Annotated in this window: 112 protein-coding genes (2 of these 112 cut by a window edge); 53 read left to right on the forward strand and 59 right to left on the reverse strand. The window is 63.5% G+C overall.

The features are described 5' to 3' along the window. Positions 1-402: the 3' portion of a phosphohydrolase gene (locus DFR67_RS03820; protein ID WP_110468094.1), read on the forward strand. The gene continues 153 nt to the left of window position 1, outside the view; the window shows 402 of its 555 coding nt (coding positions 154-555); its start codon lies beyond the left edge, outside the window; its stop codon occupies positions 400-402. A gap of 86 nt (positions 403-488) precedes the next feature. Here DFR67_RS03820 and DFR67_RS03825 read toward each other — a convergent pair whose 3' ends face one another. Beyond that, a complete protein-coding gene (locus tag DFR67_RS03825; protein ID WP_110468095.1) occupies positions 489-1688 on the reverse strand; it encodes an HAD family hydrolase in 1200 nt (399 codons plus the stop codon). Between the two features lie 130 nt (positions 1689-1818). On the opposite strand from DFR67_RS03825, the gene DFR67_RS03830 reads away from it, so the two are divergent. From DFR67_RS03830 to DFR67_RS03875, 10 genes are all read left to right on the forward strand, one after another. Beyond that, on the forward strand, positions 1819-2073 hold the full coding sequence (locus tag DFR67_RS03830) for a glutaredoxin family protein (RefSeq protein ID WP_110468317.1): 255 nt from the start codon (positions 1819-1821) through the stop codon (positions 2071-2073). Positions 2074-2251: 178 nt separating this feature from the next. After that, complete coding sequence (locus DFR67_RS03835) at positions 2252-3028, forward strand: redox-sensing transcriptional repressor Rex (RefSeq protein WP_110468096.1); 777 nt, start codon at positions 2252-2254, stop codon at positions 3026-3028. After that, entirely contained in the window at positions 3025-4509 is a 1485-nt protein-coding gene (locus tag DFR67_RS03840; RefSeq protein WP_110468097.1) for a glutamyl-tRNA reductase, read from the forward strand. Before DFR67_RS03835 ends, DFR67_RS03840 begins: the two co-directional genes overlap by 4 nt. Positions 4510-4512: 3 nt before the next feature. Beyond that, positions 4513-5448, forward strand: a complete 936-nt coding sequence (gene hemC, locus DFR67_RS03845) for a hydroxymethylbilane synthase (protein ID WP_110468098.1) — start codon at positions 4513-4515, stop codon at positions 5446-5448. Between the two features lie 45 nt (positions 5449-5493). Next, positions 5494-7182 (forward strand): bifunctional uroporphyrinogen-III C-methyltransferase/uroporphyrinogen-III synthase, encoded by a 1689-nt coding sequence (locus tag DFR67_RS03850; protein ID WP_110468318.1) that lies wholly within the window; start codon positions 5494-5496, stop codon positions 7180-7182. Positions 7183-7192: 10 nt separating this feature from the next. Continuing rightward, positions 7193-8173 carry a porphobilinogen synthase gene (gene hemB / locus DFR67_RS03855; RefSeq protein WP_110468099.1) on the forward strand — a complete coding sequence of 327 codons (981 nt, stop codon included), beginning with the start codon at positions 7193-7195 and terminating at the stop codon, positions 8171-8173. Between the two features lie 71 nt (positions 8174-8244). Continuing rightward, positions 8245-8796 (forward strand): hypothetical protein, encoded by a 552-nt coding sequence (locus DFR67_RS03860; protein WP_110468100.1) that lies wholly within the window; start codon positions 8245-8247, stop codon positions 8794-8796. Positions 8797-8850: 54 nt separating this feature from the next. Then, positions 8851-9660 (forward strand): hypothetical protein, encoded by an 810-nt coding sequence (locus tag DFR67_RS03865; protein WP_146240356.1) that lies wholly within the window; start codon positions 8851-8853, stop codon positions 9658-9660. Beyond that, entirely contained in the window at positions 9657-10052 is a 396-nt protein-coding gene (locus DFR67_RS03870; protein WP_110468102.1) for a hypothetical protein, read from the forward strand. The genes DFR67_RS03865 and DFR67_RS03870 overlap by 4 nt, the downstream gene beginning before the upstream one ends. Beyond that, on the forward strand, positions 10049-10606 hold the full coding sequence (locus tag DFR67_RS03875; RefSeq protein WP_110468103.1) for a hypothetical protein: 558 nt from the start codon (positions 10049-10051) through the stop codon (positions 10604-10606). Before DFR67_RS03870 ends, DFR67_RS03875 begins: the two co-directional genes overlap by 4 nt. 128 nt (positions 10607-10734) lie before the next feature. Here DFR67_RS03875 and DFR67_RS03880 read toward each other — a convergent pair whose 3' ends face one another. The 3 genes from DFR67_RS03880 to DFR67_RS03890 all read right to left on the reverse strand — a co-directional run bounded on the left by DFR67_RS03880 (position 10735) and on the right by DFR67_RS03890 (position 14280). Then, positions 10735-12717: an acyl-CoA dehydrogenase family protein gene (locus DFR67_RS03880; protein ID WP_110468319.1), complete on the reverse strand. Its 1983-nt coding sequence runs from the start codon at positions 12715-12717 to the stop codon at positions 10735-10737. A 118-nt stretch (positions 12718-12835) separates the two neighbouring features. Further along, positions 12836-13819, reverse strand: a complete 984-nt coding sequence (locus DFR67_RS03885; RefSeq protein ID WP_281268304.1) for an isopenicillin N synthase family dioxygenase — start codon at positions 13817-13819, stop codon at positions 12836-12838. Beyond that, positions 13816-14280 (reverse strand): nucleoside deaminase, encoded by a 465-nt coding sequence (locus DFR67_RS03890; RefSeq protein ID WP_110468105.1) that lies wholly within the window; start codon positions 14278-14280, stop codon positions 13816-13818. Before DFR67_RS03890 ends, DFR67_RS03885 begins: the two co-directional genes overlap by 4 nt. 128 nt (positions 14281-14408) lie before the next feature. Between DFR67_RS03890 and DFR67_RS03895 the strand changes: the two genes are divergently transcribed. Continuing rightward, positions 14409-15914 carry a helix-turn-helix domain-containing protein gene (locus tag DFR67_RS03895; protein WP_342766710.1) on the forward strand — a complete coding sequence of 502 codons (1506 nt, stop codon included), beginning with the start codon at positions 14409-14411 and terminating at the stop codon, positions 15912-15914. 10 nt (positions 15915-15924) lie between these two features. Here the strand turns inward: DFR67_RS03895 and DFR67_RS03900 are convergent, their stop codons facing one another. From DFR67_RS03900 to DFR67_RS03925, 6 genes are all read right to left on the reverse strand, one after another. After that, complete coding sequence (locus DFR67_RS03900; protein ID WP_110468107.1) at positions 15925-17340, reverse strand: purine-cytosine permease family protein; 1416 nt, start codon at positions 17338-17340, stop codon at positions 15925-15927. Between the two features lie 139 nt (positions 17341-17479). Then, positions 17480-18493 carry an agmatine deiminase family protein gene (locus DFR67_RS03905; protein WP_110468108.1) on the reverse strand — a complete coding sequence of 338 codons (1014 nt, stop codon included), beginning with the start codon at positions 18491-18493 and terminating at the stop codon, positions 17480-17482. Next, positions 18490-20004 carry an NAD-dependent succinate-semialdehyde dehydrogenase gene (locus tag DFR67_RS03910; protein WP_110468109.1) on the reverse strand — a complete coding sequence of 505 codons (1515 nt, stop codon included), beginning with the start codon at positions 20002-20004 and terminating at the stop codon, positions 18490-18492. Before DFR67_RS03910 ends, DFR67_RS03905 begins: the two co-directional genes overlap by 4 nt. Beyond that, on the reverse strand, positions 19997-21982 hold the full coding sequence (locus DFR67_RS03915; protein ID WP_110468110.1) for a primary-amine oxidase: 1986 nt from the start codon (positions 21980-21982) through the stop codon (positions 19997-19999). Before DFR67_RS03915 ends, DFR67_RS03910 begins: the two co-directional genes overlap by 8 nt. 10 nt (positions 21983-21992) lie before the next feature. After that, the gene (gabT, locus tag DFR67_RS03920; protein ID WP_110468320.1) at positions 21993-23333 is read right to left on the reverse strand and encodes a 4-aminobutyrate--2-oxoglutarate transaminase; all 1341 of its coding nucleotides are present in this window, start codon (positions 23331-23333) and stop codon (positions 21993-21995) included. 5 nt (positions 23334-23338) lie between these two features. Next, positions 23339-24739 (reverse strand): aminobutyraldehyde dehydrogenase, encoded by a 1401-nt coding sequence (locus tag DFR67_RS03925; RefSeq protein WP_110468111.1) that lies wholly within the window; start codon positions 24737-24739, stop codon positions 23339-23341. Positions 24740-24924: 185 nt separating this feature from the next. Between DFR67_RS03925 and DFR67_RS03930 the strand changes: the two genes are divergently transcribed. Further along, positions 24925-26424 carry a PucR family transcriptional regulator gene (locus tag DFR67_RS03930; RefSeq protein WP_110468112.1) on the forward strand — a complete coding sequence of 500 codons (1500 nt, stop codon included), beginning with the start codon at positions 24925-24927 and terminating at the stop codon, positions 26422-26424. Between the two features lie 194 nt (positions 26425-26618). Here DFR67_RS03930 and DFR67_RS03935 read toward each other — a convergent pair whose 3' ends face one another. The 4 genes from DFR67_RS03935 to DFR67_RS03950 form a co-directional block, all read right to left on the reverse strand. Next, positions 26619-27254 carry a hypothetical protein gene (locus tag DFR67_RS03935; protein WP_110468113.1) on the reverse strand — a complete coding sequence of 212 codons (636 nt, stop codon included), beginning with the start codon at positions 27252-27254 and terminating at the stop codon, positions 26619-26621. Positions 27255-28195: 941 nt separating this feature from the next. Beyond that, positions 28196-28771 (reverse strand): hypothetical protein, encoded by a 576-nt coding sequence (locus tag DFR67_RS03940; RefSeq protein WP_110468114.1) that lies wholly within the window; start codon positions 28769-28771, stop codon positions 28196-28198. Between the two features lie 8 nt (positions 28772-28779). Further along, positions 28780-30690 carry a TPR repeat domain-containing protein gene (locus DFR67_RS03945; protein WP_110468115.1) on the reverse strand — a complete coding sequence of 637 codons (1911 nt, stop codon included), beginning with the start codon at positions 30688-30690 and terminating at the stop codon, positions 28780-28782. Further along, entirely contained in the window at positions 30690-30995 is a 306-nt protein-coding gene (locus DFR67_RS03950) for a hypothetical protein (RefSeq protein WP_110468116.1), read from the reverse strand. The genes DFR67_RS03945 and DFR67_RS03950 overlap by 1 nt, the downstream gene beginning before the upstream one ends. Before the next feature lie 158 nt (positions 30996-31153). Here DFR67_RS03950 and hemL point away from each other — a divergent pair, with 158 nt between their 5' ends. The 6 genes from hemL (at position 31154) to ccsB (ending at position 37399) form a co-directional block, all read left to right on the forward strand. Further along, on the forward strand, positions 31154-32479 hold the full coding sequence (gene hemL / locus DFR67_RS03955; RefSeq protein WP_211324945.1) for a glutamate-1-semialdehyde 2,1-aminomutase: 1326 nt from the start codon (positions 31154-31156) through the stop codon (positions 32477-32479). Next, positions 32479-33111 (forward strand): histidine phosphatase family protein, encoded by a 633-nt coding sequence (locus DFR67_RS03960; RefSeq protein ID WP_110468117.1) that lies wholly within the window; start codon positions 32479-32481, stop codon positions 33109-33111. Before hemL ends, DFR67_RS03960 begins: the two co-directional genes overlap by 1 nt. Before the next feature lie 117 nt (positions 33112-33228). Further along, complete coding sequence (locus DFR67_RS03965) at positions 33229-33792, forward strand: TlpA family protein disulfide reductase (RefSeq protein ID WP_245937734.1); 564 nt, start codon at positions 33229-33231, stop codon at positions 33790-33792. Between the two features lie 13 nt (positions 33793-33805). Further along, the gene (locus DFR67_RS03970) at positions 33806-34618 is read left to right on the forward strand and encodes a cytochrome c biogenesis CcdA family protein (RefSeq protein WP_211324933.1); all 813 of its coding nucleotides are present in this window, start codon (positions 33806-33808) and stop codon (positions 34616-34618) included. Then, on the forward strand, positions 34615-36357 hold the full coding sequence (resB, locus tag DFR67_RS03975) for a cytochrome c biogenesis protein ResB (RefSeq protein WP_110468119.1): 1743 nt from the start codon (positions 34615-34617) through the stop codon (positions 36355-36357). The genes DFR67_RS03970 and resB overlap by 4 nt, the downstream gene beginning before the upstream one ends. Positions 36358-36427: 70 nt before the next feature. After that, entirely contained in the window at positions 36428-37399 is a 972-nt protein-coding gene (gene ccsB, locus DFR67_RS03980; protein ID WP_110468120.1) for a c-type cytochrome biogenesis protein CcsB, read from the forward strand. 4 nt (positions 37400-37403) lie between these two features. Here ccsB and DFR67_RS03985 read toward each other — a convergent pair whose 3' ends face one another. The 3 genes from DFR67_RS03985 to DFR67_RS03995 all read right to left on the reverse strand — a co-directional run bounded on the left by DFR67_RS03985 (position 37404) and on the right by DFR67_RS03995 (position 38709). Beyond that, positions 37404-37826 (reverse strand): helix-turn-helix domain-containing protein, encoded by a 423-nt coding sequence (locus tag DFR67_RS03985; RefSeq protein WP_084837305.1) that lies wholly within the window; start codon positions 37824-37826, stop codon positions 37404-37406. Between the two features lie 219 nt (positions 37827-38045). Then, entirely contained in the window at positions 38046-38291 is a 246-nt protein-coding gene (locus tag DFR67_RS03990; protein ID WP_110468121.1) for a hypothetical protein, read from the reverse strand. A 202-nt stretch (positions 38292-38493) separates the two neighbouring features. Next, positions 38494-38709 (reverse strand): BldC family transcriptional regulator, encoded by a 216-nt coding sequence (locus DFR67_RS03995; protein ID WP_281268307.1) that lies wholly within the window; start codon positions 38707-38709, stop codon positions 38494-38496. Positions 38710-39022: 313 nt separating this feature from the next. Here DFR67_RS03995 and DFR67_RS04000 point away from each other — a divergent pair, with 313 nt between their 5' ends. The 7 genes from DFR67_RS04000 to DFR67_RS04030 all read left to right on the forward strand — a co-directional run bounded on the left by DFR67_RS04000 (position 39023) and on the right by DFR67_RS04030 (position 45996). After that, positions 39023-39469 carry a DUF4229 domain-containing protein gene (locus DFR67_RS04000; protein WP_245937708.1) on the forward strand — a complete coding sequence of 149 codons (447 nt, stop codon included), beginning with the start codon at positions 39023-39025 and terminating at the stop codon, positions 39467-39469. Next, the gene (gene cds1 / locus DFR67_RS04005) at positions 39466-40623 is read left to right on the forward strand and encodes an L-cysteine desulfhydrase Cds1 (RefSeq protein WP_110468122.1); all 1158 of its coding nucleotides are present in this window, start codon (positions 39466-39468) and stop codon (positions 40621-40623) included. The genes DFR67_RS04000 and cds1 overlap by 4 nt, the downstream gene beginning before the upstream one ends. A 43-nt stretch (positions 40624-40666) precedes the next feature. Next, a complete protein-coding gene (locus DFR67_RS04010) occupies positions 40667-41335 on the forward strand; it encodes an ABC transporter ATP-binding protein (RefSeq protein WP_110468325.1) in 669 nt (222 codons plus the stop codon). Continuing rightward, positions 41332-43872, forward strand: a complete 2541-nt coding sequence (locus DFR67_RS04015) for an FtsX-like permease family protein (RefSeq protein ID WP_245937709.1) — start codon at positions 41332-41334, stop codon at positions 43870-43872. The genes DFR67_RS04010 and DFR67_RS04015 overlap by 4 nt, the downstream gene beginning before the upstream one ends. Before the next feature lie 135 nt (positions 43873-44007). Then, positions 44008-44886: a DUF559 domain-containing protein gene (locus tag DFR67_RS04020; protein ID WP_110468123.1), complete on the forward strand. Its 879-nt coding sequence runs from the start codon at positions 44008-44010 to the stop codon at positions 44884-44886. Positions 44887-44986: 100 nt separating this feature from the next. Beyond that, positions 44987-45202 (forward strand): helix-turn-helix domain-containing protein, encoded by a 216-nt coding sequence (locus tag DFR67_RS04025; RefSeq protein WP_110468327.1) that lies wholly within the window; start codon positions 44987-44989, stop codon positions 45200-45202. Between the two features lie 62 nt (positions 45203-45264). After that, the gene (locus tag DFR67_RS04030) at positions 45265-45996 is read left to right on the forward strand and encodes a Clp protease N-terminal domain-containing protein (protein WP_342766708.1); all 732 of its coding nucleotides are present in this window, start codon (positions 45265-45267) and stop codon (positions 45994-45996) included. A gap of 69 nt (positions 45997-46065) precedes the next feature. Here the strand turns inward: DFR67_RS04030 and DFR67_RS04035 are convergent, their stop codons facing one another. Further along, the gene (locus DFR67_RS04035) at positions 46066-46935 is read right to left on the reverse strand and encodes a 1,4-dihydroxy-2-naphthoate polyprenyltransferase (RefSeq protein ID WP_110468125.1); all 870 of its coding nucleotides are present in this window, start codon (positions 46933-46935) and stop codon (positions 46066-46068) included. 104 nt (positions 46936-47039) lie between these two features. Between DFR67_RS04035 and DFR67_RS04040 the strand changes: the two genes are divergently transcribed. Continuing rightward, on the forward strand, positions 47040-50276 hold the full coding sequence (locus tag DFR67_RS04040) for an AfsR/SARP family transcriptional regulator (RefSeq protein WP_245937710.1): 3237 nt from the start codon (positions 47040-47042) through the stop codon (positions 50274-50276). A gap of 57 nt (positions 50277-50333) precedes the next feature. Here the strand turns inward: DFR67_RS04040 and DFR67_RS04045 are convergent, their stop codons facing one another. The 10 genes from DFR67_RS04045 to DFR67_RS04090 all read right to left on the reverse strand — a co-directional run bounded on the left by DFR67_RS04045 (position 50334) and on the right by DFR67_RS04090 (position 58906). After that, positions 50334-51158: an ABC transporter permease gene (locus DFR67_RS04045; RefSeq protein ID WP_110468126.1), complete on the reverse strand. Its 825-nt coding sequence runs from the start codon at positions 51156-51158 to the stop codon at positions 50334-50336. Then, positions 51155-52141, reverse strand: coding sequence for an ATP-binding cassette domain-containing protein (locus DFR67_RS04050; RefSeq protein WP_110468127.1), 987 nt, complete (start codon positions 52139-52141; stop codon positions 51155-51157). The genes DFR67_RS04045 and DFR67_RS04050 overlap by 4 nt, the downstream gene beginning before the upstream one ends. A 176-nt stretch (positions 52142-52317) precedes the next feature. Next, positions 52318-52566 carry a LuxR C-terminal-related transcriptional regulator gene (locus DFR67_RS04055; protein ID WP_342766709.1) on the reverse strand — a complete coding sequence of 83 codons (249 nt, stop codon included), beginning with the start codon at positions 52564-52566 and terminating at the stop codon, positions 52318-52320. Positions 52567-52642: 76 nt separating this feature from the next. Then, the gene (locus DFR67_RS04060; protein WP_146240357.1) at positions 52643-53785 is read right to left on the reverse strand and encodes a hypothetical protein; all 1143 of its coding nucleotides are present in this window, start codon (positions 53783-53785) and stop codon (positions 52643-52645) included. Then, on the reverse strand, positions 53782-54996 hold the full coding sequence (locus DFR67_RS04065; RefSeq protein WP_110468130.1) for a sensor histidine kinase: 1215 nt from the start codon (positions 54994-54996) through the stop codon (positions 53782-53784). Before DFR67_RS04065 ends, DFR67_RS04060 begins: the two co-directional genes overlap by 4 nt. Beyond that, positions 54963-55625 carry a response regulator transcription factor gene (locus DFR67_RS04070; RefSeq protein WP_110468131.1) on the reverse strand — a complete coding sequence of 221 codons (663 nt, stop codon included), beginning with the start codon at positions 55623-55625 and terminating at the stop codon, positions 54963-54965. Before DFR67_RS04070 ends, DFR67_RS04065 begins: the two co-directional genes overlap by 34 nt. 175 nt (positions 55626-55800) lie before the next feature. After that, positions 55801-56949: an o-succinylbenzoate--CoA ligase gene (menE, locus tag DFR67_RS04075; protein WP_110468132.1), complete on the reverse strand. Its 1149-nt coding sequence runs from the start codon at positions 56947-56949 to the stop codon at positions 55801-55803. Next, positions 56946-57302, reverse strand: coding sequence for a DUF3349 domain-containing protein (locus DFR67_RS04080; RefSeq protein ID WP_110468133.1), 357 nt, complete (start codon positions 57300-57302; stop codon positions 56946-56948). Before DFR67_RS04080 ends, menE begins: the two co-directional genes overlap by 4 nt. 86 nt (positions 57303-57388) lie before the next feature. Continuing rightward, on the reverse strand, positions 57389-57670 hold the full coding sequence (locus tag DFR67_RS04085; RefSeq protein ID WP_110468134.1) for a hypothetical protein: 282 nt from the start codon (positions 57668-57670) through the stop codon (positions 57389-57391). A 3-nt stretch (positions 57671-57673) separates the two neighbouring features. Further along, positions 57674-58906 (reverse strand): inorganic phosphate transporter, encoded by a 1233-nt coding sequence (locus tag DFR67_RS04090; protein ID WP_110468135.1) that lies wholly within the window; start codon positions 58904-58906, stop codon positions 57674-57676. A 211-nt stretch (positions 58907-59117) separates the two neighbouring features. On the opposite strand from DFR67_RS04090, the gene DFR67_RS04095 reads away from it, so the two are divergent. Continuing rightward, entirely contained in the window at positions 59118-60170 is a 1053-nt protein-coding gene (locus tag DFR67_RS04095; RefSeq protein WP_110468329.1) for an LLM class F420-dependent oxidoreductase, read from the forward strand. Positions 60171-60243: 73 nt separating this feature from the next. Here the strand turns inward: DFR67_RS04095 and DFR67_RS04100 are convergent, their stop codons facing one another. The 3 genes from DFR67_RS04100 to DFR67_RS04110 all read right to left on the reverse strand — a co-directional run bounded on the left by DFR67_RS04100 (position 60244) and on the right by DFR67_RS04110 (position 64893). After that, positions 60244-61173, reverse strand: a complete 930-nt coding sequence (locus tag DFR67_RS04100) for a hypothetical protein (protein WP_110468136.1) — start codon at positions 61171-61173, stop codon at positions 60244-60246. 151 nt (positions 61174-61324) lie between these two features. Then, complete coding sequence (locus tag DFR67_RS04105; RefSeq protein WP_110468137.1) at positions 61325-63199, reverse strand: ABC transporter ATP-binding protein; 1875 nt, start codon at positions 63197-63199, stop codon at positions 61325-61327. Continuing rightward, positions 63196-64893 carry an ABC transporter ATP-binding protein gene (locus DFR67_RS04110; RefSeq protein WP_110468138.1) on the reverse strand — a complete coding sequence of 566 codons (1698 nt, stop codon included), beginning with the start codon at positions 64891-64893 and terminating at the stop codon, positions 63196-63198. Before DFR67_RS04110 ends, DFR67_RS04105 begins: the two co-directional genes overlap by 4 nt. A gap of 1139 nt (positions 64894-66032) precedes the next feature. Between DFR67_RS04110 and DFR67_RS04120 the strand changes: the two genes are divergently transcribed. Further along, on the forward strand, positions 66033-67058 hold the full coding sequence (locus tag DFR67_RS04120) for an alpha/beta hydrolase (RefSeq protein ID WP_110468140.1): 1026 nt from the start codon (positions 66033-66035) through the stop codon (positions 67056-67058). Positions 67059-67436: 378 nt separating this feature from the next. Then, entirely contained in the window at positions 67437-67679 is a 243-nt protein-coding gene (locus DFR67_RS04130) for a hypothetical protein (RefSeq protein ID WP_110468142.1), read from the forward strand. 19 nt (positions 67680-67698) lie between these two features. Here DFR67_RS04130 and DFR67_RS04135 read toward each other — a convergent pair whose 3' ends face one another. Continuing rightward, positions 67699-68634: a 1,4-dihydroxy-2-naphthoyl-CoA synthase gene (locus DFR67_RS04135; protein WP_110468143.1), complete on the reverse strand. Its 936-nt coding sequence runs from the start codon at positions 68632-68634 to the stop codon at positions 67699-67701. Positions 68635-68659: 25 nt separating this feature from the next. After that, on the reverse strand, positions 68660-69670 hold the full coding sequence (locus DFR67_RS04140) for a GGDEF domain-containing protein (RefSeq protein ID WP_245937712.1): 1011 nt from the start codon (positions 69668-69670) through the stop codon (positions 68660-68662). A 115-nt stretch (positions 69671-69785) separates the two neighbouring features. Between DFR67_RS04140 and DFR67_RS04145 the strand changes: the two genes are divergently transcribed. Further along, complete coding sequence (locus DFR67_RS04145) at positions 69786-70457, forward strand: PaaI family thioesterase (RefSeq protein WP_110468331.1); 672 nt, start codon at positions 69786-69788, stop codon at positions 70455-70457. An 11-nt stretch (positions 70458-70468) separates the two neighbouring features. On the opposite strand, the gene DFR67_RS04150 is transcribed toward DFR67_RS04145, so the two are convergent. Beyond that, entirely contained in the window at positions 70469-70732 is a 264-nt protein-coding gene (locus DFR67_RS04150; protein ID WP_110468144.1) for a hypothetical protein, read from the reverse strand. Positions 70733-70908: 176 nt separating this feature from the next. Between DFR67_RS04150 and DFR67_RS04155 the strand changes: the two genes are divergently transcribed. Together DFR67_RS04155 and DFR67_RS04160 are read left to right on the forward strand one after the other, a co-directional pair. After that, entirely contained in the window at positions 70909-71988 is a 1080-nt protein-coding gene (locus DFR67_RS04155; protein ID WP_110468145.1) for an enoyl-CoA hydratase/isomerase family protein, read from the forward strand. Beyond that, positions 71985-72761, forward strand: a complete 777-nt coding sequence (locus tag DFR67_RS04160) for an enoyl-CoA hydratase (RefSeq protein ID WP_110468146.1) — start codon at positions 71985-71987, stop codon at positions 72759-72761. The genes DFR67_RS04155 and DFR67_RS04160 overlap by 4 nt, the downstream gene beginning before the upstream one ends. Positions 72762-72852: 91 nt before the next feature. Here the strand turns inward: DFR67_RS04160 and DFR67_RS04165 are convergent, their stop codons facing one another. Further along, positions 72853-73467, reverse strand: coding sequence for a hypothetical protein (locus DFR67_RS04165; protein WP_146240358.1), 615 nt, complete (start codon positions 73465-73467; stop codon positions 72853-72855). 197 nt (positions 73468-73664) lie between these two features. On the opposite strand from DFR67_RS04165, the gene DFR67_RS04170 reads away from it, so the two are divergent. After that, on the forward strand, positions 73665-74165 hold the full coding sequence (locus tag DFR67_RS04170; RefSeq protein ID WP_110468148.1) for a hemerythrin domain-containing protein: 501 nt from the start codon (positions 73665-73667) through the stop codon (positions 74163-74165). A 36-nt stretch (positions 74166-74201) separates the two neighbouring features. Here the strand turns inward: DFR67_RS04170 and DFR67_RS04175 are convergent, their stop codons facing one another. Next, the gene (locus DFR67_RS04175; protein ID WP_110468149.1) at positions 74202-75488 is read right to left on the reverse strand and encodes a hypothetical protein; all 1287 of its coding nucleotides are present in this window, start codon (positions 75486-75488) and stop codon (positions 74202-74204) included. A gap of 166 nt (positions 75489-75654) precedes the next feature. Between DFR67_RS04175 and DFR67_RS04180 the strand changes: the two genes are divergently transcribed. Both DFR67_RS04180 and DFR67_RS04185 read left to right on the forward strand, forming a co-directional pair. Then, positions 75655-76221: a TetR/AcrR family transcriptional regulator gene (locus DFR67_RS04180; RefSeq protein ID WP_110468150.1), complete on the forward strand. Its 567-nt coding sequence runs from the start codon at positions 75655-75657 to the stop codon at positions 76219-76221. Beyond that, positions 76218-77408 (forward strand): SGNH/GDSL hydrolase family protein, encoded by a 1191-nt coding sequence (locus DFR67_RS04185; RefSeq protein WP_110468151.1) that lies wholly within the window; start codon positions 76218-76220, stop codon positions 77406-77408. The genes DFR67_RS04180 and DFR67_RS04185 overlap by 4 nt, the downstream gene beginning before the upstream one ends. Positions 77409-77467: 59 nt before the next feature. Here the strand turns inward: DFR67_RS04185 and DFR67_RS04190 are convergent, their stop codons facing one another. The 6 genes from DFR67_RS04190 to DFR67_RS04215 form a co-directional block, all read right to left on the reverse strand. Further along, the gene (locus DFR67_RS04190) at positions 77468-78553 is read right to left on the reverse strand and encodes a hypothetical protein (RefSeq protein ID WP_211324934.1); all 1086 of its coding nucleotides are present in this window, start codon (positions 78551-78553) and stop codon (positions 77468-77470) included. Beyond that, positions 78550-79683, reverse strand: coding sequence for a sensor histidine kinase (locus DFR67_RS04195; RefSeq protein ID WP_245937713.1), 1134 nt, complete (start codon positions 79681-79683; stop codon positions 78550-78552). Before DFR67_RS04195 ends, DFR67_RS04190 begins: the two co-directional genes overlap by 4 nt. 74 nt (positions 79684-79757) lie before the next feature. Then, positions 79758-80402 (reverse strand): DNA-binding response regulator, encoded by a 645-nt coding sequence (locus tag DFR67_RS04200; protein ID WP_211324946.1) that lies wholly within the window; start codon positions 80400-80402, stop codon positions 79758-79760. 218 nt (positions 80403-80620) lie between these two features. Then, positions 80621-80944 carry a hypothetical protein gene (locus DFR67_RS04205; RefSeq protein ID WP_110468154.1) on the reverse strand — a complete coding sequence of 108 codons (324 nt, stop codon included), beginning with the start codon at positions 80942-80944 and terminating at the stop codon, positions 80621-80623. 75 nt (positions 80945-81019) lie between these two features. Continuing rightward, complete coding sequence (locus DFR67_RS04210) at positions 81020-82069, reverse strand: hypothetical protein (protein ID WP_110468155.1); 1050 nt, start codon at positions 82067-82069, stop codon at positions 81020-81022. After that, positions 82066-83376 (reverse strand): sensor histidine kinase, encoded by a 1311-nt coding sequence (locus DFR67_RS04215; RefSeq protein WP_245937714.1) that lies wholly within the window; start codon positions 83374-83376, stop codon positions 82066-82068. The genes DFR67_RS04210 and DFR67_RS04215 overlap by 4 nt, the downstream gene beginning before the upstream one ends. Before the next feature lie 276 nt (positions 83377-83652). On the opposite strand from DFR67_RS04215, the gene DFR67_RS04225 reads away from it, so the two are divergent. Continuing rightward, on the forward strand, positions 83653-84303 hold the full coding sequence (locus DFR67_RS04225) for a hypothetical protein (RefSeq protein ID WP_146240359.1): 651 nt from the start codon (positions 83653-83655) through the stop codon (positions 84301-84303). Between the two features lie 140 nt (positions 84304-84443). Further along, positions 84444-85661, forward strand: a complete 1218-nt coding sequence (locus tag DFR67_RS04230; RefSeq protein ID WP_110468158.1) for an IS110 family RNA-guided transposase — start codon at positions 84444-84446, stop codon at positions 85659-85661. A gap of 273 nt (positions 85662-85934) precedes the next feature. On the opposite strand, the gene DFR67_RS04235 is transcribed toward DFR67_RS04230, so the two are convergent. Further along, positions 85935-86972, reverse strand: a complete 1038-nt coding sequence (locus DFR67_RS04235) for an ABC transporter substrate-binding protein (RefSeq protein ID WP_158539884.1) — start codon at positions 86970-86972, stop codon at positions 85935-85937. Between the two features lie 119 nt (positions 86973-87091). Between DFR67_RS04235 and DFR67_RS04240 the strand changes: the two genes are divergently transcribed. Beyond that, a complete protein-coding gene (locus DFR67_RS04240; RefSeq protein ID WP_110468160.1) occupies positions 87092-87904 on the forward strand; it encodes a helix-turn-helix domain-containing protein in 813 nt (270 codons plus the stop codon). A gap of 224 nt (positions 87905-88128) precedes the next feature. Here DFR67_RS04240 and DFR67_RS04245 read toward each other — a convergent pair whose 3' ends face one another. The 3 genes from DFR67_RS04245 to DFR67_RS04250 form a co-directional block, all read right to left on the reverse strand. Continuing rightward, on the reverse strand, positions 88129-88596 hold the full coding sequence (locus DFR67_RS04245) for an HAD family hydrolase (protein ID WP_211324935.1): 468 nt from the start codon (positions 88594-88596) through the stop codon (positions 88129-88131). Positions 88597-88641: 45 nt separating this feature from the next. After that, positions 88642-88782, reverse strand: a complete 141-nt coding sequence (locus tag DFR67_RS30900; protein ID WP_211324936.1) for a hypothetical protein — start codon at positions 88780-88782, stop codon at positions 88642-88644. A 138-nt stretch (positions 88783-88920) separates the two neighbouring features. Beyond that, positions 88921-89295 carry a VOC family protein gene (locus tag DFR67_RS04250; protein ID WP_110468161.1) on the reverse strand — a complete coding sequence of 125 codons (375 nt, stop codon included), beginning with the start codon at positions 89293-89295 and terminating at the stop codon, positions 88921-88923. Positions 89296-89731: 436 nt separating this feature from the next. On the opposite strand from DFR67_RS04250, the gene DFR67_RS04255 reads away from it, so the two are divergent. The 6 genes from DFR67_RS04255 (at position 89732) to DFR67_RS04275 (ending at position 94298) form a co-directional block, all read left to right on the forward strand. Next, the gene (locus DFR67_RS04255; RefSeq protein WP_110468162.1) at positions 89732-90628 is read left to right on the forward strand and encodes a hypothetical protein; all 897 of its coding nucleotides are present in this window, start codon (positions 89732-89734) and stop codon (positions 90626-90628) included. 320 nt (positions 90629-90948) lie between these two features. Then, entirely contained in the window at positions 90949-91386 is a 438-nt protein-coding gene (locus tag DFR67_RS04260) for an Hsp20/alpha crystallin family protein (RefSeq protein WP_110468163.1), read from the forward strand. Between the two features lie 165 nt (positions 91387-91551). Then, complete coding sequence (locus DFR67_RS30390; RefSeq protein ID WP_158539885.1) at positions 91552-91713, forward strand: hypothetical protein; 162 nt, start codon at positions 91552-91554, stop codon at positions 91711-91713. 20 nt (positions 91714-91733) lie between these two features. Then, on the forward strand, positions 91734-91976 hold the full coding sequence (locus tag DFR67_RS04265; RefSeq protein ID WP_146240360.1) for a hypothetical protein: 243 nt from the start codon (positions 91734-91736) through the stop codon (positions 91974-91976). Between the two features lie 154 nt (positions 91977-92130). Further along, positions 92131-92994 (forward strand): hypothetical protein, encoded by an 864-nt coding sequence (locus tag DFR67_RS04270; protein WP_146240361.1) that lies wholly within the window; start codon positions 92131-92133, stop codon positions 92992-92994. 23 nt (positions 92995-93017) lie between these two features. Beyond that, the gene (locus DFR67_RS04275; RefSeq protein WP_146240362.1) at positions 93018-94298 is read left to right on the forward strand and encodes a hypothetical protein; all 1281 of its coding nucleotides are present in this window, start codon (positions 93018-93020) and stop codon (positions 94296-94298) included. An 11-nt stretch (positions 94299-94309) separates the two neighbouring features. Here the strand turns inward: DFR67_RS04275 and DFR67_RS04280 are convergent, their stop codons facing one another. Then, complete coding sequence (locus tag DFR67_RS04280; protein ID WP_110468167.1) at positions 94310-94867, reverse strand: dihydrofolate reductase family protein; 558 nt, start codon at positions 94865-94867, stop codon at positions 94310-94312. Positions 94868-95522: 655 nt separating this feature from the next. Between DFR67_RS04280 and DFR67_RS04290 the strand changes: the two genes are divergently transcribed. After that, positions 95523-96284, forward strand: a complete 762-nt coding sequence (locus DFR67_RS04290) for a 2-phosphosulfolactate phosphatase (RefSeq protein ID WP_110468169.1) — start codon at positions 95523-95525, stop codon at positions 96282-96284. Positions 96285-96558: 274 nt separating this feature from the next. Here DFR67_RS04290 and DFR67_RS04295 read toward each other — a convergent pair whose 3' ends face one another. From DFR67_RS04295 to DFR67_RS04335, 9 genes are all read right to left on the reverse strand, one after another. Further along, positions 96559-96993: an STAS domain-containing protein gene (locus DFR67_RS04295; RefSeq protein ID WP_158539886.1), complete on the reverse strand. Its 435-nt coding sequence runs from the start codon at positions 96991-96993 to the stop codon at positions 96559-96561. Positions 96994-97234: 241 nt separating this feature from the next. Then, a complete protein-coding gene (locus tag DFR67_RS04300) occupies positions 97235-98548 on the reverse strand; it encodes a sensor domain-containing phosphodiesterase (protein WP_110468171.1) in 1314 nt (437 codons plus the stop codon). A 159-nt stretch (positions 98549-98707) separates the two neighbouring features. Continuing rightward, positions 98708-100330, reverse strand: coding sequence for an HNH endonuclease signature motif containing protein (locus DFR67_RS04305; RefSeq protein WP_110468172.1), 1623 nt, complete (start codon positions 100328-100330; stop codon positions 98708-98710). A gap of 274 nt (positions 100331-100604) precedes the next feature. After that, positions 100605-100814 (reverse strand): hypothetical protein, encoded by a 210-nt coding sequence (locus DFR67_RS04310; protein WP_110468173.1) that lies wholly within the window; start codon positions 100812-100814, stop codon positions 100605-100607. Between the two features lie 49 nt (positions 100815-100863). Next, entirely contained in the window at positions 100864-101343 is a 480-nt protein-coding gene (locus DFR67_RS04315; protein ID WP_158539887.1) for an arsenate reductase/protein-tyrosine-phosphatase family protein, read from the reverse strand. Positions 101344-102598: 1255 nt separating this feature from the next. Then, positions 102599-103207, reverse strand: a complete 609-nt coding sequence (locus tag DFR67_RS04320) for a hypothetical protein (RefSeq protein WP_110468175.1) — start codon at positions 103205-103207, stop codon at positions 102599-102601. After that, the gene (locus DFR67_RS04325) at positions 103177-103665 is read right to left on the reverse strand and encodes a hypothetical protein (RefSeq protein WP_110468176.1); all 489 of its coding nucleotides are present in this window, start codon (positions 103663-103665) and stop codon (positions 103177-103179) included. The genes DFR67_RS04320 and DFR67_RS04325 overlap by 31 nt, the downstream gene beginning before the upstream one ends. A 166-nt stretch (positions 103666-103831) precedes the next feature. Further along, a complete protein-coding gene (locus DFR67_RS04330) occupies positions 103832-104071 on the reverse strand; it encodes a glycosyltransferase family protein (RefSeq protein ID WP_245937715.1) in 240 nt (79 codons plus the stop codon). Continuing rightward, a complete protein-coding gene (locus DFR67_RS04335) occupies positions 104049-104690 on the reverse strand; it encodes a hypothetical protein (protein ID WP_110468177.1) in 642 nt (213 codons plus the stop codon). Before DFR67_RS04335 ends, DFR67_RS04330 begins: the two co-directional genes overlap by 23 nt. A 1105-nt stretch (positions 104691-105795) precedes the next feature. Here DFR67_RS04335 and DFR67_RS30395 point away from each other — a divergent pair. From DFR67_RS30395 to DFR67_RS04350, 3 genes are all read left to right on the forward strand, one after another. Continuing rightward, entirely contained in the window at positions 105796-105957 is a 162-nt protein-coding gene (locus DFR67_RS30395) for a hypothetical protein (RefSeq protein ID WP_158539888.1), read from the forward strand. A gap of 306 nt (positions 105958-106263) precedes the next feature. Then, positions 106264-107127, forward strand: a complete 864-nt coding sequence (locus DFR67_RS04345) for an alpha/beta hydrolase (RefSeq protein ID WP_245937716.1) — start codon at positions 106264-106266, stop codon at positions 107125-107127. 50 nt (positions 107128-107177) lie between these two features. After that, positions 107178-107744 (forward strand): YdcF family protein, encoded by a 567-nt coding sequence (locus DFR67_RS04350; RefSeq protein WP_110468180.1) that lies wholly within the window; start codon positions 107178-107180, stop codon positions 107742-107744. 11 nt (positions 107745-107755) lie between these two features. On the opposite strand, the gene DFR67_RS04355 is transcribed toward DFR67_RS04350, so the two are convergent. From DFR67_RS04355 to DFR67_RS04365, 3 genes are all read right to left on the reverse strand, one after another. Further along, positions 107756-108127 (reverse strand): hypothetical protein, encoded by a 372-nt coding sequence (locus DFR67_RS04355; protein WP_110468181.1) that lies wholly within the window; start codon positions 108125-108127, stop codon positions 107756-107758. Further along, positions 108124-108492 carry a hypothetical protein gene (locus tag DFR67_RS04360; protein ID WP_110468182.1) on the reverse strand — a complete coding sequence of 123 codons (369 nt, stop codon included), beginning with the start codon at positions 108490-108492 and terminating at the stop codon, positions 108124-108126. Before DFR67_RS04360 ends, DFR67_RS04355 begins: the two co-directional genes overlap by 4 nt. Before the next feature lie 725 nt (positions 108493-109217). After that, the gene (locus DFR67_RS04365; RefSeq protein WP_158539889.1) at positions 109218-110054 is read right to left on the reverse strand and encodes an SGNH/GDSL hydrolase family protein; all 837 of its coding nucleotides are present in this window, start codon (positions 110052-110054) and stop codon (positions 109218-109220) included. 1264 nt (positions 110055-111318) lie between these two features. On the opposite strand from DFR67_RS04365, the gene DFR67_RS04370 reads away from it, so the two are divergent. From DFR67_RS04370 to DFR67_RS04385, 4 genes are all read left to right on the forward strand, one after another. Then, on the forward strand, positions 111319-112830 hold the full coding sequence (locus tag DFR67_RS04370; protein ID WP_110468184.1) for a sugar transferase: 1512 nt from the start codon (positions 111319-111321) through the stop codon (positions 112828-112830). 4 nt (positions 112831-112834) lie between these two features. Then, positions 112835-113377 carry an arsenate reductase/protein-tyrosine-phosphatase family protein gene (locus tag DFR67_RS04375; protein WP_281268308.1) on the forward strand — a complete coding sequence of 181 codons (543 nt, stop codon included), beginning with the start codon at positions 112835-112837 and terminating at the stop codon, positions 113375-113377. Between the two features lie 9 nt (positions 113378-113386). After that, positions 113387-114709 carry a UDP-glucose dehydrogenase family protein gene (locus DFR67_RS04380; RefSeq protein ID WP_110468186.1) on the forward strand — a complete coding sequence of 441 codons (1323 nt, stop codon included), beginning with the start codon at positions 113387-113389 and terminating at the stop codon, positions 114707-114709. A gap of 124 nt (positions 114710-114833) precedes the next feature. Next, a protein-coding gene (locus DFR67_RS04385; protein WP_110468187.1) for a lipopolysaccharide biosynthesis protein crosses the window boundary here: on the forward strand, positions 114834-115343 show its beginning. Its footprint extends 813 nt past the window's final position; the window shows 510 of its 1323 coding nt (coding positions 1-510); it begins with the start codon at positions 114834-114836; its stop codon lies off the right edge, out of view.

The following is a 115343-nucleotide window of genomic DNA, read 5'->3' on the forward strand; positions in this document are numbered from 1 at the left end:
GTCCCGAGTACCACCGAGGAGTATCTGACCGCCGCGGCCTTCCACGATCTGGGGATCTGGTCAGCCCACACGTTCGACTATCTGCCGCCATCGGTGGAACTGGCGCAGCGGTGGCTCCACGAGCAGGATCGCGTCGACCTGAGAACCCTTGTCACCGAGATGATCTCGGATCACCACAAAGTGCGCAGGGCGGCGTCACCGGCGTCGCCGGTCGAGGTGTTCCGGCGCGCGGACACCATGGATGTCAGCTTTGGTCTCGTGCGATTCGGGGTGCCAAGGCACCGCTATTCGACGATTGTGAAGCAACTGCCCGACAACGGTTTCCATCGCAGGCTCGTGGACCTGACGATCCGGCGCACCCGCGAACACCCGACCTCGCCGCTCCCCATGTTCAAGTGGTGACCCCGCCTCTCCGATGATGGTGGGTTCTGGCGAGGCTCACCTGGGGAAACGCTCGCCACAACCCACCAAAATGGGGGAGCCGGGAGTCAGCGTCGCAGGTGTTTGACGGCGGCAGCAGCGCCACCACCGGCGGCGCCGAGTAGCACGGCCGTCGGAACCCCGATCTTCGCTGCCTTACGCGCTGTCCGGTAGTCCCGGACCTCCCAACCGCGCACCCGTGCGACGTCGCGCAGATCGGTGTCGGGATTGATCGCGACTGCGGTGCCGACCAGCGACAGCATCGGGACGTCGTTGTGGGAGTCGGAGTAGGCGGTGCAGCGTCGCAGGTTCAGGCCTTCACGGATCGCGAGTGAGCGGACCGCGTGAGCTTTGCCGAGTCCGTGTAGGAGGTCGCCGACGAGCCGGCCGGTGAACACCCCGTCGACGCTCTCGGCGACCGTGCCCAGTGCGCCGGTCAGCCCGAGCCGTTCAGCGATGGTCTGGGCCAGCTCGACGGGCGTGGCGGTGACCAGCCAAACTTGCTGACCTGCGTCGATGTGCATCTGCGCCAGGGCGGCAGTTCCTGGCCAGATCTTGTCGGCGATGAACTCGTCGTAGATCTCCTCGCCTACGCGGACCAGCTCCGCGGTGGATCGCCCCGCGATGAAGGACAGGGCTTTTTCGCGACCCTGCGCGACGTCTTCGGAGTTCTCGCGTCCGGTGATCCGGAACTTGGCCTGCGCCCAGACGAACTCCATGATGTCGCGATAACTGAAGTAGTCCCGCGCGGCCAGGCCTCGGGCGAAGTGGATCATGGACGATCCCTGCACGAGGGTGTTGTCGACGTCGAAGAAGGCGGCGGCGGTGAGATCAGGCGGTACGACGGTCGGACGACCGGGTTCGTCGATGTCGACCCCGCCTTGGTCCAGGCGTGGGTCGATCAGGGTGCCGCCTCCGCCGGGCAGGGCACGCTCGCGGAGCTTCGCGTAGGCGGCGTGGGCGCTGGCCTCGCCTGCGAGTGACTGGCGGAGCTCCCCGGCGGACTGCCGAAACCTGCCGACGCGGCTGGTCAAGGGTGACAGCGGGCCCGATGCGGTTGCCGGCCGGGAATCGGCGTCGTCGCCGAGGTCGTCGGCATCCGGGTCGTCGTCGTCCGAGTCATCGTCGGGGGAGTCGTCATCGAGGGTATCGCCGTCTGCGATGTCGTCATCGTCGAGCGAGGGATCAAAGTGGTCTTCGGGTTCGTCGAGGCGGGATCGATCTGCATCGCCGGCGTTGTCGTCGCCCGGAGTATTTGTCACTCGCATCGCCTCCTGTCGTCTCGTTCAGACTAGTCGGTGCCCGGTTGGTGATCGGAGGTCGCCGCGCGGGCGGGCTGGGAACCAACTTGGGCGTGCCTGGAACCCACGCAGGCGCCCCTGTAAGACTGGTGGGGTGATGATCACGTTGCTCACCAGGGCCGGGTGCAGCGCCTGTGCCCAGGCCCGCGCCGACCTCGCCCCCCTCGTCGCCGACTTCTCGGTCGAGTTCGAGGAAATAGACGTCGATGCCATCGCCGACACCGACCCGGGTGTGCGTGCAGAGTTCGGCGACCGGTTGCCGGTGGTACTGCTCGACGGTCGTGAGCACAGCTACTGGGATGTGGATATTCCCAGGTTGCGAGCTGATTTGGCGGGAGCAGCTGGACAGTAGTCCAGACGGATGGACACAAAACCCGGGGTCGAGTTTGTGAATCGATTCACAAGCGGTAACGTGGTGGCGCGAGTCAGTGCGTTCGCGTGCTTGACACAGGCATCACGCCGGTTCGGTGATCCGCAGAAACCCGGGTCCGCAGAGCCGCGGACGGCGTCCAATGAGGAAGACGGTCGGCATGGGGAAGAGTCCTGCAGATGCGGGAGACGACAATCCGAATTCGGGGTCGGCGGGTGGGCCACAGCCCGACATCCCGAGCGCTGCCGTCGCCAGACTCGCTACCTACCTGCACGTGTTGCGCTCGATGAGCGAGACCGGCGCCATGGTCGTCTCCTCCGGTCAGTTGGCTGCGGCCGCCGGGGTGAACTCGGCCATTCTCCGTAAAGATCTCTCCCACGTCGGTTCCGGTGGTGTGCGTGGCGTCGGCTACGACGTCAGTCGCCTCGTGGCCCGTATCGCATTGGCGCTCGGCGTCGAGCACAACCACAATGTGGTGCTCGCCGGCGCCGGTCACCTCGGCAAGGCCCTCATCAACCGGGTGGGCTTCGATCGTCGGGGTATCAAGATCGTCGCCATGGTCGAGGCCGACCCGGAATTGGTCGGCACGTCCATCGCCGCCGCCGAAGGCGAACTCGAGGTCCGCGGGCTCGCCGACATCCGGGCGATCTGCGCCGAGCACCGGGTCGAGATCGCAGTCCTGGCAACGTCGGACGACAACGCCCAGATCACCTGCGACAGCTTCGTCGCCGCCGGGGTGCAGCAAATCCTCAATTTCACGTGCGTGGCTCCCCGGGTGCCCGAGCACGTCTACGTAAGGCCCGTCGACTTCGCTCTGGAGTTGCAGGTGATGGCGTTCAACGCGACGCGCAGACATAGCGCGCAAGCTCAAGTCGTGCAGCGTGCGTCGGCCCCCGGTGGTCGGACGCAATCGAAACAAAGGTCGGTGGGCGTGTGAGTATCTTCCTGTTCGGCATCTCGCACCGCAGCGCGCCGGTGCCGATACTCGAGCGGCTCGCCGTCACCGACATCGATCGGCCGAAGCTGATCGAAGATCTTCTCGACAGCCCGCAGATCAGTGAGGCGATGATCGTCTCCACCTGTAACCGCGTCGAGGTCTACGCCGTGGTCGACGCCTTCCACCCCGCGCTCGAGGCGGTGGGTGAGGTGATGGGCCGGCATTCGGGCATGACCGTCAACGAGATGACCAAATACGCTTACGTCCGGTACTCCGAGGCCGTGGTGGAGCATCTGTTCTCTGTTGCCGCAGGCCTGGATTCGATGGTCGTCGGCGAACAGCAGATCCTGGGTCAGATCCGGTCGTCGTATGCCAGTGCCGATGCCAACCGCTCGGCAGGCCGGGTGTTGCACGAGTTGGCGCAGCAGGCGCTGCGGGTGGGCAAACGGGTCCACAGCGAGACCGGACTCGATCGCGCGGGCGCCTCGGTGGTGTCGGTTTCCCTCGAGCGCGCCAAGAGCGTCCTCGGCGGGGAGATCGGATCGGCCGTCGTGTTCGGTGCGGGCGCCATGGGCGGACTCGCTGCTGCGCACCTCGCGCGGGCCGGTGTCACCGACCTCATGGTGGTGAACCGGACGTTCGAGAAGGCGCAACACCTCGCAGCCAATGTCGCCAAGAACCACGGCGTCGACGCGCGAGCGGTCGAGATGGACGACTTGACGGATGCGCTGGCCGGCGCCGACGTGCTCGTCACCTGTACGGGCACCATCGGCACCGTGGTCGGCGTCGGTGAGGTGCATTCTGCGCTGGCCCGGCGGACCGCTGCGGGACCGCTGGTCATCTGCGACCTCGGATTGCCCCGCAACGTCGATCCTGCGGCCGGGCGGCTCCCGGATGTGCACATCATCGACATCGAGGGTCTGCGCGGCGATGAGGGCACCAAGGCGGCCGACGCCGACGAGGTCGCGGCTCGCGACATCGTGCTGGCCGAGCTCGCCGACTACCTCACCCATCAGCGCCAGGCCGAGGTGACGCCCACCGTGACGGCGCTCCGGCAACGTGCGGCCGAGGTGGTGCAGGCCGAGATGCTGCGCCTCGAGAGCCGGCTTCCCGGTCTCGACGACCCTCAGCGGGACGAGGTCGCGAAGACCGTGCGGCGCGTGGTCGACAAGCTGCTACACGCGCCGACCGTGCGTGTGAAGCAACTCGCGAGCACGCCTGCGGGCGATCACTACGCCGAGGCCCTGCGCGAACTCTTCGAACTCAAACCCGGTGCGGCCGAATCGGTTTCCGCACCCGAGGTCGGTCTTGAACCCAATGCTGCCGGAGACGCAGCGAAGCGGAGCTCGACCAATATCGCAGACGCAGCGAAGCGGAGCTCGACCAATATCGCAGACGCAGCGAAGCGGAGCTCGACCAACATCGCAGACGCAGCGAAGCGGAGCTCGACCAACATCACAGACAATGGAAAGGCCCGGTAGGAATTGAGCGAGTCCAGTCCGAATCCGATCCGGATCGGCACCCGTGGATCCTTGCTGGCGACCACCCAGGCCGGCACCATCCGAGACGGTCTGATCGCCGCTGGGCATCCCGCCGAACTGGTCATCATCAAGACCGCCGGTGACCTGTCTGCGGCGCCGGTCCAGCAGATCGGTGTGGGGGTCTTCACGACCGCGATCCGTCAGGCCCTGACCAACCACGAGGTCGACGTGGCGGTCCATTCGTACAAGGATCTGCCCACCGCCCCCGAGCCCGGGCTCGTGATCGCCGCCATCCCGGCCCGCGAGGATCCGCGTGACGCGCTGGTCGCCGCGGGCGGAAAAGTGCTCGGTGAGCTGCTGCCGGGCGCCACTGTCGGCACCTCCGCGCCGCGACGGGCGGCGCAGCTTAGAGCATTGGGTCTCGGTTTGGAAATCCGCCCCCTACGAGGCAACCTTGATTCTCGGTTGGGCAAAGTCGCCAGCGGAGAGCTCGACGCGGTGGTAGTAGCCCGGGCCGGACTCGTACGAATCGGACGGACCGATGAGGTCACCGAAGCGTTGGATCCGGTTCAGATGCTACCGGCGCCTGCACAGGGCGCCTTGGCCGTGGAGTGCCGCGCAGACGATGCCCAACTGGTGAGCATTCTCGCCGAGTTGGACGATCCGTCCACCCGTGCGGCGATTGACGCCGAACGTGCGGTGCTGACGGCCCTCGAGGCCGGATGTACGGCACCGATCGGTGCATTGGCCGAGGTGGTCGAGTCGATCGATGAGGACGGACGCATATTCACCGAGCTGTCGCTCCGCGCGACGGTCGTTGCCGAAGATGGTTCGGACGCGATCAAGGCCTCGGTGGTGGGTCCGACCGAACGAGCGACCGAACTCGGCCGAGAACTTGCCGCAGAACTGCTGGATCAAGGAGCGAAAGAGCTTCTCTAGAGCCAGCGGGCCGAGCTACAGCCCCACGGGGCAGGAGTGCTGAGCATGAGCCGTACGAAAAAGGCCGTAACCCCTGGTCGCATTCTCTTTGTCGGGGCAGGCCCCGGCGACCCGGGACTGTTGACCGTCCGCGCCCGCACCGCGATCGAGAACGCCGTCACGGTGTTCATCGATCCCGACGTGCCGTCCGCGGTCGTCGACCAGATCGGGGTCAAACCCGGGCGGCAGGCCGAGTCGAAGAACGGGTCCCCGCGCACTGCCAAACCGAGCAAACAAGACCCTAGCGCCGCGGCAGACGGCTCCGATCAGCAGGGTGGCGAACACGACACCACCCCCGCCGACGCCCCTGTCGTCGAAGAGCCGTTGAGCAATGTGCGTCCGGCACTGGGCGATCCGAACGAGGTGGCCAAGACGCTGGTCGCGACCGCCCGTGAGGGTGAGGACGTGGTCCGGCTCGTCGCAGGCGACCCGCTCACCACCGATTCGGTGCTCGCCGAGGTCAACGCCGTCGCCCGTACCCAGGTGCAGTTCGAGGTCATCCCGGGGCTGCCTGCCACGGCCGCTGTGCCGAGCTATGCGGGGATGCCGCTGGGTTCGGGGCACACCGAGGCAGATGTCCGCGGAGAGGTCGATTGGGCGGCTCTGGCCGCCGCGCCGGGACCGTTGGTCCTGCACGCGACGTCGGGCCACCTGGCCGAGACCGCCAGCGCGCTGACCGAGCACGGACTGGCCGCGCAGACGCCCGCTGCGATCACCGTCAACGGCACCACCTGCCAGCAGCGCACCATCGAGGCGACGCTGGCCACCCTCAACGAGAGCGGCAGCGCCCTGACCGGGCCGCTGATCGTCACCATCGGCAAGGTCGTCACCCAGCGCGGCAAGCTGAGCTGGTGGGAATCGCGCGCCCTGTACGGCTGGACCGTGCTGGTGCCGCGTACCAAGGATCAGGCCGGCGACATGTCGGACCGTTTGGTCACGCACGGCGCCATCCCGATGGAGGTCCCGACGATAGCGGTGGAACCGCCGCGCAGTCCGGCGCAGATGGAACGCGCCGTCAAGGGTCTGGTCGACGGTCGCTACCAGTGGGTGGTTTTCACCTCCACCAACGCCGTCCGCGCGGTCTGGGACAAGTTCGCCGAGTTCGGTTTGGATGCAAGGGCTTTCAGCGGCGTCAAGATCGCTTGTGTCGGTGAGGCCACCGCCGAGAAGGTGCGTGGTTTCGGTATCAATCCCGAACTGCTGCCCTCGGGCGAGCAGTCCTCGCTGGGATTGCTCGAGGACTTCCCACCGTACGACGACGTATTCGACCCGGTGAACCGGATCCTGTTGCCGCGCGCCGACATCGCCACCGAGACCCTGTCCGAGGGCCTGCGTGGCCGCGGCTGGGAGATCGACGACGTCACCGCGTACCGCACGGTCCGCGCGGCGCCGCCGCCCGCCGAGACGCGCGAGATGATCAAGACCGGCGGTTTCGACGCTGTCTGTTTCACCTCGAGTTCCACCGTCCGCAACCTGGTCGGCATCGCAGGCAAACCGCATGCGCGCACGATCGTCGCCTGCATCGGGCCGAAGACCGCGGAGACGGCCACCGAGTTCGGCCTTCGGGTCGACGTGCGGCCGGAGAACGCGTCGGTGCCGGAACTGGTCGACGCCCTCGCCGAGCATGCCGCTCGGCTGCGCGCAGAGGGCGCCCTGCCTCCTCCGCGTAAAAAGGCCCGGCGCTCGCGCTCGTAGGCTGGAGGGTATGACGAAACCCTTTGATCGGCCCAGGCGACTGCGCAGTACTCCGGCGATGCGTCGGCTGGTCGCCGAGACATCGTTGGAGCCGCGGCACCTGGTGTTGCCGATGTTCGTCGCAGACGGCATTGACGAGCCGAAGCCGATCAGCTCGATGCCCGGTGTCGTCCAGCACACGCGTGAATCGCTGCGACGTGCGGCGGGCGAAGCCGCGGCCGCGGGTGTCGGTGGCGTGATGCTCTTCGGGGTCCCGGCTGCTGCCGACAAGGACGCAGTCGGCACCGCGGGCACCGATCCCGATGGGATCCTCAACGCCGCTCTTCGTGATCTGCGCACCGACCTCGGCGACTCCACGGTGATCATGGCCGATACCTGCCTGGATGAGTTCACCGATCACGGACACTGCGGCGTCCTGCGCGATGACGGGGTCGTCGACAACGACGCCACTCTCGAGCGCTACGCCGAGATGGCTGTGGTGCAGGCCCGGTCCGGAGCACACGTGGTCGGGCCCAGCGGGATGATGGATGCCCAGGTGGGGGTGATCCGCGCGGCTCTGGACGGCGCCGGTTTCTCCGAGACCGCGATTCTTGCCTACACCGCCAAATACTCCTCGGCCTTCTACGGCCCGTTCCGTGAGGCCGTGGGCTCATCACTGCAGGGCGACCGGAAGACGTATCAGCAGGATCCGGCGAACCTGCGGGAGTCCATGCGCGAGCTGGCCCTGGATCTGGCCGAGGGCGCCGACATGGTGATGGTCAAGCCGGCGATGTCGTATCTGGACGTGCTTCGGAGGGTGGCGGACGAGGCCGACGTCCCGGTTGCGGCCTATCAGATCTCTGGGGAGTACGCGATGATCACCGCCGCCGCCGAGCGTGGCTGGATCGACCGCGACAAGGCGATCCTCGAGTCACTTCTGGGCATCCGACGCGCTGGAGCTGACATCGTGCTCACATATTGGGCGCACGAGGTCGCCACTGCGCTACATTGAACGTCACAGAGGATAAGTGATCGTTCATCGGTGGGGGCTGATGATGCGAATGGGGTTCTGGGGGAACTGCCGTGTCGGATGGATCAAATCGGGTCGAGCACGTCTTCTCGCGCTCGATCAGGCGACGGTGGAGCGCGCAGGGTCAGGTCTCGACGCGAGATGAGCTGTACGCGTTCGTGAAACAGCTACGCGCGGATGGTATTCCGGTCGAGGCGTCCGCAGCGGTGTTGGAGTTCGACGCAGGGGATTTTCGGCGCTGGCTCGCCGGGGATCAGCCGCTCCCGGTGTACGAGGCCGAGACTGCGGAGCGCGTGCAACGTTCCCGTCAGCAGATCAGAAACCACGAGACACGACTGCGCCGTGCCGATCGTCCGGCCGCAGTGCCCGTCGAGGACTGCGACAGTTTGATGCGAGCATTTGAGAGCACGGTCCGCCTTCGCGCGAAGGAGTTGGTGATCGATCCGCCTTTGCAAGCATCCGGTTGGTTCCCGCTGATGCGCCTGCTGGCAGGAGAAGGGGTTCCGGTGGAGGTCAGCGCGACGATCCTCGGCGTCGATGTCGTGGCGTACCGGGACTGGGTCAGCGACCACCGGATGCGGATCGACTCGTCAGGCGATCGATAGCCGGCGCCGGAGACGACCCGGGGTCCGGGGTGTAGGGGCACTAGGCTGGTGGTCATGTCCGTGACACCGCCGCCCTACGGCCCAGATCCCTATGGCGCGCCGCAGCCGGGCAATTTTCCGGCGTCGGCCCAGTCGCAGCAGATCGAGCGGCCGCCACTCGTCAGTTCCATGGCGATCGCCACCGAACTGTGGATCGTGGTGATCATCGCCCAGATTGTTGCTGTCTGCGGACAGTTCACCGTCGCCACCGATCAGATCGATCAGGTGCGCGATGACATGGCGCGCCAGGGCCAGCCGGTGTCCTACGGCTTGGTGGTCACCATGGTGATCGTGATCTCGATCGTGATGATCGGCGGTATCTGCGGAACTCTGACCTGGTTCGCGCGCTCGGGTCGGAACTGGGCCAGACTCGGGCTCGGCTTTCTGAGCTTCTACCTGGTGGTGCAGACGGTGTACGCATTCTTCGTCGCGGGCGCAGACCACTGGTCGATGATCCCGACGGTGATCGGTGGTGTCGCAGCGCTGGGGGCGGGAGTATTGCTCCTGCACCGCGACTCCGATCAATACTGCAAGGACATGGCAGCATGGCGAGCCGAGAAGAAGCGGCCGACCACGATCTACCCGTCCGGCGGATATCCTCCGCCCGGCCAGTACCCGGGGCAATACCAGGGCCAGTACCCGAGCGGCGGTCAGAACCAGCAGTATCCCCAGCAGCCGTACTACGGCCAGCAGCCCGGGTATCAGCCCCAGCAATATGAGCCAGGGCAATACCAGCCGCCGACGTCCCAGAACCCCCAGAGCTCCCCGAACCCCCAGAACTCCCCGAACCCCCAGAACGAGTCCGACACAGGAGAACGCAAGTGAGCACCACGCCCGTCGATCCGGCGGTCCCCCCGAAACTCGTCACCAGGGCGTACTGGCTGTGGATGGCCGCAGGTGTTCTGCTGGCTGTTTACGGCCTGGCCATCATCATCGTGAGTCTGGTGGCGAGCGGCGCGGGATTCGTCGTGTTCGGCGTCTTCTTCGCCGCCATCGGCGCCGGTCTGATCGTGCTGGCCCGCAAAGCCTTCCCAGGTGATCCCCGCTGGCGGTCGGCGTTGGCTGTTTTCACCCTGATGCTGGTCGCGCTCGGAGTGCTGGCGTCGCTTCTGGTGGCGCAGGTCGCCGCAGCGCCGCTGCTGTTCAGCCTGTTCGCCCTGGTCGGATCGATGATGGCCTACCGGCCCTCGGCAGAGCCCTGGTTCGCCGAAAAATGAGCGGGGAGGACCTCGGTGACGATGACTTCGCCGCCGACGACGAAGGCGTGGACGAGGGGGAGGTCCTCTGCGCCGAGTCGGGCGGCGCGTGGTGGGTGGTCGCCATCGGCCCGGTGCTGTGTCTGATCGTGCTGATCACCGAGATCATCGGTGGAGGCAGGCTGCATTGGCCTGCGCTGCTGGTGTTCGCCCTCGTCATCGGTGGGTTCTCGCTGGTGCAGGTCTATGCGGCGAGGACACACGTGAGCATGATGCTGACCGAGCGGTCGCTGCGCCAGGGTGCGCAGACGATCCTGCTCGACGAGATCGCTGAGATCTACCCGGAGAACAACAGTCCGGAACCCCAGAAATGGGAGAGCGCACCGGCTCTCGGTGAACTATCGGCGGTTCCCCGCCGTCGCAAGGGCGTCGGGATCAAGATGACCAGCGGAAAGCTGGCTCAGGCCTGGGCGAGAGACGTCGACCATTTCCGCTCCGAGCTCACACAGGCCCATCAGGCGATAGAGCTAGGCCTCGGCCCCAGAAAACGCGCCCCGCACCCCGACGAAGACTAGGTCGGGAGGCGAGGCCGCGCGTGTTCTGGACGAACGAGGAGCGAGCGCCAGCGATGCGAGGAGAGAGGAAGAACTCGCGCCCGATGGCCGCGCCGACAAAGCGAGCGGAGCGAGCCATTCAACACAGATCAACCCTGGTCAGGGATCATGACCGTCTTCAGTAGCTCTTCCGGGACAGCAAAGGCGTCGACGAGGGTGCGGGCGTGTGGTCGCAGGGCGAGGCACAGTTCGTTGACGCCACGGCGAATGGCCTTGGCGCGTTCCACCGAGACGTGCCGGTGCATCAGGAACCAGTCGAGGTCGTCGTCTAGGGCCGAGTACACGAACAGGTCGCACACCTTGCCGAGGAGTTCGGTGCCCGCTTTGCTGTCGCAGCGATCGATCGCATCGACGAACGCCTCGAGGACCACTCGTTCGGTGTGAGCTGAGCCGACTTTGAGCAGGTGGTCCTGGGCGCCGTTGAACACCTCGAAGGGGTCGTTGTCGTCGTCGGTCGCGCGCCGGAGGCGGTTCGCGCAGGTGCGGATGAGGTGGTCTTCGCGGTTGCGGAAGAGCCGGATCTGCGTGCCACGGTTGGTGAGATCGGATTGCTCGGGATCTTCGTCGGAACCGTCGATCAGTGTCTGCACCACCTGGCGGGCCGCGGACTTCTCGAGGATGACGTCGCGTGCCATCCCGGCGATGAACCGTGCCCACCCGACGGTGTTGAGACCGCGCACATCCTGGGCGTACGCCGACAGCAGTTCCTTTGCCACCAACTGGGTGAGGACGGTGTTGTCGCCTTCGAAGGTGGTGAACACGTCGATGTCGCCGCGCATGATCGAGAGCTGGTTCTCGTCGAGATAGCCTGCGCCGCCGCATGCCTCGCGACACACGTTGATCGTGTGGGACGCGTGCCAGGTGGTCATCGCTTTCAATCCGGCTGCGGCGCCTTCTAGTTGGCGTTGGCGATCTTCGTCGAGATCTTCCGCGGACTGGAGTTCGTGTAGCTCTTCGATGATCTCGTTCTGTGCGAACGTCAGCGCGTAGGACTTCGCGATCAGGGGCAGCAGCTTGCGCTGGTGGGCCAAGTAGTCCATGACGGTGATCTCGTCGGTGGAGTCGGGGGACTCGAACTGCTTGCGCGCCAACCCGTACCGTGTGGCGATGGTCAAGGCTTTGCGACCTGCGGCACCCGCCGTCGCGGCCACGCTGACGCGGCCACGGATGAGGGTGCCGAGCATGGTGAAGAACCGCCGGTTCTCGTTTTCGATCGGCGAGCTGTACGTGCCGTCTTCTGCGACATCGGCATAGCGATTGAGCAGATTGTCGCGCGGGATCCGCACGTGGTCGAACTCGATGCGTCCGTTGTCGACTCCGGCCAGACCGCCTTTGTAGCCGTCGTCACTCGTGGTGACACCGGGAAGGTCGTTGCCCTCGTCATCGCGGAGCGGCACCACGAAGCAATGGACGCCGCGGCTCGTCGGTTCCTCGCCCGGGCCGCCGGTGACCAGCTGAGCAAACACCGCAGCGACCTTGGCGTGCTGCGCGGCCCCACCGATGTAGTCCTTGCGGGCGAGATGGGTCTCAGAGTGGATGATGAACTCATCGGTCGCCGGATCGTAGGTGCCTGTGGTTTGCAACGCTTGCACGTTCGAGCCGTGCCCGGTCTCGGTCATGGCGAAACAGCCGAGAAGGTCGAGGTCGATGAGGCCCGGAACCAGCGTCTCGTGGTGACGAGCGGTGCCGAGATTCTCGACGGCGCCGCCGAACAGCCCCCATTGGACTCCGGCTTTGACCATCAGGGACAGGTCTGCGTAGCCCAGGAGTTCGATGGCACTGATCGATGCGCCGATGTCGCCGGTGCCGCCGTGCTTTTCCAGGAAACCGGACCTCGGGAACCCGTGCGAAGTCAGCTCTTTCATGATCTCCAGCATGCGAGCGCGCGCTTCGTCCAGAGTTCGCGACGGATCGGGAAGGAACTGCGCGTGATTCAACTGCTCGCGCACCGTCTCGCGGGTGGTACGCCAGCGGCCGTCGAGCGCAACCCTGAGGTTGTCGACCAGCAGCTCGACGTCGTCAGATGTCTCGGTGGCCGGTAGGTCGGCGGAACTGGCTTCAATGGCAGTCATGAAACCGAGAATACCCAGCGCTTCGGCCCGCAATCGGTGATACGTGTAGATACGCGTCACACTCAATAGGCGGGGTTATGGCGCGGCGGAGTTCATCTCACCGCCGGTTGACCCCCGGCTACGTCCCGGCCGGCGCGCCGATGGTGATCGCGTCCAGTCGTTCGCCGATGAAGTCTCCGGCGATCACAGGCGGTCGACCGGCTTCCACGCCGATCGGGGGTTGTAGCGGGGTGACCACGGCGTCCTGATTGAGTTCGTAGAAGAAGATCAGCGAGACGAGGTCTTCTTCCGGTGCCTCGGTCGGCGGTGGCAGGACGCGATGCCGTCCTGCACGCCAACGGCCTGCAGTCCAGTACTCGAGCAGGTCGCCGATGTTGATGGTCAACGCGGCGGGGTCGTACGGCGCATCTGCCCAACCACCCTCGTCGCTGTAGACCTGCAGTCCACCGGCACCCGGTTCACGGTCGAGCACCGTCACCGTGCCGAAATCGGTGTGCGGCCCGATTCGGAACTGTCCGTCTTCCACCGGACCGGTCTGCGTCAACGCCGGGTAGTGATTGATGTTCGACGTCCACGTCGCGTTGTCGGCAAGACCGAGAAAGGGATTGGCCGCATCGGTCAGTCCGAGTGACGCGGACATCAGTGCCAGCAGGTCGTCGGACAGCGCCTTCATCTGACGGCAGTATTCGATGAACAGGTCGCGGAGCCGCGGCACCTCCGTGGGCCACACGTCGGGCGGAAACCACAGGGCGTCGATGGCGGGGTCGCCCACCGGGGTCTGGGCGCCGCAGTTGTACGTCTCTTTGAGGTCGGGCGGGGTCTCGGTCCCCTCGGCGTAGCCGTTGGCCTCCATGCCGGGGCCGATCCAGCCGCGGCCCCCGACGGCCACCGCGTACTTGGTCTTCACTTCGGTTGGCAGTGCGAAGAATTCGCGTGCTGCGGCGCGAAGGGCGCCAGGTAGCTCAGGGTCGATGCCGTGACCGGTCACCAGGAGAAAGCCTGCCTTCTGCAGGCTCTCGTCGACGGCGGCGCACATGGCCGCGGCAGCCTCGCCGCCGGCGCGCCACTGTGAGATATCGACCGTCAGAACCGGACTGCTCACTCTGCGACTCCGATGTCTTCGTTCCACAGCAGGGGATTGAGGTCGATGAACGAGGCCATCATCGCGATGCAACGCGGGTCGTCGAGCACGGTGACCGCGACCCCCAGCTCGGTGAGCCAGTCCTCGCCGCCCTGAAACGTGGTGTTCTCGCCGATGATCACCGAGCCGATGTTGAACTGGCGGATCAGTCCGCTGCAGTACCAGCAGGGTGCCAACGTCGTGACCATGATCGTCGACCGATAGTCGGTCTGCCGTCCGGCGTTACGAAAAGCGTCTGTCTCGCCGTGGATCGAAGGGTCGTCGTTCTGGACACGAAGGTTGTGGCCGCGGCCGAGGAGAGTCCCGTCCGAGGCGAACAGCGCCGCCCCGATGGGGATACCGCCCTCGGTCAGGCTCTGTTGGGCCTCGGCGTAGGCGGTCTCGAGCAGCATGGTCGGTGAAACATCGGTGGATACCGTCATGTCCTCAACCGTGCCCGTCTCGCGGGATGTCGGCAACTGACATAGTGTCGCGGTGCAACCGTAAACCGGCGTGCAATCCGTCGGGCATTCGTAGAAGGGCCGTCGCAGTGGTGTTGACCTTGCGTGAAGTGTTGGATCAGCATCTGCGGGCAGCCGATCCTCAGGTGCTCAGCGGCCACGATGCCCTCGACAACGAGGTCCGCTGGGTACATTCCAGCGAGATCTTCGAAATCGGTCCGCTGTTGTCCGGCGGGGAGTTGCTGCTGACGACCGGCCTCGGACTCGCCGGCGTGGATTCTGGAACCCGAAGGCACTACATCCGCGAACTCGCGCAGAGAGGTGTCGCGGGAGTGGCCGTGGAGCTGGGCCGCACCTTCGACCAGGCGCCCGGTGAGATGGTGAGGGAGGCGTCGTCGGCGCGATTCCCGTTCATCATCCTGCGCACGGTGGTCCCGTTCATCGATCTGTGCCGGGCGGCGAACACCGACCTGGTATCGCGGGAGGTTGCCGCGCTGCGTAGGCGCAGCGAACTCGATTCGGTGTTGCATGCCGAGATGGCCGCGGGTGCGGGAGCGCCCGCGATGCTCAAACGTATTGCGGCAGCTGTCGGTTGCCCACTGGTGCTGCTGGGCAAGGGCAATGCCCTGATGGCGGCCGAGGGCCTCGACGACGATCACTCGGCGTGGCAGGCGGTGGACGCACAGGCGGCGTCGGTACCGGTCGGGATGCGTGGTGAGGTGATTGCGACACTGGTCGCCGGCCCGGGATCGCCGCTGGCCGCAGAGGATGTGTTGACGCTTCTCGGAGTCGGGGCGGGCCCGCTGGGTGTCACGCTCTCGTTGACCCGTGAACTCGCCGGACTGCCGCATCGTGCGGCGTCATCGCTGGTGTCGGATCTGTTGGAGCGCCGCATCGATCGCCGATCGGACTTGGTGATGCGCTGTGGCGCGGCCGGTTTCCGGCCGGCCCGCAGCTCTCGGATCGTACCGGTTGCTGTCGACGTTCCCACGCCGCGGATGGCTTCACGACTCACGGCTTCTGTGGTCAAGAACCTTGCGGCGCAGTCGATGCACGCCCAGGTGCATGCGACGTCGTACGCGTTGATCGCGACAGGACGCCCCGATCGCGACGACGTCGCGTTGATCGTCGATGCATACCGGGAGTTCGCCGATGAGGCGACCGTAGTCGTCGGCGATCCCGTCTCGATCGATGCGGAGCAGCTGTCGACGTCGCTGCTGCGGGTACGCCGCGCGTTGTCGCTGGCGGTGGCCGATAGACAGATCGAGGCCGGAGGAGGCGACGCTGTGACATCGACGAGGGCATTGTCTGCAGATCTCGCGGTGCAGACTCTCGACACCGCGGTCCTCGGCGACCTCGTGGCTTCCATCGCCCCGGTCATCGCCTGGGACACCGAGCACGGTTCGGAGCTGACCCGCACTCTGGAGGTGCATCTGCGGCACGGGTGTAGCGCCACCCGATCTGCTGCGGCCCTCAACCTCGGCCGGCAGAGCCTGTATCAGCGTCTGGAGCGGATCCGCGGGCTGATCGGATTCGACTTCACCGGTGCACAGACATACCCGGGATTGCTGCTGGCCCTGCGCGCACATCGCGCACAGGGCCGCAGTACTCAGTAGATGATGACGGTCAGATGTGGGCGTAGTCCCGATTGACCTTGTTGCGGCACAACAGGACGTAACCGCCGAACGCGATGAGGAAGCCGATGAAGAAGGCGATGTCGCCGAGTTCAGGGACCGCTTCGGCCACCCATCCGACGTAGCGTTCCTGATTGGCGAACAGAGCCACCGACACGACGAGCGCGACGACGAACGAGACCAGGCCACCCCAGTTGGTGTACTTGGTGTCGTAGAGGAGTCCGGCGACCGGCCGTCCCCGGCGGAGAAGTTGGTCGGCGAGCACGATGCCGAGCCACGGCCCGATCCAGTAGGCGACGATCAGCAGGAACGTCTCGTAGTTGGCGGCCGCGTCGGCCAGTGCCCACCAGGCCACCAAGAACCCGACGACGCCGAACACCGCGGTCACCACCGCGCGCTGGATGCCGACGGACATCGTGAAGCCCATGGTGACGAAAGCCATTGCGCCGGAGTAGAGGTTGATGGCGTTGGCGGCAACTGCGCCGATGGCGATCGCGAGCAGCGTCAGATTGGCGACCCACGACGGCAGCGATCCGGTGAATGCGTCGGTAGGACTGAGGTCTGCGTCGGCGCCGATGGTGACCGATGCGGCGCCGATCGTCATCAATGCGGTGGTCGACACGAACAGGCCGGACGAGGCGAAGAAACCGGTCTGGAACTTCGAGACGTTCACGGGCAGATAGCGGGTGTAGTCGGCGGCGTAGGGGGTCCAGGCCGCGGTGTAGCCGAATGCCGCACCGAGGGTGAGCAGGAAGCCGCCGAGCCCGGCACCGCCGTCGGCAGCGGGCATCCCCAGATCGGCATCACGGAAGATGAAGATACCGGCCAGCACGAATACCACGGCCAGAACCGGAGCGGCGAGCCGTTCGAACCCTTGCACCAGGTTGTGCCCGCAGAAGGCGAAACCGGTTTGGGCGAGCACGATGATGATCAGCGCGAGTACCGACGGCAGCCCGAACAGGGTGTTCAGGGCCAGTGCGCCGCTGACACTATTGGTTGCGAACCACCCGACGCCGCACATCACGGTCATGAAGGCGGCGGGAAGGATGTTGCCGCGGTAGCCGAATCCGAGGCGGCCCAGCACCATCTGCGGCACACCGTGCAGTGGTCCACGGGCGGACAACACGAAATGCGCGAGCGCCCCGAGCAGGTTGCCGATTGCCATGGCGGCGATGGCCTGCCAGAAGCTCAGCCCGAAGTACAGCACCGCGATGATCCCGAGAAAGATCGTCGCGAACTCGAGATTGGGTGCGGTCCAGGTCCAGAAGAGTCCGCGCGGTTTGCCGTGTCTGGCTTCGGGTGGGATGAACTCGTTCCCACCCGGCTCCACTGCGAGGACCTTGTCGCCGTAATTGCCCAGGGCGGCCTCCGGGGCGTCAGGAGTCGTTCGTGGAGTCGTCGATGTCATGGCGCAACAGTCCCTTGCCGGAGGTGTCGGCGGCAACTGACAGATCGTCCGTTCGCAGCATCCCGTGGCCATCCGTTCTGTCCGAAAATGGTGGGTTCTGGCGACGACGACCTGGTCGTTTGATGGCCAGAACCCACCATCATCGGGATGCGGGTTGCTGTTGGGTGATGCAGTGGACGCCGCCGCCGCGTTCGAACAGTGGGCGGGCGTCCACGGCGGTGACGGTGCGGCCGGGGTAGACCTCCGAGAGGATCGCCGCGGCCCGCGCATCGTTGGGATCGTCGAAGCTGCAGGCGATGACTCCGTCGTTGACCACGAGGTGGTTGATGTAGCTGTAGTCGACCGGGCCCTCATCGTCGGTCAGCACGGTCGGTGCCGGGACGCCGATGATCTCCCAGCCCGGTTCGGCCTCGGCGATGAGTGCCTTGATGCGGGCGCTGACCTCGAAGTCGGGGTGATCCGGGTTCTGCTGATCGTGGACCAACACGACTCCGGGCGATGGCATCGCCGCGACGATGTCGACGTGTCCGCGTGTACCGAACTTCTCGTTGTCTCGGGTGAGTCCGTGCGGCAACCAGATTGCGCGGTCGGCGCCGATGGTGCGGGACAGTTCGGCTTCGACCTCGGTCTTGGACCAGAGCGAGTTGCGCCCTTCGCCGAGCTGGACCGACTCGGTGACGAGCACGGTGCCGTCGCCGTCGACCTGGATGCCGCCGCCCTCGTTGATCATCGGCGAAGCGATCAACTCCGCCCCGGACAGTTCGGCGATCAGTTTCCCGACGTGCTGGTCTTTGTCCCACTGCGCCCACGACGCGGCACCCCAGCCGTTGAAGATCCAGTCGACCGCGCCGAGTCGGCCGTCGTCGCCGAGCACGAACGTCGGTCCGATGTCGCGGGCCCACGCGTCGTTCAGCGGGGCCTCGACAATGTCGATGTCGGCTGAAAGGTACTGGCGGGCGACCGAGATCTCACCGGGATCGACGATCATGGTGACCGGTTCGAAGTCGAGAACCGCATGTGCGACAGCAGCCCACGTGCGTCGTGCCTCGTCGCGCGCCGAGTCGGTGTCGCCGAGCGAATAGCCCTTCACCGGGTAGGCCATCCAGACCTTGTCCTGCGGTGCACCCTCGGCGGGCATCGTCCACTGCGTCATGTGAGGGCGATGTACTTGGTGGTCAGGTATTCGTAGATGCCTTCGGATCCGCCTTCGCGGCCGATACCCGATTGTTTGACGCCACCGAATGGCGCAGCGACATCGGAGATCACCCCACGGTTGACTCCGACCATCCCTGATTCGATCTTGTCGGCCACCCGGAGTGCCCGGTCGAGATCTTGGGTGTAGAGGTAGGCGGCCAAGCCGTATTCGGTCGCATTGGCGGCTGCGATGGCTTCGTCCTCGGCAGTGAAGGTACTGATCACGGCGACCGGACCGAAGATCTCGTTACACACGATCTCGGCGTCAGCGGGCACCTGATCGAGCACGGTGGCCGGGTAGAAGCATCCTGCATCGTCGGCCGGAAGACGCAGCGAAGCGGAGCTCGACACATTTTCAGGGTCGGCGCCGAGCCGGACCCGCGCGCCGTCGGCGACCGCCTTCGACACCGCCTCCGCGATCGACGTCTGCTGTTTGACGCTGACCATGGGCCCGAGCGTGGTGTCGGAGTCGTACCCGCGGCCGAGCACCATGGCCTTCATCTTCGCGGTGAGCGCTGCGGTGAACTCCTCTGCGATACCTTCCTGCACCAGAAAGCGATTCGCTGCAGTGCACGCTTCTCCGCCGTTGCGGGTCTTGGCGGCGAACGCGCCCTCGACGGCCTTGTCGACGTCCGCGTCGTCGAAGACGAGGAACGGGGCGTTGCCGCCGAGTTCCATCGACGTGCGCTGGACGTTCTCCGCGGCTTGACCGATCAGTGTGCGGCCGACCGGTGTCGATCCGGTGAAGCTGATCTTGCGGACCCGCGGGTCGGCGATGAGCGGGGTGCTGACCTCAGCGGATTTGCTGGTCGGGAGCACCGAGAGCACGCCTGCCGGCAAACCGGCCTCACCGAACAGTTTCGCGAGGTACAGCATCGTCAGCGGTGTCTCGTGCGCGGGCTTGACGATCATGGTGCAGCCTGCTGCCAACGCGGGCCCGATCTTGCGGGTTCCCATGGCCAGCGGGAAGTTCCAGGGTGTGATGGCGAACGCGACTCCGACCGGTGCATGCGTGACCATGATGCGCCCGGTACCCCCGGGGGACTTGGTGAATCGGCCCGCGACGCGTACCGCCTCCTCGGCGAACCAACGCAAGAACTCTCCGCCGTAGTTGATCTCGGCCACCGAGTCGGGCAGGGCCTTACCCATCTCGAGGGTCATGATCATCGCCATGTCGTCGGCGTACTCGCGGATCAATTCGTAGGTGTTGCGCAAAATCTCCGATCGGGCCCGAGGCGCGGTGTCTGCCCATTCCTCGGAGACGGCCACCGCGCTGTCTAGGGCGGTGGCGGCATCATCGGGCGTGGCGTCGGCGATCTGCAACAGCGAGGTGCCCGTTGCCGGATCATCCACGGAGAAGGTCTCTTTGGTCGACGCCGCCACGGAGTCCCCGTTGATCCACAGGCCCGCCGGCACCGTCGCCAGCAGGTCGCGATACTGCGCGATCGGGTCGGTGGAGCTGTCAGTCATGGCAGTGTCCTTTCGGATCGGAATCGTCGTGCCCGGTTGAACCGGAATCGTCGTGATGGCAATGCGAACTCGGGCTCGGTGCGACGTCGAGGGAAGGGTTGCGGTCGAAGAAGCCGAAGGGCTTGAGCCAGAACGACACGGTGTCGGCCGGCATGATCGGCCAATCCTCCGGTCGGGTGATGTGATGGACGCCGAACGTGTACCAGACCACGACGTCGGTGTTGTCGATGCTGCGATTGGCCTTGGTCCATTCGCCGAGGCCGGTGTCGACCGACGACTGGTTGACGAACTCGCCTGCGGGCCAACGTTCGTCGGGGCTGTTCGGGGTCACCCAGACGGTATGCCCGATCACTTGCGCGCGCTGGAAGATCGGGGAGGCGGGGTCGAACATCGATGGGATTGCATCACCGGGTACCAGCTTGTATGACGGATTGGTCCCCAGGCCGTTGGTTGTGTTGGTGTTGACCACCTTCCACGCCCGCTGGGTGGCCCAGTTCATGTCCTGCTTGCCCTCTTCTTCGGTGCGCAGGGGAGTGTTGCGCTGCACCAGGGAGAGCCCGTAGGGGTTGTTCGGGCCCATGGGCTCGATTTCGGTCTCGCTGGCGTATACGGTGTTCTGCGTACCGTCGACGTCGAGATCGAGGCGGGCGACCAGAAAGTGCTGGTGGTAGGGGGCATACGTGCGTTCGTCGACCAGTGTTCCGTGGGGATGGGTGCCGCCCGGGGCGAACGGGGTGGTCACCATGATCCCGGTCGCTCGGACCTCGCACTCGATGTTGCCGTCCTGGTAGAAGCGCCAGTAGACCAGGTACTCGTAGTTGGCGACGGTAACGTGGAAGGAGACGGTGAGGCGCCGCATCCGGCGTACCTCGGCGCCGGCGTCATGATCGACGTGCTTCCACAGGACAGCGTTGTCCTCTTCGTGGATACAGATCGCGTTCGTGATGGTGTATGGCTCGCCCTTGCTGTTGTGGAGCACCGCATCGAGGTAGCGGATCTCGCCGAGGCAGTCGCAGCCGAGTTCGAGTGAGGTGGTCATGAAGCCCAGGCCCCACTCGCCGATGTCGAATGCGGTTCTGCGGTAGTGGTCTTCACAATGGTCGCGATAGGGGACCATCATCTCGGCGAACGACAGTTTGTGCGCGACCGAACGTTCACGACCGTTGTCGTTGTAGCTGATGGTGTGCAGGGTCATGCCCTCGCGGTGATTGAAACCGACCCGCAGCGACCAGTTCTGCCAGGTCAGCTTGTTGCCTTCGAGGGTGAACGACGGTCCTTCGGGCTGGGTGATCTCCAACGGTTTCAGCGGCTCTCGGCGCGAGGCGTTGCGGATCCGTTCCGGGATCCGGGCAGGCACGTATTCGCCCATCACCTCAGGGGGTTCGACGCCGCCGGTGTCCTCGATCTCGAGCAGTTCCATCGTGTTGAGGTCGATGACGCAGTGCAAACCGCTGACGGGATGCGCGTACGGGTTTCCCCCCGCCTCGCCTTTGACCCACGTGTCGGACCAGCCGATACGGCGGTCGCGGTACTTCTCAGGGGCCACCGCGTCGCCGTAGGTCCAGGTGTCCATGAACACGAGCTCGAGGTCGGTGATCCTTCGCTTGGCCAGGGCTGCAATCACATCCGGGTGCTTGCGGAGTACCTCATCGCACTCCTCGAACTCGTCGACCGTGAAGTTGGCCTGTACGCCAGGGATATGATCGAAGGACTCGACGGTGTCCTCGGACAGCGACACCACCGCCTTGTAGGTCGCGTTGCGGCTCGAGTCGAGACAGGTGACGACGCCGCGCCGAGGTGGTTGGGCGCCTCCCGCGCCATAGTCGGCCAGCTCGGCCTTGCTCGGCTCGAGCAGCTCGATGGAGTTGAACCGCCACCCTTCGCCGACCCCGTGGTCCCGCAGCATCAGTGCTGCGGTGGCCCGGAACTCGTCGGCTGAAAAGGGATCCAGGGGATGGAAGGTCGATGCAGTGGTCACGCGTGGGCTCCTACCGGCCGGTGAGATCGTTCAGGGCTTTCTCGAGTACGTCGAGGCCGTCGGTCAACAAGGCGTCGTCGATCACCAACGGCGGCAGCAGTCGGATCACGTTGCCGTACGTGCCACACGAGAGCAGCACCAGACCCTGTGCCAGGCATGCGGCGACCAGCGCCTTGGTGAGCTCCGGATTCGGTTCTGTCCCGCCCGGTTTGACCAATTCGATGGCCAGCATCGCGCCGCGACCGCGGACGTCGCCGATCTCTTCCGTCACCGCCGCCATCGCGCGAAGCCTGCCACCGGCGAGTTCCTCGATGTGGCGGGCGCGGGCGGGCAGGTCCAGGTCTTTCATCACATCCATGGCGGCGAGCGCGGCTGCGCAGGCCACCGGATTGCCGCCGTAGGTTCCGCCGAGACCGCCGGAATGGACCGCGTCGAGCAGGTCCGCGCGACCGGTGAGCGCCGACAGGGGCATGCCGCCTGCGATGCCCTTGGCCATGGTCACCAGGTCGGGCACCACACCCTCGTGGTCGCTGGCGAACCAGGCGCCGGTGCGGGCGAAGCCGCTCTGCACCTCGTCGGCGATGAACACGATGCCGTTGGCTCGCGCCCAATCGGCAAGTGCTGTGAGGAATCCCGGGGCGGGAACGATGAAGCCGCCCTCACCCTGGATCGGTTCGATGATGATCGCGGCCAGCTGATCGCCGCCGACCTGCTTGTCCATCATCGAGATCGCCCGCTTGGCCGCCTCGGCGCCGTCGAGACCGTCGCGGTAGGGGTACGACATCGGGATCCGGTAGACCTCGGGCGCGAACGGGCCGAAACCATACTTGTACGGCATCGTTTTCGCGGTCAGCGCCATCGTCAGGTTGGTGCGACCGTGGTACGCATGGTCGAACGCCACCACCGCGTCCCGGCCGGTGGCCAAGCGTGCCACCTTGATCGCGTTCTCCACGGCCTCGGCACCCGAGTTGAACAGCACCGTGCGCTTCTGATGATCGCCCGGCGTCAGGTGGTTGAGCCGTTCCGCCACCGCGACGTAACCCTCGTACGGGGTCACCATGAAGCACGTGTGGGTGAAGTGGCTCGCCTGCTCGGCGACAGCGGCGGCAACCGCTGCGTTGCCTGCACCGACGGTCGTCACCGCGATGCCTGATCCGAAATCGATCAGCGAGTTGCCGTCGACGTCGACGATGACTCCGCCGTCGGCGTCGGCGGCGTACACCGGGACACTGGACCCGACACCACCGGCGACGGCCATCGCTCGACGGCCCTGCAGCTCTGAGGATTTCGGACCGGGAAGAGCGGTGACCAGGTTCCGTTTCTGGGGCAGCCGGTATTGAGGCTGTGTCACGGTGGTCATTCGATCGAGCTCATCACGTGCTTGATGCGGGTGTAGTCCTCGACCCCGTACGACGAGAGGTCTTTGCCGTAGCCCGAGTTCTTGAATCCACCGTGTGGCATCTCCGCGACCAGTGGGATGTGGCAGTTGACCCACACACAGCCGAAGTCGAGGCCTGCGGTCATCCGGCCGACGGTGCCGTTGTCCTTTGTCCAGACGCTGGAGGCCAAGCCGTAGCTGACATCGTTCGAGAACTCCAGTGCCTGCGCCTCGTCGTCGAACGCCTGCACCGTGACGACGGGCCCGAAGGTCTCGTCCTGCACCAGTGAGTCGCTTTGATGGACGCCAGTGATCACGGTTGGTTCGACGTAGAAACCCTTGTCACCCTTGCGTTTGCCACCGGTCACCACGGTGGCGTGCGGCGGGACCGAATCGAGGATCGAGGTCACCTTGGTGAAGTGGTTGATGTTGTTCAGTGGCGGCACTGTGGTGTCTTTTGCTTTCTCGATCAAAGCATCGACGAACTTGTCGTGGATCGAGGAGTGCACCAGGATGCGGGTGACCGCGGTACAGTCCTGGCCGGCGTTGAAGAACGACGCGTCGCCGATCCCGTCGACGGCCTTGTCCAGATCGGCGTCGGCGAAGACCACGGCCGGCGCCTTGCCGCCCAGTTCGAGGTGGGCGCGCTTGAGGTTCTGCGCCGCCGATACCGCTACGGCGATACCTGCGCGTACCGAACCGGTGATGGACACCATGCTCGGCGTCTTGTGTCCGACGAGGGCGGCTCCGGTGGCGCCGGTGCCGAGCACCACGTTGAGGACGCCGTCGGGCAGGATCCCCTTCGAGATCTCAGCGAGCACCAGCGTCGATTCCGGGGTGGTGTCCGATGGTTTGAGCACCACGGTGTTACCCGCGGCGATGGCGGGACCGATCTTCCAGATCGCCATCATCAGCGGGTAGTTCCATGGCGTCACCTGAGCGATGACACCGACGGGCTCACGCCGCACGTACGAGGTGAAGCCCTCCATGTACTCGCCGGCGGACTTGCCTTCGAGCAGGCGGGCGGCGCCTGCGAAGAAGCGGATCTGGTCGGCGCCGACGGTGACCTCCTCGTCGGCGATCTGGTCATCGGGCTGGCCGGTGTTGCGCGCCTGGGCCGCGACCAGCTTGTCGGAGTTCGCCTCGATGGCGTCGGCGAGCTTCAGCAGCGCGGTCTGCCGCGTCTTCGGCGTGGTCTTTCCCCAGCTCTCGAAGGCTTTCGCCGCGGCGGACATGGCGGCGTCCACATCGGCGTCCGACGAGATGGGCGAGGTGCCCACCACCGACTCGTCGGTGGGATTGACGAGGTCCAACGTCTGCGTGCCGGTGGACGCCACGAACTCTCCGTTGATGTAGTTCTTCAAGATCTGATTCGCCATAACACCAGGTCACTCTCGGTTGAGGTCGGATGGGAGGAAGGTGATGTCTCCAGTCTTCGCCGACGGACGTGCGCGCGGACCTGACAAGTTGTCCAGCTATCTTCGATTGGAACTACTATTTGTCCAATGACCGCGAAGTCTGTGCAGGTATGGGCGTCGAATGAGACCCGGAAAGTCGCGACGACGTGACGACCACGGTGCGGTGGCTGCTCGGCCAGCGAGATCTGCAGCTGACTCTCCTCGGCGGCGCTGCCGGCCAGGACCGGGATATCGATTGCGCTCTCAGTTCGGAGCTCCCGGCGCCGCACGAATGGCTCGCAGGCGGCGAGTTGTTGCTCACCACAGGGCTCCGTCTCCCTGACTCTGCGGAAGATCGCCGCAGGTATCTCACACGTCTCGACGAGACCAAGATCGCCGGCGTCGGGTTCGGTGTCGGTCTCGGCTTCGACGACGTACCCGGCGACCTCGTCGACATCGCCGACGAACTCGGTCTGCCGCTGGTCAAGGTGCCGCTTCCGGTGCCGTTCTCGGCGATCGCCCGGACGGTGCTGGATCGGATCGCGGCGCAGCGATTCGATCAGTTCGTGCGGGCGTCGCACACCCAGCCGCGGATCACCCGGGCGGTGATCGCAGGCGGGATGCCTGCCGTCGTGCGTGAACTCGCCGATGCCATCGAGCAGTCCGTTGTGTTGTTGGACCGGGAGCAGCAGGTGGTCAGTGCTCGACCGCAAGCGTTGTCCGGCGAGGAGTTGGCGTCTGTGCGCGCCCAGATCAGCCGCGATCCCGCGGCGTCGAGCGGTGTCACCATGACCGACCAGCGAGTGATCACCGTGCAGCGGATCAGTGTGGCCGGCAACGTGTTCGGCCATCTAGTTGTACTCGGAGACACCCCACTGGGCGACCTCGAACGGGTGCTGGTCGGTCACGCCACGTCGCTGCTCAGTCTCGAACACGCAAAGCCGGGACAGGTGCTGCGCGATCAACAGGCGCTGCACGCCGATGCGCTGACGATGGCTATGGCCGGGCCACCTCCGGCCGCGGCCCGCAACATCGTCTTGCGGGCCGCTGACCGCGAGGGTCGGGTACGGGCCGCCGTCGTCCAGTACTCCGGTGTCGGCGGTGCCCAACGCGCTGCGGCGTCCATCGCCACCGAACTCCAATCACGTTGGCGTCCTGTGTTTGTCGAGCAGAGCGGTAGCGAGGTAGTAGTGCTGCTGCGGGGAGAGGATCAGCGCGGGTTCGCCGAATCGGTGCTCGGCATGGTCGGCGTCCAGGGCGCGCGAGGCGGTCTCGGAACCGTGGCGTCGGTTGACGAGATCGCCGACTCGGTGCGCCAAGCGCGACTGAGTTGCGTGGTTGCTGCCGAGGGAGAGGTGGTCGACCTACTAGCGCAAGGGTCGGTGCTCTCGTTGGAACCGGTACGCCGCGCCTTCAGCGGCGCACACGACACCGTCCTCGGGCCGCTGCTGGAGTACGACCGCACCCACGACGGTGGTCTCGTCGCGACCCTGCGCGGTTATCTGCTGGCCAATGGCCACTGGGAGTCCGCCGCTGCGACGGTAGGGGTACATCGGCACACGCTGCGCAACCGCGTCGACCGCATCGAGGGTTTGCTTCGGGTCGATCTCACCGACGCCCGGACCCGGGCCGAGTTGTTGCTGATCATCCTCGCCGATCCTCGTTGACCTGCTGCAGCGCAGGTGTTTCGTGACGACGCTCGTTGCTGAAGTCGGAGGATGTGGCAGATCCTCCGACTGTTGTCAGGTCCTCCCGTTGCAGTCGGAGGGTGTGACTGGTGTCGGAGGAAGTGTCAGATCCTCCGGCTTTGCAGGGCTCCCCACAAGACCTGTTCCGCCAGCACTGAAATTGCAGCGTCGATTCACGCGCGCGGCTGCGGACCAGCGGGCCAGCCGAGTTCGACGGTGTCACTGGGAGTTAGAGCGTCGGTGTAACACGGCTCGCGAGAAGTGGGATCGGTGTCGCCATACAGCGGGTCGTACTCAACGGCGTACCAATCACCAAAGACGGAGTCGTACGGAACTTTGCGAGCACCGTGCTGTTCAGCAGGAGGAGAATCTCCAGACCGTCGGTACGACAGGGCGAAGGCTTCCACGAGGCCGTGGCCGTCGGGACGCTGAGATGGGGGTGGGGTCGGGGGGATCCCCGGAGTGGACTTGCAACCAACCACTCGGACGGTGTTGTCTTCGGCGACGTCGACGCTGATCACGCGTCGGTATATGACGCCGTAGGCAGGTGCACTGAAAAGCAGGTCCTCGACATCAGGGGTTCGTCCTGCTGCCAATGCAGGGGCCAGCGCGGCGGCGTACCCGGGATATGAAGCGTCGTAGCTGCCGACGTAGTAGCGCAGTTCGCTGGCTTCTATGAAGGCGCGAATGAAAGTGCCGTCGGCTGAGTCAAGGTCCACAGCGTCGGTTTTCAGCCACCGTTCCTCGTACCGGAGTTCGTCAGGTGTGGGATAGCCACCGTCCCCGGATGGTTGCGCGGATTGAGGCATCCCGCCTCCGCTCGCGCAACTTGTGGCCAGGGCGATGATGAAACCCAGCGTCAGAACGGCGAACCAAGAGCTACGGGTCGGGCACCGAATGGGGCTTTGATGGATCGCATGGGGTCGGAACAGTGCCTCGTCTACTGCGAATTGTTCCCCCACAAAAGCCCCCCCGGCCTCGATCGTCTTCACAAGTCGTAATCCATGCCGGGACGAACCTGATGCCGCGACCCCGCCCACCGGTTTCAATCGCTTCTCACGCACGTGGCTGCGCGACGGCTGGCCAGCCAAGTTTGACGGTGTCGTCGGGGTCAAGGGCGCTGGAGTAGCACATCTGCGTAGAGGTTGGGTCGGTTCTGTTGTACAGGGGGTCGAAGTCGATTGCTCGCCAATCGCCGAATACCGATTCGAGTGGAGCTGCCCGGGGGCCGCGTTGTTCCGATGGCGGGAGCTTTCCTGCGCGCTGGTAAGTGAGAGCATACGAGTGCTGGTATGCGTGTTCGGGCTCGGTCGTGGCGGGAGGTGCTGGTGGAAGGCCGGTCGTCACGTCGCAACCAACGACTCGAACTGTGTTGCCCGGAAGGTTTTCGATACTGACAATGCGGCGATATACAGTTCCGTACGCGGGCCGTGGTTTTCGCGGAAAATCTGTCAGTGACCCTGCCGGTTGAGCTGCTGCTGCGTAGCCAGGGTAAGAGGCTTCAGGACTTCCGGCGAAGAATGCGAGCAGTTGGGCCTCGACGAAGGCTCGAATGAATGTTCCGTCGGTCGTATTGAGGTCGAGTGTTTCTGTCTGGAGCCAACGCTCGTCGTACTTACGCTCTTCTGGAAGGGAATAGCCCTGAACGCCGGCAGTGCTGGTGGCGGTGATTCGCGCTGGCTCAGACGTAGGGTCTGTGCAACTCGACGTGAGCGTCATCAGAACCAGGCTGATCGCCGCGAGCGTGAGTTTAGTAGTGCGTGGGGCGATTCGATGGGTCGGCCGGTATTGGGATCGATGTGTAGTCGATGGTGTCTTTTCCAGGCGCTTTGGCATACTCATCCTCAAATTGGTCCAAGCCCAGCAAGGGGTGCTCGCGATTGAATAGGGTGAAGGTGTCTTCGAATCCTGAAGGATCTTTAGCAATGGCCCCCCAGTCGAGGCGCCCGTCGGCCTTGAAGAACGAATACTGCGTACCTTTTTCTTCGTAGATAAAATAGTCCCGAAACTGTGGGCTTTCGAGTGCGAAGGCCTCGAGCGTCGCATAACGACGTATCGTCGGATCCGTCATCGAATCGGTCTGAACATCGTCGATCGTGAGCGGGTTGCGTGCAAGCTCCCGCGGGTCGTTCGGGATGTCGATCATGTCGAACTTTGCGGCAGGGTTGAGAACGCTCATAGGAGTCGAGACCTCCTCCGGCAAAACGGCACTGAGGATCCCGTAAACGGTGTCGTACTTCAGTGAGTTGACATTGAACTCGACGATGTTGTCCCACTGCCTGTTTGCGGTGAGGACATCCATCTCGGCCAACATGCCTTCTTTCATTGCCTGATCTAGCTGTCCCGCAGCCATACCCAGCGAAGGGCTATCCGGGTCCAGGCCGTACTGATAGGCGAGATGGTTCTGCCACTGGGCACCAGCGGTGTTGATGATTCCGCCGCGGTCGGATCGGAATCGAGGACCTTGAACAGGGTGGACAGATCCGTGACTGAGTCGAGCTCGGTGGCGTACGGATTGACCGTGCTGGTGTCGGGAACGTCAACGAAGTTCGGCAGATACGGCGCCATTGACGCTGCGAGGGTCTGCGTGAGGCCCGGATTGACCTCGCCAAGGGACCGGTAGGTCATGGGGTTGTCCTCATCAAGGAGGAAGCCACTGAGTTCGCTTTGATTCTCGATCAACACACCTGCCAGCGCGTCGGCGGATTCTCCGGCGAGCTTGCCCTCATATCCGGGTGCATCTGCATCTTGGCCAATCCAGTCGAAGAAGTTCGTAATCCCGTCGCTGCCCTCGGAGTCTCGTTGTTCGTCGTCCCAGTCGAACGCGAGCAGATTCCGAATCGACTCGTCGGCATCGTAGGCGTGGGTGTCACCGTCGATCTCGATGGATTCTGGCATCGGGGAGTATGTCCCGTGCCCGCGTTCCGTCCCCATTGCGAGGGCATCGTGCACAACCACGTGATCGTTCCCCGCAAGCCCTACCATCTTGTCGAGAGCGCTCTGGAGCTGCGCGAACTTCGCTTCGTTTTCCCAGCCACCAGTGTTCGAGTTCTCGATGCCTGCGCCGGCGATCTCAGCGCTTCGTACGATCAGAGCGCGATCTATGTCAGTGCCCACTTGCGTTTCGGGATCGCCGTGTCCGAGTATGTCGGCTATTGAGTTGAGGTTCTCCAACGTGGGAAATCCGTTCCCGTCGAAGTGCTCATTCTTCGGACCGCCGACCTTTGTATAGCCCTCACGAACCGGGTTCTGCGTCAATGGTTCCCGGATCGAACTGGGTATTTGCGAGAGTCCGCCGTGGATGTAACTCGGCGCGATAGGTAGGCCAGTTGCGTTGCTGACGGTCTGCGCGAACGGATTGTCCACCTGCTGATCCGTCCGCACATGGGGATTCGACAGCAACTGCAGCCCGTCGGCCAGCGCGGCTTTCATCGCTGGATTATTGCCACCGAAGGCGGTGAACCCCTCGAGCCCTTGCTTGTTCAGCTCACCGTAAAAGCCCTGGAGGTAGTCGAATTGGCCTTTGGTGATCACCGCATCGTTGCCTTGGATCAAGGCATCTCGCTGCTCTGGGGAGAGGTCCGTCGCGGCCTCGAACCTGGCCCTCTGTTGCGGAGTGGCTGTGCCGCCGGCGATCGCCTCGACATCACGTGCCGCCTGCTGCCTCGACATCCCCGCGGTGAGCGGAGCGTTGCCCTCGGCATCGCTGAACGCGTCGGCCAGCGCCGTTGCACCGGCCTGATCGTCGATACCCATCTGGTCGGCGAGGGCCTGCAGCGAAATCGTCGAATTGATGGCGTCGTTGACTCGCCGGTCACGGTCGGCGATCAGCTGGTTGTACTCAGCGCTGTCCTCCTCGGCTGCTGCGATGGCGCCCGCGTAGTTGCGCGTCTCGTGGACGGACCAATCGTCGTCGACCCGGAAGTCGTCCTGCTCCAGACCGTCGACGCGCGACAGCGCGGTCGATCGATTCGGCGAGATCGCGTTGGCGGTGTTGTTCAAGATGTTGCCCGCCCGGTCAATGTCGGACCCCAACTTGTTGATCTCAGTCTGATCCGACATCGCACGTTGTTCGCAGGCACGCTGCGATTCCCCGACCCACTTGCCGGCCGCGTCCTGCGCCGCGTCGAGCATCGTCTGAGTGTGTGTCCGCAAGCTGGATGCGCTGTCGATGAGACCGGCCGCCTGCGTCCGCAGTGCCGACAGATTCCAGCCGGTCACGGTGGCCTTCGAAGGACGCCCCATCAGAAGTCGCCCAGCGCGCGGAACCCGTTCGCCGACTCCTCCTCGGTGTCGATCAGCTCGTTACCGGTATCGCTACATGCGTTGCCGATCTGTTCGACGCGGCCCGCGGCCCTACTCAGCAGATCGACCAAGAGATCGTCTTTTCCGGCGCATGCACCCGCCAGAGCCGAACCGCTCATGGCGCTCGCCACCGCTGCGAACCCGGGCGCCACCGTGATCGCCCGGATACTCCCGGCGGTGGTGATCATCGTGGTGCCGACCCCATGAATGGTGTCGACTTCGTCAACAGCGAACAGTTCCCCCACAGCAAGCCCCCCGGCCTCGAATGTTGAACGAATCGTAAACACCCCTCCGATGATGTGCTGTTCTGGTGGCCCTCACCTGGGAAAACGTTCGCCAGAACAACCCATCATCGGGGTTGGGGAGGTTGCATGGGACGGGTCACATCCCAGCGTTTGCCACACTGGAGGTCGTGTCGTATGCCACCGATCGTTCAGCGCAACTCTTCGAGCGCGCGTCCCGCGCCATTCCCGGGGGAGTCAACTCACCCGTCCGAGCCTTCAGTGCGGTCGGAGGGACCCCGCGGTTCATCTCCAGCGCCTCGGGCTACCGATTGAACGACGCCGACGGCAACAGCTATATCGACCTCGTCTCGAGCTGGGGTCCGATGATCTTGGGTCACGCCCATCCGGCGATCGTCGAGGCGGTGCAGAAAGCTGCGACCACTGGACTGTCCTTCGGCGCGCCGACCGAGGCGGAGATCGACCTCGCCGAGGAGATCATCAAGCGCGTGGACCCGGTGGAACAGGTTCGTCTGGTCAACTCGGGGACCGAAGCGACGATGTCGGCGGTCCGGCTCGCGCGCGGTTTCACCGGCCGCACCAAGATCATCAAGTTCTCCGGCTGCTACCACGGCCACGTCGATGCCCTGCTCGCCGACGCCGGCTCGGGCGTCGCCACCCTGGGCCTGCCGACCTCGCCCGGCGTCACCGGCGCCCAGGCGCAGGACACCATCGTCCTGCCGTACAACGATCTCGATGCCGTCCGTGAGACGTTCGCGACGTATCCCGGGGAGATCGCCGCGATCATCACCGAGGCCGCTGCGGGCAACATGGGCGCGATCGCGCCGCACGATGGCTTCAATCAGGGCCTCAAAGACGTCACGTCGAAGGACGGCGCCCTGCTGATCATCGACGAGGTGATGACCGGCTTCCGCGTGAGCAAGGCCGGCTGGTTCGGACTCGAAGGGGTGGCGGGCGACCTCTACACCTTCGGCAAGGTGATGAGCGGAGGCCTGCCTGCGGCCGCCTTCGGTGGCCGCGCCGACATCATGGCCTATCTCGCCCCGGCCGGGCCGGTCTATCAGGCGGGCACATTGTCCGGAAACCCTGTCGCGGTCGCGGCCGGGCTCGCCACGCTGAGGCACGCCGACGACGCCGTGTACGCCGCGCTCGACGCCAATTCCAAGCAACTGGGGGACCTCATCGGGCAGGCTCTGACGGCTGAGGGCGTCGGGCACCGGGTGCAGTACGCAGGCAACCTCGTGAGCGTGTTCTTCACTACTGACCCGGGCACGCCCATCACCGACTACGCATCCGTCAAAAACTCGGAGACCTGGCGTTTTGCCCCGTTCTTCCACGCATTGCTCGACGCAGGGGTGTACCCGCCGCCGAGCGCCTTCGAGGCCTGGTTTGTATCCGCGGCGCTGGACAGGGATGCTTTCGGTGTCATCGCCGATGCACTTCCGGCGGCTGCGACCGCAGCTGCAGGTGCTCGGAAGGAGAATTGATGCAGCAGCGCACCATCGTGCACATGATGCGGCACGGGGAAGTTCACAACCCCGACGGCATCCTCTACGGTCGCCTTCCGGGTTTCCACCTGTCCGACCTCGGCGCAGCGCAGGCCCAAAAGGTCGCTGACGCGCTCGCCGATCACGACATCACCCACGTCTTCGCCTCGCCGCTTCAGCGTGCCCAGGAGACAGCGACCCCGGTCGCGACGTCCCATGGACTCGAGATCATCACCGACGAAGGTCTCATCGAAGCAGACAACACCTTCGAGGGCCTGCGTGTGTCGGTCGGCGACGGCGCCCTTCGCCGGCCCCGGCACTGGGCCAAGCTCCGCGACCCGTTCACCCCGAGCTGGGGCGAGCCGTACATCCAGTTGGCCCATCGCATGCTGGCAGTGGCCAACAAGGCCCGCGAAGAGGCCAAGGGTCACGAGGCGATCTGCGTGAGCCACCAGTTGCCTGTCTACACCCTCCGCAGATTCCTTGAGGGGCAACGCCTCTGGCACGATCCGCGCAAGCGGCAATGCTCGCTCGCCTCGCTGACGAGCCTGTTGTACGACGGTGACGCGCTCGTGGACATCGTGTACTCCGAACCGGCCGGTGCCTCCGATCCGCTTCAAACGGGAGCCTGAGGAGCGCAGTAGATCTTGATGGAGTCCGGCCTCAAGCGCAGCGATGCGCGCATATTGGCCCCTTTGGGCTGGCGACTGTGTTGGTTGATCGTCCTCGCTGTCGCCACGCTGGTCGTCATGACGGCGTGTAGTACCGGTGACGACGCTGTGCGACAGGGCGATACGTTCGAGTTCGTCTCGCCCGGCGGCAAGACCGTCATCTTCTACGATCCACCCGCCGAGCGCGGCACCGTGTCGGACATCTCCGGGCCGGATTTGCTCGACGACAACAAGACGATCAGCCTCGATGATTTTGCCGGTCAAGTCGTGGTCATCAATGTGTGGGGTTCCTGGTGTGGGCCCTGTCGCGGCGAGGCGGCAGCGCTCGAGGAGGTGTATGCCAACACTAAGGACTCCGGAGTCTCGTTCCTGGGCATCGACTTCCGCGACCGCAAGGATTCCGCGCGCGACTTCGTCGAAGACCGCCAGGTGACTTATCCCTCGATCTTCGACTACCCGGGGCGCACCCTGGCCAAGCTCACGACCCCGACCTCGGTGGTCCCCACCACGCTGGTCCTCGACCGCGACCATCGCGCCGCGGCTGTATTCCTCAAGGCCGTCACCGCGCAGGAGCTGCAGCCGGTTGTCGAGCGGATTGCGGCCGAATCGGAGCCGAATCGCAGCGGAGTTCAGCCCGGATGACAGTTGATCAGCAGTGATTGCGACGGCTACGACGAACCTCGCGGGTGTTGGAGAGAGCTTCTCTGACACCGTTTCCAGCGGTCCGCTGTTGCTCGCCCTGGGCGCCTGCATGCTGGCGGGACTGGTCTCGTTCGCCTCGCCGTGCGTGGTCCCGCTGGTGCCCGGATACCTGTCGTATCTCGCCGGTCTCGTGGGTGCCGAAGCGCCCGCGACATCGCCTCGGGAGTCGCGAAAGGCGGGCCGACTCCGGGTGACCGGCGCCGCACTGCTGTTCGTGCTCGGGTTCACCGTCGTGTTCGTGCTGGCGACCGCGTCGGTCTTTGGAATCACCAGCACTTTCGTCCTCAATCGCGAACTGCTGCAACGTATCGGCGGCGTCGTCACGATCATCATGGGTCTGGTCTTCATCGGGCTCATCCCGATCTTGCAGCGTGACGCCCGCTTTCATCCGCGCCTGGTCTCGAACTTGGTGGGAGCCCCTCTGCTCGGTGCGGTCTTCGCGCTCGGGTGGACGCCGTGCCTGGGACCGACACTCGCCGCCGTCATCACCACCGCCAGCGGAACCGAGGGCGCCACCGCGGCCCGCGGGGTGACGCTGATCATCTTCTATTGCCTCGGGCTGGGGTTGCCGTTCGTGTTGCTGGCCTTCGGTTCGGCCTGGGCCCTGCGGGCGGTCGGCTGGATGCGGAACCACGCCCGGGCCATCCAGGTCTTCGGAGGTGTACTACTGGTTGTCGTGGGCGTGGCATTGGTGACCGGACTGTGGGATCAGTTCATCGTCTGGGTCCGCGACGCCTTCGTCACCGACACGGTGCTGCCGATATGACCGCCACCGCGACCCGCTCACCGCAACCGGGCAACGTCCCGCGGCCCAATCCGGTCAAGCGTTACGTCCTCTGGCCTGCACGTAACCTGTGGCGCTCGCTGACGTCGATGCGCACCGCGCTTGCGCTGTTGTTCCTGCTGGCCCTGGCGGCCGTCCCCGGTGCGCTGCTCCCGCAGCGGTCGCTGAACGAGACGAAGACCGAGCAGTACATCGCCGATCACGGTTTTGTCGGCGAGCTGTTCGACAAGATCGGGATGTACGAGGTCTTCTCGAGCATCTGGTTCACCGCGATCTACGCGCTGTTGTTCATCTCACTCGTGGGCTGCCTCACGCCTCGGATGATCGAGCACGCCAAGTCGCTGCGCGCTCGGCCGGTGCCGGCCCCCCGCAACCTCGGGCGGATGCCGCGCCACGAGAGTCACGAGGTCGACGGCACCCCCGAGGAGATCGCCGCCAAGATCAACGGTGGGCTGCGCGGCTGGCGCAAGACCACCCGGACGGTCGAGCGCAAGCAGGCCGACGGCACCGTGGTCACGGTCGTCGAGGTCTCGGCCGAGAAGGGCTACCTGCGCGAGTTCGGCAACCTGGTGTTCCACTTCGCGTTGCTCGCACTGCTCGTCGCCATCGCCGCGGGCAAGATGTTCGGCTACGAGGGCACCCGCATCCTGGTGGCGGACGGTCAGGAAGGCCTCTGCAACACCTCGACCGCGGTGTACGACTCGTTCCGTGCCGGCAACCTCGTCGACGGAACCAACCTCAACGAGTTCTGTATGCAGGTCGACTCCTTCGACGCCGATTTCCTGCCCACCGGCCAGCCCGACATGTACAGCGCGAAGATCCGCTACCAGGTCGGCGGCGACATCGACAACGATGAGTGGCAGGAGAGCGACGTCCAGGTCAACCATCCGCTGCGCATCGCGGGTGATCGGATCTATCTGCTGGGCAACGGATTCGCCCCGACGTTCACGGTGACGTTCCCGAACGGGGAGACCCGGACCCAGACGGTGCCCTTCCAGCCCAACGAACTGCAGACGATGATGTCGAGCGGCGCTGCTCGCTTTGACACCCCCGCGGGGCTCTACCCGAACGAGGACGAGCGCCGCAAGAACCAGATCGCCCTCGAGGGTCTTTTCGCGCCGACCGCGGTTTTCCATGGTGGCCTGATGACGTCGTCGTTCCCGCTCCCGGAAAACCCCGCAGTCGCGATCGACGTCTACCAGGGCGACACCGGCCTCGACACCGGTCGGCCGCAGAATGTCTTCAGCCTCGACGTCAATCTGATCAACCAGGGCCGACTGCTCAAGAAGGAACGCGTCAACCTGCAGCAAGGCGAGCAGACGCGACTCGAGGACGGCACCACGGTGCAGTTCGACGGGTATCAGCGCTGGGTCTCGCTGCAGGTGTCGCACGACCCGGCGCAGAACTGGGTGCTGGTCTCGGCGATCGCGATGCTGGCGGGACTGCTGGTCTCGTTGCTGATCAAACGTCGCCGGGTATGGGCGCGGATCACGCCGCTCACCGAGTCGCGTTTCGGGGATGCCGCCCCGCGAGCCCCCACGTCTGCAGAGGAACCGACTTCTCACAGCCAGGTCGATCCCTCTACTCTGGATGTGCGACGGTCTGTAGTAGAGATGGCCGGACTCGCTCGTACCGATCAGGCCGGTTGGGGTGAGGGCTTCCCCGACATGGTCGCCGATCTACTGGGCCTCGAACGCAAGAACGCCCCGAGCGGCAAGTAGGCCGGCGGCGAGCGGCACGACAACGAAGTGAGAAGGACGCACGAGATGAGCGACTGGGAGAAGGTGGCCGATGGACGTCGATGAGACCCTGTCCCGGTATTCGGATCTGTGCTATGGCACGGCCCTGACCGTTTATGTGCTGGCGATGGTCATGTTCCTGGCCGCGCTCGCGAGCAAGCGACAGGTTGTCGAGAAAGCCGATCAGCTCGTTGCGGCCGGTGGATCGGCACCTGTGGTGTCCGACGACGTCAGGACTCCGGGCAAACTCGAGTCCACAGGCAAGGCACCGCTCGGCGATCGGCTGGCGAAGATGGCCTACGGCGTCGTCCTGCTCGCGACGGCGCTGCAGATCGGCTCGATCGTCTTGCGCGGCTTCGCCACCGGCCGCGCTCCGTGGGGCAACATGTACGAGTTCGTCTCGATCTCGTGCGCTGCGGGCATGCTCGCAGCGCTGGTGGTCCTGCGCAAGCGTGAGTACCGCCCGCTGCTCGGCTTCGTGTTGCTCCCTGTGGTGGTGCTGCTGTTCATCGCAGGCACCTACCTCTATACCAACGCCGCCCCGGTCGTCCCGGCGCTGAAGTCGTACTGGCTGGCGATCCACGTCTCGATCGTCGCCGTCGGCTCCGGGGTGTTCCTGGTCTCGGGCGTCGCGAGCATTCTTTACCTGCTCAAACTGAAGTACCCGAACCCCAGTGACAAATTCTGGGGCCGGGTACTGCAGCGGGTTCCGTCTGCGCAGACCCTCGACCGGCTGGCCTACAAGACGGTGGTGTTCGCGTTCCCACTGTTCGGCCTCGGCGTGATCTGCGGTGCGATCTGGGCCGAAGCCGCGTGGGGTCGTTTCTGGGGTTGGGATCCCAAGGAGACGGTGTCATTCATCGCCTGGGTGATCTACGCCGCGTATCTGCACGCACGTGCCACCGCCGGATGGCGGAACACGGCTGCGGCATGGATCAACATCGCCGGATTCGTGGCGATGCTGTTCAACCTGTTCATCATCAATTTGGTGGTGTCCGGCCTGCATTCGTACGCCGGCCTGTAGAGGCTTACGCCACGCGGTCGTTCTGCTGCTTCTTGACGACCTTGAGAAGTTCGATCACAACGTCGAGTGTGTCCGTCGAGATTGCTTCATGCCGGAACGCCGCGAGGTGGGCGCCGGTTTCGGCCGCCATCTGTACGTACTCGCGTTGCTGTTCCACCCGCTTGAGATCCTCATCCGGATCGGTCAAGAAGTAAGTCACGCTGATCTCGAAGGCGCGGGAGATCGCTTCGACGGTCCGAAATGACGGCGTCTTTGCCTTCCCGGTACGCAACTGCGAGATATAGGCATCGCTCAGGGTGTATCCGAGCTGGTTCGCCTTGAGCGCAATCTTCTTGCCGGTGTAGGGGATTCCGTTCTCGTCGCGAACTGTGTTGAACAGTTCGTTCAGGTGGTCGGCAAAGCTCTTTCCGTCGTGTACAGCAGCCACTTCTCTCACTCCCAGACCTCTGATTTGACTGCGGCGGTGTGCCGCGGTCGAACTAGATTGAGACTCTACCTTTAAAGGTCGCAAAGTGGCTACCGGGATGACCCAACTTATGTTGGGTTGTCAAAGTTAATCCGAAACCGGTTTATAGTGAACTTTCTTGACAGACCTGTCGGCTGATCGTTGGACAGCGGGTCAACGAATACTGGACGCTTGTGCAGGTCAGTCGGTAGAAGTGGGGCGATCTTCGCCGTCTGCCCGATATTTTGGATCTTTATCGCGCGCCTTGCGGTCCAGGTCGTTGAGAAATTCGAGATCGTCATCCGGTCCGACCGGTCCGCGGGGCATTTGGCGTCTCGGCGGGCGGGTATCGCCTTCTCCGCGCCCGGCCACGGCATCCGGGCCGAAGGCGCGCCAGGCCAGGTATGTCAGGGCCAACAGGCCGATGATGGCGAGCAGGTAGATCATTGCGGCACCTCCAGAATCAAAGCCGACAAGCCCAGGCTACTGGAGACGACGTATGCAGCGGCGGAGACGCAGCGCAGCGGAGCTCGACCAGGTTGGTGAGACGCAGCGCAGAGGTGTTGTGGACACAGGCAAACACGCCGTCCGCGATGTGCGGACGGCGTGCTCGGTTGCAGAAAAGCAGCGCTCGACGGAGGGGTGGTGCTCAGGCTCCGTGGGCGGGGGTGCGGCGATTGAGTAGTTCGACGACGTCGGCCTCGCGGAAGCGACGGTGACCGCCGGGTGTGCGGATGGCGCCGAGCAGGCCGGAGCTGGCCCACCGTGCGACGGTCTTCGGATTCACGTTGAACATTGCGGCGACCTGGCCGGGCGTCAGGGTGTGCTGGCTCGCTGTCTGCGGACTCAGAGGCTGGGTACTCAGAGGCTGGGGACTGAGGGTCTGGGGACTCAGGGGTGAGGCTCCGGGGGCGCCTGGGCTGGGCAATCTCGGTCCAAGGGGACTTGCAAAGGTCATCGCTGCTCCTGTCGAGTCTGGCCTTTCGTGCTGCGCCGTGACACCTGACGGTGTCTGTCGATGGCGCATCGTTTGGTACGTGCCGCTCCTGCAGTGCTGCCGGAGACCGCGACTCATGGTTACACCTAAATGCCCAGGTATTCGAATAGTTAGCTATTGGTAAAGGGATTGCAAAGGCGGACGTTTCGGGCTTCCGCGCGGTCGAAGTAAGGTCATGGGCGTGAGCGGAGAAGAGGTCGGACCCCCAGAAGGTCAGATACCAGCAGGCCAGAAACCAGCGGGCGAGAAACCGTCGTCCAAGAAGCGGGCCGCTGCGGCACCCGTGACGCCGTCGCCGGGAGCCGGTAAGCGACTCGCCATGGATCTGGCGTTGTTCACCGGCGCGCGTATCGCCTTGGTCATCGCGCTGGCGGCCGGGATCTACCTCCTCGGGAACGCCGTGGGCATCGATGTGCCGGTTCTGGTCGCCGCATTCTTCGCGGTGATCATCGCGCTGCCCCTCGGGATGGTGCTGTTCAAGGGCTTGCGTGATCGCGTCAACGTCGGCATCGCCACCGTCGACGCCGGCCGCAAGGCGCAACGCGAGAACCTGACCTCGCGACTTCGGGGCCAGGAGAACTCCACGGCTCAGCGTGACGGCAAGTCGAAGGGTTCCGGCAAGTCATGACAACCAGGGGCGGACCGGTGGGCACAGCAGGAGCACCTCGCACACTCGATGTGGATCACCGATTCGACCGTGGCTGGGTCGACAATGCCGTCCGGTTGATCGACGCCGACGCCACCCGTAGTGCAGACACACACCTGCTGCGGTACCCGTTACCGGAATGGTCCCGGTGGGACACCGACGAAGGCAGCACCGGTATCTCGCTGTATCTCAAAGACGAGAGCACCCACATCACGGGATCGCTCAAACACCGCCTCGCGCGGTCGCTGTTCCTCTACGCGCTGTGCAACGGCTGGATCCTGAAGGGGACGACGGTCATCGAGGCATCCTCGGGGTCGACCGCGGTGTCGGAGGCGTACTTCGCCCAACTGATCGGGGTGCCGTTCATCGCGGTGATGCCGCGGACCACGTCGCCGGCGAAGGTCGCGCTGATCGAGCGGCGCGGTGGTCGGTGCCACTTCGTCGACCGCTCGGACGAGGTGTATTCGGAGGCTCAGCGACTCGCCGATGAGACCGGTGGGCACTTCATCGACCAGTTCACGATGGCCGAGCGAGCCACCGACTGGCGCGGCAACAACAACATCGCCGAATCGATCTTCACCCAGCTCGCTCAGGAAGAGTTCCCGGTGCCCACCTGGGTCGTCGTCGGTGCGGGCACCGGTGGCACCTCCGCGACCATCGGGCGCTTCATCCGGTACCGCAGACACGACACGTGGCTTTGTGTGGTCGACCCGGAGAACTCGGCGTTTTTCCCGGCTTATCGCGACGGTGACCCCGATGCGGGGTCGGACGTCGGCTCACGCATCGAGGGGATCGGCAGACCCCGCGTCGAACCATCGTTCATCTCCCAGGTCATCGACCGCATGATGTCGGTCCCCGACGATGCCAGCATCGCGACTGCGCGCCGGGCCAGCGAAACCCTCGGGAGACGGGTCGGCGGCTCGACGGGCACCAACTTGTGGGGTGCGCTGCGGCTGATCGCCGAGATGCGCGCACAGCGGCGAGCGGGCAGCGTGGTGACGCTGTTGTGCGACGGTGGTGATCGCTATTCCGGAACGTATTACAACGACGAGTGGCTGGCCGGTAAAGGGCTCGACCTCGGTCGTGCAGAGGGGATGCTGGATGAGTTCTTCACCACCGGAGAGTGGAGTGAGTGAACAGGCGCAGGTCGTGGGTGCGGGAAAAGCCGCGGGGCGTCCGATGGTCGAAGCGGTCGATCTGGTGCGCGAGTACCAGATGGGCGAGCAACGCGTCCGGGCGCTCGACGGACTGAACCTGACACTGCAGGCCCGGCAGTTCGTCTCGATCGTCGGGCCGTCCGGGGCGGGCAAGAGCACGCTACTGCATGTGCTGGGCGCACTCGACGTACCCGACTCGGGCTCGATCGTCGTCGACGGTCTCGATCTCGGGTCGCTGTCCGAAGAGCAGCAGTCCGAGTTCCGCAGGCACCGAGTGGGATTCATCTTCCAGTTCTTCAATCTCATACCCACCATGTCGGCGTGGGAGAACGTGGCCCTACCGCGCTTGCTCGACGGAAAGTCGTTGCGGTCGGCGAAATCCGAGGCCATCGCACTGCTCGACAGGGTGGGTCTTGGCGATCGGGAGAAGCATCGTCCGTCGGAGCTTTCCGGTGGACAGATGCAGCGGGTGGCCATCGCCCGCTCACTGATCATGAGTCCCCGCATCGTGCTCGCCGACGAACCGACGGGCAACCTCGATTCCCATACCGGTGAATCGATCTTGGAGCTGTTGACCGAGGTGAGCCGCGAAGGCGACGGCAGGCTCGTGGTGATGGTCACGCACGACAACAAGGCGGCCGCACACGCCGATCGGACGATCACCGTGCGGGACGGAAAGATCCAGGAGTGAACCTGCCACGGCCGCTGGGATCTCTCGGTGCGGGATTCACCAGGATCAGGCTCGTCAACATTCGAGAACTGCTCGGTCACCGTCTGCGGGTCACCACCTCGCTGCTCGTGGTCGTCGTGGCCTCCGCGCTGCTCGTGGCGGTGCTGGGCACCTACGGCTCACTGACGGCGTCGGTACAGAAGCTGAGCGCGACCATCTCCGGCACCGCCGATCTCGAGATCGCAGGCATCGTCGACTCTGGGGTGAGCGATGAGCTGATGGGCGAGATCCGTCGTGATGCGCCGGCCGCGAGAAGCGTTGTCCCGCTGATCAACACCCCGGTGTTCATCGACGGTGAGCGAACCACCGTGCTGGGTAGCGACAACAACATCACGTCGATCAGTGGCGGGCTGCGCGATGCGGTGTCGAAGGCGGCGGGCGGTGAAGGAGCCGATCTCACCGCGCTGATGTCGGGCATCAGTGTCGGCAAGGCCACCGGATTCCAGAAGGGGCAACAGGTTTCGATCAACGGTGTCGAGACCACGGTCACCATGGTGATCGACGCCCCGGAGGCGGACACCATCAACGGCGGCCGATTCATCTTTGCCTATCTCGGTCTGGCACAAGAACTGACCGCCCATCAGGGCCGGGTCGATTCCATCCTGGTCACCAAAGAGCCCGGGACCACCACCGAGCAGTTGCGCGAGCAGTTGAACTCTGTGGTCGAGGGCCGCGCCGTCGTGGTCAACCCGGACTTCCGGGCAAAACAAGCCGAGACCGCGAGTTCGGTGACCAGGAACTCGACCCTGCTGGTGTCGCTGATCTCCTTGGTCATCGCAGGCTTTCTCGTGTTCAACACCATGAACATGGCGGTGGCGTCGCGGCGGTCGTCGATCGCGATGATCCGCGCACTCGGCGGCAGGCGCGGTCCACTGGTGGCCGATCTGATCGGTGAGGCTGCGTTGTTCGGCTTGGTGGGCGGCCTGATCGGGGTGCCCGTCGGCGTGCTGGCAGGCCGCTGGGCAATCGGGCAGTTACCGGACGTCTTGTCGTCGTACGGCGCCACAGTGGAGTTCGGGCTGCCGGTGTATGCCGCACCTGCTGCGGTCATCGCGTGCGTGCTGGCTTGTTGCGGCGCAAGCGTGTTGGCGGCGCGGTCGGTGTTCACGGTGTCGCCGATCGAGGCGATGTCGAGTAGCGCCGCGGCCGGCCCACAGTCCGGGCGCGGGGTCGCGGTGAAGGTATGCGCGGTCCTGGGAATCGCATTGATCGTCGTCGGCTGGATCATGGCGAACACGATCAAGGGGCAGGTGGTCGCGACAGCCGGCATCGTGTTCTGTATCGGCATGCTGCTGGTGGCGTTTGCCATCACCAAACCACTGGTCGCTGCGGTCAGTGCCCTGGCAGGCAGGCTCGGCGGTCCAGGAACGCTCAGCGCCGTCAACACCGAACGGGCACCGCGCCGGGCTTGGGCGACCCTGATGACGGTCGCCGTCGCGATCACCGTGGGACTGTGTACCTCCGGTGTCATGAACAACCTGGTGTCGTCGATCACCGCCTCGCTGGACGGACTTGCCGACACCGATTTCTATGTCTCGTCACAGGAGAAGTCGTCGATACCCGACGGCCCGATCATCGACCCGGCGGTCGCCGCCGCGGTGGCTCGGGTACCCGGGGTCGAACAGGTGGTCGGCGGGCAGTGGGCCTCGATCAACGTCGGTGAGTCGCGAGTGATGTTCCAGGGCCTCAATCCCGGCACGTCGGCGCCGTTCATCCGTAAGGGCTCACCGGAGGTGATCGATGAGGTGCTGGCCGGCCGCGGCATCATCATGTCCGGTACTTTGGCGGGCAATCTCGGGGTCACGACAGGCGACGAGGTCGAGATCGCCTCTCCCACCGGATATCACACCCTGCCGGTGCTGCAGTTGGTCGACTACGTGACCGTCAATTCAGGTACCGCCGCGATCTCTCAAGATCTGTTGTCGGAGTGGTTCAACCGACCGGGCGATACCTTCTTGCAGGTGACGGCGGCCCCTGGCGTCGACCAGGAGCAGTTGCGGGGCGAGCTCGAAGCGGCCACGGCGGGCGCTACGACCATGCCCATCAACGTCTACACCGGCCAGGAAGGCCTCGACGCGACCAAGGCGTCGGTCGAGCAGTCCGGGGCGTTCGCCGTTGCCATCCAGTGGATCGTCGCGGTGGTCGCGGCCATCGCCTTGCTGAATACCTTGCTGCTGTCGGTGATCGAGCGCAAACGTGAGCTGGGTGTGCTGCGTGCGATGGGCGCGTCGCGAAAGTTCGTGCAGCGGATGGTCCTGGCCGAAGCTGCGGCTGTCGCTGCGGTCGGTTCATTGCTGGGAGTGGTGATGGGCACCGGCCTGCACATCGTCGGCAACAAGATCCTCACGCAGACCACGTCGGTCCAGGTGCAGTATTCGCCGCAACTGATCATCGGGCTGTACGTCATCACTGCATTCGCCCTCTGCTTCGCCGGGGCTTTCTTCCCCGCCGCCCGCGCCGGCCGAATGAACATCAGCGAAGCAATCCTCACCGAGTAGCCCCGATTTTGGTGGGTTCTGGCGATCGTTTCCGCAGGTCGCGGTCGCCCGAACCCACCAAATTTGGGCTGCGGCCTGTGGATAACTCCGCGATTGCAGGCGCGCTGGGTCGGGCGGGCTGTGCACACTCGCGTCATGGGGGAACTACCGACCGGTCCGGCGCGCGCTGCGGATTTGCTTGCATCGATGACGCGCTATCAGTTGCGCATTGAATACCGAGCGATCTTGCGAGGGATCTGGCTTCGCAACGATCAGGCCGCGGACTTCGGTGTGATGTCTGTGGGCGCCGGAATGTTGCATGACGACGCCGTGCTGTGTGGATGGTCTGCTGCGCACGTGTGGGGTAATCCATTTCGCCCGGAGAATTGTGAGCCGGAGATCGTCGCGCCGATCAAAGGCAACCGACGATACGAAGGTGTTTGCGTTCGTCGGGTCCAGATCGACGCAGAAGAGATAGTCGACCTCGACGGCGTCCGCTGCACTTCTCTGGCGAGGACGGCCATCGACCTCGGGCGTTTCAACTCACGCGACCAGGCTGTTGCAGCTCTCGACGCCATGCTGCGACTCCGTCCCACGATGCTCAAGGAGGTAGAGGCGGAGCTCAAACGCTGGGAAAATCACTGGGGCATCGGTAAGGCCAACGCCGCGATACGACTGGTGAATCCTCTGTCGGAATCGCCGTGGGAAACCCGTTTGCGCTTGGTTCTGGCCGACGAATGCCTGTGCGGGTGGGTGCTGCAATGCGAGGTGCTGGACGGGCGTTATCGACTCGATGTCGCTTGGCCGCGGCTCAAGGTTGCGGTCGAATACGACGGCGCTCACCACCGCGACAGCGATCAGCACGCCAAAGACCTCGCGCGGTGGAACCGGCTGAGGGCGGCTGGCTGGATCGTCATTGCGGTGACCGCCGCGAACATAACCGCCGATTGCGACGAATTCGTCGCGCAAGTACGCACCGCCTTGATGTCCAGAGGCTGGTCCTGCTCCGAAGATGGTGGGTCTTGGCGAGACTGACCTGCGGAAATGGTCGCCGAAAGCCACCAAGACCGGAGGGCTGGGGGACTGGTGTCAATAAATGTTGACACCAGACGCGTGTCAGGGTAACTTGACAATCGTGCAAGACGAACAGAATGACATCACCACAGCAGTTGCAGATCGGGATCCGGCGAAAGGGTTGGCCGCGGTCAGGGCGCTGCGAACCTTGGCGGACCGTCTGGAAGACGTGCAGGTCGCAAATGCCCGACAACAGGGTTGGAGCTGGCAGGCCATCGCCGACATCCTTCAGGTGAGTCGTCAAGCCGTGCACCAAAAGCATTCACGCGGCGAGTAGAGAACCGCCGCCCCAAACGGAAGCGGGACAACATGTTTCACCAGTTCACTCGCGAAAACAGGATGACCCTCGTTTTCGCCTACCAGGAGGCAGCCGACCTCGGGCACACCACACTCGGCAACGACCATCTCATCCTCGGCATGCTCTGCAACGCCAGAAGTGCGGTGTTCAACACGCTCGCGGAGCAAGGCTTGACCCTGGCTCAGGCCAGGGAAGTGGTGCGCGAGTACCACCAGGCAAACGAGGCAGACGCGGACAACGACCGCGTCGATGAGGACAAGGAAGCCCTCGCAGCCATCGGGATCGATCTCGACAAGGTCCGCGAGGCGATCAAATCAGCGTTCGGCGACGACATCACCGACAACTGGGGCAAACGCCGTGGCGGTCGCGATGGACTCGGACGCGGGCACCGGCACGGCGGACCGCGAGGTCGGCGGGGCGACGGACCCTGGGAGCGGCGCGCAGGCGACGGCCCCTGGGAACGCCCAGAACGCCCGGAACGACGCGAAGGTGACGAAGGTGGCGCCCCCTGGGAGCGCGGCGGACCTTGGGAAGGTGGTCGGGGCCGCCGTGGCCCCCGAGGTGGCGTGCGTCGCCCACGGTTCTCGAAGGACGCGAAGACAGCCATCACACACGCGGCTGTCATTGCCCGTGACGCCGATCGTGAACTGATCGCCGAGGACGTTCTGCTGGGTATCCTCACCACCGGCGATGCGGCCTCGAAGGCGCTCATCGAGTCCGTCACCACGGTCGAGGCCTTGCGCGAGGTTCTGCAGCGGGCCGACGCCCAGTAGTCCCCGAAGATGGTGGGTTCTGTCGACAGCGACCTGCGGGTTCAGTCGCCAGAACCCACCAAGATCGGGTCAGGCCAGGAACAAGCCGACCGTCGTGCCGATGGACCACAGGAGCATCGCGAGGCCGGTGAGGGCGAGGGCGGGGATCAATGAGGGACCGTGTGCGAACTTTCGTACCGGGACGTTCGCCTTGAAGGCCAACGGAACGGCGATCAGTCCGAGCAGGGCCCACGGGGTCGCGGCGATCAAACCGAGCGTGCAGCCTGTCGGCACGACGAGCAGCGCGGTCTGCAGTGTGCGGGTGTTCTTGTCGCCCAAACGCACTGCGAGCGTGATCTTGCCCGACTCGGTGTCGGTGGGGATGTCGCGCAGATTGTTGGCGACGAGGACGGCGCTCGAGTAAGAACCGATAGCCACCGCGCAGAGCAGCCCGACCCAGTCGATCTTCTCCGCTTGGACGTACTGCGTTCCCAGCACCGCGACCAACCCGAAGAACACGAACACCGCGACTTCCCCGAAACCGCTGTACCCGTATGGGTTCCGGCCACCGGTGTAGTACCAGGCCGCGGCGATACACCCCAGTCCCACCAGGATCAGCCACCAGGCACTCGTCAACGCGAGAGCCAGGCCTGCGATCCCGGCCACGGCAAAGGCGGTCATCGCCGCGGTTTTCACCGACTTCGGGGTCGCCACCTTCGACCCGACGAGCCGCATCGGCCCGACGCGGTCGTCGTCGGTGCCGCGGATGCCATCGGAGTAATCGTTTGCGAAGTTGACGCCGATGATCAGCGCGACCGACACCACCAACGCCAACGCGGCCTTCCACCAGACGACATCACCGAGCCAGGCGGCGGCGCCGGTGCCGGCGATGACGGGCGCGATCGCGTTCGGATAAGTACGGGGACGCGACCCTTCGAACCACTGTGCTGCGGATGCCATGTCAGTATCCTTCCGCACGCGGCCGCGACGTCCGATCGCTGTACCCGATAATGTGTAGTCAACCAGTGTGACCTGCAGGAATTGTCCCCAGTAGCGAGGAAACCGTGCCGACAGTCCAGGTAGCTCCGATCATCGGACTTCTCGGACCGGTCTCGATCGCGGACGAAAACGGACAAATGCGACCGGTGCCGGGCATTCGCGCCCGGCGATTGCTGGCAGTCCTCGCTTTGACGCCGGGAAGTCAGCGCTCCCAGTCCGCACTGATCGATGGGGTGTGGGGCGAAAAGCTGCCCCGATCGCCCCAATCGGCGCTGCACACCCAGATATCTCGGCTGCGACCGCTCCTGCCGGACGGCGCGATCGAGGCCGGGCCGCTGGGATACCGCCTGACGCTGGGGCCCGACGCCATCGACGTGTTCGCGGCGCAGTCACTACTGGCGGATGGATCCGCCGAAGCCCTCGGCGCGGCGGCCGCTCTCTGGCGCGGTGAACCGGGCGACGATCTCGGCGACGACGAGCTGGCCAGTTCGGTCCGCCAGAGCGCCGCGCGCCTGCACGATGACCTGGATGACCACAGGTCCCGAAAGGCATTGTCCGACGGAGATTTCGACGCGGCGCGAGCCTTTGCGCAGGCTCGTTGCGACGCCGACCCGCTCGATGAGTCCGCCCACGCAACCCTCATTCGGGCGCTGTCGGGCCTCGGCCGCGAGCCCGAGGCCCTGGCTGTGTTCGCCCGGCTGCGCCGCACACTGTCCGCGGAGCTCGGCGCCGACCCGGGCCCCGAGATCACCGCTTTGCACCAGCAGATCCTGACTCGCGATACGCCGGCGCCCACGGCCGGGACCGCCCGCCCGCAGCCGCGCGCTGTTGGCCTGTCGGCTGAGCCGAACACGCTGCTGGGCCGCGACCTCGACGTCCAGAACATCTGCGACCTTCTCAAGACGTCTCGGGTGGTGACGGTGCAGGGTCCGGGCGGTGCGGGTAAGACCCGTATTGCCAACCGGATCGGGCACCTCGTCGCCGACGAGGACGTCCGGGTGTACTTCGTCGAGCTGGCCTCGGTGCGCGGCGGCGACGATGTGCTGGCGGTAGTCGCCGCGACGCTCGGCGTCGGTGAATCGGATGTCTCGGTCGGTGGTCGGCCTAAGACGGTCTTCACCGACCTGCGGACCCGGCTGGCAGATGCGCTGACCGCCGATACTCTCGTCGTCCTCGACAACTGCGAACACGTCATCGACGCGGCAGCCACGCTGACGGCCGATCTGATCGCTGCCGCCGACACCGTTCGGGTACTGACGACGAGCCGATCTCCTCTGGCCCTGACGGCCGAATCGGTGTACGAGTTGCCGCCTTTGCCGATCGATGAGTCCGGCTCGGCAGCAACAGATTTGTTCAATGCTCGCGCGCATGCGATCCGGCCCGGTGTCGTCACCGAACCCGCCTTGGTCGCGCGCCTGTGCCGCGCACTCGACGGGCTGCCGCTGGCCATCGAGCTGGCCGCGGCGCGCGTGCGGACCATGAGTGTCCAGGAGATCTACGACGGGCTCAGTGCCCGGTTCGTCCTGCTCCGAAGCGGCGACCGGTCGTCGCCGACGCGGCACCGCACTCTGCACGCCGTGATCGAGTGGAGTTGGGCGTTGCTCGACGACTCCGCCCAAGCGGCCCTCGCGCAGCTGTGCCGCTTTCCCGGCGGCTTTTCCCGCGAGGCCGCGGCAGCCGTGACCGGCCTGTCAGGCCCCGCCCTCGACGACGACCTCGAGGCCCTCGTCAACCAGTCATTGCTCGGCGTCACCGAATCGGGGACCGTCCGCTATCGCATGCTCGAGACCGTGCGTGAGTTCGGTGAAGAGAAACTCACCGCTGCGGGAACGGGCGAGCGTGTGGACGCTGCGATGACCCGCTGGGCAACGGAGTACACGCGCCGGTTGCTGGGCCCGTTTCTCAGTGGCAGGCAAGCCGCATCGATGGCGGCGCTCGGCCGCGACAGCGACAATCTCGTCTGGGTGCTTCGCCGATGCCTCGATCCTGATCGGGAACGGCGTCCGGCAGGGTGGACGGAGGCGGTGGTGAACATCTTCGCGGCCGTCGCCGGGTTCTGGGCGGTCCGTGGACTACATGCCGAAGTCGGTGTGTGGGGTCCGAGGGTGATCAACGCGCTACCCCTCATCACTCCGGAAGACGCTGCCGCAATGGATGATACGCAGCGCGAGACCTGGCAGGTCATGTACGTGTTCGCTGGTTCGCATCTGCTGTTCGCCGCGGACGATCTCTGGCCGCTGGCCCGGGCCCGGGCCCGGCTGCGGACCTTGCATCGTCCCGACCTCTTCCTCGAGTCGCCGTTGGACTTCGTCTCGTCGATAGCGCTGGCACGCAGCCCCACCGCTGCGATGCGGGTACTGGTTGCTGGTCGCGGGAGCAGCAATCCGCTCGTCGGGGCAGTTGCGGTGACGCTCAGCTCCAATCTCCGCGAGAATCTGGGCGACCTCGACGGCGCCATGCGCGACGCCCTGCTGACCCGCGACCTGGCCGACGCCCGTGATGATCAGTGGTCGACGGCGGTCGCGCAGCTGGAGATCGCCAGCATCCTGGGACAATCCGGAGATTATGAGAGTGCCGTGCAGTACTACCGGCATGCCGTGAAGATCCTGTCGGAGGTCGGGGCCGATCAGGACAGCAGGCAGACGATGGGTTACGTCGTCGCCGCGCTCATCGGCGCCGGAAGGCTGGATGAGGCCCGCCGTGCTTTTGCCGAATTCGCCCGCGGATGGCAACCCGTCGATCCCGATCCGCGCGAGCAACCGGAAGTCTCTTCTGGAATCATGCTCTGCGCAGCAGAATTGGCACACGAAGGCGGTGACAACGTGCTCGAGGTGGAGATGTTCACCCGCGCCGCCGCTTACCTGATCGCCGAGTTGTCGTTCCCTCGCCAAGACCCAGCAGGGTGTTTGGCGCTGTGCGCCGCCGTGGCGGGCCTTGTGCGAGCTGGTGAAGTCGACGCTGCGACGCCCGGTGTCGAGCGGTTGCTCGAATATCTCGACTACATGTTCGGCCGTACCGGCGCGGCCGACATCCCGCAGGCAGGCTCTGCGGCGCTCTGCCTCGGCGCTGTTCTCTCCGTACGTCAACGTGTTTCGGAGGACGGTGCGCGCCTGATGCTGTTGTCCCGTCGGTTACGCGGCCGCCGCGACTATCCGGCGATGCGCGATCTCGACCGCGACAGCCGACGGCTGTCAGGACTCACAGACGTTGCGTGGGAACAGATTTCAGAGTCCGTCGCGCCGCTCTCGCGTCGGCAGGCCGCTGTCCAGCTCGTCGAGATCACGCAGCGGGCTTTCCGTTAGGCAGGTGCAGATGCGCCCTCCTGGCTGATACCAGAAGGGCATATCTGCAGTGATGGACTAGGCGTTGCGCATGTACGACTTCACGGTCAGTGGCGCGAAGATCGCGATGATGACCGCGGCGCCGATCAGCGACCAGAGCACGTGGACGCCGACGTGCCCGTTGCTGGTGAGTTCGCGGACGGCCGTCACCAGGTGGGACACCGGGTTGACCTTGACGAATGCCTGCATCCAACCGGGCATCGTGCCGGGTGGCACGAAGGCATTCGACATGAAGGTCAGCGGAAACAGAATCAGCATCGAAACGCCCTGTACCGCTGAGGCTTTCTTCATCAGGGTGCCCATGAGTGCGAAGATCCACGACACCGCGAAGCTGCACACGATGACAAGCAGCGTCGCACCGAGGACACCGAGTGCATCGGGTCGCCATCCCATGGCGATGCCGACGACGAACGTGATGGTGGTGGCGATGAGATACCGGACGACGTCGGCGAGCAGTGCACCTGCCAGGGGGCTTATCCTGGCGATGGGCAGTGATCGGAACCGATCGAACACGCCCTTGTCCATGTCCTCACGCAACTGTGTTCCCGTGACGATGCTGGTGACGATCACCGTCTGGACCAGGATGCCGGGAATGATGATCGGCAGGTAGTCGTGGATGTTGCCTGCGATGGCTCCGCCGAAGATGTAGGTGAACATCAGCGTGAAGATGATCGGTTGCAGCACCACGTCGAACAGCTGCTCGGGGTTGTGGCGGATCTTGAGCAGTCCGCGATAGCCCATGGTGAACGATTGCGTCACCGCATCACGCACGCTGACAGCGCGCACAGGTGGGGTGAGAGTGGTGGGGGCGGTGGTGATGGGTTTGTCGATGATCGTGGTCATGCGGCGTTCTCCTCGGGAGTGGTCTCTGCGGCGGGTTTGCCGGTGATGGTGAGGAATACCTCGTCAAGACTGGGTTTCTGAACGTTCATGCCCTCGATTTCGATGCCCTGTTCGCGCAACGCGATGAGGATGTCGGGCAGCAGATCGGGGCGGAGCATGGGTGCCGTGATCCGTCCTGCCTCCGCACTGAGTGCAGTGGGTTCGGACAAGATCCGTTCGATGACGGCCGCGGCTTCCGATGCCTTCGACTTGTCGGCAGGAGTTATCTGCAGGGTCGACGATCCGACGGAGTTCTTGAGTTCGTCTGCGGTGCCGTCGGCGATGACGCGACCGTGGTCGATGACCGCGATACGGTCGGCGAGTTGGTCTGCCTCGTCGAGGTATTGGGTGGTCAGCAGTACGGTGCTGCCTCCGGCGACGAGCCGGCGGATGGTGTCCCACATCTGCGAGCGGGTGCGTGGGTCGAGGCCGGTGGTGGGCTCGTCGAGAAACAGCAGCGGAGGTGTCGCGATCAGGCTGGCCGCGAGGTCGAGTCGCCGGCGCATACCGCCGGAGAACTGTTTGAGTGGTCTCTTGGCGGCTTCGGCGAGCCCGAACTCCTCGAGTAACTCGGCGGATCGGATGCGGGCGTCCCGGCGGGTTTTGCCGAGCAGGCGTGCGAAGACGATCAGGTTCTCGGTCGCCGAGAGATCTTCATCGACGGACGCGTACTGGCCGGTGACGCCGACCATCGATCGCACGGCGACCGAGTCTCCGGTCACGTCATACCCGAAGATCTTCGCCGTTCCGGCGTCGGGTTTGAGCAGTGTGGCCAGCATTTGGACGGTGGTCGTCTTGCCCGCGCCGTTGGGACCGAGGACGCCGTAGACCGACCCGGCGGGTACCACCAGGTCGACGCCGTCGACGGCCTTCGTGGAACCGAAGTGTTTGACCAATCCGCGGGCCTCGATGGCCGGCGCATCGGTATGCAGTGGTGTGTTCATGGAACACAGAGTGGATGAGCAGGCTGTCGTCGGGCTGACAGTTGCTGTCGCGAACTGTCAGCGGGCCGCCCACGCGAGCACCGACAGCCCACGCAAATACCGGCAGCCCACGCAAACACCGGCAGCCCACTCAACACCGGTACCCCTCAACACCGGTGTTGTGTGAGCTGCCGGGCCTAGAGCTCGTCCAGTTCGATATGGCCGTCTTGCAATGCCCGGGCGAGCAGGGCGGCCTTGGTGTTCGCGGGCCTCCCGATCGCGGCGTATTTCAGCCGGATCCGGTTGACGTGTGTGCTGACTGTGGCCGCGGTGATGAAAAGCGCGGTCGCGACGTCTGACTTCGAATCGCGCATCACCCATTCGCGCAGGATCTGGATCTCACGCGCAGTGAGAGTGGGTGCAGGCAACGGCTCAGATGTGTTCAATGCGCACGTCATTTGATTCGGGCAACTCCTAGACAGGCCGACAGTTGTCGGCCGCGTCGTGACCAGACGCTTAAAATTACACTTCAGGATCACTTCTTAGATAGACGTCTTTTGTGGTGACACCAGCACTGGGGTCATGATTAGCGGGCGTAATCAAGTGCGGGGTGTTGCGTCCCGGATGTTCAGCGTCCGAGTGTCTTTCGACCAAACCCTTCCTCTCGATGCGGATTCGCTCTGTCCCCGAGCTGCCACTCCGATACAGGGTCACCACGTGGTGCCGGCCCGCCGGGAGCACCCGGATCCGCACGTGTCCGTCGTGGGCGTCCTCCAGTGCTGCCGTCACCACGACGTGTACCCAGTTGCGGAGTTCCTGATAGGCGACGTCGAGGCCGCCGTCGTCGATCAAGGTCACCTCGACCCCACGAGCGCGCGCCTCCCGCGCCGCCGCGGCGGTCGTCGGGCTCACCAGTGCAGCGGCGCGGAGCTGGTCACGCAGGTGCGCTTCCAACAATTCGCAGTCCTGCCGTTCGGCGGCCGTCAGCGGCACCCCGGTTGCGATGCGCAGGAGCAGTGGTCGCGCCAGTTCATCGAGTTCGGCCAGACGGGCATTACGCTCCTGTCCTGCGGCCGTGATCATCGATGCGTCGGCAGCGCGCTGCCTGGCCTGGGCTCGGATCAGCAGAATCGAGCGCGTCGTCTTACGTATGGCGAGCGCGATCAGGGTCACCGGCAGCAGCGCGCCGGCGTTGTACAGCGGAATTTGTGCGCCCGCCCAGATCTCCTGGCCGGTCTCCGCCGCCCACCATGCGTGGACGCCGGCGGACGCTGCGACGCTCAGCCAGGCGGTCAGGATCCGGCCGCGCAATGCCATGAAGACGTAGATCAGGGTCGCGTAACCGGAGATCCACACCTGGTTTGTCGTGGCAAGAGGAACCGGAACCACCGACAGCAGGATGGCCGCGGACACGGGAGGCGCGAGGGCCATCAAAATCGCCGGCCCCAGCGGAAGCGGATCGCTCGGCACCGCGACCAGGGCGATCGTCGCGGCCGCCATTATCCCGACAACGATCACGACCGGCCACACCGGGGAGATACCGTCGACGCTCTGCGACGCTCCGAATGCCATGGCGACGAGGACCGCAACCACGATCACCCGAGTTGCAGTGGTGCGCAGCCCCAGGATGTCCCGGACGTCCGCGGGGTCGGAGAACGGCGTCACGGTCGCTTCCAACTCAGCGACACCGTGGTGCCCGTGCTCGGCGATGAAGTGATCTCGGCTGCGCCACCCGATAGTTGATCCATCCGCCCGCGGATGCTGACGGCCAGGCCGAGGCGGTTCGCCGGTACGGTCCGCGGGTTGAAGCCGACCCCGTCGTCGGAGACCGAGACCTGCAACAGGTCGCTGTCGGCGACTACCCTCACCGTCCGGCGGGCGTCGGAGCCGGCGTGCTGAACACTGTTGCGTAGGGCTTCGGCCGCAGCGGCGGACATCGTCCGGACGACATCACCCGGATAACGCTGGTCTCCCACGTCGGGTGGGACGGATGCGCGGATACGGACGGCGTCGTCGACTTCGGCCGCCATGCCGCGGAACTCGGTGAGCGCGGCGACCACGCCGAACTCGGTCGCTCCGGTGGCGCCGGACTCGAGGACGTCGAGTTTGTCCACGGTGTCGGCGGCTTGGCGGATCAGCGCGTCGGACATCGGTAGTCGGGCGGCGGCGAGCAGTGTCGACATGACGCCGTCATGGGTCAGCGCGTCGAATCGAGACCGCTCACTTGCCCGGGCGACAGACGCCGCGGTCTCGGCCGCGGCTCGCACGGATCGGGTGCGGGTGGCGTCGAGGACCCGACCGGACCGCATCGCGGCCACCGCGACTGCAAAGGGCATCACCGTCAGGCAAAAGCTCCAGGCGATCTCGGTCATCACCGGGTTGTTGTACGCCGATGTCCGCACCGCGTCGTTGACGAACTGAACGGAGACGACGACGTAGGCGAGGTACGGCAATGACCATCGCATGCGCCAGATCAATCCGGCTGTGGCCGCCACGAATCCGTTGAACTGGGAGAACCACATCCCGTGGCCGGCGTCGAGCTGATCGCCGTTCCACACCAACGGCCACGTCGCGATCGTGAGGCCGTAGCCGATGACGAGAGAGGTCGCCGCCCACCGGACCCACTCGACATCGGTCCGCCGAAACGACGACGCGAACATCACCACGGCAGGGCCGTAGATGGAGACCATGGAGGCGACGGTCCACCAGACCGGGACGACATCGGTCGACATCGCCACCGCTCCGGACAGGCCGACAGCGCTCAGCAGATACGCCACTGCGAGGTAGCGGCAGAACTGGCGAAGAATGTTGGCGGCCGCGCTGCCGTCGGAGGTCTGCGCGCTCAGCGCCTGAACAACCGCGGTATCGGCAGCCATCCATCCTCCAGTGCGCGCTTGTAGAGTTCGGTCTTGGTCGGTGCCGGCCGGCCCGCATCAGCGTATTTGCGACGTATCCGGGAAAGGTAGGCGTTCACGGTCTCCGTGGACAAGCCGGTGATCTGACCGACCCGGGCCGCTTGCTCGCCGGAGGCGTACAACTCCAGGATCTCGCGCTGTCGCGGGCTCAGATCCACGGTCCCGATGTGAGGGTCGGCGTCGATTGCGGCGGCCCAATCCATGGTGGCGACCGTGTGACCGTCGGCCGCTTGGCGAATGGCTTCGACGAGTTCGACGTTGCGCGCTGATTTACGGACGACACCCAGCACACCGGCCCCAATCGCGGAGCGGACCAGATCGGGATAGTCGGCGGTGGTGAACACCAGTACTTTGATGCCTAGCGCATGCAACTGCTCGGCGTTGGCCTTCGGCGACGAACCATCTTCCAGTCGGAGGTCGAGTACCACCAAATCGATGTCTGTGGTGATCGCGAGCAACGCGTCGACGGTGGCCGCACCTGCAACGAGGGTGAGGCCGTCGGCTTCGTCGATGATGGCCTCGATTCCCTTGAGCTGGGATTCGAAATCCTCGACCACCCCGATCCTGTGCATACTGGGATCTGGCGTCATCGATTCGCCCAAGGCTGGACGATATCCGGGCATTTCATGTCGTAATCCTGCCGTGAAGAACAGACAATCTGCTTGTGAACCCTAATGCATGAGCAATTCTTGATCGCGCATTCGCGACGAAGTGTTACGGCCGGCACGGATGCCGCCTCATCAACCCGGACGCAGGACGCGGGTTTCAGCTCAACAGGGTGCGTAGTGCGGCGCGGTCGATCTTGCCTGGCCCGCGGCGGGGAAGTTCGTCGACGATGAACACTTCACGAGGCACGGCGGTGCGGTCGAGGCGGCGGGACACAGCAGCCCGGACCGATTCGGCAGTCGGTGCCGCGTCCGATGCCGCGACGACTGCCGCCACCACTTTCTCGCCGAGACGCTCGTCAGGCAATCCGACAACCGCGCAGTCGCTAACCGCGGGATCGCCGAGGATGGCGGCCTCGACCACCTGCGGCACGATCGTCAGCCCGCCTGAGGTGATCGCTTCATCGGCGCGGCCGGCGATGGTGAGGATGCCGTCGTCCGTGAGCTCTCCGAGGTCGTCGGTGCGAAACCATCCGGGCTCGGCGAATGCGGGATGTTCGGGCAGGCCCCGGTAACCGGACGCGACCATCGGACCACCGAGTATGACCCGTCCCGGACGGCCGTCATCGATCCTGATACGCGCACCGGGCAACGGGACCCCGTCGTACACACACCCGCCGCAGGTCTCACTCATCCCATACGTCCCGACGATGGGTATGCCTGCAGCGGTGGCTCTCTCGCGTAGCCGGGCCGGAGTTGCGGCTCCGCCGACCAGTACGGCATCGACCTCCCGCAGGGCGCTCACTGCACCGGGATGATCGAGGACCTTGACCAGTTGGGTCGGGACCAGGGAGGTGTAACGCCGGGTGGACGACATCGACTCCAGTGCGCGGACGAGGTCGGCGGGGTCGAACCCGCCGGTGACATCGATGGTCGTCGGCTCGAAGCCGGCGCGCAGACTGCGCAGCAACACCTGCAGACCCGCGATGTGGTGCGGCGGAAGGGCGAGCAACCAGCCACCAGGGCCGCCGAGGTACGCGTGAGTGGCGTCGATCGACGCATGCAACGACGTCGTCGAATGCTGGGCACCTTTGGGTGTTCCGGTGGTTCCCGATGTCGCGATCACCAGCGCGATGCCGGGGTCGATCGGTTCGCCTAGCGCCAATGCGCTGCTCAGCCGGGCGGTCTCGTCCGGATCGGACAGCGGGACCGGCGCGAAACTCGCCGAACCGTCGAGAAGGCGGTGCAGCGCAGGCAGGTCAGGGGTCCCGGCCGACAGGGGGAGTGGCTGCAGCGTCCTGCTGCTCACTCTGGTGCTGCCGCCGGGGGACTCTCGGGGGGTGGATCGAGGGGGTGGGGGTCGAACGGCCAGCCCTTGGCCTCGAGGTGCTTACGAATCCGTGCGACGTCCGCTTCGAAGGGCAGCTCGTCGGTGACCTTGGTGATCAGGACGCCCGCGTCGATGGAGGTGATGGGCTCGGGGCCCTCGTCGGTCACCTGACCGCTGTGGATCAACTGCCGGGAAACAGAATGGACTTCTTCCTCTGACAGCTGCCGACGAAGGAGCGCGACCAGCGGCACGTAGTCGCCCGACGGCACCCCGTTCGGATAACCCTCGCGCAACCAGTTCACGACTCTCATCAGGAATTGTGGACGGTCCATTTTCGCGCCCTTCCAACTATGAGGCGTCACTGATCGGCCGCATCAGCGATCAGATCGAGTTCGTACGATGATACTGCGGTTGTCGGTCAGCTCTCGACAAAGGGGAACAGGTTGATGCCGAAGTAGTAGTCGATGGTGCCGCGGGTTATCCACAGGATGCCGATCACGATGACTGCGGCGATGATCGCAAACAGCAGGTACGCAATACCTTTGAGCCCTGGATTGGGCGCGGTGGCGGTGCCGTCGGCGGAGATGTCCCCGGAGCCGGCCGAGTGCAGCCGGATGCCGATGGCGAAGATGGCGGGAAGTCCGGCGCCGAGGAGCAGGCCGACTACGAGAACTTTGAAGATCGCTTCGACGGTCTCCATGGGTCAGACCCCTTCTTTTTCTTTGTATGCAGCGGCGACGTCGGCGGGGATGACGCTTCCGGTGTCTTCGTCCCAATCGGCGTTGACGTTGTTGCTGTCGACCTTCTGCAGCTGGGCGCGGTAGTACATGAAGCCCGAGGCGGCGACCAGGATCACGAAGATCACGATGGCGCCGGCCGCTCCACCGGTGAGGTTGGCGATGAAGAACGACAGTGCACCCACCAGCGCAGCGGCCGGGAGGGTGAAGATCCATGCTGTGGCCATCCGGCCGGCAACCGACCAGCGGACGGTTGCGCCCTTCTTGCCGACGCCCGATCCGAGGATCGATCCGGTGGCGACCTGGGTGGTCGACAGGGCCATGCCGGCCGCGCTGGAGGTCAGGATGATCGCAGCGGACGACGCCTCCGCGGCCATGCCCTGCGGGGACTCGATCTCGACGAGGCCCTTGCCGAGGGTGCGGATGATGCGCCAGCCGCCCAGGTATGTACCGAGGGCGATCGCGCCGGCGCAGGTGAAGACGATCCAGAACGGCAGGCCATGTTCGACACTGTCTGCGCTGAGGTGTCCGCTGGCGATCATCGCCATCGCGATCACACCCATCGTCTTCTGGGCGTCGCCGGTGCCGTGGGCGAGTGCGACCAGTGAGGCAGACGCGATCTGGCCGACCCGAAAGCCCTGTGCCTTCTTGTTCTCGGCGACCTTCTTGGTCAGGGCGTAGATGATGTACGTACCGGTCGCCGCCACGATGCAGGCGATGATCGGAGCCATCAGGCCGGGGATGAGGATCTTCTTGGTGAGACCTTCCCAGTTCACACCCGAGGTGCCGAGCGCTGCGATACCCGCGCCGATGAGGCCGCCGAACAGCGCGTGCGACGAGCTCGAGGGCAGGCCGAACAGCCAGGTGAAGAGGTTCCACAGGATGCCGCCGACGAGGCCGGCGAAGATGATGATCATTGCCTTCTGGGCGTCGAGGCCGCCGATGAGGCTGCCCGCCTCATCGCCCGAGGTCTGCTGGATCTTCAGCACATCTTTGGTGATGGTCGCTGCGACCTCCACCGAGAGGAAGGCTCCGACGAGGTTCAGAAGTGCCGCGATGGTGACCGCGGTCTTGGGCTTGAGGGCGCCGGTGGCGATGGATGTGGCCATCGCATTTCCGGTGTCGTGGAAGCCATTCGTGAAGTCGAATCCCAGTGCCGTGATGACCAGCAGCACGAGAATCAACATTTCTGCGCTCATGGTTAAGATTCTGAGCGCCACCTGAGGATCCTGTCGAAACGGACATGGCGCAAATCGCCAGGGTGACCTGGTGTTTTGGGTCCGAAGCCGGGGCTGTTCACCAAGTGTTCATCTGGCGTCCGCCGGTCGGCCACGCGGGCGCTGCCGCGCCGGCAGGCATATGAAACACTTTGCATACACGATCGCACTGGCGCGAACCTCTGGAGGACACATGAAAATCGGCATGGCCATCAACTACGCGGGCGATTTCGCGGAGACGATCAACAACCTGGTCGATTTCGAAAATGTTGGGCTCGACCGCATCACGGTGCCCGAGGCATACAGCTTCGACGCCGTCAGCCAGCTCGGCTACATCGCCGCCAAGACCTCCAAGCTGGAGCTGGCGACCGGCATCTTGCCGATGTACTCGCGGACGCCCACCAACCTCGCGATGACCGCCGCCGGCATGGATTACATCTCCGGTGGACGCTTTGTACTGGGCATCGGAGCCTCGGGCCCACAGGTCATCGAAGGATTCCACGGCGTCAAGTACGACGCCCCGATCGGCCGCGCCCGCGAGACCGCGGAGATCTGCCGGATGGTGTGGCGGCGGGAGCGCACCGACTACCAGGGCAAGTACTACAAACTGCCCTTCACCAAAGAAGACGGCGGCACCGGTCTGGGCAAGCCGCTCAAGATCATCAATCACCCCGTGCGTGAGCGTATCCCGATGCTGCTGGCCGCCATCGGCCCCAAGAACGTCGAACTCGCCGCCGAACTGTTCGAAGAATGGCAGCCGATCCTTTTCCACCCCGAGCACCTGGCGACCGCGTTCGGCGAGGCCCTGGACAAGGGCAACGCCAAGCGTGATCCGTCCCTCGGCAAGCTGGGCATCTCGGTGCACGCCACAACTCTGATCTCCGACGACAAGGACGAGCAGCGCAATGCGCTGAACCTGGTCAAGCATCACGCCGCGCTGTACATCGGCGGTATGGGCGCCCGGGGCAAGAACTTCTACAACGACCTTGCCGTTCGCTACGGCTACGAAGAAGCCGCCAAGAAGGTCCAGGACCTCTACCTCGACGGCCAGAAGGCCGAAGCAGCCGACGCGATCCCGGACGAACTCGCCGCCGGCATGTCCCTGATCGGCTCCAAGAGCTACGTCGCCGAACGCCTCTCGGCCTTCAAAGACGTCGGCCTGTCCACCCTGCTCGTCGCTTCCGCAGCGCAAGGCCATGAAACCCAGGTCGACCAGATCCGTCAGCTGAAAGAGCTCGTCGCTTAGAGCTTTTGCTCGCAGAACTTTGCCCTGCTCGTGAAATATTGCGAGCAGGGCAAAGTTCTATGAGCACGGACCGCTAGATGAGCCCAGCCCGGGCCAGCGCCCGTCGCAGAATACTCGGGAGCCTGCCCGCTTGCAGATCTGCCCACACCCACCGCACCACCTCAACACCCATCTGGCGCAGCCGGTCCTCCCTGATCTTCTCGGCGATGACGACGTCACTGGGTGTCAGACCGGGCGTCATTGACCCACCCCCGTATTTGACGAGACCATCGAACTCCCCGGCGAGGCGCCCTTCCCATTCGAAGTCGGGCCTTGCTACGAACCGTCCGCCCTCATCGAAGAATCTGCACTGGAGCACCGGCACCGGAATGTCTGAACATGCGAGCATCTGCGCCCGACTCCACGACTCGCCAACGGTTTCCGACAATCGGTCCGCCGCGACTAAGGCGCGCTGCGCGGTTTGCAAGCCATGCTTGCCACGCATGCTCTCGAGCACATCATTCATCTCTGGGAGGTTGCACCCCATCCGCAGAGCGGAGTCGAACGCGGTCAGCGCCTGATCAAAAGTCCCCGATCGGGCGACGTCCACCGCGGTACGAGCGACCGAGGTGACCGCCATCCCGCCGACATCACAGGTCTCACCTTCCGACAACACAAATCCGTGAATGTGCCTCTTCGACTCAAGTCTGCCTCCACCGATCCGACCGCTGATCAGATGGACCTTCGTATGATCAGGTTTGAGCAACGGTATCGAATGGATCAAGCCCGCGGACTGGTAGCCGATGACGAACGGCTGAGAACAGCTACGGGCGGCGGCGACGACACGTAACCGCCGCAACTCGTCTGGCGTGCGCTTCACGGTGGTATCGACATAGACACCCGGCCACACCTTCAACAGACGCCCCGCGCGCACCGAGCGTGCTATGTCTGCATCTACGAACCCGACGGATAGCAGAACCTTCCGCCACACCAATCCATCACTGTCCTCGACAAGACCTTCCATGTGTCGAGCATGGCAAGCCTCCGCGACGGCGGCGCGACTCTTCGGCCTCCGCGGGGTGAGCCTGTGCACAAGTTCGAAACTGGGGATAGCTCACGAAACTCTGCCGCGCTCGCGTTATTTCACGAGCAGGGCGAAGTTTCGTGAGCGAGAGCTACTCGAACTGGGATTTGTACATGATCGAGTAGCGGCCCTGGGTTTCGAGGAGCTCGGCGTGGGTGCCTTGTTCGGTGACGACGCCGTCTTCGACGACAGCGATGATGTCGGCGTCGCGGATGGTGGAGAGCCGATGGGCCACAACGATACTGGTGGTGCGCTGTTGTAGGGTCTCCAGCGCACGTTGGATGAGGAGTTCGGTGCGGGAGTCGACGGCGCTGGTCGCCTCGTCGAGCACCAGGATTCTCGGGTGGCCGACCATTGCCCGGGCGATGGTGATGAGCTGCATCTGGCCTTCGCTCAGGCTCGCGCCGTCGTGGCCGATGATTGTGTCGTAGCCATCGGGCAGGGTGTCGACGAACTGCTGAACGTGGCTGTCGCGGGCGGCGGCCTCGATGTCGGCGCGGGTGGCACCGGGGTGACCGAAAGCGATGTTGTCGGCGATGGTGCCGGTGAACAGCCAGCGGTCCTGGGTGACGATGGCGGCCTGGCCCCGGACCGCGACGCGGGGTTTCGATTCGATCGGATCGCCATCGACCTTGATCGAACCTGACGATGGATCGTAGAGGCGCAGAAGCAGATTGGTGAGCGTGGTCTTGCCGGCGCCGGTGGGGCCGACGATGGCCACCGTCGCACCCGAGGGTACGTGCAACGTCAGGTCCTGGATGACATCGACCATCTCCTCGTCGCCCTGGGACGAACGGCGATAGCCGAACCGCACCTTCTCGAAATCGATCTCGGGCGGAAACGAGTGCCGCCCGAACGTCGTCGACACCGTCTCGTCGACGGCCGGAGCATCTTCGGTGGGCTCGTTGAGCAGCGCCCGGATCCGGCCCAACGACACCAGCCCCGACTGTAACTGGCTCATCATCGCGGTCAGGTCGTTGAGGGGCTGACTGAACATGCGGGAGAACGACACGAATGCCTGCACCTGACCCACCGTCAGGGTTCCCGACAACACCTGCAGCGCGCCGACGATCGCCACCGTCAAGTAGCTGAAGGCGGTGATCGATTGCAGGACAGGCAATATTGAACCGGCGTAGGACTGCGCGGTCCGTGACGCGCGGGCCAGGTCGGCCGTGATCTCCTCGAACTCGGACCGAGCGCGCTCCTCGGCTCCGTAGACACGCAACGTGTGCAGCTGCGCGTAGCTCTCGTCGACGCGACTGGTGAGGTTCTCGGTGGCCTGCCATTGGTCTTCGAAATGCGGTCGAGCGCGTTGTGCCATCAGGACACCGGCGACGAGGATGACGGGAATCGAGGCGAGTACCACCAGGGTCAACTGCCAGGAGATGACCGGCATGACAACGAGTAGAGCAACCAGCGTCAACACCGCACCGGGCAATTTGATGAACAGCGGTGAGAACACGGACGACACATTGTCGATGTCGCTGGAGACCTTGGTCAGCATTGATCCGCGAGTGGACGTGTCGAAAAACGCCACAGGCATCCGGTGAATATGTGTTTCGATGTCGGTTCGCAGGCGGTTCATCGCCTGCTGGGTCATGTTGTTGACGGTTCGCGCCTGGAGCCAGTTGACCGCCGCGCCGATCACGTACACCGTGACCAGAACGGCCAGTAGTTGCCAGACGACGTCGAAATCTATTCCCGCTCCGGGTACGGCTCCCGCGCCTTGTACGACATCGGCATAGCTGTCCCGGCCCTCAGCCCGCAGTTGTGCCACTGCTTGGGCATTGGTGAGGCCGTCCGGCAGCGTCGTGCTGATCGACCCGGCGAACACCTGGTTGATGATGCCGGCCAGAAGCAGCGGTCCGGCGATGAGCAAGGCGACTCCGGCGGACGCCAGTACGCCGACGGTTGCCAGTTTCCGTCGTTCATGTGTGAGCCGGTTCAACAGCCATTTCAGATTCATCGCAAAGCGGCCTGCGACTCGAGGATTTCGCGGTATGTGGTGCTGCTCTGCGCTAATTCGTCGTGCGTGCCACGGGCGTCGACCCGGCCGCCGGCGAGCACGATGATGGTGTCGGCGCCGGCGGTGGACGACACCCGCTGGGCGGTGAGAATGATGACGGTCTCGGGAAGCGCCCGCCGCAATCGATGTTTGATCCGGTTCTCGGTTTCCGGATCCAGTGCCGCGAACGGATCGTCGAGAAGTAACAGTCGCGGACCGGGAACGATCGCCTGGGCCAGGGCAAGTCGTTGGCGTTGTCCGCCCGAGAAGTTGCTGCCCCCGGGTTGGACGAGTTGATCGAGGCCTTTTTCGTGCGCGAAGACGAAGTCGACCGCCGACACCACCTCGAGGGCAGCCCGCAATTCGTCGTCGGTGGCGTCGGGGCGCCCGAGTCGGAGGTTGGACTCGAGGGTGCCGGACAAGAGCGTCGGGGCCTGGGCGACGTACGAGATGTCCCGGTAGAGGTCGGTCCGGGACCGGTCCCGGACATCCACCCCGTCGACCAGCACCTGACCGGAGGTGGCGTCGCAGAAGCGGGGGATCAGGTTGAGCAGCGTGCTCTTACCGTCGCCGGTGCCGCCGAGAATTGCCGTCAACGTGCCCGGGCGACACGTCAGGTCGATATCGGCCAGCACGGCATCGCGTGCGGCCGGGTATCGAAATCCGACCTTTACGAATTCGACCTGACCGGTCCGCGTGGAGGGTGTGCGGCATGCCTCCGGGTCCTGGACCGACGGCACCGTGCTGAGTACGTCCTGGACGCGTTGCGCGCTGATCTGCGCTCGCGGAACCAGGGCGACCATGGCGGCGACGATGGAGAGCCCGATGAGGATCTGGGTGAGGTACCCGACGAACGCGATGATTCCGCCGACTTCCATCGAACCGTTGTCGACCAGTACTGCTCCTGCTGCGATCACGGCTGCGGCACCGAGGTTGGCGATGAGGATGATGCTCGGAAGCAACACTGCCGACAGCGCGCCGATGCGGTGAGCCGTCGCGGTCAGGGCGGTGTTGGCAGCGTCGAAACGAGTGGCCTCGAGGTCCTCTCGACCGAACGCGCGGATGACCTTGATGCCCGTCAACTGCTCGCGCAAGACCTGTCCGACCCGATCGACCAGCGACTGTAAGCGGGCGTACGACGGGATCAGCTTGCGCACGATGATCGTCACCACGGCCGTCAGAGCCACGGCCACGACGATGATGATCGGGGCGAGCCTGATGTTCTCGCCCAATGCCATCACCGTTCCGCCCACCACCAGCACAGGTGCGGTGGCCAGTATCGTCGTCGCGACGAAGACGAACATCTGGAGCTGGTTGATGTCGTTGGTGCTGCGTGTGATGAGTGAGGGGATTCCGAAGGTTCGCAAATCGGTGTCAGAGAATCGCTGCACACGGGCGAATGTGGAGTTGCGGATGTCGCGACCGATGCTGGTCGAGATGAACGATCCGATGATGGTGGCGCCGACGGAAGCGCAGAGGTTCACTGCCGCAAGCGCCAGCATGATTGCGCCGATGGAGTAAATAGCGTCGACATCGGTGCGAGCGATGCCCTCGTCGACGATTCGTCCGTTGAGATTCGGTAGTAATAATGTCGCAACAGCCGCGATGAGCTGCAGTAACAGCAGAATTGTCAGCGGCCGGCGGTATGTGCGCATATACGGTGATAAAACCGCGATCAAGGGTCGCCGTTGTCGACTTTCAACGATCACCGCGTGCCCCCGGGCCGGATGTGGTGACCCTGGGGCACGCGTGTGAACAAAAGATTTATACGGGTAATTCTCAGTTGGAGCTGCCGCCGGCAAGTCCTGCGAGCAGCCCGCCCAGCAGCTGAATGAATGCGAGCAGGCCGGTTTCAGAAGAGGTCATGATTGTCCCTTTCGAGGCATAAGCGAGTCTAACCATGGGTCGTCATCCACGCCGTGGGCCGGGGCCCGAACGCGGACTGACTTTCACACGATGTCATCGAAGACCCGGCTTTGTCAGCTACTTGGAGAGATTTCTTTTGCAGAGCTAACACCAGGAAGGGGCATTGAAATGTCAAGGGAGGCAATTGAGATCGGAGATCAACCAATGGACATGTCGTCCTTTGGTCTCCTGCCCTGCGAGACGGCGTGGTTGCCCGAGGTGGCTACGGGAAGTCGCCCGTACGGCCCGAAACCAAACAACCCACGTCCCAGGTCTGCGTGCGCGCAGGCCGAGGGCGTGGGTTGAAGGAGGTTTCTAGGTGGTGGTGCCGCCACCCTCGCTGCTACCGCCGCCGAGGAGTCCGATGAGAATCTGGATCAAAGGACCAAGCTCTTCGAGTGAACCCACGATGTTCTCCTTCATGTTGTTTTACAGGAATGGCGCACTGCCCGGGCGGATGATGTTTTGAATAGTCCCCCGACCAACTTGAGCCAAATCCACCATGACAGCTATCCGCGCAATTGTCACCCCGTTTTGCAAAATACTTTCGAATGGGCCTTTTGTACGTATGTGCAGGTAGATCAGTGCGCGCTAACGCATTGATGCGGGTCAATCGCACTAATCGGTTATAGAAACGAGATGGGGCACCCGTGCTCCACCTGGGGAAACAATTCGAGATTCTCGAAGCCGGAACGGCCGGAGAGTTGGTGCTCGAGACGGTGGGTGTCGGCCACTGGCCTCGTGATCTTCACTTTCCATTCATTTCGTCGGCACCGCAGGGAGCCGACGAGGCAGATCCGCATACCGGGCGGACTCAATACGACGGGAAACTTTCTCGCGGGGACGAATACCCGCTAAGGTTCGCTTCGTGACCCGAATCTCGGCAAGAATGCCGTCCCGAACGATCCGAGCCGCTGTTGCCGTGACGGTGGCGTCGGTGGTTACCACCACGACGCTGCTGGTGGCAGGTCCAGCGGCGGCGGATGAACTACCGCAGATCGGCATCACCTCGCCGGGCGGATCGTCGCTGGTCAGCGTGAACGAGTCGGGTCCTCAGCAACTCGAGATGGTCGTGCATTCGGCGTCGATGGACCGCGACATCCCCATCTCGGTGCTACTGCCGAAGGATCGCTCGGCCCCTCGTCCCACGCTGTACCTGCTCAACGGCGCAGGGGGCGGCGAGGACGCTGCCAACTGGCAGGCCAAGACGGATGTCGTCCAGTTCTTCAAGAACAAGAACGTCAACGTGATCACGCCCAATGCCGGCGCTTTCAGTTACTACACCGACTGGCAGCAAGACGATCCGGAGCTCGGTCGCAACAAGTGGTCGACCTTCCTCGGTAAAGAGCTGCCACCGATCATCGACGAGGCGCTCGACACGAATGGTCGCAACTCGATCGCCGGTATCTCCTCGTCGGCGACCTCGGTGCTGAACCTGGCCATCGAGCATCAGGGCCTCTACAAGTCCGTCGGTTCATACAGTGGCTGCGCGTCGACCGCCAGTCAGCTCGGCGAGACCTACATCAGGATCACCGTCGAGGGGCGCGGCGGCGGCGATGCCACCAACATGTGGGGTCCGTACGGCGGCCCGGGCTGGATCGCCAACGATGCGATCATCAATGCCCCGAAGTTGCGCGGACAAACGCTGTACATCTCGAACGCCACGGGCTTCCCGGGGCCGTACGACAGCCTGGCCTACACCAAGGATCCTGCGAGCCTGGCCGATCAGATCATCCTCGGCGGCGGCATCGAAGCGGCCACCGGCATCTGCACTGCGCTCCTCGTCGACCGCCTCAATCGACTGAACATCCCGGCCACCTACGACTTCCCTCCCGCCGGAACCCACTCGTGGGGTTACTGGGAAGACCAGCTGCACAAGTCATGGCCGACGCTGGCCGGCCCCCTCGGTCTCTGACCCTCGCGACATGAAAATGCCCCCGGTGATACCGGGGGCATTTTCGTTGGCCGTGGGAGACTAACCCGTCATCATCCCCATCAGGAAGGTGAGGATTTCCAAGAAATCGATCTCGAAGGTGGAGGTCATGGTGGTGTCCTTCCGTCGCGCGACATTGAAGATTCTTGCTGTACAGGTCAGCTCCGCATTCTCGAAGCCATTGAAATCAACCTGGTTCCAAGGATTGCAGTGAATCCGATGCAGGGGGTATTGATTTACGGAATTCGATACCACAATTAACGAGTTTGTAATTGTTCGGCGTGCTCGACGCCACCCCTTTACCCAGCTTTCAACTGCTGTTCGTTGTCACGGGGCCGGTCTGCCCGACATCCTGATCGGATGACTGAACCGCAACCGCTGATCCCCCCGTTTCAACACAACGACGACTCCATCGATGCTGCTGACGCCGGTCGCGGTGCGCCCGGCGGAGGCTCGATCGTCGAAGGTGGGGCAACGGTGACGCCGGAAGAGATCGAGCAGTTCAACGAGCACCTGGACGCCGAGCGGGACAAGGCTCCGCTGTTTCGCACCCCACATCCCGAGCACCATCAAAACCCGAAGGACGGGACCCCGGAAAACTGACGGCCCCCGATCGAGCCGTTCAGTAGTAGAAGGGGTAGTCGTCCCAGTCGGGTGACCGCTTCTCCAAGAACGCGTCGCGTCCCTCGACTGCTTCGTCGGTCATGTACGCCAGTCGGGTGGCTTCACCCGCAAAGACCTGCTGGCCCATCAATCCGTCGTCGGTGAGATTGAACGCGAACTTCAGCATGCGCTGCGCTGTCGGGGACTTTCCGTTGATGGTCTTGCCCCATTCGATTGCCGTCGCCTCGAGCTCGCCGTGGTCGACCACCTCGTTGACCGCGCCCATACGTTGCATCGCCTCGGCGTCGTACGCGCGGCCGAGGAAGAAGATCTCGCGAGCGTTCTTCTGGCCGACCTGCTTCGCGAGGTAGGCGCTGCCGTAGCCGGCGTCGAATGACCCCACGTCGGCGTCGGTCTGTTTGAAACGGGCCTCTTGACGCGAGGCGAGGGTGAGGTCGCAGACGACGTGCAGCGAGTGGCCACCACCTGCTGCCCAGCCGTTGACCACCGCGATGACAACCTTGGGCATGGTCCGGATCAGACGCTGGACCTCGAGGATGTGCAGGCGGCCGCCTTCGGCCTTGACCCGCGCCGAGTCGACGGTCTCGGCAGTGTCCCCGCCCGCGTACTGATACCCCGAACGGCCCCGGATGCGCTGGTCGCCGCCGCTGCAGAACGCCCAGCCGCCGTCCTTCTCGCTGGGGCCGTTGCCGGTCAGCAGCACCACCCCCACATCGGGTGTGCGGCGGGCGTGGTCGAGGGTGCGGTAGAGCTCGTCGACGGTGTGCGGCCGGAACGCGTTGCGGACCTCGGGACGATCGAAGGCGATCCGCACGATGCCGTGCGCGCGACCGGATCCGGCGTGACGGTGATAAGTGATGTCGGTCAGGTCGTCGAAACCCTCGACAGTCTGCCATTGCGTCGGATCGAAGGGCTGTTCCACAGATGCGCTCATGGGTTCCGAGAGTAGTTGGCGCGTGTCAGGGGATCGGCTCGGCGCCGCCGCTGCCCTTGGCCCGCTTGATCCGATAGAGATCGGCGTCTGCTTCGGCGAGGAGCTCGGCGATGGTGGAGGTCGCTGCCAAACCGGTTGCCGCGCCGATGCTGGCGTCGCCGGGTCCGCTTCGGATGCGGTCGACGGTGGTTGCTGCCGGCACCGGACGATTGCCTTCGAGGCAGGCGGCGAACTCGTCGCCGCCGAGGCGCGCGAACACGGCGTCGTCCGGCATCAGGGCCCGCCACTGGTGCGCGTAGTCGATCAGCTGCTCGTCACCGAACTGATGACCGAACTCGTCGTTGACGGCTTTGAAGTCGTCGATGTCGAGGGCGATCACGGTGATGGTGGTCTGTGCTGCCCGGGCTCGCGCGAGCTGCTCAGCGGTGGCGATCTCCCATCCGGCGCGATTGAGCAGTCCGGTCAGCGGATCGGTGCAGGCGATGGTCACCAGGGCGCGTGTCACCAGACCGAAGGACTCGGCGGCGCCCACGATCGCGACGACGAAGACCACGTAGGTCAATGCCGACTTGGTCGCCGGGGCAACAGCCAGCGCGACTATCGCCGCTGCGCTGAGCACGCCGATCAGGATCCGGGCGCGATCGGTTCGATAGAAGGCGATCAGGTACATCGCCAGGAACATGACGGCGATCAGGCACAGGAACTCGGCGGCGGCGAGTACATGGAAGGCCATCACTGCCGGCGTGGCGATCATCGCGGCGGCGATCGCCGGGATGAGATTGACCGGCGTTCGCGCGAGGTACAGGAGGCCGAACGATCCCAGCGCCACTGCGACGATCCCGCCCACGGGGTTGGACAGTTCGACGTTGTTGCTGCGCAGTGGGAACAGGGTCAGCAGCACCCCCGCCGCGTACAGGAATGTGGTGGCCGCCAGGTAGATACGCAGCACCCGAATCTGTTGCCGGCGCAACATCTGACCGGTAGGGCCGTGAACGAGACCGAACCGGTTCACGGCATGGCTCTTCTCGACGTCCACGAGCCGAATAATCGCCGCATCACCGACCAGTATCGTCCACCTGCCGGCGATTGGTGGGGTTGTTGCTGCGGTGCCGCGTCACGCGAGGTCAGGGGCGGTCGATACTGTCGTGATCATGACGCAGAAGAGTCCGCTTCAGAAGACCGCGACGTCGTTTGCTGAGGAGTCCGCTGACGAGCCTCACCACGAGGGTGGCTTCCGGCCCGACTTCGACATCGATCTGACGCGCGGCGGCCCCCGCTACGGGGAGTTCATCGAAGAGGTCCGGACGTTCATGGACCGCGTGAAGGCGGCGCTGCCTTCCGAGGAGTTGGTGGCCGAGGTCATCGATGAACTCAAGGTGCTCAACGCAAAGCTGGACGAGGTGGCGATCGACGAGTGGCGGGCCCCGTCCGGCGGACGGATCGATCTGCCTGCGCGCGGCAACATCACGCTGCCGCCGTATGAGGTCGACGACGCCGGCGAAGAGGGTGTGCATGCCCGACTGACGTTCCGGCGCTATCACCTGGGCGGGAACAATGCGGCGCATGGCGGTCAGGTGGCGGTGGCCTTCGATGACCTGATGGGCATGGCCGGGGCCCTGGGATCCAAGGGCATCACCCGCACCGCCTACCTGACGGTGAACTACCGCGCGATCACGCCGCTGGACACCGAGCTGAAGTTGCGGTCCTGGGTTGACCGGATGGAGGGTCGGAAGGTGTTCCTACGGGCGACGCTGCACAACGGTGAGACCCTGTGCGCCGAGGCGGACGGACTCTTCATCAAGCTCAAGCCTGGTCAGCCCTGAGCTGACACGCACTACCAGCGCCTGCGCTTGCGCAACGCCCACAGCGCGATGCCGATGCCCGCGACGCTGAGCAGGTCAGACTCGGTGAGGCCGTTTTCTGGCGTGAACGACAGGATCACATGACCCTCGATCGGCCCGTTGAACAGCACCCACAACACGGATACAACGATGAGCACGCCCGCCGCGCGCCTACTCGGTTTGGCGAGGGTCCACGCTCCACACACGAACAGCAGGTTCAGCAGCACCAGGCCGTAGAAGAGGGTGGTCGGGAGCATCCATCCAGTATGGAGTCGCTCCGGACGTAACCCGTTCTCGCGCGTGGTGAGCCTCGCCACTGCCTCGTGGCCCGAGTTGCTGCAGGGTGGTGCGGCGGTCGAACGACCCACCCATTCCCATCTTTACTAGGATATGCAACTATGTGAGGCGCCCGGCAGTCGAGCGATGGAGAGTCATGTCAGACGAGAGCAACGTCCTGGTTCGCACCGAAGGCCGAATCGGGCGTATCACGCTCAACCGGCCGAAAGCCATCAACGCGCTGACCCACGACATGGTCGTCGACATCGATGCTGCGCTGCGGAAATGGGCCGACGACGACACGATCGAGGCGGTGCTGCTCGACGGCGCGGGTGAGCGCGGTCTGTGCGCAGGCGGCGACATCGTCGCCATCCACCGGGACGCATCGGTGTCGGACGACCTGGAGCAGGCGCTCGCGACCCCGTCGGGCGTCTTCTGGCGCGACGAGTACATCCTCAACGCCTACATCTCGCATTATCCGAAGCCATACATCGCACTGATGGACGGCATCGTCATGGGCGGCGGCGTGGGTATTTCGGCACACGCCAACACCCGCGTTGTCACCGATCGCACCCGGATGGCCATGCCGGAGGTCGGGATCGGCTTCTCTCCGGACGTCGGCGGCACGTACCTGCTCGCCAACGCCCCCGGCGAACTGGGAACCTACCTGGCGCTGACGGCCGCGAACATCAACGGTGCCGACGCCATCGCCATCGGATTCGCCGATCATTACCTGCACGCCGACCAGATCCCCGCCTTCGTCGAGGCCCTGACCGGGACCGCCGCCGCAATCTCAGACGTCATCGCGGACTTCACCACCGCGCCACCCGAGGCCGAACTGCTCGGCAGGCAGCACTGGATCGATGAGGCCTTCGCGTTCGACACTGCTGTACAGATCGTGGAGCACCTGCGCGGCCGGGACGAGCCCGACGCCCGCGCGGCCGCTGATGTCGTGGCCGCCAAATCGCCGACGTCCGTGGAGGTGACCCTGCGTTCGCTGCGGTCGATCACCCCCGACACCACCCTGGAAGCGGCTCTGCAGAACGAGTTCCGGGTGTCGATCCACTTCCTGGTGCACCCGGAGCTCGCCGAGGGTATCCGCGCCCAGGTCATCGACAAAGACCGCCAACCGAAGTGGTCGCCGCCGATGCTGAGTGACGTCGACCCCGCTGTGGTCGAGAACTTCTTCGCGTCACTGCCCGACGACCTCAGCCTGACGAATGGAGCCCAAGCATGACCACTTTCGAGACCATCATCACCGAACAGCGTGGCCGCGTCGGAATCATCACGCTCAACCGCCCGAAGGCACTGAATGCGCTGAACTCTCAGCTGATGGCCGAGGTCGTCTCGGCGGCGCAGGCGTATGACACCGACCCGTCGGTCGGCGCCATCGTCATCACCGGGTCCGAGCGGGCCTTCGCTGCCGGCGCCGACATCAAGGAAATGTCGGAGAAGACCTATGTCGACATGCTCTCCGAGGACTTCTTCTCTGCCTGGGGACATCTGGTCGAGGTGCGGACCCCGGTGATCGCGGCCGTCGCGGGCTTCGCTCTCGGTGGTGGCTGCGAGCTGGCGATGATGTGCGACATCATCATCGCCGCAGAGAATGCGGTGTTCGGTCAGCCGGAGATCAACCTCGGTGTGATCCCGGGCATCGGTGGTTCGCAGCGACTCACCCGCGCGATCGGCAAGGCCAAGGCGATGGACATGGTGCTCACCGGCCGCCGCATGAAAGTCGAGGAGGCCGAGCGCGCCGGACTGGTCTCACGGGTGGTGCCGACCGAGTCGTACCTCGACGACGCGATCGCCGTCGCCACCACCATCTCCGAGCTGTCGCTGCCCATCACGATCTTGGCGAAGCAGGCCGTGAACCGTTCGCAGGAAGTCAGCCTGGCCGAGGGGATCCTGTTCGAGCGCCGGGTGTTCCACTCGACCTTCGCCACCGACGATCAGACCGAGGGTATGGCCGCGTTCGTCGAGAAGCGGGACGCGAACTTCTCGCATCGCTGAGGCCGCCCACCCGAATTTGCACCGGCCACCTGTTTCTTCAGGTGGTCGGTGCAAATTCAGGTGGGGGAGCCCTGCGACAGAGCCGGGATGACTACGGCGTCGCGTACGTCTCCCAGAGTTCGCCGACGAGGTCGACAACTTCGGGAGGCACGCAGATCTCGCCGAAGCACGTCTGCGCAGGTGGCTCGACGGGGGCGACCGGCTCGACAGTAGGCGCCGTGCTCGGAGCCGTACCCGGCAACACCAGGCGGGAGGGCTCGGCGGTTGCATTCGGACCGACAGGTGTGGGCGTTCCCCACTGTTCTGCGCCCTCGCCGAGGGGGACCTCGGAACATCCCCAGAACAGGTCGTACGTGCCGTCGGGCAGAGTGGCGGACCCGTCCGGCCCGGTCTCCGTGAACAGCTTCAGCGGCACGGTTTTCGTCGCGCCGGGCTGGATGACCGCGCTCAGCGTCTCGGGATTGGTGTATCCGAACACCGGTTTCGTGTCCGCGGTGACGGCGCTGTCGGCCGGCAGGCCATAGAGATTGCAGCCGATCATGGAGCCCGACCCGTTGGTGATCGTCACGGTGGCGTTGCTTCCGTCGACCGTCGGCGAGATGGAGACATCGCTCGGGGCCGCGTTGGCGAACGCCGGGAACATCAATAGTGCGGCAGCGCAACCGGATACGACTCCAGCTGTCCGGCGGGCAATTCTAGCCGTCATGGATGACCAAGCCTTTCGACAGAGATTTCCGTGCGCAGGACACGCCAGAAGTGATCTTCACGATCACTTTAAGCCAGTGCATGCTCTGTCGCAATTCGAAAGACGCAGCTCGCGTGCTTGGGCACGCTGGTTTGACCAGCACAGCTCAGGGGCAATCTGCCCGTGCCCTCAGGTACCACCCAGCTCAGGAGAGTCTGATGTCGACAGATGCCATTGTCATCCTCAAAGACGAGCACAAAGCGATCAAGAAGTTGTTCAAAGAGTTCCGCGGTGCGGGCCCCGATGCAAAGCAGACGAAGGCGGACACCGTCGCCAAGATCATCGAGGCGCTGACGGTGCACACGTATATCGAGAACGAGGTCATGTACCCGGCGGTGCGCAAAGCGGTTCCGGACGTCGAGGACGACATCTTGGAATCGTACGAAGAGCACCACGTCGCAGACCTGCTGGTCATGGAACTCGCCACGATGACCCCCGACGATGAGCGATTCGATGCCAAGACCACCGTCCTCATCGAGAACGTGGAGCATCACATCGACGAAGAGGAAACGGAGTGGTTCCCAGAGGTGCGGAAGACGCTGGGACGTAAGGAACTACAGCGTATCGGTGAGCAGCTGCTCGAGTCGCGGGCCAAGGCGCCACACTCGCCCGCACAGCCTTCGGCGCTCAAGAAGACGATTGACGCCGTCATCAAGTAGGCCTGCGGAAATCGGTTCTGCAGACCGGCAGGTCGATCAGTTGGTGGGTGCGACCTCGGGGAGTGGCGCCTCGCCGTTCGACGACTGATCCGGCGATGCTGTCGGTGCATCTGGTGTTGTCCGGGTCGTCGGTGTGACAGACCGCGTAGGCGGCGTGTAGGCGGGGGCGGTAGACGTGTCCCGTTCGGTCGTGGTCGCCGGCCCACCCAGGTTGGGGGTGTTCTGCCGCCGAGTGGAGTCCGGTGTGCTGGTATCGGGAGCGCTGGTATCGGGAGCCGGGGAATCCCTGGTGGTCGTGGGGGTCTCGGCGCTCGTGGGGATCTCGGTGGTCGTGGGGATGCTGGTCAGCGTGTTCGCCGAGGTCCTGCGTGGCGGTGATGCCTGCGTTGTGGTGTTGGTCGGCGACGACGGCGACCGCGACGCTGGGTCGGTGGTCGATGCGGTGACCGGCAGGCTTGAATCGGAAAGTGCGGGTGCTCCCTTGTCGGGGTGCTGGGCCACGGCGACCGCGAGTCCGCCGGCGAACAAGACGGCAGAGAGTCCCACCACTGCGACTGCGAGATGCGATGGCCTGGTCTTCGGGGGCCGCCCGCGCAGGGGGATGGGCTGCTCGCGGCCCGCTACGAGTGCGGCCCCGAACGCAACGCTGTACCGGCCTCCGACCTCCCCGACCGGGAGCCCCGCCGCTCGGGAGATCTCCTGGATGACGCCGTGGATTTCCGCGCCGGCTCCGGCGGCGACGATGGTGTCGACCCCGAGCCCGACGACAGGTAGGGCGGCCATCGCATCGGCCAAGGCGTCCGCGCCCGCTCGTTCGTAAGCGGGCAACTGCCCGCGTGGGGCCTGCGCAGTATCGATGACGGTTCCGAATGCGGGGTCTATCAGCATCAGCGGTGTGGTGGTCTCGGGGCGTCCCTGGTGATCGAGATGCGTAACGACAAGTGGATTGGCCCCGCGATACTGCGATGACACCGCTGCGACGAGCGCGGGGACCGCGGAGACGATGGTCGCCTGAGCGAGCCAGGCAGGGGCGCCCACTTCGTGGGCGCGATCGTTGACCAGGATCTGGACCGCTGGGTCGGTACACGCCACCGCAACACGCTGAGCTGGTAGCGGTGCCGATTCGACGAGGCGATCGAGGTGCTCGATGAGGGTGCCGTCGACGGCAGGCAGCGCGACCCTGTTCCTCGCGACCACATCGCGAGTCGACGCGTCGATGAGCAGCAGCGTGATTTCGGTACGCGTGATCGCGAGGCCCAGTGCGTGCCCGTGAGCCAATGGTGCACCTCCACCTTCGCCGCGATTCGTGATCGTCTCTGTCATTTATGAGCCAGAGTGCATAGCGTTTTGTGTTGTCCCTGAACATGATTCGCGATCAGAGCGACTGCGGATGGGCTGATGGGGTGTGAGTTGCGCGACAGTGCGGCGGCGCTTTTGCTAATACTATTAGGTAAAAGTAGCGTTGTCTTAGTAAACAAGGAGAATGCTTATGCCGCGGGTGGGTTTGACCAGCGAACGTCTGGTGCAGGCGGGTGCGGCGCTGGCCGATGAGGTCGGCTTCGAACACGTGACAGCGTCAGAGCTGGCCAGACGGTTCGGCGTCAAGGTCGCCAGCCTGTACTCGCATCTGAAGAACACCCACGAACTGAAGACCAGAATCGCACTGCTGGCGTTGGACGAGCTCTCCGAGCGGGCATCCGATGCGCTGGCCGGCCGGGCAGGCAAGGACGCCTTGATCGCGTTCGCCAACTCCTACCGTGACTATTCGCGGGAGCATCCAGGCCGGTATGCCGCCACGCAATTTCCACTCGATCCAGAGACTGCCGCCGCGAGTGCCGGCGTCAAACATGCGTCGATGATGAGGGCGATCTTGCGAGGCTACGACCTGTCCGGGGATGACCAGACCCACGCTGTCCGGCTGCTGGGCAGCGTCTTTCATGGCTATTCGAGTCTCGAGGCTGCCGGCGGATTCAGTCACAGTGCACCGGACTCGGAAGAGTCCTGGACAAAGATCCTCGATACTCTCGATGCCCTGCTACGGAATTGGCCTTCATGAACCAGTATTCGACAACACCCATCACCCTGGGCTTGCTGCGTGGCGCGGCAGACCTCGAATACACGGCACCTGGTGTGGTGATGCATCGCCTACCGGCGGCCGCGCGCAGTCAACACTGCGACCCGCAGTTGACCATGGCCGAATCGCAACCCGCGGGTGTGCGTCTGGTCTTCAGGACCGCCGCCACGCTCATCGAGCTCGATGTGCTGTCCACCAAACGCCATCACGTGGGTCTGCCGCCGCGCCCTGACGATGTGTTCGAATTGTTCGTCGACGGGCAACCGGCCGGACGGGCGATCGCGCCGCCCGGCACCACCATCACCGTCGACATGGCCGCGGGCACTGTCGACCATCGGCCAGGGCCCGTGAGCACCCTCGAGTTCGGCGACCTCGGACCCGGCGTCAAAGACGTCGAGATCTGGTTGCCGCACAACGAGAATATGGAACTCGTGGAGCTGCGCACCGACGCACCGGTCGAGCCGGCCACCGACACGCCACGCCCTGTCTGGGTTCACTACGGCAGTTCGATCAGCCAGGGATCGGGGGCGCATACCCCGAGCACCACGTGGCCCGCGATTGCCGCAGCGGCAGGCGGCGTCGACCTCGTCAACCTCGGACTGGCCGGTAGTGCCATGCTGGATCCGTTTGTGGCACGGGCGATCCGGGACACTCCTGCTGACATCATCAGCCTCAAGATCGGTATCAACATCGTCAACGCCGATCTGATGCGACTGCGGGCATTCACCTCAGCGGTGCACGGTTTCCTCGACACCATCCGCGACGGACACCGACTCACACCCATTGTGGTGGTGTCCCCGATCTACTGTCCCATCCACGAGAACACCCCCGGGCCCGGCGCCTTCGACCCTTCCGCACTCGCCGAGGGGAGAGTCGAGTTCCGTGCCACCGGCGACCCGTCCGAGGTGGCTGCGGGAAAGCTGACGCTCACCGTGATCAGGGATGAACTGGCCCGCATAGTCGCAGGCCGGGCGGCCGACGATCAGCACCTGCACTATCTCGACGGCCGGGATCTGTACGGAGAAGCCGACTTCGCCGAACTACCGTTGCCGGATAATCTGCATCCCGATGCAGCGACGCACGAGCGAATGGGACATCGTTTTGCAGCCGCATCGGCGGACCTCAGACTCCTACCACCGCCGGCTCCCGGGCCGGTACGAGGGGAATGACCTGCTCGGCGATGTACGGCGCTGCCTTTGCTGCCACCTGACCGTGCCAACAACACTTCTCACCCCGGGCCTGTTGCCCATTCGATGTCGACTGGGGCACTCGCGGTGGCGCTTTGGGCACGCTCGGCGCGGTCCAGCAACTGGGCGTCGAGTCCGTATTCGAAACGGGTGGTGTCGTCCGGCGTGCGGTGCAGGATGGTGAGTACCACGTCGCGACCGGGTGGGAGCATGCGAATCGTCAGAGTGCCGGATTCGGCACATTCCAGGGCATCGGTGACGTGCCCCAGCAGGCGGTTCCGTGTTTCGGGTGAGATGTCGTCAACTCTTCGATCGTCGAGCATCACCACTTCGACGCCGCGGGCCCGGGTCGCCCTCGTGCAATCCTTGATCGCGGGTGTGGAAAACACTGGCGCCCGCAACGTATCGCGGAGGTGGGCTTCCAGTAGTTTGGCAGTGAGCCGTTGATCCTCAGTGAGTGGACTGTCGCCGGCCAAGCGCTCAAGCAGTGGCCGGGCGAGTTCGTTGAGTTGGGCCAACCTGCGGTCGCGTTCTTCGAGCACCGCCTTGTCCGCCGCTTCCGCGGCGACGCGAAGCGTGGCCTGGTCGCGGAGCTCGAAGATTCGGCGGGAAGCAGGCCGGATCCGCCAGGCGAAGAACGTCGCCATGAGTAGCGGGGCCACCTTCACGACCGACAGCTGCAAGCCCTCCGCGTATCCAATCCCCGTTCGTTGCCCCCACAGCATGTGTGAGCCCAGCACTGCGATCAGTCCTATCCACGCCCACGCTGCCCGACCGCGCACACACATATATATGTATATGGAGAGCGCGGCCCACGATGGCCAGAGCTGCAGCCCTGATATCGGCGGAGCTACCTTCAGCAGAACCAGATTCATGGCCACCACACCCGCGGCGGTCAGCGCGATGGTTGTCGGAATCGGCAGCGGATCTCCCCGAACAGTGATGAGGGCAACGGCTGCCAGGCTCATGATGAGCCAAGCGGCGAACTCGTACCAGAAGCTCGCTGGTGGGCTGGTGTTTACCGCGACCAGCGCGTAAGTGATGACAAATGCAGCGACGAGCAGTCGGGCCGCGACAGTTCGGAACCCGAGTACCTCGTGAACGTCAGGCGCCTTGCTTTCGGTCACCGGATCTGCCATTCGAGGTGCACTCGTGTTCCTGATCCCGGTCCGCTGTGCACGCTTGCGAAACCGCCGGTCAGGCTACCCATGCGGCCTACGATGCTGACGGCGATGCCGAGTCGATGTGGGGCAACGGTCCTGGGATCAAAACCCGCGCCGTTGTCGGTCACGTCGACCCTGAGCAGGGCGTCGGACAGGTCTACCGTCACCTTCCGCCATGCGTCACTGCCCGCGTGGAGACGACTGTTGCGCAGGGCCTCCGACAGGGCGGACCCTACGGCGCGCACGCCGTCCGCGGGAAGCTTCTCGTCCCCTACGGCATTGCTGTGTTGTACGTCGAAGGCGGCTTGGTCGTCGGCATCGGCAGATGCAGACCGAAGATAGGTGATGGCTTCGTCGGTCGAAAACAGCTGGTGCAGCATGGGAGGAGTCTTCAGTTCGTCGAGTTCGGCCAACGTCGCGCGGGCGAGAGGGCCGACGACGCTCAGCGGCTGACCACGGCTCGCGGCAAGGAGTGACGCCAGCACACCGTCGTGGACTAACGCATCGAAGCGTTCGCTCTCGACCGTCTGCGCATGCTGTGCTGCCGCGCTGGCTGCGGCCTGGTGCGTCATCGCAGTGGTGGAATCGAGAAGGCGACCGGTCCGTATCGCCATCGCTGCTCCACCGACGAACAGGGTGCAGAACATGATCGCGAACGCGACGTCGGTGAGCAGCATCCCGGTCGAGATTCCGCCGCGGGCAACCGCGGTGATCACCATCACGCTGGTGCAGCCCACGACCATGTATACAAAGGCAGCCCAGATCGGCCAAGCGACGATCGCGGCGAGGCTCGCCACCCCGGGAAAGGCTGCGAGCCAGAAGGCATCACCTGCAGGGAGGTCCGGGCCGTTCCACGCGAACGGCCACACGGCTGCCGCCAGTAAGAAGGCGAGCGCTGCTGCGGCTGCGGACACCCGCATCGGTCGAGTGTCGGACGAGAACGACAGCACACCGGGGAGCACGCCAAGACCGAACACCGCAATTACGGTGGGCGGGGTCCACCATGGGTCCATGCGAGCCGATTCGCTGGTGATCGACGGCATCAGGAGAACGAGATACGCGATATATCCAATGCTGACCAGAAGGGCCACCATCCGCAATATTCGATCGACATTGTTGCCGACGTGAGGCACCACAGGTGAGAGTAGTCGGCGAGATCGACCGATGCTCATCGACGGGGGTGTTCAGGCATCGGCAGAAGTCCGTCTTCGACGGCCCGCTGATACAACTCCACCTTCGAGCCGGCCGGCCGGCCGGCCTGGGCATACTTCACGCGGATCCGGGCGAGATAGTCGTTCACCGTGTTCGGTGAAAGACCGGTCATCCGTGCCACACGGTCGGCTCTTTCGCCGGAAGCGTACAGAGCCAGAACGTCTCGCTGGCGAGGACTCAGTTCAACATCGGCCAATCCCGGGTCGCCGTCGATCGCAGCGGCCCATTCGGTGGTCACCACCTGGTGTCCTTCAGCGGCGGCGGCGATGGCTGCCACCACGACGTCCGCTGGCTCGGATTTTCGAACGACACCCAACACGCCGGCTTTCGCGGCCTGCCGAACGAGGTAGGGACTCTCGGCTCCGGTGAAGACCAGCGCTTCGAGGCCGGCCGCTCTCAACTGATCGACGTTCGTGGTCGGAGAGGAGCCGTCTGACAGCCTCAGGTCGAGCAGCACGAGATCAAGGTCAAAACCTTGGTCGAGCAGATCGGTGACAGTGCCCGCGGACGCTACAACCTCGACAACGGGATGATCGATCAACATTGCCTGGAGGCCCAGCACCACCGATGAGTGGTCTTCGATGACACCGACTTTCCTCATGGAACTCATGAACCGGCCCTTCATTCGACGTCCCCTGATCATCCAGCATCGCAGGTAAGCGGGTGTGTCCGACGCCACGCCCGCAGGTCTCGATCATCGCTGTCATACGAACGTACGAATCGCAGCGGCAGCGCCGGCGCTCAACATTTCCGATCGGACTCGCAGCGAATCGCGACTCGAATGCTCATCGGTGCAACCCCGCCCGGCATTACAGTCAGCTACGAATACAACCCGGTGTTGAAGCGGTTGATGACCCTTTGCATCGCTTTACGGTCGCGGATGCGCATCAGTTCTTCATGCAGGGGCGTTGATTTCATGACCACCACAGAGACGTTCACTGTGCTGTCGGGAGCCGGTGGCGACACGATGGTCCTCACCGACCAGCCGAGGATTCGGCCGACGCGGCGCCCGGCTGACCGAACTTCCTGAACGCGAGCGGAGTCGGCCGCCTCGCAGTTGGCAAGGTACTGGCCGCTTGCTCGCAGGGACGCTTCGATCGACGCCATGAGCGCCTGCGCATGAGTGGTGGGAATGGCTTTCACGTACGCTCCTCATGGCGACTTGCCGAACTTGCGTCCCCCGACGACAGTTCCCTGTCTTCGATAGTCCCAAATTTTTCACGAACGGGTTGTAGTTCGAACAGGTGAATCACGGCGGGTCATCTGGCCACTGAGACCGAACTCGAGGCGGCGGGATACTTCAGGCGTCCGGTGCAGAATGGTGAGCAACGCGTCGCGCCGTGGTGGGAGGATGCGAATCGTAATCGTTCCGGAACTTGCGGCGGTGAGGGCGTCGAGGACCCGGCCCAACAACTCGTCCCGCAGGTCGGTGGGGACGTCGTCGAGTCCGTGGTCATCGAGCATCACCACTTCCACCCCACGCGAACGTGCTTGGTGAACAGCGCAGCTGATTTCCGGTGTCGTGAGAGTTGGTGCTCGAAGAGTGTCGCGGAGGTGGGCTTCGAGGAGGCCCGCCGATGTCCTGTCATCGTCGGTCAGGTAACCGTAGCCCGCCAGGCGTTCGAGCAGTGGCCGGGTGAGTTGGTCTAGCTGGGTGAGTCTGAGGTCGCGTTCGTCGAGAACGGCCGCGTCGGCAGCTTCGGCGGCGACACGGACAGTCGCTTGTCTTCGGAGAGCGAAGATGCTTCGGGCCGCAGGGCGAATCGTCCATCCGAAAAACGTCGCCACCACGAGCGGTGCGAAGTTAATGACCGACAGTTGCAGCCCCGTCACATATCCCATGCCGGTCCGTTGTGCCCAGAGCATGTAGCTTCCGAGAACAGCGAGCATGCCGATCCACGCCCATGGCGTCCGACCGCGCACGCACAGATAGGCGTAGATCGCTGTGACCGCGGACAGCGGCCATAGCTGCAACCCCGAGAAAGGTGGGTGGATCACCAGCAGCATCACGTTCATGGCCACGACACCGGATACGGTCAACGCAGCGGCCACCGGCATCGGGAGTGGATCGCCTGGGACCATGATGAGTGCGACGGCTGCAAGGCTGACGATCAACCACGCAGCCAGCTCATACCAAAAGCTTCCGGTTGGGCCGGTTGTAGCAGCAACCAGTGCGTATGTGGCTATGAAGGCGGCGATGAGGATCCTTGCCGCGATTGTCCGTAGGCCAAGCATTTCGTGGATGTCGGGGGCACCCGCGGTAGTCATTGCAGCGCCCACTCGAGGTGGATCAGGGTGCCGACGCCGTGTCTGCTCTGAACCGACGCGGAGCCACCCGGCAAGCCCCGCATGCGGCCGACGATACTGACAGCGATACCGAGTCGGTGCGGTGCGATGGAGGTGGGGTCGAACCCGATCCCGTCGTCGATCACGTCGATCTTGAGAACATGTTCTGTCAGGTGCACCGTCACCGCGCGCATGGCGCTATCTCCGGCGTGTAATCGGCTATTGCGCAGAGCTTCTGCAATCGCGGAGCCAATTGTGCGGATGCCGTCTGCCGCTAGTTTGTCCAACCCGGCTATGTCGTCGGAAAAAATATCGAAGGTCGCTTGCTCGTCGGCGTCGGCCGCTGCCGCCCGGAGGTGCGCGATCGCTTCTTCGACAGCAAACAGTCTATTCGGTTCATTCTGGGTGCTGAGCGGGTCGAGACCGGCGAGCGCGGACCGGGCCAAAGGGCCGACAAGGAACTCCGGCTGGCCACGTGCAGCCGCGAGTAAGGCCGACAGGACGTTGTCGTGGATCAACGCATCGATACGTTTACGCTCGACCGTCCGTGCCCGCTGAGCCGCAGCGGAGGCGGCCGCCCGGTGAGTGGATTCGGTGGTGAAATCGAGTAGTTTCCCGGTACGGATCGCCATTGCTGCTCCACCGACGAACAAGGTGCAGAACATGATGGTGAACGCAATTTCTGTGGGCAGCATCGAAATGGACGATCCACCTCGGGCAACAGCGGTGATGGCCATAACGCCTACGCAGCCCGAGACGAGGTGAGTGGCAGTCAACCAGATCGGCCACGCCACGATCGCGGCCAAGCTTGCCAGCCCTGGGAACGCGGCCAGCCAGAACGCGTCACTGGCGGCGAGATCTGGACCTTTCCATGCGAGCGGCCAGGTAACTATCGCCAGTAGAAACGCCACCGCTGCGGCCGCCGCACACAACCGCATTGGTCGAGTATCGGACCGAAAGGACAGCATTCCGGGCAGCAATCCGAAGCCGAAGACGGTCGCGACCGCAAGGGGCGTCCACCAGGCATCCAACCGTGCTGATTTGACCATGATCGGTGGCAACAGGACGACGAAATAAACGAGGTATCCGACGCTGACGAGCCGCGCCAGCATCCGCAAGATTCGTTCCAGGTTTTCGTTGCCGACGACGGTTACAGTGAGTGAACGTGCCACCGTCGATGCATCGGCGGTCTTGGGCCGAGTTCTGTCGGTGGGAGCTGACCGTTCGATCGTGGTCATCGGTGCCCAGGCGGCCGCAACTTTGTCGTCGACCACCGACACCTTTCTCATCGCGTTCATAATCCCTTTCTGCCTGATCTTGCAGGGATCATGCCTCATCGCGGCCGCGCCGGCCGGTCGTTGCCGAGGCAAGCGCCGCGAAATCGTGCCTGACACGCGCTCAGACGATGATTGGCTTGTGCTCACCTTTGTGGGTATAGCCTTCGGAGTGATGATCAACATGCAGAAAGGCGCATGAGCCGCCGACGTGTTCTACCCGTTTCCATCGGTGCTTCAGTAATCGAAGCCGGCGACATCTCACCCCCACGAGTCGGTTCAGTCGTCGAGATGAGGCTCGACTTCACCGAAACACCGGAGTCCGTGAACGATGCGGTGACGCTGCAGGCGGTCCTCGAACTGCAGCCCACGCCGCGACTCGAAGGTCACCCAGCCCACGCCGACGGCCGGTATTGGTGTTGGATCGGTGAACTACACGGCGATGGGTGGCGGGCGACGTGGTTCGGCCGACGTCCCAAAATGGGGCCGGTGTCGGTCACAGGCCGGTTTCAGAACTCACGCGGCCTGGCATACAAGCAGGGAAGTCGCAGCGAGGTGCGCGGCCAAGTCACTCGCGTGCAGGTGAAGGCAATCCCGTATCACTGCCCTGATGGCAGATGGCAACCGTTGCCGGGAGGGCCGTCCATATACCGTGACGTCGAACTGGCGCCGAGATGGTTCAACCGCGGAGGTCGCCGCGAGGAGGATCAAGACCCGAAGTTGTTGCTGTGGAGAGATTCTGGCGTCCTGATTGAGATAGACCTCGATGATGTCCCCCGCCGTACTTCGCGGCCAACAATCGTGCCAGGGGACGTATCGATCGGTGACCACGGCATTTGGGTCGTCGACAATCAGCTTCTAAGATCGCCTGTGCCTGGAGGTGATCACTTCAGGTGCCCGACGACGTTCGAGGCGTGGCTGACAATCGGCTGTTGTGAGTGAGGCTCCTGGGAGATGGCCACCTCGTCCGTCGCGGACACTCCGGCCGCTGATTGAGACATGTACATCGCGAAGAGTCGCTACTTAGAAGAATGCTGGCGGAGCCGTCCACCCCTTGGGCATACTTCGACGGAAGGGACTCTGTGACAGCAGAATCGGATGCAGTTTGGATTGGCATTGACATCGGTAAGGCAGCTCACCATGCCGCTGCGATCGACAACACCGGACGACTGCTGTGGTCGGTCCGCGTGCACAACGATCAGCACAGCATCGAGCAACTCCTGTCGAAAGCAGAATCTTCGTCGAGGATGCGTGGCTGGGCCGTCGACCTCACGTCACCCGAATCGGCACTGCTGCTCGCAGTCCTCATCGGAGCTGATCAGGCGGTCACGTATGTGCCGGGCCGGGTCGTCCACCGTATGACCGGCGCTTTTCCTGGTGAAGGCAAGACCGACGGTAAAGACGCCGTCGTGATCGCTGAAACAGCGCGTCTTCGTCGTGACCTGAGCACCGTCACGGCGCCCGACGACGTCGTGGCCGAGCTTGGGTTGTTGACGGGTTACCGTGCGGACCTGATGGGTGAGTGGGTTTCTCGGATTAATCGTTTGCGGTCGCTGCTGTTGCGGGTGTTTCCCGAACTCGAGCGGGCGTTCGACTACACCACCCGCACCGGGCTGGCCCTGGTGAGTCGTTACTGCACCCCGGCCGCCATCCGGGGTGCGGGCGCAGAGGAGATCAGTGTTCATCTCCGCGAGCTGGGCGTCCGACGTCCCACGATTCCTGGCATGGTCTCCAAAGCGCTGGCTGCCGCAGAGGCGCAAACCATGGCAGTGCAGGCAGAGTCGACCACCGAGCAGCTCGTCACCCGCCTCGCGCGGCAGCTGTTGGACCTCGATCACGAGATCAAAGCTCTCGACAAACAGATCACAGCATGCTTCCGCAGCCACCGCCAGGCCCAGATCATCGAAAGCGTCCCTGGCGTCGGCGAGCGACTCGGTGCCGAGTTTCTGGCCATCACAGCTGGTGACCTCGCCGCATTTGGCACGGCCGGAAGACTTGCCTCCTATGCTGGTCTGGCACCGGTCCCTAATGATTCGGGAACACGCAGCGGAGTCCTGCACCGGCCCAAGCGGTATCACCGGCGCTTGCGTCACGTGTTTTATATGGCTGCCTTCAGCAGCGCCCAACGCGACGGACCGTCCCGTGAGTTTTACCAGCGCAAACGCGCGGAGCACCAACGCCACACCCAAGCCACGATTGCCCTGGCGCGGCGACTCGTCGACGTCCTCTGGGCGTTGATTCGGGATGACCGCGAATGGCAGCCCGAGCGCCCGTCAGGACATCAGTTGAAGGCAGCGTAGCGAGCGGACCAGCGCTCCACTTGGGTGTAGCCGGTTCTTCTTGCTCCGGCTACTCTCACCGCGCCGTGCCCTCGTCCCTACCGAATGGACTATCCCGGTTCCGATCCGTGTCGCCACTGTTTCTACAGTGCTCGAGCGTCTGTACTTGTCCACCCGCACGCTCGACCCCACCGGCCGAGGTAAGTCCGGGCCGCGGGCCGCCAACTATCAGATGCTGCGACCTAACCCATCTCCAATTTGACAGTCCCCGTGGGTGACCGGCCCGGCGACGGGTCAGGATGCCGTGTCGATTGACTGGATCGCTTCGGTCAGCGCAGTGATCTGAGCTGTGTAGCTGGTGTAGTTGTTCGTGGCATCAGTGGTCCAGTCGGCGACATGTCCGGCCCGGGCTGCTTCGAGGAACTGCCAGGTGGGGCGTTCGCGTTCCAGGGTGGCCAACGGGGTGGAGTAGGAGCGGGTGTCCAGCAGGATGAGGTCCGGTTGGTAGTCGCCGACGCTTTCCCAGCTGACCGGGGAGAACGATCCTGAGTTCTCGGTTCGCGCTACGGGGGAGCTGATCAGTGTCAGTCCCCACTCTTGGTAGTCGAGAAGTTCGGGGAACTCCTCGTTGATAGCGATGTAGAACTGGTCCGATGGTGAGATCGCCATGGCGGTCAGGTCTGGCTTGGCCGCGATCGCGGCCTTGAGGTTCTCGACTGCGGCATCATATGCGGCTCGCTCCTGGGCAATTGCTCCCTCATTGGGATCGGCCCCGAGATCGCGTGCAAGATTTTGGTAGGTGTCCAAGATCTTGGAGGACGGTTGTTGCGCAGAGACCGTGACGATCGGCGCGACCTCGCCCAGACGCGTGGCGATATCAGAGTCGCTTGACCCGATTCCGCCTAGCGCGTCCCCGGCGTAAGCGCCAGTGACAATGAGGTCAGGTTCGAGCGCCGCCACTGCTTCGAGGTTGATCTCACCGTATGCCTGTCCGACACTTTCGATCCCGCTGAGATCAAGCCCCTCAAGGGGGATGCTGTCGGCGAAAGAACTACCACCCCACACCCCTACCGGGGTGACCCCGAGCGGTATCAGCGCGGCGGCGGCCTGCTCGCTGGCGACGATGCGGGTAGGCACCTGGTCGAGTTCGACAACCGCGCCGCGCGAATCGGTGTACGTGAACTGAGCCGAACCACCTGCCTCCTCGTTAGCGTCAGTACCGCACGCAGCAACCGCCACCACCGCCAACGCAGTCAGCGCCGCAGCAACTATCTGGTGTGGTCGCCGGCGGCGAGCACGAACTCGCTCATGGGGGTCAGAACGTGTGGTCATGGGTGTAGGTGTCCTTAGGTTCGTGGAGCCGATGCCTCCAAGTGAACCTGAGGCTAACCTAACTCGGAGCAGGCTTCTATCGTCGCAAAAAGACAGCAATATTTGGAAAGAGACACCCAATGGCCGCAGTAGCGCGCAGTACGGAGCTGACTCCCAGCTTTGTGGCGGAGAATATTTCCACACGGACATCTGAAGATTTTCGTGTCTTCGATCAGATTGTTCACACCGACACTCGTTACGAGGTCCACAGTCACGCCGAGCACCAACTGGCCTGGATGCGTGAGGGGACGATGCGGGTCGAGATCGGTTCGATGCAGTGGCACCTCCATGCCGGCCATCTGGTGTGGATACCCAGCTACACCGCCCATGCCATGAGCGTCTGCGCCGGCAGGCTGGTTTCGGCCTACGTGGACCCCACCATTCGTCCCGTCGGGGACCGATGGGACGCCCCGCTCGTGCTCGGGCTTGATGAGCTGCCATCCCAGATACTGCTGCACCTATGCGACCGGACCCGGGCACACGATGAGCGCAGTCAGTGCCAGCGCCTGTTGTACAGGCTTCTCGAAGTGGCACCAGAACGCACGGACGTACTCGCACTTCCCCGCGATCGCAGGGCAAAAGCGGTGGCCATGGCATTGCTTGAGCATCCAGCGGATTCACGAACACTCGACGATTGGGCGCGTTCGTCGGAAACGAGCACGAAAACCCTGGCACGAGCATTCGCCGCCGACACCGGGATGACCTTCGCGCGGTGGCGCACGCACGCTCGCGTGTATGCCGCCCTCGACCCACTACGGGCCGGCGAATCCGTCGACGCCGTCTCCCGACACGTCGGATACCGAACCAGCACCGGGTTCATCAACGCTTTCACCGCGATCTTCGGAACCACCCCAGCACGCCACACCCGACACCACACCCCACGCCGCCCGTAGGGGTGCCGCACCTGGTTAGCGGATTCCTCATCCACAATCCCGTCATCGAGTCCGACCCTTCAAAGCCTCAACCACGGTGCCACCCTTGATTCGCTGCGTTGCGTCTACGGCTCAGGTGACGAACAGCCCGAAGTGGCGCGGGGCCAATACAAGCGCGACCGCGCGGAGTCGGTCCAAACCGGGACGTTGCCATGCTCGTGGGGGCGAATATTCGTCAACCAGGCTCAGTCAAGCCCGCGTTCCCACTGCTGTAGCCAGGGCACGACCTCGGTGAGATCCTGGGCAGTCATGGCTGTGGTGGCCACCTTTCTGGTGGCCGTGTCGGCGTTCAGCGCAAGCGTGGTCTGGAGGGCGCTGAAGAGGGGAATGTCTGAGCGGCTGTCACCGATCGCGCAACACCGCTGTGTCGGCACCCCCCGTTCAGCCGCGAAAGCTAGCGCCCGGTCGCGCTTGTCGTATTCATTGAAATGCTCAGCTACCGTGCCGTCATAGACCAAACCAGAGATACCGACGCGAGGTCCGCCATTGGCGGTGAAGCCATGCCGTCTGGCCATCGCAGTGCTAACGGGCTGCCACGCCAGGGAGGCAAGAACTGGCTCCAGCCGACGGCTTCGGCACCAGGACACGACCTCACCGATGCCGGCGATCAGCGGGAGGTCGTCGAGCCAACGATCCACGACTTTCGTGCTCACCCCTCGCCAACCCTTGGCGTCGATGACTGCTGACTTCTTCATTGGTCAACTCCCGGCCGCGTATCGCCGCTCGGCGTGATCGAGTTCGCTCTGGTGACCCAGGCGCGCCGCGAGAAAACTACCGCTGGACATCGACGGGACGAGCGTTCCGTCGATGTCGAAAAAGACGATGCCTCGCGTGATCACCCATAAAGCATATCCAGCCTGGCATCGTCATCCATGTCGTGCGACAGCAGCCAGGTCAGGTGCTCACCCCAGCCGCTGCATAGCGCGCTTGATCAGGTGTTGAAGTGGCGTGAGGGGCTGTTCCGGCTGTCGGCGCCGTCATACATACGGTCGAGTCAAGAACTCCACCAGGTGGCCGCCCGGGTCGAGGACATAGAGTCGACGTCCGTCGTCTTCGACGCCGATCTGGTGGGGTTGGGAGCGTCGCGGATCGCCCCAATAGTCTTCCCGAGAATCCCTCAGCCAGAACAGGATTCGGTCAAAATGTTCGTCGTCGACCATGAAAGCGAAGTGCAGGGAATCAAAGCTCGTGGGAGGCACTGCAAACTGTAAGAGCACCCCGTCGGACATGATCAGATTAACGAACGGCCCCCAGGACGGGGCGCCCACGATTTCGAGCAAATTTCGGTAGTACGCAGCGGATGCATGGGCATCTTGAGCCGCAATGACTATGTGGTTGAAGCGAGCAGTCATCAGTTTCCCATCGTCGAGTTCGGCACAGGTTGGATCGCAAACTCAGCGGCGGGTGGTCCCCTCGATGGAGGACGCAACTGCAAACGCCAGCGACTGTGCCTAAACGCAACCACCCTGGACGAGCGCGCGGTCCACGACCCAGATAGGACGTGGAAGCGTCGTGCGGCAGGCGTTCGTGTGTCGCGGCTAGTCACGCGAGCAGAAAGGGTGCAACGAAATCATCGTGCGACTCCCAGTGTTCGACGCCTCCATGCCTGACACAGACTGCCACCACACGCGACGCTCCATCCATCGTAACTGACGGACACCGACCGCATCAGACGCCAGCGGTTTCAACGGTCAGCGGCGAACCTGCCGACTGAGAGCTGAGAACGATGCGATGGGGTCTAAGCGGTTCAAGAGTTGCTTCCCGCATTGAGATCTCCCAATCGCCGCTTTGCTGGTAGGAGACAAAGCCACCGAGTACATCTTCCCCGGGACGGTCACCTCTGGTAGAGCGATCCGAGCCACGGCTGACGGGTGCACGATCACCGAAGGCCGGGACACCTACCGATGCGTGGTCGGCGAGCCTTTGATCAAAGCAACTGTCACACGGGGCGTCACAGTCGACGGCGTCGAGCGAACCTTCGAACGCGTGGACGGGGACACGTATCGAATCGTTCTCACGTCGCGGACGGGCCGAACGGAGGTCGATGCAATCCCTCCCGGCTGGCTCGTGGTGGCAACCACGGTCGACGACGGGGACTTCATCAGCGCGGTACAAGACCGCGGTGCACCCGATAAACCGACGTATCTCGTCCGCATCACAACCGCGGGCGACGTCACGTCTGGGCCCATGCTCCCGAACGACAAGCGAGATTGGGACAAGCGGATAACGCTGGTCAACAAGCCGTTGCGAGTTTTGCAAGAGCGGTGGGTCACAACCGTCGGCGAGGGACTTAGTCTCGCTGAACCGATCCCGTTCCGGCAGCCTCTGCTGTGGGCCGGGCAAGCGGGCGATACGGCATGGATCGTCACTCATCCACCGTCCGCCAAAGGTTGCGGCCCCGACCCATGGTGGCCGCTGCCGGGACCGGTCGACTACGACCGGTCCCAAGGCCAGTTCTGGCTGCTGACCTTCCTCGGTTCGGATTCGCGACCGCTGGTGAGCTACCCGACCTCGGATCCTCGTCCGAGCGTGGCGGTGGATCGCGCGGGCCACTTCTGGATCACTGACCGTGGTCTGCGACGGCTGCCTCCCGAACCGATGGCATGGTCAGACCCGGTCGACTTTGATGCGGCCATCACCTCCACGATCGCAGCGACAGTGGACGCTGAGATGGACAAGGAATGACGGCTGAAATGCCGACGGCCCTGTCGTCCGCGGACAATTCATCACCGAGATGCGTCAGCCGCGGAAGATCGTCACCCAGCCAGATGGGCGCGTCGAGTTCGCGAAGGCATGCAGATCACTGCAAGTGGAACAGTTTCTACCAGGTGCCTCAGATCACGCGGGTGCTGGCCAATGATGCTGTGCGGCAGTACGTCCGACCGAAGAAAGTTCGCCCGAAACGCTTGGCACTCTGGCCGGAGGAGTGCTAAAAATGTAGTGCACAGTGATTGGTCGCCCGCCAGCCGGTGGCGGGCAGCGAGTGACATAGGAGGTGGGTTGCTGTGCTTCGTTTTGATCCTTTCGGTGATGTGGATGCGTTGACCCGCGGGTTGCTGCAGTCGGCGGGATCGTCTCGAACTCCTCGGTTCATGCCGATGGACCTCTGCAAACTCGACGGACACTATCTGCTGACTGCTGATCTGCCCGGTGTCGATCCTGGGTCGGTGGACGTCAGCGTCGACAACGGAGTGCTGACTCTGTCCGCTCAGCGCAGCCCTCGCTCCGAAGATGGCGTCCAGTGGCTGACAAACGAACGCCCCTTCGGTAGCTATCGGCGGCAGCTCTCTCTCGGAGACGGGGTCGACGCGGCCGGCATCACGGCGCGCTACGACAATGGTGTTCTGTCCGTCACGATTCCGATTGCGGAGAGAGCCAAGCCCCGCCGTGTCGAGATCGAACATCCTGACACCCAGCAGTCCATCGAGGCTGCTGCCGGCTGATCCGGCCTGAGTCCAAATAATGGCCCGGTCAGCGGGCCCGTCCATGTGGTGTCGCCCAGTGCTTGTCCTGGGCGGCACCACTTTTCGATGCTGACCAGGAATACCGAGCGTCACGGCGTCGTTGTCAGACGCGAACAACGACTCGACGTCAGAAAGGAGACAACAATGCCCTACCTTCCCTCGACAATGTCGTGGACGTCATCGGTTGCCGTTGGTGATGCCCGGCCCCGTGACGACGAGCCGAGCCCCGGGTTGTGGGGATGGCTCACGGTTTTAGCTGTGCTCGGCGCGTTCGCTGCGGCGTTGGTCTTCGGCGTGCCCCAATGATGCAGATGGCACTGGTAGACATGACTTCTGAGCTGAATCGATCGGCGCCCTATCAGTGGTTGGAGCGAGTTCGACGCGTCGTGGCGGCCGACAGGTTGCTGGCCGCAGCGGCTGTCTTGATCATGGTTGGACTACCGTCGTGGATCATTGTGCTTACGGCGACGTCCAGCTTGGTCCTCGGGGCGGCGGTCGCCGTGGCGACCTGCTCGACGCTCGGTTCGATCGGATTGGTGGCCATTGCGCTGTGGTCCAAAAGACGCTGACGTAGTTCCCTGCGGTTGCCAGGTATAACCAATCTGCTCCACTTCCAGGAATCCGCTCCGCTTCCAGTGCACTGGAAGTGGAGCGGATTGCTACAAGTGGAGCAGATTTTGGCTCGTGTCCACTCCTCAGACCGCGTCCTCGTAAGCTCGACCGATGAGAACACCATCGTGGGTGGAATTGGTTGGGCGCAATGTCGCTGCAAGTGCGCTGTCGATGTCCGGGTCATTGCGGGTCTCCGGCAAGAACAGGCAAGCCGAACCGTTCGACGAGCGCTTCGATTTCTGGCACGGCGGCGGTGGGCAGTGGCGTATCGAGCGTGACGGCGAAGTCGTCTATCTCGCGGCAGACGAAGAGACAGTCTTCGTCCTCATCGATGGTGAACTGCAGCGTCAGTCCGGCGGTCGCATCCGGATGGCGTGGGTGGGATCGATGTTCAGTCCGCTGGATTTGCTGGGCGAGAACTCGCTACTGAGAAAGATGAGTTCTGGCATGCGGGCGAGTCGCGGGGCAGATCGTATCGACATCGGCGGAAGGGCAGCGTGGTTGACGGAGTTGGCCACGTCGAAAGGCGACGGAAACATCGAACTTGCCTTCGACGACGCCACTGGGCTTCTGGTGCTTCTCCGAAGCCCGAGCGGTGGCCTGCTGGAGGTCACCAATCTCGCGGTTCACGACCAGATCGACAGTGAACGTTTCACCTGGGACGGCCCAGTTGCCGATGCAGATCCAGGCAAGGACGATCCGCTAGTGCAAGCCGCCCAACGAATCGAGATACTCAGCGCGATATCCAGTGCCCTCGACCGGCCGCAGGATTTGCTGCAGGCGGTCTCCGGTACCAGGGACGGCCATCAGGCCAAGGCGGCTGTCATCGACCTCCTCGGCGTCACTGACACAGGAGCTGACGCTGTCCTCGCGATGCAGATCCGGCGTTTCGGTAGCGCTGAGAAGGGCAGGATTCAGGCGGAGCTGACTGAACTGCGTAACTACGTCGCCGACTATTCGACCACCGACCGATGAAAGGCGCGAGTTCGGTACCAGACATGGTCAAGCGGCTGGTGGCGCCGGCCGCAGTCGCGGTCAGCGCGTTTGTTGCGATGGTCGTACTAATGACCCGACTAGGCGGGGGGAGCTCGCTTTTCGAGAACGCGGACGCGTGGCGAGTGCTGTTCGAAGGCGACACGGCATGCGTGACGCTGGCTGCGGTGATCGCTGTCGTCGTGGGCAGCGTGCTGCGCGACCGCGCCATCGCGGTGGCCATCGGCTGCACCGGGTTGGTGTTAATCGGTGTTGTCGCGGCAATCGGAACGTCGGCGAGCTGGTCAAGTTACGGCCTCGCAGTCGCCGCCGGGCTGGTGATCGCAGCGGTGGCGTTGGTGGCCGCGCACGGGACCGACCGAAGTGTGTTGCAGGCTTGCTTGGTCGGGGGAGCATTGGCCGCCATATGGGTGGCCAGGCAACTCCAGCAGAACCACTCGGAGGTCTACGCTTTTGGCGACTACACCCCGGTCGGAAGACCCACTGATTGGCAACTTCTGATCGGCGCGAGCATCGCCCTGGCGCTGCTCGCCGGGTCGTGGTTCACCAGGGAGGCTCCGTCGGTTACCAGCAGGCTCGTCGGCGCCGCGTCGACGGGCCGAATTATTATCCTGGGGATTGCCATACCCGTTGCCGCGTTGTTGCTGTGGTGGTGGTTCGTCGGCACCGAGATACTCGGCGACAACACGGACACCGGTACCACCACGTGGGCCTACGGCTTCCTGTTGGTGCCGTTGGCGGTCGGCGGTGTGCTCTGGTTGCCTGGACGCGACGGTCTTGTTTTGCTTGCGGTTCTTGTGACCATGGCCGCCGTCGCGACAGTGCCGCGCTGGCAAGGGTCGTGGCCGCTTCCCGTGGTGTTCGTCGCTCTGATCGTGGTCGGCATTCTGACCGGGCGTCGCTGGCCCTCGCCACTGATAGCCATGGGAGTCCTCCTGGTGTGCACTTCGGTGACGGTCATCGATCAGTCGCCCTGGGACTTTGCAGGAATTGTTGCCGCGTTCGTCGTTCCGGCGATCGGTGGTCACGTCGTCGCAGCGAGCCTGCCCACGACTGCCGGGCTCAGCACAGTGGCAGTGACAGCGCCGGCCACTCTGGCCGCCATGACCGTCATCTCGGTGGGGTGGGTCGCGTACGGCAGTTCCAGCCCGTCGGGCTTCGACGAAGTCAGACCCAGTACTACCGAGCTGGTCATTTCCGTCGCGACGATCGTCGCGTGCGCTGCAGCGGCTGCTGTCGTCCTCCGCCGCACACCTTCAGCCGATGCGAACCTGGTACGCGAGTAGATCTTGCGGCGTCAGCGAGAGACGCTATATCGCAGATACATCCAGCCTGATACCGGAAGGATGCGGTGCTCGTCCAGCGTCAGGCTGAGTTGGTGGCCCGGTGGATAGAACGGCTTGCCACCGCCCAGCATCGTTGGCACCACGAAGGGGTCGATCACGTCGATCAGATCCACGAGGGACGCCGCGAGCTGGGCGCCGCCGACGCTCAGGGTGCCGTCGGTATCTGCTTTGAGCCGCTCGACCTCGGCGTGGGAGTCGGCGCTGCGCACGAGCCGGCAGCCGTCGGGCACAGAGTCCAGCGTGTCTGAGAAGACGACGCGTGGCGTCTCGGTGTATACCCGGGCGAACTGGGCCTCGGTGTCACCGCCGTCGGCCCGCTCCGGATCGGTCCAGAACTCTTCCATCATCTCGTAGAGTCCCCGTCCGAACAGAAACACAGCCGTGTCCTGAGCCTGCTGGTTGGCGATCCTGTGTATCTCATCGTCGGGCGCTGAGAAGTCGATACTCCCATTCGGTTCTTCGATGAAGCCGTCGAGTGAGATGTGCATGCTGTAGGTCAAGATCCCCATATCGCTCCTCCGTCTATGTCGAGAAGGTAGACCACCGAGGATCGGCTAATTCATCGCTGGTTTCCGCCCCGGATACGACACGAGTTGCAAGCCCCCGCTGATAGCGACAAGGGGCCAGCAGACGACTGCCACCCACAGGCTTGGATTGCGTTCACCATTGGCCAGGTCGTAGACCGCGAGCGCGGCCAAAGCGATGCCGGCGACGACACAAATCCATGCAAGTCCCGAGCGGGCCCACGAACCGGGCGGTGTGCTGCCAGTAAAAGTCACGGTACTAATTTACCTGCGCCCGTCCGTCTTCGCTGTGCAAAGCCGTTTGCACAAAACGTGTGATTGATCCGCGGCACGTGAACCGCGCCACAAGTCGGTTCCGCATATTGGTGGGATCAGGATACGGTTCGTGCGCGCAGGTAACTACCGTGCATCCACAAAAGAAATCGGGGATTCAAAGTGGGATCAGTTGGAACAATCATCGGCATCTACCAGCTCTACAAGTTTCTCTCAGATCTCGGTCTGATCTGACGTTTTCTGTTTGAGAGCGAGACCCCGGTGACTGCGGCGCTGCGTGTCGATTGGGCGTCGGGGTCTCGCGCCTCTCCTCGAGATGGTGTGATCCCGCTCGGGTGTGAGAGGACTACATCTGTAGGGTCCACCCATGAACCCGGCGCATCGACAAGAAAACTACGCTGTCCGCTTTGATTGGGGACTTGCTGGTGCACAGGCTATCTCGCAGGGGTGTGAGGTGGCGGTCGTGGTCGACATCCTGTCTTTCACCACCACACTAAGTGTTGCCCTCGATGCCGGAATCACCGTGTATCCCTACCGTGTCGGCGGCGAACACGCAGAGGCGTTCGCCGATGAGGTCGACGCAATTCTGGCCGTCGGACGGTCGGTCGCGTGCGGAGACCAGATCAGCCTGTCCTCGCCGACAATCCGCAATCAGACAGTCGTCCCGCAGCGATTGGTCTTGCCGTCCCCGAATGGTGCAACCATCAGTTACGAGCTCGCCGCTACAGCCGTAACCGTGATCGGTGCCAGTCTGCGTAACGCACGCGCCGTCGCGACCTGGATCAGCGACACGTACCCACCCGGCACCACCATCGCGATCATCGCCGCCGGCGAACGATGGCCGGACGGCTCATTGCGACCCGCCGTTGAAGACATGTGGGGCGCCGGTGCCGTACTTCACGAACTGGCCGCACATGGACGAGGCGAGGGTTTTTCGCCAGAGTCCCGGGTTGCCCGCGCTGCCTGGACCCAGGTCGAACCCGCTCTCGCAGCTGACTTGAGAGACTGCGCGAGTGGCCGCGAACTGGTCGATGCCGGCTACGCCCAAGACGTGGAGATCGCAGCAGAAATCAACTCCAGTACCCATGTGCCCGTACTGCGCGCGCATCGATTCGTTCCAGCGAACTGAAGGCGCCGCCGGCGTGTGAACTCCTGCACCCAGACCGCTGCGAGGGGATTACTGTGGCGTCATGGGAGGGGATCTACGTGGTGAGTAGCACGCACTGGCTCTTTGATGAACTCGACATCATTTTGGCTGTTGACCCGGTTAAGAACAGCTCGAACTAGTGTGGGCTTGAACTAATCTGCTCCACTTCCGCAGATCTGCTCCGCTTCCAGTGCGCTGGAAGTGGAGCAGATCGCTGGAAGCGGAGCAGATTAGTGTCAGGTGGGGACTGCGCCGGTCAGGCGATCAGAGCTTCCGTGTCGTCGCGGTCTGCATGGATGAACGTTGTGATCGCCGCGTCGACGGTGGGGGAGATGGACAGAAAGTCGTCTAAACCAACGAGTTTCATGGGCCTTGCTGTCGCAGGACCGCTGGCCACGATGCCTACATGGCCATTTGGTGCGATCGTCGACTGGGCATCGACCAATATCTGCATGCCCGCTGAGGACAAGAATGTCGTGCCTGTCAGATCGAAGATGAGGCAACGTGATTCGACTGTGAGCGCGGTCCGAACTGCTTCGGCGAGTTCTGGCGCGGTCAGTAGGTCGATCTCGCCCATGACCGAGAGAATCGTCGTACCCTGTCGCCGCATGGTTACTACGCTGAACGGGGCGCCTTCGTAAGGCTCGAGATCGTCATTTGCGGAAAAGAAAGATGAGGATTGCGTTTGCACGGTGGTTGTCCCTTCGACTACCAACTGTGCTGACTAGTCGTGAACAGAACTACGACTGTCAGAAAATGGCTCGGACTGCACCGGGGTCAATGATGCCACAGAATCCTTACTGGTGGGTAACAAAAGTCACTCTCCGCAGGTCACGGGGCACTGTGGTCGCCAGATGTCCGGTTCGATGGCGATTCCCACGCAGATTTCGGTCAGCGAGCTCCACCGGCGTCGACAACCAGGGGTTGACTCATCAGCTCGGCCTCCCGACGCGAAGGAACGTTGGGAAGGCGTGGGCGGGTTGCGCGGCCGACCAATGGAACCCTTGTCCGTACCGGGCGCCGATGACGCGCGCTTGGTGTGCCTGTTCGGCGGTTTCGATACCTTCGATGACCAAGAACTGACCGAGTTCGTCGGTCAACGCCGTCAACGCCCGAGCGATGGCGCGACCGGTGGGTGTTTGTACCGAGGAACCGACTGCGCGGTCGGCCTTGAGTCCGTCGACGCCGAAGGAGAGAAGATGCTCGGCGGGCAGCCAGGGTCCTCCGATGTCGTCGAGCACGACGATGTAACCACGCTCCTGCAGATCGTTGATGACCCGGGAATCTATGAATGCGGTGGTGGGGACTGCGACGGTTTCCGTGATCTCGAGAATGATCGACTCCGCCGCGACACCTGCGGCCGTGGACACCTTGTCGATGCGGTCGACGCAGTCAGGGCGGTAGAAGTGGTGGGCGGACATGTTGACGGCGACCTTCACATTGGCGGCGTCGGTGTCGGTGGTCCGCCACCGTTGCAGATCGTCGAGCGCACGCGCCAACATGGCCAAATCGAAATCAATGATCAAATCCGTGTTCTCGATCAACGGCACGAATGCACCCGGCGGGAGAGTGCCGAGGGTGGGGTGAAGCCACCTCGCCAATGCCTCCACTGCAATCAGATCTCCGGTCTCCAAATCGATGATCGGCATATACCAGGGCACGATCTCGTCGTTGTCGACTGCGCTTGCTACCTCGCGGACGCCGATCTGAGTCGTCGTGACCGCCTGTTCGTGAGGTTCTCCGTTCGCTTGACCGGTGGCGGAGAAGTAAGTCCCCCGTGATCGAGCGGCATCGAGCGCATCGCCGGCGAGGATGGCACATCGCTCGAGCGCCGAGATATCGATGGCCTGCTCTGGATGTGGGTCGTGATCGAGGACGCAGACGGTGGCCACCGGGAGGCCCTCGCGTCCGAGCACGGGGACGCCCGCGTACGCGCGGAAGCCCACATCATGCATCAGTGTCACCACTTCGGAATTGCCGCTGTGGTCGGCGGCGTCGGGAATGACTATCGGCGTGTTTCCGGCTATGACTCGGGCGCATCCAGATAGACGCAGCGGCGCGACAATGCCTGCACTGATTCCGTGGGCGGCGATGGTGTATTGATGGGCGCCGTCGACCACGTTGACCATGGCAATCGGGCACCCGGTGATCTGAGCGGCCAGCTCGACAACCGCAGTCAGTCCAGGTGTCGTTGCCAATTGGGTGTAGTGCGACGCCGAGCGTGCGCGGCGGTCGTCGTCGGCCATGGGTCAGACTCCTCGGGGTCTCAGGGGTTGAGTCTGCCGAAGTATGAGTATTACCGATTCCATAGCGGGAATGGGGCCACAACGCGTCTTTTGCGGTGATAACTATGTCTGATTCGGCCGCCGTCCCGTATCCACGTATGGGTGGAGCGTGCTGCGAGATCAGGCTGCGTCGCTGAACCAGTCGTCTGGCGGCGGTTCCGGGTCGGGGAATTGTTCGAGTTCGGCGATCCACCGTTGCTCTTCGGTATGCCAATCCGGGTGCGTGGCCCGCCACTCTGCCTCGAAAAGTTCTTCTTTGGCTCTCTGCCGGAACCAGGCAGCGTGCGCTTCCTCGGCTTCCTCCCGGGCGCGCAGCTGTGCCACCGTGTCCTGAAAGTGGCGTTCGGGGAAGTGAGTGTCGTTGGGAGTGAGGGGGTCGTCGGTGCCGCGCTGGCGCCATCCGACACGTCCCACCCACCCGGGCGGGCCGGTCCCGGAGGTGATGATCTCGGTGATCCAGCCGTGCTCGCCGTCGTGGATCTTGGCATGGTCGGGATCGCAGACCAAGGTGAGGACGGTGATGTCGGTATAGCCGCCGTTCTTCCATTCGCGCATGTGGTGCACGGCTGTGCGCGTGGCGGGTTGGTCGCATCCTGGACAGGAGCAGCCGCGCTCGGCAGCGATGAGGGCGATGCGTTGGTCGGCCGAGGCCAATCGCGCTTCGCGGCCGAGAAACAGCGGTCGGTGGGCGTTGTCCAGGAGTGCTAGGAACTTTCGACTCGAGCCGGCGAGCGCCAACGCGTCTCGGATCGGGAGCGTGCCACCGGAGGCGGTGGTGGCGATCCCGATTTGCTTCTCCAGTTCGTCCAGGGTCATCGTGGCCACGACCTTGGCGGCTTGCCCACGGTGTTGGCCCACTGCACGTGAACCCACCACGTGTTCGAGCATGCGGTGGAACGCGTCGTGGTTGCGTTGCTCTTGACTGCGGTCGTCGCGCTCGGCAGCGGCGGCCAGCGTGTCGCCGTCTACCGAATCGCCGTCGCCACTGGGAGATTCCGGATCGGCCGGGTTGTTCATTCCTGCGCGGGCCCACTTTTCGGCCACGACATCCCACAGGGCCCGGGTCGCGGGCGTCAGGTTTCCCGAGATCTCCGACATGTGGTCGAGGCCGGCACGGGACGCTTTGAAGGCTCTGTTGCGGGCACGGTCGGCGTCGTCGGTCAACTCGCCGTCTGGGTTGAGGTAGGCGATCAGTCGTTGTGCAGCTTTGGTCAGGTCTTCGGGTGACATGGTGCGCGCGTAGGCGGCGAGGTCGGCTTCGACGTTCGCCCAGATCTCTGGGCTTCGCAGGATGTGGGGGAGTGCTTTCAACGTCTTGTGGATCACTCGATAGTGAGCGAACTCGATGGCGCCGTCGGTCAAGGCCGCGGCCGTTGCCGGGTAAGGGGCGGGGAGGAGGTCACCGGACAACTCGCGGCGGTAGCCGACACGCTCAGCGGCTTTGTAGCGTGCACCGGCGTGATCGACGTTGAGGTGCAACAACATTGAGAGATATTTGCCCGGCTTCACACCGCGCTTGGCGGCGAGGCCGCGTTCGCGTATCTCGAGTGCCCACCGGATGGCGAGTGCGTCGTCACGGCGCCGACCCGTCTCGACCACTTGGGCCGTTTCGGTCACTTGCTCGTCTGACAACGTCGTCAGCGAGACCCGAGTCAGGCGCTGTGAGATCGCCTCGCGCGCAGCGACCAATCCGGCGGCATCCAGACTCTGGATGACGTCGAGAAGATCGACCGATTCGCTCATGTGTTCGACTATGCCATAGGCCTCTGACAATCGCTTCTATCCAGGTCAGTAGGGGTGTGACTCGTTCTCGGACCGCGCTCTGACGGCTCAACCGAACTGTCTGTCGTAGGTCGGCGCTACCGTCAGCACTGCCTGGCCGGCGGGATCGCCCCCGATCCATTTCGTCCCCCCGGAAGCGCCGGCCAGGCTTCAACGCACCTCACATCGCCGGCCGAGACCTCGACCGCACGAACAGTTTCCGCCCCACACGCATAGTTCGTGGTGCGCTGCACGACTAGCGTCCGGGCGGTACGTCGATTTTGCGATCGCGGGCGACCTTGTTGGCGTGGTCGAGTTCGTCCCGACTGCCGTTGTGCCGAAGTTGGTCGCCCTCGGGAGTGGTGCTGTCGAACGCCGCCTGCGTGCGCGCTCTCAGTTCCTTGATGTATTCCACGAGTTCGTCTTCGCTCATGGTTTCGGGCGTGCGATGCGCGTTTTCCGTCATTGCCTCAGTATGCCCAGAGAAGAAGCGTCGAAGCGGTGTTGATTCCCCGTTACAGCCCCCGGGTGATCACGGGGATCGCAGCGTCGACAGCCTCGGCGATCTCAGCGGCGGCCCTGTCGAACTCTGCGGCCGGTTTACCCAGGGGATCCGCGATGTCCAGAGACGCAGCGTTCCGGTCTGCGCTGACGGCAGGGTCGAGGCCCGCTTCGCGAAGAGTGATGATCGTGCGCCACCGGATCGGCGCCAACTGGCGGGCTGCTGCCCGATGGTCGCGCGCCAGGCACAGGACCAGGTCGCTGTCGGCTATCAGGGGAGGGGTGAGAAAGCGGGAAGCGAACGGTAGTGGATCGAGCCCTAGAGCCCGCAAAGCTCGGGCGCTCTCGGGGTGCATGTCGTGGCCGTTCATGGCGCGGGTACCGGCACTGGAGACGGTCCAACCCAATCCGAGCTCGCTGCTCCGCTGTTCGAGCATGCGCTGGGCAATCGGTGACCGGCAGATGTTGCCGGTGCACACCACAAGAATTTTCACCGGTTCAGTATGCGTGCTTCGGCGTCGATCAGTGTCGCGGCCGCTGGATGGCTTCGCCTGCACTACCAGTCCTGCTGTGTGTGAGCACGATTGAGTCGAAAAACTCCCGCCGAGAGTCTTGCGGGCGGTACGAGTGGGTGCTAAAACATCTTCCACAGAGATGTGGTCGCGCCATCGGAGTGTGGCGGGCCAGGACGATGAGGGAGGTGCCTATCGACGTAGCTTGTGCTCCGTTGCGCCCGGTCAGATGGTCGTGCCGGGGTATGCAACTCAGTAGTCCAGTCGCCGCCAGGTGACTGATCCCTGTCCTCGTGGTGGTGCCGTCCGGATGCCGGGCGGCACCACCCTTACTTGATAGCCACCGGGTGCTGCGCCTCCCCGGAACCCCGCCTGTATTGTTCGCCGTGACCCCTGCAGAAACCATGGGGGACAACGTGTGACCATGGGCGTCGGCATTGCTCTCGCCTCTGGGACGACGGCATTTACAGCCGAACAAAAGGGAGACATCAATGTCTACATACACCACAATCGACGCCGCCATCGACGGCTTCCTCAACACAACTCCGTGGGCGATGGACCTCTTGCGCTTCTTCCTCGCCGGACTGCCGTGATCTAGAGCATCGGCAATGCTTCATTAGGTAACTCTAGGATGCGGGCCGGCTCGCCGAGGACATTCTCTCGGTGACCGGCCCGTTGTCATGCGCCGGGAAAGTCGAATAGTTCGACTCAGGCGCCGGGTAGTGCATTCAGATGAATGGCATGTGTTTCCGGAAATTAATTCGAACTTGCCGCCCCACTTCTCATATGACTCTCTATGCTGAAGCGGCACGATGCCTTTGTCCCGACCGTTCAACTCTTATCATCGATAAGTATGTTGACATTTAAGGAGTGAATTATGACCTCAGTATTCAATGTGGACATCCTCGAGATCATCGCATTCATCATCTCGACGTTCGGATCGTAACCACCGTCGTTTGATTTGAGAGAAAGATCTTGTACGTCTGACCTGGCCTTCCGGCGTTTCATCGCCTTCGGGGGCCAGGTCAGTCGCGCACAGGCGTGACCGACATTTCCCGAAACCAGAACTCGGTGTTGTCGCCGCGCCAGCCGACTCGCCCAGGCTGCAGTTGGGGCGGCCGTTGTTGCGCACCGATATCGATTGCACCGAGTACGAGTGCGCCGTCTTGGTGGACGGCGAGGGAAACAAAGTCATCGGATACGCCGATGTCTACTTTGAAATTTGTCCATGCCCGGGTTATTGCCGGAAGCGGTGCCGTGGCGGTGGTGCGATATACGCCGGACCCGCTGCCGCGGGAGCCTTACGCTTCCACACGATCGTTTCCGAACGCCGGACCAAAGTCACCGCGTACAGATCGTCAGGGGAGCGGTACCCGAACAGAAGATGGACACCGTCGTAGTCCTGCTCCGGGGTTCGTTCGGTTGTGATCGGCTCATCAGCCCATAATTCGCACGTCATAGCGAAGCGGTCGAAGTCCTGACGCTGGAACAGAGCCCTCAGGACAGCTGGACCGGTCGCCTCCGTCGAGCCGGAGTCTGGGGAGTTGCCGTCGATGGGTCCACTCCACCCACACCCACCGTCATGAAACAACGATCCGCTGGTCACAGTCCAGTCTGGTGAGCTGACGGCCCCTTCACCCTCGGGTCGACGCTGCGCGAACTCATTGGTGACGAGCCCCCGTCCTGCAGCGAACGAGGGCGCCCAGACCTTGTCCGCGGGCGACCCGTGGCCGCCACCGCACGCTGCCAGGCCGCCGGCCGCAATCACGCCGAGACCCACCCTCAAGGCGTGGCGCCGCGAAACGTTCGCGTGGATCAACGCGGCGCGATCTGCAGATTTGTCCACGCGGGGAACGGCTGCGCCGGCGCTGTTCTGTTGCCGATCACACTGAAACCTCCGCGGCCGTCGTTTGACGGAACACTGGCGACGACCGCGCCGTCAACCCAGATCTGGGTCCGCTCCGGCGACACCGTGATCTTGACGCCGTGACTGGGGCCGGCCCGGAGCACCGTGGTGGCGGCCGTCTGGTTGGCCGAGCCGGTCCGCACCCGCAGCCCGGTGGACATACCTTGTCGGATGTCGATTGCAGTGCCGGTCAGTGTGTAGTCGGTCCACTGATCGGTGCGTTGCGCCGCCCACAGCGCCTCGGTGTAGGTCAGGGTGTCGGCGTCGAATCGAACGATTACCGAGGCCAGTTCGCTGTCGTCGACCGGACCGCGGAAGTATCGTCCGGGTTCGAGCCAACTGCTGTCGACGGCAATGGGGTCCTTCGTGGCAACGGGCAGGGTCTGCGCACCCCGCATGCGTTCGAACAGTGCACGTTCGGTGTCCCCGCGCTTGATCTCCAGTCGTTCCAGCGGGGTGACCTGTTCGGCGGAGACCGGTGCCGGCGCTATCGCGTGGCTCTGATTGGTGAACGCAGCAACGTAGTGATCGCGGACGATCTGCGATGAGATCTCGACCGCGGAGTTACTGATGCGTGAGCTCGGCGCCGAGAATGGGGTCGTTGGCCCAGGCGGGGAGGTAGTTCCAGGTGGCGTCGCGGCGGAAGACCGCAAGCGGTCCGGAGACGCACGTGACCGAGCCGACCGACGACTCGGCGGCTTTCACGACGCGGAACGATCTCTCGTACCACGTGTCCTGAACCTTTGTCAGCAGCGTGGAGTCGGCGTTGAGAGCGGCGAGGTCATGGGCGCCCGCGAGATTCAAGTGACTCGACGTAAGGGGGTAGGCGCCGCCCGTCGAATGGCTCGAACCAGTTCTCGAACTCCACAGATGTCATGTTGCATCGGCCGAGGTCGGCATCGCTCTCGTCGGAACCGAACGAGTGGCCGTTACCTGGGCCGACCAGCAATTCTCGTGCCAGAGTGGATCGCCAGTCCTCGGCGAGGTCGAGGCCATAGGTGTCTTTGTAGAACTGCACGTGATCGAACAACACGCGGACCAGGAGCTCTTGAGCGACGCAGTCCGGCGGCGACCATTCTCGCGTCAGTCGGGCGAACAGATCGGCTCCTGCCACGATCAGTTTCTGCACGAATTGGAAGTCGTACTTTCGAGCGAAACGCCTCGGTAGGAACGGCAGGATGGTCCCGTCGGCGGTCATTGCCGCCTTGGACTCATCCGCAGACCTGCCGAGGAGATCTTCGAAGAGCCCATCCATGACGTATGCGGAGGCGCACCACAAAGCGGCTGAGAGGGCGTCAGCCTGGTGTTGCTGGACCGCTCTGGCGGTAGGGTCGTCTTCCATCGGGTCGACGCCGAGAAGTTCTGGTGGGACGCCTGAGACCCGGCGAGCGTTGCGCATGAATTTGGTCGTCGATTCGCCCATTCGCGGCCTCCGGACCGATAAGTCGGGTTACGGAAATATCTTCTCGGCGTATTCAATCTCTGATCAGTTGCAGTCTGCCCAAGGCTAGATACTGCTAAACGCGTCAGTTTCCGGAGATGCTCGTCCGATGAGATAAGTCAGCCGCTATAACGTCCCGGCGCTCTGTTCGACCGAGCCTGTCGACGGGCGTTCGCCATCGGCATCGGTCGGAGCGAATGGGGTCAAAATAGAAAGCAAGCCGACCTAACGGTGACTTTGCTTACTCGCAGTAACGAGGGGGGGTGCCGCCAGGGGACGCTCAACTACGGCTTGGTGGGTCGTGGTCTCACACGCGGAGCGACCGCGGGGCGTCGATTGACACCGCGGTGGAGGTCAACATGACTGGGCGAGAGAAGATTTGGCCACGTTCGATGCCCGACGTCGCATCACTGAAAGGCGGTTGAGCGTGAATTTGCTCTCGAATATCGGCACGCCTGACCATTTGGCCGACCGTCAACGCAACCGCGACCGACGCGAGTATCCATACAACGGCCCCGATGCCGCTCCACCACCACATTGGCAGAATTATGACCACCGAGGCCCCAGAAAGAAAGCCAGATCGCAGAATTGATTGTGACGATCACTAAGGCTTATCCAAAGGACGGTTTCGCCGATAGGCGAGAGTTCGCATTGCGCCTGCGGTAGTTGCGACGGATTCTGACCGTCACGATCAATTGCAACACGGATTCCCTCTAACTGGATTTCCTGCTCCATACTCGTTCGGGTGTGGTGGTGGTGGGTCGGCATAGGAGCCGTCGTGTGGGTACTCGTGGCGATCGCGGTCGCGGTGCTCATCGGACGGGTGGTGAGCCATGCCGATCTGGAGGACGAGGCCGAGACGTTGCGCCGAAATGAACGTCATCGGCCAGCAGACTCGGGTAGAAAGCGACGTCCTCCGTCGTGGCGGTCACGGTGAGCCGGCTGCTGTGCTCTACGTCGGCGACAGCAGTGCACGCACCGACGAGCGATAGACCGGGGTAATTCGGCGTGACTCTCGGCCGCCTGTGACCGACATGAGACCGTTCTGACTCCGTTTCCACCCCCTGAGATATCCATACTGGACAACATGTGGATTGGCATCGCAGCTGTCGTCGTGGTGTGGGTGTTCGTGGCGATCGCGGTCGCGGTGCTCATCGGACGGGTGGTGAGCCACGCCGATCTCGAAGAGAAGGCTGAAGTCTTGCGCCGAGAAGACCGATCCCGGGGCCTGCCGACCTTTTCCGCCTGAAGTCACCGCTGATTCCCTGGGCGCTGCGGTGCGCAGGAGAGCTAGATCGCCGAAGTGCAAATGTGCCCGAATTGTCGGAGAATCATCCGTGGTTGGTTGCTGGGTGATTGAGAGTCGGGGACAATGAAGAAACTTTCGCGTGCTGTCGTGTGTTTAGCGGCGATGGCATGTTTTGCTACGAGCGCCCACGCAGTGACAGCAGCGCCTGCCCCGCCGCCGAACTCGAGCGCCACGTCCAGTGGCGACATCGGATACTGGGATCAAGAGTTGGCTCAGCGGGATCGAACGATAATGAACCGGGCTGCGGTGGGAACTGAACGAGAATCAGTGGTGCAGGTGTATTCGAGTGCGATGAAGCGCTCGGTGCCTGTGCATATTCGGCGACCCAAAGACACGGCAACGCCGGCCCCGGTTCTCTATCTGCTCGATGGTGGCGCGAGGTATGCCTCCACCGACATCGCCCGGTATCTCGACGATGCTCACGTCAACATCGTATCGCCCGCAGGCGGTATCAACGCCTACTGGACGGACTGGAAGAGTCCCGATCCCGATGTGGGTGTCGCCAAGTGGGAGACGTTCATGACCAAGGAACTCCCGCCGGTAATCGACGACATGCTCGGGACCACCGGGCGTAACGCGGTGGCGGGGATGTCACGCGTAGGAACGTCTGCTCTGCAGTTAGCGATCGCGAAACCTGGCCTCTACGACGGTGTTGCTGCCTACAGCGCGTGTGCCAACGTGAGCGATCCCGTCGGGCAGGCGCTGATTCGGATCACGATGAACCACGTCGGGGTGGGAAACCCGGAAAACATGTACGGGCCGTCCAACGATCCGGAATGGGCCGCTCACGATCCGTGGGTTCACGCCGAACGATTGCGAGGCACGGCAGTCTTCTTGTCTGCGGGTAGCGGCCTGCCGGGCCGATACGATCGACTGAACGATTCCTACATCGGCGGCGATATAGCTAAGTTGGCGGACCAGATCATCGCTGGTGGCGCGATTGAGGCGGTGACCAATGGATGTACCCGCGCTTTCGCGATCCGTTTGACTGCCCTGGGTATGCGTCCGACCACGCACTTCCGGTTGACGGGCACTCACGCCTGGAGTTACTGGAACGATGATTTCCATGCTTCGTGGCCGATGCTGTCGAGGTCGCTGGGGTTGAGCTGAAGGCTTCCATGGTCAGCGGATGAGGCCGGCCGGAATTACAATCAGTACCAATGAGATGGGCTCGTAGGTTACTGATCGCAGTCTGTGTCGTTCTCGTCGTTTTACCTGTGCTGCTGGGAGTTTCGGGTTACCTGCTGTTCACCAAGGGCCACATGGATCCAGTGACCAGGGCAGATGCGATTGTTGTTCTCGGTGGTGAACACGACGGCCGTGAAGCCTACGGGGTGGACCTGGCCAAACGGGGATACGCCGACACCGTCCTACTCTCGAACCCGTACTGGTCCGGTGACAAGGTCATGAAGAAGGCCTGCGCTGCCTCGACCCCTGAAGTAGAAGTCGTGTGCTTCAAACCGCAACCCGGAACGACTCGTGGCGAGGCAGTCTTCACCCAGCAGATGGCAGAACGGTTCGGATGGGACCACGTCATCGTCATCAGCTGGAGGTATCACCTCTTGCGTGCACGCTTCGTCTTCTCTGAGTGCTTCACGGGGAAGGTGACGATGACTGGAGTACCCCGCGCCTATGACTTCTCACTCGCCAAGTGGGAGAGCGTGTATGCCTACCAGGTGGTGGGCTTTGTGAAGGCAGCGGTGGTGGGGTGCGATCGTTTTCTATAGCGCGCAGTCGTTCATGTGAGCTTGCCGTACACCGTGTACGCGATGTGACTGATCAAGTAGGCGTCAACCGCTGCCAGTGCTGAAATCGCGACATTCTGTAGGACGGTCAGGAAGATTGCACCCGCCCCCTGTGCGGAGATACGCCGTGGAAGGGTGGACATCACCGCAAGCGACGAGCTGGCCCCCGAGAATCCGATCATTGCGGTGGTGACCGACCAGGATGTTTGCGACTCGCCGGCCACGGCGACGGCGAGGAGCGCAGCACTGAACGCGTTCAGCGCGAGGACAATCCGCTGGTCTCGCCACGGCAACAACGTGAGGGCACAGTAGGCGAAGGCGCCGCCTGCGGCGCCACCCAGCGTGACTTGGAGAAACGGACTCATCGAGCGCCGAGTCGGGCGGTGAGCCGGCCCGTGGCGATGGCGCCGGTGGCGACGAAAACCGTTGCGACCAGGTACGCGACGGACATCCAGACGTGAGTGGAAGTCGTGGCAACAATGACCGCGACGCTGAGAGCGCCTAGTCCGCTTGAGAAGCCGAGCGCGAACCAGCGCATAGTTCGTCGATCCCCGCCCGTCGACAACGCGCCGAGTACCACACCGGATACACCGATTGCGATCAGACTGACAGCGAAGTCGTGTCGAGGACCGGGATACCACTCATCGAGCAGCAACCGTGCTCCGGCGCCCAAAGCACCACCCGTTGCGGCACAAATGAGTTCGCTGCCGCGGAAGACGCGCTGAGGCATACCGCCAGTTTATGTGCGGAAGCGTCGTCGAGCAGTCGGCGGCAGTGGGGGATTGGTCACTCCACCACCGTCAAGACGGGTACGGACCCCGGAGACCCCGGGGTCCGTCAATGCTTCTATCCACCCGAGCTACCTGCAAACAGGCTGGTAACAACGAATTGAATAATCTGGCCGAAAACTTCAATGAACCCGAACAGTTCTGACGACATTTGCGATCCTTTCGATCTTTTCTATTGCCGGATGGACTTCGGTCCGACCCGAAGACAGAATGCCCCATTGCGAATAGCCGTGACGCCTTTTCGGGCAATTCCCATGTACGGACGTCTAACAGCGAAGGATTAGCCGCAACTCGGTGCAACCCGAACTAGCGCGGTGGTGGGATCACAGTCGGCACCGCGTGCTCGGATGGACTGACCAACGTGAGCCGTTTAGACCCGTTTCAATTGTAGTAAGATGGCTTACTAGAAGTCGTTTGGATCGACGCCAGAGCAATCACTGTGCAGGTAGGTAGTCGATCAATAGTCGCGATGTTCATCGGCAGCGTGGTTAGCCTCGTGATCTCGAATACCAAGCCGAGGGGTGACGCCTAGCAGGCCGGTCGTAGAGCGTGTCGACTCCGTCTGCCATGCTCGCGCGAACTTTCAGGCAGGATCTACTATCATGCCGGAAGGTTCGGTGGTGGGGCAGCCGTACGGGCATGCTTACTCTCTCGCCAAGCCTTGCAACTACTTGTCGGCTGGCGAAAAGGCTGCAAGGCGCTTATGCAGTTGTTCGGCGATACGCGCATGCCCTGCATCATTAGGATGCCACCCGTCGTCGCTGATTAACTCGGCGCGTTCATCAAGCTCTATAATGGGATTGTCCAGGGCGTCGACGTACGGGATCTTCGCTTCATAAGCACCCCGGGAGTATGCTCTGTTAACATCGGAAAGTAGACCCGCGCCGCCGATCGGCCCAACGAGGGCGATCTGCACACCGGGCCAATATTTGCGTGCTACTTCCACCGTTTCAACTACCTTCGCTTGGACATCAGAAACCGCAAAGTCCGCGTCGTTCGCGCCGGCCTGGAAGATGATGACATTCGGTGAATACGACTTTGTGAAATAAACTTCCTGAAGCCGGTCGCGGTAGTTCCGATGTGCCGCCTCGCTGATACCAGGCGAAAGAAAACCCGACTTACCGACGCCGTTGACCCGGTAGTCGTCCCAGCCCTGGAGCGCAGCGAGTCGCGGCGCGAAACCGAGAGCGGACTTCTTCGTGGCTGCCGAGCCGTCGGTTATGGAGTCACCCAGAAACAACACCTTCGGGTCGTCGGGGATCTGCAGCGTCGGGTAATCCGCCGCGTCCGCGATGCTGGAGTGAACAGGGGTCGCTTCGTGGCCGTTCATTTCGCTAGTGCGTTGACGATCCCAAGCGAATCCGGCGATCAGCGCGATCGCGAGAATCGCTGCCACAAAAACCCCCACGATGGTCGACCGCCTGTCCGGACGTCGAAGATCGGCCTGTGGCCGTCGATTGCTCATTGCCGTAGTTTGCCAGAACGCGAGAACGTTGGTCAGCACGGACAGGTTGGTCCTTTGAACTCGAGACCCGGTGGAGAGGGTGACCCCACAATGTCTGCCGGGCTCGGATGGTCTTTGAGGTTCCGGGCGCGATCTACAGAAGTTGTCTCCCGACGGCCGTCCAATTTGATGGCAACCAAATGTACGGCCTGCGCGAAACCATGAATATACGGAACGTTCTTTTGTAGGGGCAATCAGAATTCTGTCATTCCATGCCCTGTGTGTCTCCGTGAGACGGCGATCTCTCGGCAGATGCGACATGCGTGGGTGGTACGCCCCGCGGTGCACGGTTCGCGGCGCTTGGTGACGGGTTCCTTCGTGATCCGGACGCAACCCGAGTCATTTGTCGGGGGCGCCGTAGAGAAAGCCCTTGAGGGGTCGGTTGCATGCGATCGAGCGAAGGTTGCCGAGGGCGAAGGGCCGTCGGTAGGCCTTGCGCTCGTGTCACCCCGAACCAATTTAAAAGCAACGATTGCCACATGGCCCGAGTGGACACGTTGGCCGGTCGGGATACTCCGCTCACCAGCGATCGAGCCTATGCACAGCTCGCACGAGTCGATTGCGCTCGAGTTTGAACACGGTGACGATCAGATCTGTCATTCGGATGGACATAAGCTAGGGTATGGGTTATAAATGATCGTGACGATCATCCGCGAGCGTCGAAACGGAGCGCTTCGAGTGCCGCGTGCTGGGCGTGGCAAGTTCCAGGTGCCTTAGGCGTCGGCGGGGAATATGCGTTTTGAACGTGAGTCGTCGTAGTAGCTAATTTTTGGTGGCGAGCTGTTGCTGGCTCGAAGCAGGGGGCTGTTTAGCGCCTGTGCGTAATACGCTACAACCCTGAATCCGAATTGAAATCTGGCCGAAACTCTTGCCAAACCTCGACGGGTCAAACATTCGGACCCCTCTTAGGCCGCTTCGGCGATTTCGGACCCAGATCTCCGCTCCTGCAACGTAAAACAATAAAACGATCAGGACGTCTGTCGCCATGAACGCTGACACCTGCGCCGTCTGAAGTGACTTAAATCACTACACAATAATTAAGGTTATGTAATGCTATGATTGACAAATATCATTCACCCAGTTAGGTCGCGAAATGACTTCGAGGGCGCTAGTCTTCCCATATTCGGCTAATCGAAACTGACTTATACAGGGACGCGGCCACTTCAATTTGGATTGAGTTCGATGCTTCACTTGGCGCTGGGGCCGGGGGTTGGCCGTCGCTTGAGAACGAGCGCCAGTCGCCTGAGGTGTCCGGGAGGAACAGATGACACGCAGTACTAGAACTGTGAGCACTGACTGGCGCATCCCGCCGCAGTCGCCGCCGACAGCCGTGCGTCCCAGAATCAAAACCTGGGCGGACACGTATGTCAGTCGAGTCCAAGCCTTGGATGCGCTGGTCATCTTCGCTGCCGTTCTGGGCGCTCAGCAGATCCGCTTTGGGTTCCCGTCAGTGCTTGATCCCATCGGCAGGTTCAATACCCCCGGCGTCGTTGTGTCCGGCGTGTTCGTTGTCGCATGGATAGTCGCGCTGCGCGTCGTGCAGAGCACAGACAAGCGCATAGTTGGGTCTGGTCCCGAAGAGTACAGCCGTATCGTCCGCGCATCGTTCGCTGTTTTTGGATTGCTCGCCATTGTCGATCTCCTGTTCAAGTGGGATGTCGCCCGGGGTTTGCTGGCGATCGCACTGCCGGCAGGAACCCTCGGTCTGCTGCTGGCACGCTGGTGCTGGCGGTGGAATCTTGCTCGCGGACGCCATAATCGCCGGAACCTGAATCAAGTACTTGTAGTCGGAAGTCCAACCTCCGCAGCCCCATTGATTACTCATCTGGACCGAAACCCGGGTCTTGGGCTAGAAGTTGTTGGACTCTGTGTGCCTCCAGGGCACCCGGCGCGCCATCGTGATGTCGTGGCTATCGGGGACAGAAGCCTGACCGTTTTTGGTGACTGCAGCGATGCCAGGGACGGAGTCGAGAAGTCGGGAGCCACCGCGGTTGCAGTTACCTGCGCCGAGACACTGGGGCACTCCGTGATGCGTGAATTGTCCTGGGATCTGGAGGGCATGCACGTCGACATGCTCATCGCGCCAGGCGTCGCGGACGTGGCAGGTCCGCGTATGATGGTTCGGCCGGTTGCAGGCCTTCCTCTTCTTCACATAGACAAGCCTCGGTACGAAGGTGCGAACAAGTTCCTGAAGGCTGCCTTCGACCGCCTCGGGGCCGCCGTGATCTTACTACTCGTCACACCGGTATTTGTTGCGTGCGCATTCGCCGTGAAGTTCGGATCACGAGGGCCGATCTTCTACCGCGCCGAGCGTATCGGCCTAAACAACGAGCCGTTCCAGATGTGGAAGTTCCGCACGATGATCGATGGCGCCGACAAGCAGAAGTTGGCGCTCGCACAAATGAACGAGGGTGCGGGCGTTCTCTTCAAGATGCGGGACGACCCACGGATCACTCCTGTCGGAAAATTCATGCGTAGGTACAGCTTTGACGAACTTCCCCAACTTTTCAACGTTCTCGGTGGGTCTATGAGCTTGGTCGGTCCACGCCCGCCTTTGCGCAGTGAAGTAGAGCAGTACAGCGGTCTGGTTACGCGGCGAATGCTCGTCCGTCCAGGGATTACCGGCCTTTGGCAGGTTTCGGGCAGGTCAGATCTCAGCTGGGACGAGTCAGTTCGGCTCGACCTCTCTTATGTCGAGAACTGGTCAATCATGCAGGACGCCATGATACTTTGGCGAACCTTCAAGGCTGTTGTGCGGAGCGACGGTGCCTACTGACACGATGAGAGTGTTATTCGTCTGCACCGGTAACATCTGCCGGTCTCCTGTGGCCGACCGAACGCTGCAGCAGGAGAGCCATCAGTTGGGCTTGCAGCTCATATTGAGTAGCGCCGGCACGCGCGCGCTCAACGGCAAACCGATGCATCCTGAAAGCACGCGCGTGCTCAACGAGCGCTCCCTCGACCCAGTAAACTTCTCGAGTCGACTCCTCAACCCAGCCTTGGTCAATGAAGCCCAAATGGTCTTGGGTCTGACACGACATCATCGGGCAGCGGCGCGTCAGATGTCGCCTACGCGGTGGCGGCGAATGTTTGCTACCCGTGAGGTCCCAGACGATGATCCATCTGATACCGAACCTAACCGGACTACCGTGCGATCCAATGATCCCACTGATGCCCGTCTCGACATCGAAGATCCGATCGGCCGGCCGGGTGGAGTCTTCGATCGCATCGAATCTGATATCGAAGAGTCCATGAACGGACTTATCTTGTGGATCAAGCACCAGCTGAAGATCTGGGCCTCCGTCGAACAAGTAACTAAGTAGGAGAAGGCCATGCGTATGACCGTTCTGGGAACCGGCTATCTGGGTGCGACCCACGCGGCTTGCATGGCCGACTTGGGCCATGAGGTTCTCGGCGTTGACGTCGACCCCTCCAAGCTCGCCAAGCTGGAGGCCGGGGAAGTTCCCTTCTATGAGCCGGGGTTGCAGGAAGTCCTGAAGCGAAACATTGATCAAGGGCGCCTGAAATTTACTGATTCTTACGCAGAGGCCGCCGACTTCGCAGATGTGCATTTCCTGGCGGTCGGAACGCCGCAGAAACGCGGTGAGTACGCTGCAGACCTCTCATACGTTGACAGTGTGGTCGAAGGCATCAGCGGATTGATCAGTCGTCCATCGATAATATTCGGAAAGTCGACCGTTCCGGTAGGAACCGCGGAGCGCCTCGGTCGCCGGGCACGCGAGCTGGCGCGCGACGGAGTCGAGATCGAGGTGGCGTGGAATCCCGAATTCTTGCGCGAGGGACATGCAGTCGACGACACACTGCGGCCAGACCGGCTGGTAATCGGCGTCGACTCGTCGCAACCCACCCGGGCGGAAGAAGTTGCGCGCGAGATATATTCGGACGCAATAGCGAACGGCACTCCGATCGTCATCACTAACCTGGCGACTGCTGAACTTGTAAAGGCGTCGGCTAACGCCTTCTTGGCGACGAAGATTTCGTTCATCAACGCGATCGCAGAGGTCTGCGAAGCGGCGGGGGGCGATGTGACGGAGCTGGCAGATGCAATCGGTTACGACGATCGAATCGGACGAAAGTTCTTGAATGCGGGGATTGGATTCGGTGGCGGATGTCTGCCAAAGGACATTAGAGCATTTATGGCTCGCGCCGGAGAACTTGGCGCCAACGAGGCGTTAAGCTTCTTGCGCGAGGTTGACCAGATTAACATGAGGCGCAGGGCCCGAATGGTCGAAATGGCCAGAGAGGCCTGTGGCGGCACGTTGTTGGGCTCGAGAATCGGTATTCTCGGTGCATCGTTTAAGCCCGATTCCGACGACGTACGCGATTCGCCCGCGTTGAATGTCGCAGGTCAAATCCAGCTAAACGGGGCCGCTGTCAGCGTCTATGACCCGAAGGCCATGGAAAACTCACGCAGGCTTTTTCCTACACTGGATTACGCAGCAAGCGCATTCGACGCGTGCCAGTCTGCTGACGTAGTTCTCGTTCTTACTGAATGGCAAGAGTTTATTCGGCTCGACCCAAAGCAACTGAGCGAAACTGTACGAAGCCGTAAGGTAATTGATGGAAGAAACTGCTTAGACTTCGATAGATGGCGAGCAGCGGGATGGAACTGTCGTTCGCTAGGACGTCCGTGATAGGCCCCGCCAGCGGTGGTGAAGTTTGATTGCGAATGACGTGCCCCCACGCAGTCAACACCAACGCCGGACATTGAAGGTTGGAGGCAGCACGGCTGTACTGTCGGCGTCAAACGTGTTGAGAATGACCAGTCTTCTCGCTGCGACAATTTTGCTTGGTCGTAGTGCAGGCCCCGCAAGTCTCGGAGACCTGTCGTTGGTTCTCGCCACAGTTGCGATCCTCCAAGCTGTCTCCATCGGAGGTATTTCGGGAGCCGCTCTGCACAAAATGGTAGTGCACGCAGGGGACAGGACCCACCTTGTACGGACAATAGTTGCAGCGCGCCTTTTGCTTGTACCTGCGACATTTTTAATTGCCGTATTGGTCCTCGTAGTACTACTAGGCCGTGGTCCAATATTCGCGGCGGCCTTAGGCGCTGCGATATGTGGTTATGGTATCGGCGCATTTGACGTGGCGGAGATATACAGAAATAGTAAATCGCAATATTCATTGATCGCCGGTCGAAGGTCGCTGCTGGTTGCACTTCTCTTTCCGGTGAAGTGCCTTGCAGCCTGGAAAGGTAGCCTTGAGGGCGTCCTGATAGTCCAAGGTGTCGAAGCCGCCATGTGGCAAGTTGTACTTTTGCCACGTTTC

The sequence above is a fragment of the Williamsia limnetica genome (assembly GCF_003217475.1).
Taxonomy (GTDB): Bacteria; Actinomycetota; Actinomycetes; order Mycobacteriales; family Mycobacteriaceae; genus Williamsia; species Williamsia limnetica.

What these genes read in the sequence shown, in the direction of transcription:
- DFR67_RS04065 (WP_110468130.1), bottom strand. Translation starts at nt 54,996, where the DNA reads ATGGCTGCCGATACCGCGGTTGTTCAGGCGCTGAGCGCGCAGACCTCC.
- DFR67_RS04045 (WP_110468126.1), bottom strand. Translation starts at nt 51,158, where the DNA reads ATGACCACGATCATCGACAAACCCATCACCACCGCCCCCACCACTCTC.
- DFR67_RS03835 (WP_110468096.1), top strand. Translation starts at nt 2,252, where the DNA reads ATGGGGAAGAGTCCTGCAGATGCGGGAGACGACAATCCGAATTCGGGG.
- DFR67_RS04350 (WP_110468180.1), top strand. Translation starts at nt 107,178, where the DNA reads ATGAGATGGGCTCGTAGGTTACTGATCGCAGTCTGTGTCGTTCTCGTC.
- DFR67_RS04155 (WP_110468145.1), top strand. Translation starts at nt 70,909, where the DNA reads ATGTCAGACGAGAGCAACGTCCTGGTTCGCACCGAAGGCCGAATCGGG.
- DFR67_RS04035 (WP_110468125.1), bottom strand. Translation starts at nt 46,935, where the DNA reads ATGGCATCCGCAGCACAGTGGTTCGAAGGGTCGCGTCCCCGTACTTAT.
- DFR67_RS30395 (WP_158539888.1), top strand. Translation starts at nt 105,796, where the DNA reads ATGTGGATTGGCATCGCAGCTGTCGTCGTGGTGTGGGTGTTCGTGGCG.
- DFR67_RS03890 (WP_110468105.1), bottom strand. Translation starts at nt 14,280, where the DNA reads ATGACGGTATCCACCGATGTTTCACCGACCATGCTGCTCGAGACCGCC.
- DFR67_RS04050 (WP_110468127.1), bottom strand. Translation starts at nt 52,141, where the DNA reads ATGAACACACCACTGCATACCGATGCGCCGGCCATCGAGGCCCGCGGA.
- DFR67_RS03865 (WP_146240356.1), top strand. Translation starts at nt 8,851, where the DNA reads ATGTCCGTGACACCGCCGCCCTACGGCCCAGATCCCTATGGCGCGCCG.
- DFR67_RS04280 (WP_110468167.1), bottom strand. Translation starts at nt 94,867, where the DNA reads ATGGGGATCTTGACCTACAGCATGCACATCTCACTCGACGGCTTCATC.
- DFR67_RS04165 (WP_146240358.1), bottom strand. Translation starts at nt 73,467, where the DNA reads ATGACGGCTAGAATTGCCCGCCGGACAGCTGGAGTCGTATCCGGTTGC.
- DFR67_RS04120 (WP_110468140.1), top strand. Translation starts at nt 66,033, where the DNA reads ATGCCGTCCCGAACGATCCGAGCCGCTGTTGCCGTGACGGTGGCGTCG.
- DFR67_RS04110 (WP_110468138.1), bottom strand. Translation starts at nt 64,893, where the DNA reads ATGCGCACATACCGCCGGCCGCTGACAATTCTGCTGTTACTGCAGCTC.
- DFR67_RS04085 (WP_110468134.1), bottom strand. Translation starts at nt 57,670, where the DNA reads ATGGAGACCGTCGAAGCGATCTTCAAAGTTCTCGTAGTCGGCCTGCTC.
- resB (WP_110468119.1), top strand. Translation starts at nt 34,615, where the DNA reads ATGACCGCCACCGCGACCCGCTCACCGCAACCGGGCAACGTCCCGCGG.
- DFR67_RS04145 (WP_110468331.1), top strand. Translation starts at nt 69,786, where the DNA reads ATGACGCAGAAGAGTCCGCTTCAGAAGACCGCGACGTCGTTTGCTGAG.
- DFR67_RS04355 (WP_110468181.1), bottom strand. Translation starts at nt 108,127, where the DNA reads ATGAGTCCGTTTCTCCAAGTCACGCTGGGTGGCGCCGCAGGCGGCGCC.
- DFR67_RS04180 (WP_110468150.1), top strand. Translation starts at nt 75,655, where the DNA reads ATGCCGCGGGTGGGTTTGACCAGCGAACGTCTGGTGCAGGCGGGTGCG.
- DFR67_RS04090 (WP_110468135.1), bottom strand. Translation starts at nt 58,906, where the DNA reads ATGAGCGCAGAAATGTTGATTCTCGTGCTGCTGGTCATCACGGCACTG.
- DFR67_RS04210 (WP_110468155.1), bottom strand. Translation starts at nt 82,069, where the DNA reads ATGACTACCGCGGGTGCCCCCGACATCCACGAAATGCTTGGCCTACGG.
- DFR67_RS04240 (WP_110468160.1), top strand. Translation starts at nt 87,092, where the DNA reads ATGGCCGCAGTAGCGCGCAGTACGGAGCTGACTCCCAGCTTTGTGGCG.
- DFR67_RS04370 (WP_110468184.1), top strand. Translation starts at nt 111,319, where the DNA reads ATGACACGCAGTACTAGAACTGTGAGCACTGACTGGCGCATCCCGCCG.
- DFR67_RS04160 (WP_110468146.1), top strand. Translation starts at nt 71,985, where the DNA reads ATGACCACTTTCGAGACCATCATCACCGAACAGCGTGGCCGCGTCGGA.
- DFR67_RS03830 (WP_110468317.1), top strand. Translation starts at nt 1,819, where the DNA reads ATGATCACGTTGCTCACCAGGGCCGGGTGCAGCGCCTGTGCCCAGGCC.
- DFR67_RS04100 (WP_110468136.1), bottom strand. Translation starts at nt 61,173, where the DNA reads ATGGAAGGTCTTGTCGAGGACAGTGATGGATTGGTGTGGCGGAAGGTT.
- cds1 (WP_110468122.1), top strand. Translation starts at nt 39,466, where the DNA reads ATGACAACCAGGGGCGGACCGGTGGGCACAGCAGGAGCACCTCGCACA.
- DFR67_RS03850 (WP_110468318.1), top strand. Translation starts at nt 5,494, where the DNA reads ATGAGCCGTACGAAAAAGGCCGTAACCCCTGGTCGCATTCTCTTTGTC.
- DFR67_RS04335 (WP_110468177.1), bottom strand. Translation starts at nt 104,690, where the DNA reads ATGGGCGAATCGACGACCAAATTCATGCGCAACGCTCGCCGGGTCTCA.
- DFR67_RS03965 (WP_245937734.1), top strand. Translation starts at nt 33,229, where the DNA reads ATGACGGCGTGTAGTACCGGTGACGACGCTGTGCGACAGGGCGATACG.
- DFR67_RS03880 (WP_110468319.1), bottom strand. Translation starts at nt 12,717, where the DNA reads ATGACTGCCATTGAAGCCAGTTCCGCCGACCTACCGGCCACCGAGACA.
- DFR67_RS03935 (WP_110468113.1), bottom strand. Translation starts at nt 27,254, where the DNA reads ATGCCTCAATCCGCGCAACCATCCGGGGACGGTGGCTATCCCACACCT.
- DFR67_RS03925 (WP_110468111.1), bottom strand. Translation starts at nt 24,739, where the DNA reads ATGGCGAATCAGATCTTGAAGAACTACATCAACGGAGAGTTCGTGGCG.
- DFR67_RS03960 (WP_110468117.1), top strand. Translation starts at nt 32,479, where the DNA reads ATGCAGCAGCGCACCATCGTGCACATGATGCGGCACGGGGAAGTTCAC.
- DFR67_RS03900 (WP_110468107.1), bottom strand. Translation starts at nt 17,340, where the DNA reads ATGACATCGACGACTCCACGAACGACTCCTGACGCCCCGGAGGCCGCC.
- DFR67_RS04175 (WP_110468149.1), bottom strand. Translation starts at nt 75,488, where the DNA reads ATGACAGAGACGATCACGAATCGCGGCGAAGGTGGAGGTGCACCATTG.
- DFR67_RS04070 (WP_110468131.1), bottom strand. Translation starts at nt 55,625, where the DNA reads ATGACGCCAGATCCCAGTATGCACAGGATCGGGGTGGTCGAGGATTTC.
- DFR67_RS04375 (WP_281268308.1), top strand. Translation starts at nt 112,835, where the DNA reads ATGAGAGTGTTATTCGTCTGCACCGGTAACATCTGCCGGTCTCCTGTG.
- DFR67_RS04270 (WP_146240361.1), top strand. Translation starts at nt 92,131, where the DNA reads ATGAGAACACCATCGTGGGTGGAATTGGTTGGGCGCAATGTCGCTGCA.
- DFR67_RS04310 (WP_110468173.1), bottom strand. Translation starts at nt 100,814, where the DNA reads ATGACGGAAAACGCGCATCGCACGCCCGAAACCATGAGCGAAGACGAA.
- DFR67_RS03825 (WP_110468095.1), bottom strand. Translation starts at nt 1,688, where the DNA reads ATGCGAGTGACAAATACTCCGGGCGACGACAACGCCGGCGATGCAGAT.
- DFR67_RS04010 (WP_110468325.1), top strand. Translation starts at nt 40,667, where the DNA reads ATGGTCGAAGCGGTCGATCTGGTGCGCGAGTACCAGATGGGCGAGCAA.
- DFR67_RS03905 (WP_110468108.1), bottom strand. Translation starts at nt 18,493, where the DNA reads ATGACGCAGTGGACGATGCCCGCCGAGGGTGCACCGCAGGACAAGGTC.
- DFR67_RS04080 (WP_110468133.1), bottom strand. Translation starts at nt 57,302, where the DNA reads ATGGACCGTCCACAATTCCTGATGAGAGTCGTGAACTGGTTGCGCGAG.
- DFR67_RS04275 (WP_146240362.1), top strand. Translation starts at nt 93,018, where the DNA reads ATGGTCAAGCGGCTGGTGGCGCCGGCCGCAGTCGCGGTCAGCGCGTTT.
- DFR67_RS04290 (WP_110468169.1), top strand. Translation starts at nt 95,523, where the DNA reads ATGAACCCGGCGCATCGACAAGAAAACTACGCTGTCCGCTTTGATTGG.
- DFR67_RS30390 (WP_158539885.1), top strand. Translation starts at nt 91,552, where the DNA reads ATGCCCTACCTTCCCTCGACAATGTCGTGGACGTCATCGGTTGCCGTT.
- DFR67_RS04250 (WP_110468161.1), bottom strand. Translation starts at nt 89,295, where the DNA reads ATGACTGCTCGCTTCAACCACATAGTCATTGCGGCTCAAGATGCCCAT.
- DFR67_RS03875 (WP_110468103.1), top strand. Translation starts at nt 10,049, where the DNA reads ATGAGCGGGGAGGACCTCGGTGACGATGACTTCGCCGCCGACGACGAA.
- DFR67_RS04105 (WP_110468137.1), bottom strand. Translation starts at nt 63,199, where the DNA reads ATGAATCTGAAATGGCTGTTGAACCGGCTCACACATGAACGACGGAAA.
- DFR67_RS04030 (WP_342766708.1), top strand. Translation starts at nt 45,265, where the DNA reads ATGACCCTCGTTTTCGCCTACCAGGAGGCAGCCGACCTCGGGCACACC.
- DFR67_RS04360 (WP_110468182.1), bottom strand. Translation starts at nt 108,492, where the DNA reads ATGCCTCAGCGCGTCTTCCGCGGCAGCGAACTCATTTGTGCCGCAACG.
- DFR67_RS04265 (WP_146240360.1), top strand. Translation starts at nt 91,734, where the DNA reads ATGACTTCTGAGCTGAATCGATCGGCGCCCTATCAGTGGTTGGAGCGA.
- DFR67_RS04225 (WP_146240359.1), top strand. Translation starts at nt 83,653, where the DNA reads ATGAGGCTCGACTTCACCGAAACACCGGAGTCCGTGAACGATGCGGTG.
- DFR67_RS04380 (WP_110468186.1), top strand. Translation starts at nt 113,387, where the DNA reads ATGCGTATGACCGTTCTGGGAACCGGCTATCTGGGTGCGACCCACGCG.
- hemB (WP_110468099.1), top strand. Translation starts at nt 7,193, where the DNA reads ATGACGAAACCCTTTGATCGGCCCAGGCGACTGCGCAGTACTCCGGCG.
- DFR67_RS04235 (WP_158539884.1), bottom strand. Translation starts at nt 86,972, where the DNA reads ATGACCACACGTTCTGACCCCCATGAGCGAGTTCGTGCTCGCCGCCGG.
- DFR67_RS04200 (WP_211324946.1), bottom strand. Translation starts at nt 80,402, where the DNA reads ATGAGGAAAGTCGGTGTCATCGAAGACCACTCATCGGTGGTGCTGGGC.
- DFR67_RS04095 (WP_110468329.1), top strand. Translation starts at nt 59,118, where the DNA reads ATGAAAATCGGCATGGCCATCAACTACGCGGGCGATTTCGCGGAGACG.
- DFR67_RS03945 (WP_110468115.1), bottom strand. Translation starts at nt 30,690, where the DNA reads ATGGGGCGTCCTTCGAAGGCCACCGTGACCGGCTGGAATCTGTCGGCA.
- DFR67_RS03990 (WP_110468121.1), bottom strand. Translation starts at nt 38,291, where the DNA reads ATGATCTACCTGCTCGCCATCATCGGCCTGTTGGCCCTGACATACCTG.
- DFR67_RS04130 (WP_110468142.1), top strand. Translation starts at nt 67,437, where the DNA reads ATGACTGAACCGCAACCGCTGATCCCCCCGTTTCAACACAACGACGAC.
- DFR67_RS04170 (WP_110468148.1), top strand. Translation starts at nt 73,665, where the DNA reads ATGTCGACAGATGCCATTGTCATCCTCAAAGACGAGCACAAAGCGATC.
- DFR67_RS04305 (WP_110468172.1), bottom strand. Translation starts at nt 100,330, where the DNA reads ATGAGCGAATCGGTCGATCTTCTCGACGTCATCCAGAGTCTGGATGCC.
- DFR67_RS04325 (WP_110468176.1), bottom strand. Translation starts at nt 103,665, where the DNA reads ATGCGGGGTGCGCAGACCCTGCCCGTTGCCACGAAGGACCCCATTGCC.
- DFR67_RS04150 (WP_110468144.1), bottom strand. Translation starts at nt 70,732, where the DNA reads ATGCTCCCGACCACCCTCTTCTACGGCCTGGTGCTGCTGAACCTGCTG.
- DFR67_RS04195 (WP_245937713.1), bottom strand. Translation starts at nt 79,683, where the DNA reads ATGGTGGCCCTTCTGGTCAGCATTGGATATATCGCGTATCTCGTTCTC.
- DFR67_RS04020 (WP_110468123.1), top strand. Translation starts at nt 44,008, where the DNA reads ATGGGGGAACTACCGACCGGTCCGGCGCGCGCTGCGGATTTGCTTGCA.
- DFR67_RS03940 (WP_110468114.1), bottom strand. Translation starts at nt 28,771, where the DNA reads ATGAAAGAAGGCATGTTGGCCGAGATGGATGTCCTCACCGCAAACAGG.
- DFR67_RS04300 (WP_110468171.1), bottom strand. Translation starts at nt 98,548, where the DNA reads ATGGCCGACGACGACCGCCGCGCACGCTCGGCGTCGCACTACACCCAA.
- DFR67_RS04135 (WP_110468143.1), bottom strand. Translation starts at nt 68,634, where the DNA reads ATGAGCGCATCTGTGGAACAGCCCTTCGATCCGACGCAATGGCAGACT.
- DFR67_RS04215 (WP_245937714.1), bottom strand. Translation starts at nt 83,376, where the DNA reads ATGAGAAAGGTGTCGGTGGTCGACGACAAAGTTGCGGCCGCCTGGGCA.
- ccsB (WP_110468120.1), top strand. Translation starts at nt 36,428, where the DNA reads ATGGACGTCGATGAGACCCTGTCCCGGTATTCGGATCTGTGCTATGGC.
- DFR67_RS03910 (WP_110468109.1), bottom strand. Translation starts at nt 20,004, where the DNA reads ATGACTGACAGCTCCACCGACCCGATCGCGCAGTATCGCGACCTGCTG.
- DFR67_RS04185 (WP_110468151.1), top strand. Translation starts at nt 76,218, where the DNA reads ATGAACCAGTATTCGACAACACCCATCACCCTGGGCTTGCTGCGTGGC.